We start from the raw sequence: 115,343 nt of genomic DNA, 5'->3' as shown, positions 1-115,343 counted from the left end.
GACGGCTTTAATGCCAACGCCGCCTTATTTGAACCCTCCAAAGACAAAATAAACCTGATGATGGGGCTTTCCCGGATAATGATGTACGGCTTTTTCAAAAACGATGCCTGCCCTATTCCAACCCGCCAAAATATTCAGGCAAAAACCGGCTGAAGGAGTAACTGATGAGTCAAATATCAATTTCAGTAGAAAAGCTAAGCTACTGGTACGGAGACCTCAAAGCGGTAAACGGGATAAGTTTTGAGGTTGGATAGGGTGAAATTCTGGGTTTTCTGGGTCCCAACGGGGCAGGTAAAACCACCACTCAGAAAATGCTGACCGGCCAGCTCAAACCGAAGGACGGCCGGGCTACCCTGCTGGGATTTGATGTGGCCAAGGATACCGAGGAAATCCACCGGCGGATAGGCATCTGTTTTGAACAGACCAATCTGTACGAACAAATGACCGCTCTGGAAAACCTCCAGCTTTTTGCTGACCTTTTCGGGGTGAAAAACTTTGACGGTTATGCCCTTTTAAAAAGGGTGGGGCTGGCCGGACGGGAAAAAGACAAGGTGGCCGGTTACTCCAAGGGCATGAAACAGCGCCTTATGATAGCCCGCTCCCTGGTAAACACCCCCAGCATACTCTTTATGGACGAACCCACTTCCGGGCTTGACCCCGTATCTTCAGAATCTATCCGGGACATCATACTGGAAGAACGCAAACGGGGGGCAACCATATTTTTAACCACCCATGACATGTGGGAAGCAGACAAACTGTGTGACCGGGTAGCCTTTATCAACGAAGGCTCTATTGCCGCATTGGATACCCCGGTTAACTTAAAACAGCAGTACGGCAAACGTTCCCTGGTGGCCAAAATAAAAACCCCGGACGGAAAACTGGAAAACAGAGAGATTGCCCTGGATACCGGCAAAACCTCCGCAGAGGTCAGCAAGCTCCTTGATAGCGAACAGGTGCTGACCCTGCACAGCGAAGAAGCCACTCTGGAAGATATCTTTATAAAGATAACCGGACGGAGGCTGACCGAATGAACTTTCGCATTATAAAAGCCCTGCTGAGAAAGGATTTTTCCCTTTTCCTACAAAACCGCTTTTATATGCTGATGACTATTGTCGGGCTGGTATTTTATATAATTATCTTCTTCATCATGCCCAACAAAGTGGACGAACAGCTTAAAGCGGGTATATACGCCCCGGTCATGCCGCCGGCATTTTCAGTACTGGTGGCAGACCCGGCAAACAGCCTCTCCAACTATGACTCGCTGGAAGATGCCAAAACCGCAGTGGAAAACGGGGATACCCAGGCAGTTATTGCCCTGCCCGAAGATATCATGCAGGTTTGGGCTTCAGGCGGCAAACCTGAAATAGATATCTATTATTCGTCATCTGCCCCGCTTGAGCTGCGGGATGCCATAATCAGCCTGGTGAAAGAGCTTTCATATATCCAGACCGGCCAGTCAATTACCTTTGATACCAACGAGCAGGTAATGGGACAGGATATGCTGGGTGAACAGATACCCATGCGCAACCGGATGGTACCCCTGCTGGCCATATTTATACTTATGATGGAAATACTCAGCCTGGCCAGCCTGATAGCCGAAGAAAACGAACAGGGTACGGCCAGAGCCCTGCTGGTAACCCCTATGAGCGTACCCGAACTCTTTGCCGCCAAAGGTATAATAGGGGTTGGCATGGCACTGGGGCAGGTGGTGCTCTTTATGCTGCTGGTCGGGGGGTTCAGCTCCCAGCCGCTTATAACCTTAAGCGTGCTTATTTTGGGCAGCCTTATGGTAACCGGGCTGGGCTTCCTGCTGGCCTCGCTTACCAAGAGCCTTATGTCAGTGACCGCCTGGGGTATGCTGCTGTTTATCATTCTGGCTATACCCGGCATGGGCATAATGTTCCCCGGCCTGATAAGCAGCTGGGCTAAGGTAATACCCTCGTACTACCTGACAGATACCGTAAACCGGGTGGTTAACTACGGGGCAGACCTAAGCGTAGTGGGCGGAAACCTGCTTATCCTGCTGGGCTTTACCGCCGTAATAGTAGCAGCCGGTATTGTTGTCCTGCGGAGGCGTTACCAATGAGCATAAAGCACATCATCACCCTTTTTAACCGCGAAGTAATCCACGGCCCTAAGGACGTTACCTTTATAATGGTAGTGGTAACCCCCATACTTATTTCCCTGTTTATATCTCTGGCTTTCGGCAATATTTTTTCGGAAAAACCCAAGCTGGGGCTGACTGATTTGGGCAGCTCCCAGCTTGTAAGCCTGCTGAAAGAAAACAGCACCCTGCTTATTAAGGAATATCCTGACGAAGCCACCCTTAAAGAGGCGGCTACAAGCGGTGCGGTAGACATGGGGCTGGTACTGCCGGCAGATTTTGATACCGCCCTTATCCAGACCAATACCCTCAAGGCTAGTGCCTATGTCTGGGGGGAAAGCCTGGCTAAAAACCGCATGATTATCCCGGCGGTGCTGGCTGATACCGCCAGACAGATTACCGGGGCGGAAGTGCCGGTGGAGATAAACTCCATCTCACTGGGAGATGAGCAGAACGTACCCTGGTCTGACCGTTTGTTTCCCTTCGTGGTACTCATGGCCATGTTCTTCAGCGGGCTGATGCTGCCGGCCAGTTCCCTTATAGATGAAAAACAAAAACGCACTCTGGAAGCAGTCAATATCACCCCGGCCACTCTGGGCGAAATATTTACCGCCAAGGGGGCCATAGGCACTCTGCTGGGCTTAATTATGGGGCTTATTATACTCGGTATGAACTCAGCTTTCGGCAATGCCCCTCTGCCGCTGGTACTGATGCTAATACTGGGTTCGCTCATGGCCTCTTTGCTGGGGCTTCTGGCAGGTGCCTTTATAAAGGATATGAACACCCTTTTTGCCGTCTGGAAGTTCGGCGGGCTGCTCCTTTTCGGACCGGCTTTCATTTACCTTTTCCCCCAGATACCCCAGTGGATAGGTTACTTCTTCCCCACCTATTACATCTTAAAACCGGTAGTAGACCTGAGTATTTATGATGCCGGCTGGTCTGACATAGCCCTGAACGCAGGTATAACCGTGATACTGGTGGCTATACTGCTGGCAGTGGTTTCCAACGTAGTCAAACGCATGTCAAACTCTGCCCTGCGCCTTTATACCTGACAAAATTCTTTGGGTTAAAACATAAAGCCGCTCTGTCCAGAACAGAGCGGCTTTTTTATGATTGCTGGCGGTGTACGGCTCTAGAAAGCCTGTTCCTTGGTAACCTGAGCCAGATTTATCCGGCTAATAACTGTTTTTTAAAACCCCAGAGTACGCATGATAGTTATCTGACCAGAGGCGTACCCTCCCGTTTATCCCGCAAATTTCCCCTGACTTGCCCTGATACTTTCATCTTTGTAGTCAATTCATCTTTATATTTTCTGCCTGCCGCATAGCTCACGAAGCAAACACCTGTTTGACACTCAGTATTACGGGTGTTAAAATTCTTCGCTCAGCAGGCAATCTGAAGGAGTGTGCGAAGCTGCCTGTTAATATATAAGCCCGGCACCTCTACTTCCTTATAATCTTTTATAAAATAATAGGTAATATTTTTCGGCCTTACGATTAAGACCTAGTATCAAAGTACTAATACCCCTTTGACGATGTAAAAACCTGTGTGTTACAATACATCAGTTAAAAACTGAAATTCTGCCTGCCTCTGGCAGAAAAAAAGGCTTAGTGCTAACGGCGGACAACCGAAAGAAAGTATTAGAACTTTGCAGGTTGCACGCAGGTGGTGTTTAGAGGTATTCTAGACAATATGGGTTTTATACCTTTTTTGTAAAATACCTGCACAGTATCATTTGGTTTATGCAATACAGGGCGAGGCCCTTTAGAGATTAAAGCACAAGGGGGGCAACAGGAATGCCTAATGGAATGCTGATTGATACCACTAGATGTACTGGTTGTCGAGGCTGTCAGGTAGCCTGTAAACAGTGGAACGAAAACCCTGCTGTCAAGACAACTTTCAGTCCTGAAGTGACCAATCCCCTGGAACAGAACGCATTCAACTACAACCTGCTGGAGTGCAGGGAGATTGAAGAAGACGGAAAACTTAACTGGATTTTCGCTCACAAGAGGTGTTTGCACTGCTATGAACCGGCTTGCGTTTCGGTATGTCCGGTCGGTGCCCTCCACAAACGGCCTACCGGTGCAGTAGTCTGGGATCAGGACAAATGCTTCGGCTGCCGTTACTGCCAGAACGCCTGCCCCTTCCAAATCCCCAAATTTGAGTGGGATGACAACTGGGCTAAAATCACCAAATGCACCATGTGCTGGAACAGAGTGGAAAACGGTGTAGAACCGGCTTGTGCAGCTACCTGCCCCACCGGTGCTATCAAATTCGGCGAACGGGCTGACCTGCTGGCCGAAGCCTATGAAAGACTTGCAAATGACCCTGACAGATATTACCCCTATGTTTACGGCGAAAAAGAAGCCGGCGGTACTCATGTTTTGTATTTAAGCAGTGTTGAACCCGAAAAAATCGGCTTTGACATGCATGAGAATGAGTTCTTCCCCAGCTTCACCAGAGAATTCCTGGGCAACATACCTTTGGAAATCTCTATAGTAGCTTCGCTGATGGTTGGCATATGGTATTTCCGCGGCCGCAGAATTCAGGCGCAGGCACACGATGCCGAGCATGCTGAAAACAAGGCTGGCAAGCACTAGACCGGCGTAAGCGGGTTTAGACAAAAGAACCACTTTGGAATGGAGTAGGAAAAATGTTTAATACTAAACTTACTAGACGGGATTTTGTACAGCTAGCCGCCGGCTCTACCGCCGCCCTCAGTCTGGGTGCTTTGAAGCTCCCCGAATTTGAAAAAATGTTTGCCGAGGCTTTGAAAGAAATCCCGGTAATATGGCTCCAGGGTGCGGGCTGCAACGGATGCACTATCTCTACTATCAACGTTGTTTCACCCACCATCCAGGATTTGCTGCTTACTTCGGTAGTCCCCGGTACTCATGTATCCATGCAGTACCACCCCACTATCATGGCCGCTCAGGGTGATTTGGCTATGAGCACTATCACCGATACCGTGGCCAAAGGGCCGTTTGTACTGGTACTTGAAGGCTCTGTACCCCTCAAAGATAACGGGATTTATGCTGAGGTAGGCGAAGAGAACGGCGAAGGTATCACCATACTGGAGCATGTACTGAATCTGGCTCCCAAGGCACTGGCCATTGTGGCTGCCGGTACTTGTGCCGCCTTCGGAGGCATCACCGCTGCCGCCCCCAACCCCACCGGTGCCAAGGCTCTTGAAGAAATTCTTAAAGACCATAATATAACTACCCCGGTTGTAAACCTGCCCGGCTGCCCTCCTCATCCGGATTGGGTAGTGGGCACTCTGGCTACCATACTTATGAGCGGACTTGACGCACTTGACCTTGATAAGATGGGCCGCCCCAAGGCTTATTACGGCAAACTCCTTCATGACCAGTGCCCGCGCCGCGGTCACTACGAAAAGGGTTTGTTTGCCACCAAACTGTCCGAGCCTTACTGTCTGTTCCTGGTAGGCTGCAAAGGTCCGGTGACCTATGCTGACTGTTCTGACAGGCTCTGGAACAATAAAACCCGCTGGTGCGTAGAAGCTGATTCTCCGTGTATCGGCTGTGCCCACCCCGGCTTCCCGGATGCGGTTTCTCCCATGTTTGAAGCACCGCCTGTTATCAATAGTACTGACAAACTGGCTATCGGTATTGCCGGTACTGCCGTGGTACTGACTGCCGGTGTAGCAGCCGTAGAACTTGCTAAAAAAGCCAAGCGGAATGCCGCAAAAAAGGGTTAGTAGACCGTAATCTTACCTTTGGAGAAGAAAATGCAGAAGATAGTAATTGACCCCATAACGAGGATTGAAGGTCATCTAAAAATCGAAGCCACCGTAGACGGCGGCGAGGTTAAGGATGCCAAGTGTGTCGGCACTCTGTTCCGCGGCTTTGAAATATTTATGAAGGACCGTGACCCGCGTGATGCTGTTCACATTACCCAGCGCATCTGCGGCGTCTGCCCCACCTCCCACGGCACTACCGCCGCTTTAAACCTGGACTCTGCCTTTGGTGTAGCTGACAAGATACCGAATAACGGGCGGATACTCCGCAACCTTATTCAGGGTGCCAACTACATTGCTTCTCACATAGTCCATTTCTACCATTTGGCCGCTCTGGACTATGTAGACGTAACCGAAGTAGCAGATTATGACGGCACTGACCCTGAACTTTTGAAAGTTAAAGATTTCATTGCCCGGGCTCTGGCTGCCGGTGATATGTCCATGCTGGCGCCTTTCTACCCCAGATACGAAGGTGATTACCGCCTGCCCAAAAAGGTAGCCCAGGCCGCAGTTGCCCATTATGTTGAAGGCCTGAATATGCGCCGCCTGGCTCATGAAATGTCCGCCATTTACAGCGGCCGTCTGCCCCACAGCGTGGCAGTGGTTGCCGGCGGTGTTACTTCACACCCCAGCATAGACAGCATTTCAAACTTTATGAGCAAGCTGAATACCCTGCGCAACTTTATTGATAATGTATACATACCTGACGTTATTGCAGTAGCTGAGTCCTATCCTGATTACTTCGGTATCGGTGTGGGCTGCGGCAACCTGCTCAGCTATGGTGTGTTTGACCTTGAGGCCAGCGGCACTAATCTGGCTACCCGCCAGAGGCTGTTCACTCAGGGTGTGGTTTCCGCATCTGACCTGGCTCACCGCACCTTTGACCCCAGCAAGATTACCGAATCCATCAAATACAGCTGGTTCAAGGGTGATACTACTGAATATCCCCTGAACGAGGTAACCGAACCTGAATTTACCAAGGCTGACGGCTATTCCTGGCTTAAAGCCCCCCGCTACGATGGCACTCCCTACGAAGTAGGCCCTCTGGCCCGTATGGTAGTCAACTACGTATCCGGTGACCCCTTGGTTCAGCAGATGGTGAATGATACCCTGTCCCATTTCGGTGCCGGTCCTGCTGCCCTCTTCAGCACCCTCGGCAGACATGCCGCCCGTGCTCTGGAATGCAAGATTGTGGCTGACGAAATGGTCAAGTGGCTGATGGAACTCAAGATTGGCGAACCGGTTATTGCTGATTATGAAATACCCGAAACTGCCGAAGGCATGGGCCTCTGGGAAGCCCCCCGCGGCGCTCTCGGCCACTGGATAAAGATTGAAAACCACAAAATAAGCAACTACCAGTGCGTAGTGCCCACCACCTGGAACTGTTCGCCCAAGGATAATCAGGGTGTTTACGGTCCGGTGGAGCAGGCGCTTATCGGTACTAAGGTACGTGATAATGACAATCCCTTTGAGCTGGTTCGTATTGTCCGCTCGTTTGACCCGTGTCTGGCTTGTGCCGTTCACCTGGTCTCTCCCACCGGCAACGAAATCAGCCGCTTCCGCGTATACTAAGTATGTTTTTTAATCCGGGGAGTGAATCTCCCAAACCTATATTGGTCCTGGGTACAGGCAATATACTCTTGAGTGATGAAGGTGCCGGGGTACGCTGCATAGAGCGGCTATCCCGGTTTCCTGTTCCTGAAGATGTGGAGCTGTATGACGGCGGCACCGCCGCCATGGATTTACTGGACGTGATATCCGGGCGTGAAAAAATATTTATACTGGATGCGGTTCACGGCGGAGACGAACCCGGCATGATATACCGCTTCCGCCCCGAAGATATCAAAACCGAGCAGAAAATAGATATCTCTTTCCACCAGATGGGGCTGATGGAAATACTTAATCTGGCCAAATACCATGACGCCCTGCCAAAGGATATTATAATCTACGGTATCCAGCCCGGCAGTATGGCACCGGGGTTTGAGCTTACCCCGGCAGTAGACAAGGCTGTAAACCGGGTGGTGGAAATGATGAAGGCAGAGCTGGACATCAAGTAACCCCGGCTATAAATACCGGACTTACAAGGGCGGGCTTTTACCGCCTTTTTTTTATTACCCAGATATCCTCAGGAAAGCCGTATATCGGCAATAATAGCCAGATGATCTGAGGCCAGACTAAATACAGTATAAGAATCCAGATACTCTATATCAGGCGAAGCCCAGATATAATCTATTCTCTGGTATAAATCTGCCGCATGGTAAGTAAGAACCGAAGTCTGCCCCTCCAGGCTGTCAGAAAAGCCTGCCTGCCGCAGTATAGCTATCTCCGCTGAATCCGGTTCGGCATTGAAATCACCCATTATTACAGTAGAGGGGGCATGGTGCCAAAAATCTGCCAGCTCCTCTGCCTGAATAACCCTCACCTCCCCTTCTTCGGGCACGTGGTGCAAATGGGTAGCCGCCAGGTACAGATACCTGACACCCAAATCCAGTACAGCGTTCAGATAGCCCCGTTTGATAGGCAGACCTTCACTTTCCAGACTGACATTGTGGGTATCCAGTATGGGATATTTGGATAATATGGCATTCCCCCAGTATTCACCGGCAGTAGCCCCAAAAGCGAAGTGCATATTCAGCCGCTGGGCAAGCCACTCCAGCATATCCACCCGCCCGCTTATCACCCAACCGCGGGAAATTTCCTGTAAGGCCACCACATCCGCCCCGCTGTCTTCAATAACCCTGGCCAGAGCTTCCAAATCCAGCTTACCCTGGGTATTAAACCCGTTATGTAAATTATAAGTCATAATACGCAGAGTGCCGCTAAACTGAGGTGCAGCCGGAGGCGTTTTATAGGTAAGCAAACCTAAAAGGGGCAGCGTCAGGAGCAGTATGGACATAGTCGGCAAAATAAAGCGTTCACCCTTAAAGTCCAGCAGAGGCAGGCACTCCCGCCCTGAATACAAGCCCAAAACCACCACCATAAGCCCGGCCACAAGCTCCAAGACTGTATTATCATACGGCACAGCCACCTGATACACCGCATAATACCCCAGCAGGAGCACAACGAATAAAATCATGCCCAGCCCGTTAGGCAAGTTCAGGCTTTCAGGCTGCCCCTCAGCCATTCTGCCGCCAATATAGCGGAGAATCACCCCGAACAGGAGTATCAATGCCAGCTGCCCCAGAAAATGCTGGGCAAGACTTATAGCCGCCACTCCGCCTGAAATACCGGTCAGGGAAAGTATCAAAAACAGGCTGGCAATCATGGACAGCAGCCTTATATGCCTTTGGTTGAGTGAAAACACCCAGAGTATGCCCACTAAACCCAGTGATAAAGCCCCCAGCACAAATAAAGAAGCAACCGGGCTGGAAAAACCGCTGAGGGCAGACAGCCGGGCAATATTGCCGAAAACTACCAGTTCTAAAAACAGGAATGGCCCTATCACCAGCCAGCCCAAGCCATTGTTACTGGCAGCCGGTCCCTCTGCCAGAGGCATATGCACACTAAGCAAAAATAATATAAACGCCGCTATCACAGCACTAATCAGCAAGGGAAAAACCGAAGGCTGGTTTACCAGGTCATAAGTGCCAAATCCGGCAGACAAAGCGGCATTCAGCAGTAAGCCGAAGACAACCCCCGCCCCGAAATGCCCCACTGAAGATGCCCCCCGCACCCGGGCACTATCCAGATAAACCGCCAAAAAAACAGCAAAGAGAGACAGACCCAAAGCAGAGCAGATAAAGTTTATCAGAGGCTCGGCAAAGCCTATCTGGGCCAGCAGGCTGAGTATGGCCACTCCGCCGGCACTGAAAATAATGGCTTTATAACTGCATAACAAACCGCGCAGAGGCTTAGCCAGAAAGGACAGACCGAAAATAACAAGGGCAATTAGTCCCAGCACCCCTGCCCCCTGCCCGAAGCGGTCACCCAGTATCCAGGTCATACCTGAACTGAATAGCGGAAACAGACTCACCGCCAGGGTAAAAACCATTGCCGGCAACAAAAATTCCACTGCACCCGGCTTTTCCTGAAAAAATCTCCTCATGCCTGCCGTACCTCACTTTCTAACCACGCCTGTCCGCCAGCAAGTATTGCCCAGAACTTTTTTTATTCTGCCAGTTTCACCTCAGGGGCTGTCCGCTCAAGGTCACTGGCATTTATAAGCACCCGCTCTTTAAAGCCAAAAATCCCGGCCAGCAGACGGTCAGGGAATATCTCACGGCGGGTATTATAAAAAGTAGCTATAGAGTTATAGTAGTCACGAGCCAAAGCTATCCGAGACTCGGTAGCCGCCAGTTCCTCCTGGAGTTTCAGAAAGAGAGTATCTGCCTTGAGTTCGGGGTATTTTTCCATATTAAAAACCAGTATGGCAGAGGCACTCCGGATATCCGTAGTATCCTGCCCGTTTACCTTGGAGATAGTGCGTACTTCCGCCAGCATCTCCTGCAGCTCATGCTCATGCTTAGAAAAACCCGCTACACTCTTTGCAAGGTTGGGTATCAGGTCAAAACGGCGTTTCAGCTGTATATCCACCTGGGCATATCCCTGGCAAACCCTGTTCCGAAGCCCCACCAGACTGTTATAACCCGCCCAAAGCCAGCCCAGCAGCCAGCCAAAGAGATAAAACCCCAGCCACCAAACCGCACCCCAGCCCGGATTAAAACCCTCAGCACCCTGCTGAGACAAAAGTAACCCGCTGCCTAAAGATACCAGCAAACCCAGGATTATCCAGAACCAGAACCAGCCGCTGTAACTGCGGCTTATCTGCTTCTCAGTCCGGGTGGAAATCACATACATAGGGGCAGATTTGTCTTTGGCTATTTCAGGGGCAACTATATCCCCCCGTTCCCGGGATTGTCCCATTATGTAAAGCTCTGCATGCAGCGGGATAGCTTCCTCGGTAAAACGGCGCCGGTGGTCAGAATTAGCTATACTCCCCTGCGGGCCTTTGGCATAGTACAGCGGGTCACTCCGGCCGCAGGTCTGGTCAAACAGGGTTTGGGGCTGGATATCCGCCCCCTCCGGCTGTATAAGGATAATCCCCGTTTCGTCCTTAAGGTAAAACGGCTGCATCTCTTTGCCGGAGGCCACCTGTGTCCAGCCGCTCTCCTGCCGGGTACGGACACCCACATGCCCCTTAGCATCGGTATAAGTTTCAGTCACCAGACGTGACCAGTGTTCCTCTACTTTATAATGATAGTAAACGCACTTCTTAGCCGAAAGAAAGCCGGTAAAAGGATTTTCGCTTTCAGCCCTGCCTTTAAGCTCAACCAGACCGATAAATACCTCTTGGGTACGCGAAGTGGGTATATCATCTACCAGCCGCTTGCGCCGCATCACCCGGAATGCCAGCACCAAAGCCACCAGACTAAGTGCAAAAACCAGATAACCCCAAATCTGAAACTCCATTCGCCCACTCCCCGGTAAAGCTTAGTTGGTATTTATCATAACATACCCGCCTTCCAGACGGATAAAAGCTATCTGTAATGAATATTCAAAATATTACCATTTGTCTAATTATATTAATAAAATTTTACACAAAAGTGTTATACCAGTATACTGTGGGAACTGCCCATAAATTTCAACAAGGAGTTAGTAAATTCCACATGACCATTAAAATAGTCACTGACAGCACTGCTGATTTACCGGCTGACCTGGTAAAAAATCTGGGGATTACGGTTGTACCTCTTTACGTCCATTTTGGCACTGAAGTATTCCGTGACGGTGTGGATATAAATAAGGAAACCTTTTTTCACAGGCTGATACACGGCGGCATCCACCCCAAAACCTCCCAGCCCAGCCCCGAAGATTTTGCCAATGTCTACCGTGAGCTGGCTAAAGATAATACCACCGGCATTGTATCCATCCACATTTCCTCTAAATTCAGCGGCACTTACCAGTCCGCCATAGAGGGCGCCAAACTTTCGGGCGTAAGCTGCCCCATAGAGGTTATAGATTCCCGTCTGCTCTCCATGGGCATGGGGCTTATTATCAAGGCGGCTGCCGTAGCCTCCCGTTCAGGCAAAAAGCTGGGGGAGATTGTGGAAGACTGCAAGAACAGCATACCCAAGATAAAGCTGATGGGCTTTTTTGATACCCTGCGGTATGTTCAGGTGGGCGGGCGGCTTGGCAAAGCCAAAATACTTATGGGCTCTCTGCTGGGGGTAAAACCCGTACTGACAGTGGCAGACGGCGAATACCAGCCCTGCGGCAGGGTACGCAATACCGCCAAAGGTTTGGAGCGGCTGGTGGAGTTTGCCAAAACAGGTAAAAACATAGCTGATTTCAGCGTAATCCATTCTACTACCCCGGAAACCGCCCATAAACTGGCTGATATGCTTAGTGATATTTTCCCCAAAGACCAGACTATACTTGCCCAGCTGGGAGCTGTTCTGGGGACTCACGGCGGCCCCGGCACCCTCTGGGTGGCCTACAGGGAATCTTGATAATCATATATAAGATACTGTATTTAATTGAGCGGGGGGAGTATTCCCCCCTTTTTATATTATCCCCGGCCTTTTACATGCTATACTTTAAATATAGGGGGCTACTTAGCACCCCACTTGAGCTTACTCTACCCGGCAGGCAGGGAGGATTAAATGAGCTTTGCAGCAATATTTTCAATAGTTATCGGTGTGCTTGTTATTTTCCAGTGGAGAGAAAACCTTAACCGGCGGGCGCTCCAGGACCCCAACAAAGGCTATAAATCCAGGTGGGGTACGTATGAGCTCATACTCCGCTCAGCTGCCGAATTTGCCACCGCCCTTATGCTTATTCTGGCAGGTACAGGCTTGCTGTCTGAACAGAGCTGGGGGGAAAGCCTGTATCTGCTGGCAACCGGTATGTTTATTTATTCAGCCATAAACAGCCCCGGTTACTTTGTCCAGCAGAAAAACTGGTCAGTAGTGGCCGCTTATGCCATAGCTTTGGAGCTGGCCATACTGGGGGTAATACTCTTCCTCTAGGCCAAAAACATGGTTAAAACAGGTTTAGCCTCAGTTTTAAACGAATATAAAAAAAGGGCAGACCTTCTTAGGTCTGCCCTTTTATCTTGATTATGACTTTATTATGAGCGGGAAATAGCCTTTTCCAGCTCATCCAGCAAGGGGTGCTGGTACTTTTCAATATTCCCGTTATCGCATAAGGCCGCCAGAGCAGGGTCCAAGGGCATTTGACCTATAAAAGGCACGCCTATTGATTTGGCCAACTCTTCGCCGTGTCCGGCACCGAAAACCTCAATCTTTTTATCCAGTTCGGGGACTTTCAGATAAGCCATATTCTCCACTAAACCGATAATGGGTTTTTCCATTTTTTTGGCCATGCTCACCGCTTTTCTGGCCACCATCTCCACCAGACCCTGAGGGGTGAAAACAACCAGAATACCCGAAATAGGCAGCGCCTGTAAGACCGTAAGTGCGGCATCACTGGTACCGGGAGGCAAATCCACCACCATGTAATCCAGCTCTCCCCAGAGTACATCATCCCAGAACTGGTTAATCATCTTGGAAATAAGCGGCCCGCGCCAGATAACGGCATCATCCTGATTAGTCAATAATAAGCTGGTGGATACCAAAGAAATACCCCCGCGGGATTGAACCGGCAAAATAGCCTCTTCGTTACCTATAATCTTCTGGTTGGCACCAAACATTTTGGGTATACTTGAGCCGGTTATATCGGCATCCAGTATGCCCACCCTGTACCCCTGACGGTTTAAGGCCACCGCACACAAACCTGTTATAAGGGATTTCCCTACCCCGCCCTTGCCGCTCATAACAGCCACTACTTTTTTAACCCGGTTGAGATCTTTCAGAGGCACTGTAATATACTCAATCTCAAGGGTTTGTTTTTTAAGTACCGGCTTTAGAGCCAGCTCTATTTCCTGCCGCAAAATCTGCCGGCTGTCTTCGGATAAACCGGCGCTGGCTACTTTGACTGCTATTTTATCCGGCTGAACCGTAACCTCCCGCAACAGATTAAGCTCGGCCAGGGTAGTTCCAGCCGCTGCGACCTTTACTTTCCCCAGTATTTCCCGTATTTCAGCTTCAGTAGACATAATCCAGATATTCTCCCGTGTATTTTATTTAAAACCTACACCTGCCAGCCCCGCCGTCAGGTTCACTTAGCATAACTGCACCACATCAATAAATACCAGTTTGCAGTCCGGAATTTACTCTGTTATTATGAGCATATGCCCGTTAGTAATATTATACCAATACCCTAAAAGCGTCAACGCGCGTAAAGCAGAGTAATACCGGATATATTTCATGAGTAAATCTGGCCAAATGCACCCCCAAAACTGTGCTATAGTAATTATAAGGCCAAAAGCGAATCAGAGTAAATTGACAGCGAGGTGTTGTATTCATTATACTCTACCAAGTGGTACTAGTACCTAAGAACTAATACTACTTGGTACCCCAAGATAATACCCCAGCCTCGCAATATCTATCACCCCTAATCTCCGGAACAGCCAAACTAAACAAGGTATCTTGTTAGATAAGTATCAAGTATGGCAGGAGTGAGCGATGACAGATAAACGTAAACAGGGAAATTCCCAGTCAACTCCCCCTCCAACCCGCAGGGATTTTATAAAAAGCTCCGGTGGTGTGCTGGGTCTGGCAGCTATAATAAAGCTGGACGAAGGCACTCAGAATTTCAAAGCGGCTGTTGCACCCCCCTCTGCGGCCAGCTTTCCGCCGGAAGAAACCACTTTCCTTCCCAGCCCTGTTAAGGAAGACCCCCTTATCCGGATGCAGGAAGATTTGCGCCGGGCCATGCAGAAACCAGCCGCCGAACGCCACTGGGCTATGGTAATAAACCTTAGGAAATGTGTCGGCTGTCATGCCTGCACCGAAGCCTGCATCTCGGAAAACAAACTCCCTCCGGGGGTGATATACCGCTTTGTTATGGACGAAGAGATGGGCCAGTACCCTAATGTCTCCCGGCGTTTCACTCCCCGCCCCTGCATGCACTGTGACAATCCCCCCTGCACCAAAGTCTGCCCGGTGGGTGCCACCTTTAAACAGCCGGACGGGATAGTGGTAATTGACTATCACCGCTGCATAGGCTGCCGTTTTTGCATAGTGGCCTGCCCTTATGTTGCCCGGACTATGGACTACGGCGATAACTATCTGGAAGACGAACCTGAGGACTCCGGCCTGGTGCTGGGTTATGAGCAAGGCGGGGTCTGGCAAAGTGCCCCCAGTTTTGAATACGGCTACCAACATTCACGCACCCCCAAACGGGACTCACCCATCGGCAATGCCAGAAAATGCCATTTCTGTCTGCACCGCTTGGAAAAGGGCATGCTGCCGGCCTGTGTCACCACCTGCATCGGCCGGGTAAACTACTTCGGTGATGCCAATGACCCTGACAGCCTGGTTTCGGAACTGATAGCCAACCCGGGCATTATCCAGCTTAAATCAGAGCTGGGCACTGACCCTTCAGTTTATTATTTATTTTAAGGGGAGGAGTACCGCAAACCATGAATTGGAAAAGGATAGCCCTGGGTATATTAATCCTTTCCCTGGCGGCCGGAGTCTGGGGATTCCTGATGCTCCTCAACAACGGTCAGCAGATGCTCGGACTGGGCAGTTTCGTAGTCTGGGGCTTGTGGATGGCACTCTACGTATTTTTTGCCAGTACCGCAGCCGGTATGTTTTTTATAGCCTCGCTGGACCTGCTTTTTAAGGTTAAAACCTTTACCGGCACGGGCAAGATATTTATGCTGGCTTCGCTGACCAGTCTGGGTGCCGGTCTGGTGCATATTCTTATCAACGAAGGCCGCCCCGAACGGGTAATGAACGTATTTCTGCACCCTAACTTTGATTCGGTGCTGGCCTGGTCTGTCTGGATTTATACCCTGATTGCCCTGGCTACGGCCGCAATTTTATTCGTTCTGTTTATGCCCCAAAAACGCCTGCCTTTCCCCAAAGAACCGGTAGTAAAATGGCTGATGATTTTGGGTTTCCCGGTAGCAGTTATTGCCAGCGGGGCGGTGGGATTTACCCTTAGCACCCAGTCTTCACATTCATTCTGGAGCGTGGGTCTTTTTCCGGTACTCTTCCCTATCTTCGGTATGTCCGCCGGGTTCGCCCTGTCACGCATTATAGTTGCCCTGTACGGAGATAAAAAAAGCCCCGGTTACCCCCGCCTGGCCAGGACTATGGTAATTTCCACCATGATTTTACTGCTTGCCATTACCTACATAATAGGCTCGGTGCTGTTTGTGGGCATATATGACGCCACCCCGCCCACTATCGAAGCCGCCAACTATATAATGTTCGGACAGTACTGGTACGGCTTCTGGATAGTCCAGATGGGTCTGGGCATTGTGGTAGCCATGGCAGCTCTAATCACCATTCTGGTTAAACCCGGCTTATCCAAAAAACCGGCCTGGGGGCTGAGTGTAGGTGTGCTGGTGCTTCTGGGGGCGGCTGTTGCCCGTTTGAATTTTATCATTCCGGCTCAGGTAGTGGCCGGGGCAGACTTTTTATCCAGCCCCATTATAGACAGCAGATATATAGACAGCTACATACCCACCCTGCCCGAATGGGCGCTTTCAGCGGGGGTGACGGCCGCAGCCATTCTGGTATTTTACATGGTGGCCAGGATGATGAAACTGATACCTGTCAGAATTGGAGATGAGGAAACCGGCAATGAATAATGAAAGGCAAGCCAAAAACCCCTCCGGGGGCATAACCTGGGCTAATTTTATAAAGGTTTCCGCTTTGCTGGGGGGTACTGCCCTGCTGTCCGGCTGCGAGCTGGTGACCCACCCCAGAAAGATCCTGGGCGACAATGATTATTCTTTATCCAGGCCCGAAGATATTATCTACAGCACCTGCCAGCAGTGTGCCACCCAGTGCAGTATAAAAGTAAAGCTGGTTGACGGGGTCATTGCCAAGGTGGACGGAAACCCGTTCAGCCCCTGGAATATGATGCCCCAGCTGGATTATAAAACACCGGTAACTACCTCTGCCCTGACAGACGCCAGCATCTGCCCCAAAGGGCATTCGGGTGCCCAAACTTCGTATGACCCGTTCCGTCTGGTCAAGGTAATAAAGCGTGACGGCCCCCGCGGCTCAAACAAATGGAAGAGCATCCCCTTTGACCAGGCAGTAGAAGAAATAGCCAGCGGCGGCAAACTTTTTTCAAACGTACCCGGTGAAGAAAACCGGAACGTGGAAGGCTTAAAAGATATCTGGGCCTTGCGCTCCCCCGAAGTAACAAAAGCCATTAACACTGATATAAAGGCTATCTGGGCTGAAAAAGATGAAACTAAAAAAACAGCTCTGGTAGAGGCCTTTAAAGAAAAATACCGGGATTATCTGGATAAATTTATAGACCCCAACCACCCTGACCTTGGGCTGAAAAACAACGGCTTTTGCTATATGTTCGGGCGGACCCAGGGCGGACGGGTGGATTTTATAAAACGCTTTACCCATGACGCCATGGGTTCTATAAACGCTCATGGACATACCACAGTCTGCCAGGGCAGTTTATTTCAGTCAGCCAAGGCCTTAAGTGCCAAGTTTGATTCCGCAACCGGCGAATTTATAGAAGGTGATAAATTTTACTGGATGGCCGATATAGGCAAAAGCGAATTTGTCATCTTCACCGGCGCATCCCCCTTTGAGGCCAGCTTCGGCCCAACCAGCCGCGCCATGCGTATAGCAGACGGGCTGGACAGCGGCCGGATGAAATATGCGGTGGCAGACCCGCGTTTCTCCAAGGCCGCTTCAAAGGCCTGGAAATGGCTTCCGGCTAAACCCGGTACCGAGGGGGCTTTGGCACTGGCTTTAATCCGCTGGATATTTGATAACAACCGCTATAACGCCAAATACCTAGCCAATGCCAACAAAGCCGCCGCTGATGCAGACGGAGAGCCCACCTGGAGCGGCTCCACCTGGCTGGTAAAGATAGATGCCGAAGGCAAGGCCGAAAGGTTTCTTCGGGCTTCGGATATCGGCCTGGAACAGGGCAGCTTCGGCTTTGATACCCCGCTGATTATGAAAAACGGAGAACCCGCCCGGTTTGACCCGAATGATACCGTAAATGCGGCTGAAGGTGAGCTGCTCATTGACACCGTTATAAACGGTTTGCGGGTAAAAAGCAGTTTGCAGATACTCCGGGACGAAGCCTCCAGCCACACTCTGGAGGAATGGGCTGAAATCTGCGGGGTAAAGGCGGATGACCTTGCCGAAACGGCCAGCGAATTTACCAGCCACGGCAAAAAAGCGGCAGCGGATGTCCACCGGGGAGTCAGCCAGCATACCAACGGCTTTTATAACGCCCTTGCCTGGTGGAACCTGAATATGCTTATAGGCAACTATGACTGGCAGGGCGGCATGCTCAAAGGCTCTGCCTATGATATCAGCGGCAGCAAAGCCGGCGGCCCTTTTAATCTGGGCAAGATGAAGCTCGGCGCCCTTACTCCCTCCGGCATAAATATAGTAAGGTACGGGCATATATACGAAGATACCACCCTGTTTAAGAGTCAGGGTTATCCGGCCAAGCGGAACTGGTATCCCCTTTCGGAGGATGTTTATCAGGAGGTTATCCCCTCGGCCGGAGATGCCTATCCCTACCCTATCAAGGCTCTTTTCCTGCATATGGGTTCACCTGTTTACGTAGTCCCGGCCGGGCATACCGCTCTGGAGTTTCTGTCAGACCCGGAAAAACTGCCCCTGCTGGTTGTTACCGATATAGTGGTAGGTGAAACCTCCATGTATGCAGATTATATCTTCCCGGACCTGACCAATATGGAACGCTGGGAATTTGCCGGCAGCCAGAATACTATCCCCTTTAAATCCCAGCCGGTCAGACAGCCTGCTATTGCCCCGCTGGTGGAAATAGTGAAAGTATTCGGTCAGGACATGCCCCTTTCCATGGAAACCATGCTGCTGGGGCTGGCCGAAAAAATGGGCTTGCCGGGCTTCGGGCCGGACGGGCTGGGTAACGGCATACCCCTTAACCACTTTGATGACCTCTACATTAGAATGGCGGCTAATCTGGCTTTCGGCGAAAAAGCTGACGGCTCTGATGCTGTGCCTGATGCAGACGAAGAAGAAATACGCATATTTACCCAGGCCAGACGCCATCTGCCGGATAATATTTACAACCTTGAACGCTGGAGCAGCCTGGCGGGTGAAAACTGGCCAAAGGTTGTTTATATGCTAAACCGGGGCGGCCGCTTTCAGGACTATGAGGGTGGCTACCCGGCCAACCAGCAGCTGGGCAACAAATACGGCCGCCTGTTCAACGTATTTTTGGAAAAAACTACCGAAGTCAAAAACTCGCAGACGGGTGAACCCATCCCCGGCCATGCCTGCTATATTACCGCCGGGCGGGATTGCTACGGGCAGGAGCTGAATGATGAGAAAAACGGCTATGACTTAAACCTGATTACCTACAGGGAGATTGCCCGCACCCCTACCACCGCCGGCAATTATTATCTGAACCCCCTGTTGCCTGAAAACACGATACTGATTAACCAAGCTGATGCAGACAGGCTTGGCTTGACCAAAACAGATATAGTCAGGGTGGTATCCGAAAGCAATCCCAGGGGCGTCTGGAATCTGCGGAACGGTCAGGAATGGCCTATGAACGCCAAACTAAATATTATGCAGGGTATCCGCCCCGGGGTAGTAGCCTTTTCACTGGGATACGGCCATTTCGCCTACGGCGGGCTGGATATCACCATTGACGGTGAGCTTATTCCGGGTGAGGCCAAACGCACCAAGGGGGTGAACGCCAACGCCGCCATGAGGGTAGACCCCCACCTGAAAAATACCTGTCTGGTGGATACCATCGGGGGCAGTGCCGTTTTTTATGATACCAAGGTCAGACTGGAAAAAGTTAATACCTAACCAAAGTACAAGGAGACTAACTATGAGCATATACTTAAACCCTGAAAAAAACCGTATCCCCGCCCTTCTGACCCTGGCCGTCATCGGCTCTGTCTGGGGGCTTCTGGAAATGGCACTGGGGGGTTTCCTGCACGCAATCCACTTTACCTATCAAGGTGCGGTTATGGGAGGCTTAGCTATATCCCTTATGGCTATATTTATGAGCATTACCAGAAAACCCGCCCTTATCCCCCTGCTGGGCGTTATTGCAGCCGCTTTTAAACCCTTCTCCGCCCTGATATTCGGCGAGCCGGTCTTTTCGGCTTATGTAATTAACCCGGCAGTCGCCATCATAATGGAGGCGGTTGCCTTTGGAGCGGTGGCCTTTATCTTCAAAAAAGCTATGGAAAAGCACCTCCTTGCCCAGATAACTACCGGCTTTCTGTCAGGTGCTTTGGGTATAGTATTATATGCGGTTATCGCCTCTGTATTCGGTATGGGCAAATGGCCTATGCTGGATATGGCCGGCAAGATAGACACCATAATAAGCACCGGCTGGCCGGTGGCATTGGCTGGCAGCATTACCCTGGCCATAGGCTACTATCTGGGCAAATTCGGTATGCCCAAACTGGCCAATTTCAAAACCAGCTATCCCCGCGCGTACTACATAACCTCAGCCGTGACAGTGATATCGTGCTGGGTTATTCCGGCAGTATTTCATCTGGGAGGTTAGGTGAACCTTATTATCACCGGAGAAGTGGGCAGCGGAAAAAGCTCACATTGCCAGAGATATGCCCGGTACCTGCGGGAGTACGGTTTTAAAACCGGCGGCATTATCTGCCACCCTGTGTTTCAGGAAGACACCAAAACAGGTTACACGGTTACCGATATCCGCACTTCGGCAGAGGCTGTTTTCAGCCTGACTAACCCTCCGGCTGATTTCCAGGGTGAAAAGGTTGGCAGATACTCTATCCTCCAAAGCGGGCTTGATTTCGCCTGTAACGCCATCAAGGAAGCTCTCCGGACTGGCTATGAGGTTATTTTCCTGGATGAAATGGGACACCTGGAGATAGCCGGCAAGGGGCTGGCCGGACAAGCCCGTCTGGCTTACCGGAAAGCACCTTATACTGTCTCCGTAGTCCGCAAATCCCTGCTTCAAAAGTTTCTGGCCGCCTTCGCCCCGGAGGAGTCCGAAAATATTTTTGTCATACAGGATATAGAGGCCGACCCGGATATACACCCCGCCTTTTTTAAAACCCCGCCTGCCAAGACGGATATAAGCTGCATTATACTGGCAGGCGGCAAAAGCAAGCGCATGGGCAGGGATAAAATTAGCGCCACCTTAGATTCGCAAACCCTGCTGGAAAGGGCGGTAGCTAACCTTAACGGTTACGGGCGGGAAATTCTGGTGGTTACCGCTTACGGCCAGGCAGATGCAAAAATACAGCCGCTACCCGGCATAAAAATAGTGCGGGATATCCTGCCGGAAAAAGGGCCTCTGGCCGGTATTTACAGCGGTCTTAAGGCCTCAAAATCCCAGTTTAATCTGGTGGTAGGCTGCGATATGCCCTTCCTCAACCGGGCTCTGCTGGAGTATATGAAAGACCAGGTGGCAGGCTTTGAGGCTGTCGTACCCAGACTTGGGCAAAAACCTGAACCCCTGCATGCCATTTACTCTAAATCAGCCGGTGAAAAAGCCCTTAGCCTGTTAAGCCAGGGCAAATTGGCCGTCAGTGATTTACTTGCCCGCCTGCACACAAGATATATAGAAGAACCTGAGATTAACCGCTTTGACCCCGAACACCGCAGTTTTTTCAATATCAACCGCCCCGAAGACCTGGACACAGCCAGAGACATAGCCGCAAACAAAAAAGCTGTTTCCGGCTAATACCATTCCCCCGGTCACTTTTACCAAAACAGGTGTCTCCAGAGCCGCAAAAGTGTATTATAATTAAAGGGTTGTAACAATATTTTGAGCAGGAGGATACAATGCCAGAGTTTGGAACACCTTTTTCAGGATTGGCCAAAAGCCAGCCCCTAAGCAATGAAGAACTTATCCGGGCAATAAGGTTTATGGTAGCGGCCGAATACGAAGCCATTCAGTTATACCTGCAATTGGCCGAATCCACTACCAACAGGCTTGCCATAGAAGTACTCAGAGATATTGCCAATGAAGAAAAAGTACACGCAGGTGAATTCCTCAGACTTCTCAAAGAACTTGCACCTGACGAAGAATCCTTTTACGCCGACGGGGCTAAAGAAGTAGAAGAAGAGATAGAAAAACACAAGAAATAAACCGGTTACACGGGGGGCGGTCTGTACCGCCCCCCTTAAACTTCTGTTTAATAAAAAAGCCGCAACCCACAGTTTGCCTGCTTATAAGTCTTACGGTAAAGCTACTTTCCTCAATATAAAACATTCCCAATCCAGTTGTCTTTATTTCCCTCATCAGCCGCCAGCATTACCTAAAAAACCACTTGCATAGGAAAAAATAACCTGCTATATTATAAATGTTAGGCAAGCCTAACTATTATGGAGGTGCTTGAATGACTGACATAAGCGCAATTACTCCGGCCATGCAGGACTACCTGGAGACAATGCTGTCCCTGTCTGAGTCTGTAAATGAAATCCGGGTGACGGATATTGCCGCCAAACTTAGCATAGCCAAAGCCACCGTAACCCAGGGGATAGAATACCTGAAAAAACACGGGCTGGTGCTTCAGGAAAAATATGGTCCGGTAGAGCTTACCGCCAGCGGCAAAGCTATGGCCGTGGAAGTGCGCTGGAGACACCGCAAGCTAAAACAGTTCCTGACCGAAGTGCTCAGCGTTGATGCCAAAATAGCCGAAAAGGATGCCTGCCTCATGGAGCACGTTGTCAGCAAGCACACCATGAACCGCCTGATGCATTTTCTGGAATCAACCGATTGCATGAACTGTGCTAAAAATGTCAGTCAAAAACATACTCCCGCTATAAATAATTTGAGCCGAGTGCAAAGTAACAAGGAGACTAACCCTATGGAAACGAAACCAATCAGAGCTCTAAATGAGCTCAAGGTCGGAGAACGGGGGCGGGTAATCCGCATTGCCTCTGACAAGGCGCTGAAAAGCCGTGTCCTTGACATGGGCGTTACCCCCGGTGCAGAGATTAAAATGGAAGGTCACGCCCCTATGGGTGACCCGGTAGAAGTAGATGTAAAAGGCTATCACCTGACCCTGAGAAAAGACGAGGCCGCTCAAATCTATGTGGAGGTGGGCGCCTGATGGAAAGATTGCCGCTTGGTCTGGTCAAGTCCGGTTTGACGGCTGTCATCAGGGATATCCACGGTAGCGAGCACCTGAAACAGGAGCTGCTTGAGCAGGGACTGGTAGACGGCTGCCGGGTAAAAGTAGTGAAGAACGATACGGGCGGGCCGCTCATTATATCTGTTAATGACACCCGTTTAGCCCTGGGACGCGGGGTTGCCCTGCAGGTATTGGTTGAAGAGGCTGACAGTATAAAAAAATTTAGCCATGAGTTAGGTATTACTAACTTATGCGGCACAGCCCTCTGCAAAGAGGTGGGGAAATGATTAACAGCAAATCAATTGTGGTTGCGCTGGCGGGCAATCCCAACTGCGGAAAGACAACTGTATTCAACAACCTTACCGGTGCCCGCCAGCACGTGGGCAACTGGCCCGGTAAGACAGTTGAAAAGAAAGAAGGACGCTTTAGCTTCGGCGGCCGGGAAATACAGGTCGTAGACCTGCCGGGCGCTTACAGCCTGGGAGCTTATTCCGAAGACGAAATTATAGCCCGGGATTTTGTCCTGCTGGAGAAGCCGGATATTGTGGTAAACGTGCTGGATTCAACTAATCTGGAACGTAACCTGTACCTGAGCGTCCAGATGATGGAGATGGGAGCCCGGGTAGTGCTGGCCCTGAATATGTACGACGAAGTCAGCGCCAAACAGATAAAAATAGACACCGCTGAGCTTTCCAAGCGGCTGGACATACCGGTAATACCCACTACGGCTTGCCGCAAAGAAGGTATGAAAGAACTGGTAACAGCCGCTCTTAATCAATCCGGGTCTAATAACCGCGAGCCGCTAAAAATAGACTACGGCAGGGAGGTTGAGGCGGAGCTTAGCGCTCTGGCCCAGACCATTAAGACTATTCCGAGTCTGGCAGATAAGTTTATTCCCCGCTGGCTGGCAATCAAAATCCTGGAAGGCGACCAGAATATCTGGAAGGTTATCGGCAAGTACGGCCAGACCGGCCAGCTGGTGGCACAGCGGGATGCCTCCGTCAAACGCTTGGAAGATAAACTGGGTGAAGACATGGCTTCCCTGATTGCCGCACGCCGTTACCAGTTCATCAGCCAGGTTCTGACGGGAATTGTGGTTAAACCGTCCAGCCAGAAGCAGTCTTTCTCGGATAAACTTGACCGGATACTGACCCACCGCCTGCTGGGTATTCCCGTTTTCTTCCTGGCAATGTTTGCGGTTTTTCAGCTGACCTTTGCCCTGGGTTCTCCGCTGGCAGATTTGGTTGACCAGCTTTTCGGCTGGCTCGGGGGGGTGGTCAGCACAGGTCTGACAGCTATTTCCGCCCCGGATTTTGTCACCTCGCTGGCGGTAGACGGTATTATCGGCGGGGTGGGTTCGGTGATTGTCTTCCTGCCGAATATTATCCTGCTTTTCCTGGCCCTATCACTGCTGGAAGACAGCGGCTATATGGCCCGGGCAACTTATGTCATGGACCGCTTTATGCACAAACTGGGCCTGCATGGGAAATCATTTATGCCCCTTATTCTGGGATTTGGCTGCAACGTACCGGCCATTATGGCCACCCGGACACTGGGCAACAGAAATGACCGCTTGATTACTATCTTGATTAACCCCCTGATGTCCTGTACCGCCCGGCTGCCGGTCTATGTCCTCTTTGCCGGAGCGTTTTTCAGCGCCAATCAGGGCATAATCATTTTCTCCCTGTACTTGCTGGGTATTATTCTGGCAATCATTATGGGTATGCTCTTTAAGAAATTCCTTTTCAAAGGTGAATCATCTCATTTTGTCATGGAGCTGCCGCCTTACCGCATACCCACCCTCAGGAGCACCCTTACCAATATGTGGGACCGGAGTTACACCTTCCTGCGCAAAATGGGAACTATTATTCTGGCGGTTGTAGTTCTGGTCTGGGTGCTGTCCAACCTGCCCTTCGGGGTAGAATATGCCAGCCAGGAGAGCATTCTGGGCAGGATAGGCAGCTTTATCGCACCGGTTTTTGCCCCTGCCGGCTTCGGTTTCTGGGAAGCGGGTATCGCCCTGCTCTTCGGTATTCTGGCCAAAGAGGTAGTGGTGGGGACACTGGGTGTAGTCTATGGAGTTGAGGAAGCGGGACTGACCGCCGCTATCGCCGGCTCATGGACAGCACTCTCCGCTTATTCTTTCATGACCATGACCCTGCTTTATATCCCCTGCATTGCGGCTATTGCGGCAATAAAGAGGGAGACAAACTCGTGGAAATGGACATCTTTTGCTATCGGCTACAGCATTATATTAGGCTGGGTAGTAGCAGTACTGATATACCAGGTCGGGCGGCTGCTCGGGCTGGGTTAAACCGGGAGGTATAGCATGGAAACAGTGGTAATTGTAATAATAGGCCTGTTGGTAACCGGAATAATTATCCGTCAGGTCACCAGCTCCGCTAAAAGTGGCGGCTGTACCTGCTGCGAACTGGGTGGAAAGGATAAGACCTGTTCACAATGCGAGGCAGCAAAACAGCCGGACAGCTTTACAAAAAAACAAAGCGACGGGGGGTTAATATAGAAACATATTAAAAGGTAAACCCCAGAAAAAATTCCTTGCAATCTGCCAGCCTGGAAAGGTTGCTGTCTATCAGGATTTTTGGTCCTGGCAGACATACGTAAATCCCTGCCCGCCTTAAGGAATAAGTTCCCAAAGCTTTGGGAACTTATTCCTTAGCCAATTCAACCTTAGCATAATTATCTGAATTCCCAAGCCTTAGTAGTATCATTTATCCCGTCCGATACCTTATTTATGGCTTTATGATATGCTTCAAAGGCACATCTGCCTTTAGCCGTAAGCCCAAACCGGACTGATTGTATAAATTTATTTTACTCCGGTACTGTTAGCTATAAGAGCCAATTGCGTGCGGTTGGAAACCCCGAATTTTTTCATACAGGTGTACACATATTTTTTGACTGTACTGGCAGTATATTTTAACGTACTTTCAATGTCTTTATTTGAATACCCCCGCGCCAGAAGATTGAAAACCATCCGTTCTTTATCATTAAGGTCTATATCAGCCTTAATACCTAAATTATCAATAGTGTCCCCGGTATGCGCTTTCAGCCGGTTTACAAGTGCCCGGTGCAAAATCCGTGTATCCCAAGCGCCTACACCCGCATATGCCATTCTAATTGCACCGGCTATGATAGCGCCGGATTGCTCCTTTAGAACGAACCCATCCAGTCTAGTTCTGAGTGATTCTATCAAGTAAAGCGCCGAATCAAAACCAGTCAGCATTATTACTATTTTATCCGGTGATTTACTCTTAATCTGTTTCGCCAGCGAAAATCCGTCCATATCCGAATTATTTAGCTGTATATCCAGCAAAACTACATCCGGATTGGTAGCATCAATCAACTTTAGTCCGGTAACAGCATCAGATGCATCACCGACCAGGCAAAGCCCATCTTCCCGCCTGAGCATAGCCATCAAGCCCTGCCGTACTATTTCATGATCATCTATTATGACAACGCTTATAATGTAGCCGTCTAGGTTTGTATCAATCTTATTAGGACAATCTAGGGTTTCCATTTACGGGTCATCACCTTTCCAGTTTATGAAACGTGACCAATATAATTATTACGTTACGTTAAGTCAACCAATTATGGCCAGCCGCTCCCTGCCTTATTTCAGCCCAAATCTGTATGGGTCGGGAGATCATTTGTATAAATCTCATCGATGATTAGGTAAGAGCCGGAGAATCCCTGGCATATTCCCGCAATAGTAACCGTCTGGCCAATCAAATCATTTATAGAACTAAGGAACGTAAAATCACCCGATAATTGGCATTTTACAAATGCATTTTGACCATCTGTCTCCAAAGTGACCCACTGAAGTGTGCTCGTGGCAGGACAGATTCCGCTAAGCACACCCTGCACAACCACCAAAGAGCCTTTATATTTAATGTCCGCCGCTGTCTGGTTAGATATGTATTCCTCGTATAAAACCCGGGCTGCAATCTGAACCGGAGGCGTAATCACCTCTGCAGGTTCGGGCTGGGAGATAACCGCCGTGGCACTGGAATCTTCGTTATTTAGTGAAGTTATAGATTCATTCAGCGAAAAGCCAACACTGACAAGTGCGATTATTATCAGGGGAGAAGTAATCAGTAATGCCCTAACGAGCTTATTATTCAATGTTTTCTCCATCTATCTGTTCTGCCGGATACTTTGCTAAGGTATTTCTGCTAAAGTAAAACGCCGGGCAGAACAATCTTTATTCCTAATGAAGCTGCCCCGGGGATTAGGAGGCAGGCATCATAACCACTCCCTGGATAATTACCTGACACTGCGGTCTTATACCGGATTTAAGACACCACAATGGGTTTCAGATATCTCCAGCTCTGTATTGCTGCCCGCTTCAGGGAAAATACTTATGACTTTATACTGCAGGTCTTCATCTCCTCTGAAAAAATACACATTCGTTAGTTTCTTCCGGGCAATATTAGCGGCCATTTCCATTTCAGCAGGTGTAGGCCGGCGCCACGGGTTATTTCCAGCTTTGAAGTAGGGTAACAACACATAAGTCAGTTTTTTATCTACCCCCGCAATAAAGTCGACAATTCTTTCTGTTTCGGCAACATCTATATAACCGGGAATAAATACCGACTCAATCACCATCTCTACGCCTGAGTTGTATATCTCCTTGAAATTCCGCAGAACCCTCTTATTTGATTTACCGGTATAGTGGCGATGCAATCCGTTAGTTATGGCCTTAATCCCGAATTCCACTTTATCAGTGTGCCTGAGGTCGGGCATCTCATACCCGTTTGTTAAGAGCACATTTTTGCATCCAAATCTTCTATGTATCATCTCTGCCAGTACCGGATAAGCAGGGTCCAGTATTGCTTCCTGTCCCATATGCAGCACTCTCCGGAGTTCCAATTTTTCCAGAGCCGCACTTATCTCACTAATGCTCAGAAACCTGTGCGGAGCATCTGCAATTTCCAAAGGCTCTGCATCTCTGGCATCTAAAAACTCTTCTAACATCCAGTCCCATATCAGTTTCTGGCAGGAACACCCCCGGCATTTAAAATTGCAACCCCAGTAGTGGAGTGTGGCTTCCTTTAGTTCAGGGCAATAGCCTATATGAAAGACCTGTGTATTCATCAATAAATCTTCATTACTTCATACTTAATTTCTTCATCACCGCGCCAGGCATATACATGAGTAAGATACTTTCTGGCTATGCGTTCCGAGTCTTCCATTTCACTTATAGTTGGACATCTCCACTTATTCTGTCCTGCTTTGAAATAAGGGAGGATATTGAAAGGTAACCCTTGATTTATATCCGAAATAAAACCCGCAATCAGTTCTATTTCATCTTTATCTATATAACCCGGGATTAATACCGAAGCGATAGATAATTTTTTGCCAGCCGCATGAAGATACTTGAGATTATTTAAAACATTCCTGTTTGATTTACCGGTGTAATCCAGGTGAAGGCTGTCAGTGACCGCTTTCAGACTTAATTGTATGCAGTCAATATCATCAAGCAAGACCAGTTTATTGATATTGCTGCATAGAATATTTTGGGTTCTAAACTCAGTATGAATAAGCTTAGCTAATTGCGGCAGTGATTCATCTAAGGAAGGTTCCTGCCCTTCGAACAGTACCGTCTGTATATCTAAACCTCCAAGAATGCTCAATACATCCGCCACGCTTAGAAAATGCACCGGGGGCTGAACGGTTTCAGCAGGGTTATCCCTAAAAAGATGAATATTCTCCGGCAGCAGGTAATTACCTGTTCCTTTTTTACTCAGGCAACCCCGGCAAGAGAAATTACATCCCCAAAAAAACAGGGAGACTTCTTTTGTCTGGGGGGTATAGGAAATGTGATATATATTGGTACCGGGAGATGACTTGCGGATACCGCCAGCCGGATTATTATCAGGTACCGGCAGTTTGTATCCCATCTCGCTGAATGACCCGGCTTTCTTTGGTATATCAGTTAGACTCATATACTCCACCCCTTTGGCAGGGGCTTACTGTAAGCCCCTGCCAAAGTTAGTAAATAAATTATGATTTACGCATACAGGCGAGCAACCTGCTCTTAGCCCCGTTTTTCGGTGAATTTGGTGCTAATACCAAACAGCGGGATATCATGGTCCCACCAGCTATCCGGATTCTTCAGCCCATACCCCATGGTGCGCTCCATATTGGCAAAGAAACCATTCAGGATACTGGTAGTAGTAACAGTTCCCATGACAAAATTATGAATAGAAGCATCTCTGGTTGTGCTGAAAGGACAAACAGCATGGCACTGAGCACAGAAATAACACCTATAGTTATTCATATGCCAGGCTTTATGAGCATAAGGTACATCCAAAGCTCCGGGGCGCCATTCCGGGTCTACATCATAAACCGGGTCCGTATCCATAGATAGAGCACCGGACGGGCAGCTTTCCGCGCATATTTTGTAGGTATAGCAGAACTTATTAATACCGGCATCAATAGGTTTAGTGGGAGTTAGAGGCATGTCTGTAATCAGCATATCCATGCATACCAGTTGCATACCATACTCAGGAGAACAAATAGTTGCCCCACGGGAATGTAATAGGTAAAGCCAGCCCCAATGTTGTAGGGTTCCTACCTTCCGGCACAAAGGTGTATGGAGAGGGTAGAGTAGTAGTTGGGCAGATTAAGGAAACACCTACTTTCGCCATCTTCTATAATTCAGGATTATCACGCCTGCCAAATGCAATTTCAGATGCAAGAAGTATGGATGAAATGGCATCTAAGGCCTGGAGTTATGTTAAAAGCGATAAATCTACCGGAGAAATATACCCTGTATTTAAGCAATACGCCAAGTATATAGAAGACGAAGCCTTGATGACTCCTGGCAGCCGGGCTATACCTGTACTGGATGACAGGGGTAAACCGGTAGTTTTAAACACTGTCGGCCCGGATGGGAAGAAAATCAATGTTCCCCTGCTACAAATGGTTACTCCGGACTGGTTCGAAAAAAGCCTGGAGATTACCAGAGCACTGGCCGGCAAAGCAGATACGCTTAAACCTCGTCCACTCTCCCAGGTAATAGGCAAAGTAGAATCGCTGCCCAGAGGTATGGATGAGGATTTCATAGCATATATGCGTAAGAATCCTGATAATGTACTTTATGGCAGTACCGCTGAATATACATTCACCGGGGGCAGAAAGCCCGGGGATTTGGATATTCAGTCTCCTACCCCGGAAAAGACCGCTAATGATATTGCTGATATATCCCGCCGCTATACGGCGAATGATGTTAAGGTAAGTAAGGTATCTAGCCATTACACCGTATCCCAACTCAAAAATGGTTTGTGGAAAAATATTGCTGACATATCTGAATTGGGCTGGAAAAAAGCCGATGCAGGATTCAAAAGGCTGAATGCGCCTATCAATACAGTCAAGGTTGAAGGCATTACTATGGAAGCTCCCAGTACTCAGCTTTACAGCTTATTGAACCGGACAGTGGTCAGCTTTGAAAAACAGGATCGCTTTACCGCTATGGTGAGCAAACTGGGCGGCGAGCTTGATCTTGGCATTGGAGCCAAAGCCCCTACTCTGGCAGATTTGTATAAACTGAAGGCTCGCGGTATCTACAATACAGTCCGGGATATTTTTGTCCCGAACCTGCAAAAGAAAATTAACTATGAAGCCCTAACTAAATCTAATCCGGAGCTAGCGGGTAAGATTGAAAAGGTCTTTACCTCTGAAGCCGATACCCAAAAGGCTTTACTGGCTGAGATACGTGAAAAATCCCCAAAACTGGCGGAGAAACTGGAAGAGTTACTGGATGAAAGGAATATGTCCAACGCAGCCCGTTTAGAAGCTGCCCGGCAAATAGCTCCAGATCTAGTGCCTGAAGTAAGGGAATTATTGCGTGCTGAGCAGCAGTCAATAGCAGCTGCCCGATCAGCGGCCATGACAGCCGGAAAAGATGGACGTGCCAGTGCCTTAATCGTAGCCGGCAGGCTGACAAAAGCATTTGATACCGAACGCAGACGGCTTGAGGGTGAAATAGAACGCCGGGCAAAAGTTATCCAGCGTGAGTTACGAAAACTGCCTGTGCGTATGCCTAATTTTGGTGATATGAGCAAAACCAAAATTACCGCTAAAACACTGGAAAGGAAACTGCACACTGGCGGAGGTGACTATACCAGCCTGCGCAGCCGGATACCGCCATCCAGAGGTGAAAGGGTGCCGCCACCGAGGGTTCCTACCCTTAATCCACCGGATAACCCGCCGCCGAGGGTTGACCCTCAGCGCATTAAGCCGCCAGATTTTGATTACAGGCACGAAAATAGAAGAAATGACAGTGATGAAACCTCATCTACTGCCCGTCCTAAACTGAAAAACGGAGATGTAGCATGGAGACAGGGGGCTTTGGGCAGTGGTGACGATCAGCGTCCTGTCTGGTATATAAAGCGAGCCAATGGCAAGGTGGATATAGTTTTCCAGCCGCCTGAAGATGCCCCGAGACTGGAAGGAACTCCTGAAGAGACATTTTTCACCAGAGGTAAAAAACCGCCCACCAATCTTACACAGAACATGGGCGTTACCACAGCTAAAATAAATTTGAAGGACGACCCTGAAATTAAGTTTGTCCAGACTAAGGCGCCGAAGTTTAAGCCATATATCCCAAAGAGTGTCCGGCGGTCTATAGGCATGTGATACTTTGTCACAAATATTCCCAGATATAGGATTATTGTGCATTGACTAATTAAGTCGTATGATATTGCTATGATAAAAGCATTAAGAGACCATAGATTAGATAATTTCTGGAGCCAAGCTGAATTAGCGAAACAAGCAGGTATAGGAGCGGATACGGTTAACAGACTTGAAAATGGTAAGCAAAATCCAAGTTTTATTACTATCCGGAAACTAGCAAAGGCTCTTAATATTAAACCAGAGGAAATTGAATTCTAATGTGGGATTTGATTGGCTGGGTATTTGTTGGAGTTTTAGCTTTATCTATAATTGCTGGCATATTATCACTAGACACCAGAGGAAGGTCATTATTAGGACTAGTTTTAATTATTGCTGCTATCATTTGCATGATCACCGGAGTAGCTAATAGTTGGACGCCAATATTACTTTACTTCATAAGTGGATCAGCATTTATTATTTATAACTTGATTAAATGGGGGCAGCTCCGGGATTATTACTGGCTATGGTGTATGGAAACAGACGAATTCTTCGGCCCATTTAATAATGACATTGAAATGAAGCTTTTTCAGCCACCTCATTATCTTCCTGGCGGGTGGCAAATCTTCTGGATACCGGCTAAAGATCCTCTTAAAGCTACCAAAATCATCCGCAAGTGGGTTAAAGACGCTGAAAAAGTTCTGCGTAAAGACCCTAAATATAAAGACAGAATGCCAAAATAAGATAAATGTGGTGCTTTAAAATGCAGTTTCTAAATATTATCGGGCTCGTAGTATCTTTAATTGGTACTATACTCTTATATAAATATGGCGTTTCCTATAGAAGAAATGAGTTAGGGGCACTTCAAATAGATGAACCCACTCCGAAATTTTTATTCATTGAGCTAACTTTGGAATTTAGGCAGAAATCAGGTTTCTTTTTATTAGCTGGCGGTTTTTTAATTCAAATAGTAGCACAGTTCCTAAGCAATAAATAAGAGATGATGTAGCTATAAATCACCTAGGTAAAAATATCGCATTGGTGCACGATAAGTAAGGAGGCCGAGTAAAATACTCGGCCTCCTTTGCACTATATTCCAAACGTATTTAAAATTTGGGGGATAAACCAATAGGTGATTATATATGAAATACATATACCAGATACTATTACCTTTAGCACATGCTCACCCCTTTATTCCTAAATCTGTAATCTAACTCTTGTATTATTATACCACTAGTTTTATTACAACTTTAGGTTATCAACCGGGCTTACTTTTTTATGCACTCTCATCATATCTTCAGTTCCAAGAGTGCTAGTATAACGCCTGGTCATGGCAAGGGTAGTATGCCCGAGCATTATCTGCAAGGTAAACTCATCTCCCCCATTACGTAGATAATTAATAGCAGCTGTATGACGAAACGTATGCGGTCCCGGTTTAGCATCGATGATATTAGCTCTATAGCAAATGTTTGTGGTGAGTGGTGGCGTGGTTATAGGACTGGCCATGCTCTTTATCGGTGTGGTTAGTAACATTGTGGGTTCTGTTATGAAGATATTCTAAGTAAATATAAATACCTTTTATATACTTGTATGGAAATTGACCTTACCCCCGAAAACAGCTACACGATGACTTAGAGTCTTCTGGTAAAATAAAAACACCAGGAGGACTCATGAAAGCCAGAAAATACACTGAAGAACAGATCATCGCCGTAATGAAGGAAGGCGAAGCCGGCGCTAAGGTAGCCGATCTCTGTCGCAAACATGGTATGAGCGAGGCTACTTACTACAATTGGAAGGCGAAGTACGCCGGGATGACCGTCAGCGATCTGAAACGGTTGAAATCGTTGGAAGCCGAAAACCGTCGTCTTAAGCAGCTTGTAGCCGACCAGGCGCTGGATAATCTGGCGCTGAAGGAACTGCTCTCAAAAAACTTCTGACGCCCGAGGTTAAGCGGCAAGCGGTCTCTCATGTCAGGGAGAACCTTGGGCTAAGTATCAGAAGAGCTTGCCTGTTGGTTAATATATCAACGTCGGTCTATCAATACCGACCGAAACCGGATAATGACGCTATGGTGCGTAAGCGGCTGCGTGAACTGGCGGAGCAACGAAAGAGGTTTGGCAGCCCTCGACTGCACATATTGTTGAAACGGGAAAGATTAGTTGTAAATCATAAGCGTACAGAACGGTTATACCGTGAGGAAGGGTTGGCATTAAGAAAGAAACGGAAAAGGAAAGGATCCGCCGGATTACGTATTGTATTACCTTCACCGCGTCGGACGAACGAGAGATGGTCGATGGATTTTGTAACAGACAGTATTATTACCGGCAGACGTTTCCGGGCGCTTACCATCGTTGATAACTACACGCGGGAATGTCCGGCGATAGAGGTGGATACGTCACTGGGAGGCCGCAGAGTAGCGGGAGTACTTGACCGGCTATCAGAAACGAGGGGACTGCCTGAAAGCATCACGGTTGACAATGGTCCGGAATTTGCCGGACGTGCCTTGGATGAATGGGCATATCGCAAAGGAGTAAGGCTGAACTTCATAAGACCCGGAAACCTATTGAAAACGCGTATATCGAGAGTTTCAATGGGAGATTACGGGATGAGTGCTTGAATACGAACTGGTTTCTCAGCTTGGACCATGCCCGTAGTGTTATCGAAGAGTGGCGGAGAGACTACAACGAAGTCAGACCGCACAGCGCATTGAACGGAACTACGCCAAAGGAGTATGCTAATATAACTGCGAAGGCTCTAATGCAGGGTGCGCTAATTCCGGGGTAAGGTCAAAATAGGCATTATAATACCTTATCGCTTAATAAAGAGTAGATCAGATGCCGAGAGATAAAAATGAAGGGAAGATCTTAGAACAGGTTAAAGTAGATCATCATAAGATAGCCATCGCAAAAGCATTTATTTTAGGTATACCCAGAAATAACGAGTATAATCCAGAAGACATCTGTAAACAATTTTTACAGCAGCAACATGCCGAACAACCCGGAGAAGTAATAATACATCCTTCGTTCACTGAAACTGATGTTTTAGTTAAGGAAGTGGCAGAAAGTTTAAGTTTTACCCTTGCTTTTCACGAAGCGTTAAACGCGTTAATTTATTCTGGAATAGTTATGCCTACTAGTTCCTATCGCACTGAAGGTTTCCATCAGGCGTGGACTACTGTGTACCAAAGGGGCGGGGGGCATTCTGGGGGATGGAGTTTCGATGAGTACCGATATACATTTCCAAACCGTTTTATCTTCTCGGTCTCCAGCAGAACTAATGATGACTTTGCCCTAATGGATGCAGATCTTTATCTGTTAGAAGCGGGAGTTGCCGGGGCTGACGAAGAAATTATTGAAGCTATCAAAGATTCTATCGCTTGCTTTAAAGGAAATTTATACAGACCCGCAGTTGTAATGCTTGGAAAAGCCATGGAAGGCGCATGGTTAGAACTTGGGGTTTCCATCATGCAATACATGGTTAAGCTCGGATCCAAGAGTGAAGAAGACGTTGCACGTTTTAAAGCAAGTGATAAGCCAATTACAATTATGAGTAAAATCAGCAAGATAGTTGAAATGTACAATAGAAAAGAATTAAAAACTGTGAGAGACAAAACTGGAATTTCAAACGGTGCGTTAAATAGTATTATGGTTTGGTCCGATATTCTGCGTGACTCTAGAAATGCGATTCACTTCTCGGTTAAACCAACACTACCAAACACATATGAAAAAGTAGCCATTCTACTAATTGCGGCTTCAAAATATTTTAAAAGCATGTATTGTATTAAAAAGGCAACCGATGAAGAAGTAATATAATATACTGCTTGGTACAGGCAGATTCTCCTTCACAAACCAATTGGTTTGTGAGCCCCTCTTTTTTGCCTGGTGTTTATTCGTAAATATTGCTTGATTTTGAGGGTAGGGTTTGTGAAGGTAATTTCTGGCTATTAATGGGGAGACGGGGGAGAGTTGGTCTCTCCCTTAAGCAATGGTGATGGGGTTTGCTGCAGTTTAGAGAAAGCTAATGCCTGACATGCGAACATGGTAATCATTCACATTATGCCTTATATCCAAAAGCATATCCCAAATTTCTTGCTTCTTTTCATCACTTAAGTCTTTACAAAAATAGTTACAAGCATCTGTTGCTTTTTGATAACCTTCTAAAACATCCTGCCAATCCCCCGGTGGGTTATCTGCGATACTATAATAAGTTTTCTTACCCTTTTTTACTTTCTTTAGGTAGCCTTTGTTATATATATTAGAGAATAAATGCAAGACATTCTCAGTGCTTAAACCAGTTGCCCTGCATGCGTCAATGATTCCGATTTCTTCTCTAAAATATACTTCCATAAGTAAACTGCTCTCATTCGGTGTTAGGTTTTCACTATACTCACCCATAGTATATTTGTAGTTTCGCATTGCTATGGTTCCAATAAGTGTTATTATACTCATTAATGAGAGATTTACATACTCTTCCCCGTAGGTATTAATTCTATCTTCCTGCTGCTTAATGTTATTTAAATCCATATCACGCTCGTTTCCCATTTTTTACTCACGTCCCTCCCAATCTAATTCTCCAACTAACTCGTTTTGTGACTATTATATTCTAATTTAATAAATTTTCAATAAAAGTTTTAGTAAACTTTTAATATTGTTTTTTCATTCTTTCGTGGCACGTGCGCTTTCCAAGGTGCTATCTTCTACTTAACAAACCTTCCCGTTGAGTAAACATTTCAAGGAGGCATGTTATGGATACTTGGCTTGCGGACTACCGCATGACAGACGCCAAAGTGCGAAAAGCTTTTTTTAAATGAGGTATTTTAAAAGTATGAGTGAAAAATATCATTCTACAGTCACAAGGCGTGATTTCATGAAGAGATTAGGTTTGGCAGGAGCCGGTGCGGGGGCACTGGGTGCCGCAGTACTTGCAGAGAATAACCTGCCGCATGAGTTTAAAGATGTTGATGACCTGCTGTCAGCAGGTAAAGCTTTAGAGGGTGACCACGCTAATAAAGTAAACAATCATCCATGGTGGGTTACCACGCGTGATCATGAGGATCCAACCTGTAATATAGATTGGAGCCTTATAAAAAGATACAGCGGTTGGAACAACCAGGGAGCATACTTCTTACCTGAGGATTACCTGTCTCCAACCTATACAGGTAGAAGACATACCATTGTTGATTCAAAACTAGAAATAGAATTACAGGGTAAAAAATACCGTGATAGTGCCTTTATAAAATCAGGCATAGACTGGATGAAGGAAAATATTGATCCAGATTATGACCCTGGTGAACTGGGCTATGGCGACCGCAGGGAAGATGCCCTAATATATGCCGCCACGAATGGCTCACATAATTGCTGGGAGAACCCGCTTTATGGACGCTATGAAGGTTCTAGGCCTTATCTCTCTATGCGAACCATGAATGGAATAAACGGCTTGCATGAATTTGGTCACGCAGATATCAAAACCACCAACTACCCGAAGTGGGAGGGTACGCCTGAAGAGAACCTGTTAATCATGCGCACCGCCGCGCGCTACTTCGGGGCTTCTTCCGTTGGCGCCATTAAGATAACGGATAACGTGAAGAAAATCTTCTATGCCAAAGTCCAGCCCTTTTGCCTCGGGCCTTGGTATACGATTACAAATATGGCTGAATACATTGAATATCCGGTCCCAGTAGATAATTATGCCATACCCATTGTGTTTGAAGATATCCCTGCAGACCAGGGGCATTACAGCTACAAACGCTTTGGCGGTGATGATAAGATAGCAGTACCCAATGCACTGGATAACATCTTCACCTATACCATCATGCTCCCTGAGAAGCGCTTTAAATATGCACACTCTATACCTATGGACCCATGCTCTTGTATTGCCTATCCCCTCTTTACAGAGGTTGAGGCACGCATTCAGCAATTCATTGCAGGCCTTGGCTATAACTCGATGGGTGGTGGAGTTGAAGCTTGGGGTCCGGGCAGTGCCTTCGGCAACTTAAGTGGCCTTGGGGAACAATCACGCGTATCAAGCATTATTGAGCCCCGCTACGGTTCCAACACCAAGGGTTCCCTAAGGATGCTTACCGACCTGCCTCTTGCCCCCACCAAGCCTATAGATGCCGGTATCCGCGAGTTCTGTAAGACCTGCGGCATCTGTGCCGAGCATTGTCCTACCCAAGCTATCTCGCATGAAGGGCCGCGCTATGACTCACCACACTGGGATTGCGTAAGCGGTTATGAGGGCTGGCACCTTGACTATCACAAATGCATTAACTGTACCATCTGTGAGGCCGTCTGCCCCTTCTTCACTATGAGCAATAACTCCTGGGTGCACAACTTGGTCAAGTCCACTGTTGCCACTACGCCCGTTTTTAACGGTTTCTTTAAGAATATGGAAGGAGCCTTCGGCTACGGCCCGCGCTACTCACCAAGCAGGGATGAATGGTGGGCCTCAGAAAACCCAATACGCGGCGCAAGCGTAGATATTTTTTAAGAGAAAGGATGGAATAGATTATTATGGGTGGTGCTTTATACTACTTTTTAGTCGGTATGCTTATTGGCGGTGCCGCAATATGGTTTATTACCTATACCCAGTTTAAGAATATAAGTTTTAAATGGTGGGAATGGTCCCTTATGGCGCTAAGCCTGCTTTTGGTATCCTCTATCTTCCAGCATATGTATTCTTCTATGAGCGTGGAGATGGAGTATCAGAGTGCCTTTATGTACCTTGGCGTCTTTGGCACACTGGCTGTCATCTTAAACCTTATTGTATGGCGCACATATAGCGGCAGGAAGGAATAAAATCTTTTGATCCGCAATGTTGAAAGGGGAGTTGTTAAACTCCCCTTTTTTCTTTTGCCCCTGTACACACGATTATAGCTCAGCGATGCTAAGTATCTATCGAGGCATATATACACATTAGACGAGGAGTTGGGGGTAACGCAGAGGGCTGAACTCCCCGTCTAAAATCTAAAGTGTCTCTAAAAGTGCCGAAAACATCTCAGTTTGAATCGTAAAGGTGTCTTCTACTGCCAAAAGGGTATCTCAAGCGGCACCTTAAGGGGATCATTTTTAATGGCAGAAAAATGATCCCCTGACTCTTTTTGTTTATGGTATAATATGCGCCTTCATATCACAAATCAGACTCGAATAATATGTAATTAGAAACTCATTTAATTATCCTCCTATACCTTTCCCAGTGGTAGCTCCAAAAAAGTAAAAAATTCTTGATATACCCAAAGGTGTTTTTATAATAAAACAATTTCAAGAATATGCGTGTCATAATTAACGTTCTCCAAAACCTTCTCCATAATTTTGGTCCACTTTTATAGAGGATGCTATCTCGTTTTTTGCCTATTACCCGTCGTATTTCTAATACCAGAGGATGCGCACGTATCTTAAGCCATAACGGATCATCTTTGGAAACAAGGGTGTAATCCAGTTTAAAGATATTCCTCATTTCTGCCCCTCCATATTTTTGAATTCGTTATAGTAATATAGAAAATCATCAATCTTCATACCGCCATTAATCCGGGAGACTGCCTGATCCCAAAGCCCTTGGCATTTATTCTTCATAGGGCAGTTGTCACACCCTGCGGGCCCGCTGCACTTTTCAACTTGTTCAATAAGCCCGGCAAAAAGGGGGTCATGCAGATCATCAAGGGCAATATTAAATTCCATCAACGCTTTTCTGGCTTTTGCCGCAAGTACCATATCTTTATCGCCTCCTAACCCACAGAAGAATCATCTGGATGATAAAGCTAGCGGTAAAACATACGACGAACCAAATGTTATAACCTGCCAATAAGGAAACAAGCGCAGCCCCCAATAGGAAATAGATCACCCCAAACATATAAAGCATTTTCTTTGTTAAAAACATCAGCCACCTCGCTTGATTTGGTTATAAACATAGCCCGGGGTTACTTTTACCCCGGTTTGCTCGGTTAAAAGCCGGGCTGCCCTGGTATAATTCATTTCCACGCGATTGAACGCTTCCAAAACTTTTGTGAAGTCGATACTCTTTCTCGGCCGACCGATTGCTTTGCCTGATTTGGTGCCATTCTCTTTTGCATAAGCAATTCCGGCATTAACTCTTTGTCTTATAGTTGATTGCTCCAGTTCTGCGGCCGCCGTCATTATGGAGAAAACAAAATTCCCCATTGGAGTAGTGGTATCAATGCCGGAGTCCATATAAGATTTAAAACCGACATTATAGCTATTAAGCATCTGCATGGAATTTACGGCATGGATCACAGATCTAAAAGCTCGGTCAAGTTTCCAGACAAGCAGAACATTGAACTTTTTCAGTTGGGCCTCCTTCATCAGCGCCGTCCAAGCCTTGCGCCCGGTAAAATCTGATGCAGAAGCCTCATCTGTATATTCCCGGTAGATTTCCCAACCATTGTCGGCACAGTATTTACGAAGCGCTGCGAGCTGCAGCTCCGGGTTTTGCTCTTTGTCTTTAGTTGATACCCTGGCGTATAGAGCTACTTTCATTTAGTTGCTCCTTGCTTTTCGTTGGTCCATGATGGAAAACAAAACGCCTACCGATCCGTCCACACCTAGCGTTTCACCCCCTGATAGAAGCATCTCCAGTACCTTTGGCCTATATTCTTCTTGTACGCCCAACTCTTTAACGCATGCCGACATGGTTTCCGACATTGCCATCACTACGCCGAGTTTTTGTTTCTCGACATCCGGGCTATTCAACATTTCCTTAACAGTATTGCTTATCATTGCCTTAGTCTTCTCCTTTTTTATTCAAACCTAGTTTCTCAAGCCATGCATTGGATACTTCATTTGACACAATGGCTGCACGCCGAATAAAAACAACAGAGCAAGCCAAAATCGCAACTAAGCTGGAAACAGGAAGGAGTTTTAGTATGAATAGCTCTGCTCCGGTTTTTGCGTTAAGTAACTCTGCTAGTTTTTCTATGTATTCAGGGAAGAATAGAAGCGGCGGTGCAAATATCCCCCCGGCCATGCATAGAGTGAGGAATGCCATCACAATGGTTGGAAAGAGAATAACTAGATTTTTAATTATTGTTTTAAGGATTTTAACCGGTAAACTGTCATTTTGTGCCTTATTGTCCATTTCAGTCTCCTTAACATTTTTGTTTTTCAGTGGTCTCTTATAGTTTTTAGTGTAGAAGTGTAGAATTTAATTACTTTTTAGCTTTACTTTACGTTTACTACACTACTTCTACACCTTTTTGTTATTTTTACTGTTTTAGCTTTAAACGCTCTACGCTATCTCTACACCAACTCTACACTTCTCTCTACACTTTTCTACACCTTTTTTTAAAAAAGTGTAGAGTACGTAAGTTACGTTTGGAAAAAACATCATTCTACACCTCTACACCTTTTACAACATAAGAGGGCCCGGCGCGGAAAAAGCGTTATTTTCATCATTATTTTCTCTTTCATTTAATAATACTTTCCTAAGCTTGAGTACTCTTTTTTGCCCATTGGCTATACAGACATTATGAGTAGCTATTTTTTGACTGGGGCAGTCTATATACCCCATTCTTCTCAAATCTTTTATAACCGCATTGTATTTGATAGTGTAGGGTTCATCAGTGCGACGGCAATGATCTTTAACCGCTTTATATGCAGTTTGGCCAAGTATAAGGACATGTCCGTTTTGCTGATCATTCCACCCAACCAGTGTTTGTGCCGGGCCCACTTGCCTTATACAGTCATCATTCCTATCGCCAAGTATCGCGGATCCTGATTCTTTTAGTGAATTAAGTATCTCAATAAAACGTTTTGCCGGCCGCTCTTCTTCAACTCTAGATCCTTGGTCTGTTGCTTGTGAAATAAATGCACTCATCCCTTCTTCCCAAACCTCGTTAGACTCCTCAAGGGTGAGGGCTCCGCATTCCACTGCAAAATCAAGCCCATACTTAAGCCCTAAGCAAAGTAGAGCAATAACCTCAGGCAACCGTGCATGAAGGCCTTTATTCATAACTTGACCCCTTAACGCCAAAAAATCATCCGGGATGGATTTCTTAATAGAATCCCATTTACCTGAAAGCCAAGTTAAGTAGTGGGCCATTGCCTGGCGATAATACGGGGTGTTTTGCTGCGCGGTAGTTAAGTTATTGATATCTATATCCTCACGTTCCAGCTCTACCGTGTAGAGCCTGGCAGTGTGGCTGTGGCCGGAAGGCAGTTGCTCCCCTGATGTAATGAGCATACCGCGGGGAATATAGCTCGGGCGGGCAGATGTATCAGATCTTAAGCGCCCTTTGCCCTGGCGGTTGCCCTGGGCCCTGACAATACGCTCCGCTCTTGTTTCCAGCTGGCGGGCTTTTCCCGCGTCCTGCCCCGGTGCCCAGTCATCAATAAGAAGAGGGGCATCCTTGCATAAGAACATCAGCTTTTCTAAAGCATTATCGGTATCAACCCAAGAAGCAGGGATATGCCGGGAATCAAAGTCTCCGAAGTGGCAAAGGGCCAAACTGGTGAGGGTAGACTTAAAACTGCCGAGTCCGATTTCGCAACAGACGATGATGACGACTTTTTGTCTTAAGAAAGGACGGTAAACCAATGACAACGATTTTACTAAACATCCTTTTAGGATTGTACTCAGCTCTCTGTGTCACGTTCCTGATCTCAATGATTCAGAGCATTCGAGGCGATCGCAAGAGGGCAAAACGTGACGAAGAGCGCGAAGCTCGTGATAAAGAGTATCACGAAAAACGAATGCGGGACTTCAAGTAAAAACTGTGGACGGCGGTAGAGAAATTCTTTACCGCCTTTCCTTATAAAAGGATGGTCAACTATGAAATCACTCTCAATAGATATTGAAACCTATAGCAGCGCCAATCTAGCCAAATCAGGTGTATACCGCTATGTCGAATCACCAGATTTCGAGATACTGCTTTTCGGTTATAGCGTCGACGGCGGCGAGGTTCAGGTCGTTGACCTTACCAGCGGGGAGAAGCTGCCCAGCGATGTTATCACCGCACTCACGGATGAAACGGTGATCAAGTGGGCATTCAACGCAAACTTTGAACGGATCTGCCTGTCTCGCTTTCTTGGACTCCCCACCGGCAAATACATCAACCCTGCCTCATGGAAATGTTCAATGGTATGGGCAGCGACGATGGGGCTGCCTCTGTCGCTGGAAGGCGTCGGCTCGGTACTTAAGCTGGACAAGCAGAAACTCACCGAAGGTAAGGATCTCATCAAATACTTCAGCCAGCCTTGTGCTCCAACGAAATCCAATGGACAGCGCACCCGGAATCACCTCTATCACGCACCCGATAAATGGTCGGCATTTAAGAAATATAACATCCGTGATATTGAAACTGAAATGTCCATTCAAGAAAAGCTCACCAGGTTCCCGGTTCAGGATAGTATCTGGGACGAATACCACCTCGACCAGGAGATCAATGACCGAGGTGTGGCGCTGGATATGACACTGGTCCAAGAGGCTATCGCAATGGATGGTCGCTCCCGTTCAGAGCTCACAACCGCGATGAAGCATCTGACGGAGCTGGACAATCCGAACTCCGTACAGCAGATGAAGCAATGGCTTGCCGACAATGGCATGGAGACCGACACGCTTGGAAAAAAGATTGTCGCCGAGTTACTCAAAACAGCACCTCTGGATCTTGCAGACGTTCTATCGCTCAGGCAGCAGCTTGCCAAGTCATCGGTTCGTAAGTATCAGGCAATGGAGAATGCGGTCTGTACCGATGGTCGCGCCCGTGGGATGTTTCAATTTTTTGGTGCCAATCGGACCGGGCGCTGGGCAGGCAGGCTTATTCAAATGCAAAACCTCCCTCAGAACCATCTGGAGGACTTGGCCGAAGCGCGTGCCCTTGTGCGTTTCGGTGATTTTGATGCACTTGAAATGCTGTACGAGGATGTGCCGGACACGCTGTCGCAGCTTATCCGCACCGCCTTCGTCCCAAAGGCCGGAGCTAGGCTAATCGTATCAGACTTCAGCGCCATCGAAGCCCGTGTGATTGCGTGGATGGCTGGTGAAGAGTGGCGACAGGATGTGTTTGCCAAGGGCGGGGATATCTACTGCGCCTCCGCATCGCAGATGTTCAAGGTGCCGGTTGAAAAACATGGCATCAACGGTCACCTACGTCAAAAAGGCAAGATTGCTGAACTCGCCCTCGGTTATGGTGGTTCCGTCGGTGCGCTCAAAGCAATGGGCGCTCTTGATATGGGACTTGAAGAGGACGAACTCCCTCAGCTGGTTGACGCATGGCGGCAAGCCAATCCGTGCATCGTGAAATTCTGGTGGGATGTGGACAAGGCCGCTATGGAGGCTGTTCGCTATAAACGCACCAACTCGACGCATGGGATCACTTTCTCCTGCCAGAGTGGGATGCTTTTCATTACGCTTCCTTCCGGCAGGCGGCTTGCCTATGTGAAGCCGCGAATCGGTGAAAACAAGTTCGGCGGGCAGTGCATCACCTACGAAGGTGTTGGTGCTACGAAGAAGTGGGAGCGACTGGATTCCTACGGACCGAAGTTCGTGGAAAACATCGTACAAGCAACTGCCCGCGACATCCTTTGCAACGCCATGCAAACACTCCAGCACTGCTCCATCGTCATGCACGTCCACGACGAAATCGTCATCGAAGCTGATCCACGGATGTCTCTGAAAGCAGTCTGTGAGCAGATGGGCCGAACACCTTCTTGGGCTAAGGGACTGCTGCTCCGCGCCGATGGCTACGAGACAGATTTTTATAAAAAAGATTGAGCCTTTTTCGTTCAAACCCGTTTTTGACCTCCATTGGGTAATAGAGGTGGACAAAAAGCCCGCCCGGATTGGAGGTCAAAATGAGCATTGATAAATTTAACAGCGAGGGTTACTACGACCCAACCGCCTACGAAGCATTGTCTGCTGTCGAAAAAGAAGAACAGGCGCTTCGGGCATTCAGGCCAATTGTCTATATCTGCTCTCCCTTTTCTGGAGATGTAGAAGGAAACGTAAAGGCTGCACAGCGCTACAGCCGATTCGCCGTGGACAAGGGCTTCATTCCCATTGCACCACATTTGCTGTTTCCACAGTTTTTGAACGAAAACATTCCAGCCGAACGCCAGCTTGGGCTATTCTTCGGCAACGCCTTAATGAGCAAATGTACAGAGGTCTGGGTGTTCGGCAGCACCATCTCAGCTGGTATGTCGGCTGAAATCAAGAGAGCCAAGTGGAAGAACTACCGCTTACGCTACTTTAATGAAAACTGCGAGGAGGTTTAATCATGTACGCTATCACAGAAAAGGAAAGAAATATCGACGGCACCACTATCACGACTTTTAGCCGTGATATATACAGCGCAAATGTTCTCGAAGTCGAAGCTGGCACCAACGGTTATAAGGGTGGAGATTCCGGCCACGGCAGCCGTACTTACTTTCGCATCGAGAACGCCGGAGGCACTGACATTGAAGCGCATCTGATTGGTCCGTATGGCACAGATGGCATAGAGGTGTCTCTTGGTGGTGACTGCGAGCTTGAAACAATCATCACCGCACTTAAATTCATCACCAAGGTACTGGAGGATGGCGCATCGGAGGTGAACGACTGATGTTCACTCTTTATCACGCCGACTTCATCGGCAACCCCGGCAACTGCTCTTATCCACACATGGTCGAGGTCATTGATGCAAGTTCTTTGATCGCAGCTGTTGGCCATGACTATGTGTGCGCTGAGTACCGGAACAGCTATCGGAATGGTGAAAACTTCATCGGTAGCAATTGCCTACCGGTGGACTGCGACAATGATCACTCAGAGCAACCGGAAGATTGGGTGCTTCCCGCCGATGTCATGGAGGCGTTCCCCGGTGTCACCTTTGCCGTTCATTATAGCCGCTACAATATGCGCGAGAAAAACGGAAAGCCCGCTCGACCCAAATACCACGTATTATTTCCCATTGACCACCTTACAAACGCGGCTTGCTACAGCGATATGAAAAAGCTGGTCAACGCCATCTTTCCGTACTTCGATACCAAGGCGCTGGATGCTGCACGTTTCTTCTTCGGAACGACCTCTCCCGAAGTTGAAATCTACACCGGCAGCATGAACTTGAGCGAGTTTCTGGAGGGCGAAGAGTTCGATACTGATATGGCAGGTGGCCATCGTTCCACTCAAGTTATACCAGAAGGAAGTCGAAACGCCACCATGTCCCGCTTTGCCGGTCGGGTCATCAAAAAATACGGTGACAGCGACGCCGCTTTTCAGTGCTTCTTAGAGGAAGCCGCAAAATGCTCACCTCCGCTCGAGGAAGCTGAACTTATGACCATCTGGCATAGCGCCCAGCGCTTCTTTTCAAAGGTACAGCAGCAGGACGGCTATGTTTCTCCGGAGGTCTACAACGACCCGACGTCCTATATGCCGGGCGATTTCTCCGATGTAGGACAGGCAGAGGTGCTAGCGAAATACTTCTCTGGTGAACTACGGTATTCACCGGCTACGCACTTTATCCGTTACACCAGCCATTACTGGCAAGAAAGCGAACCGGGCGCACAGGCAGTCGCTCATGAGCTGACCCGCCGCCAATTGGAGGAAGCCACAAAGGATCTGCAGTCAGCGATGCGACTGCTGACGGAAAATGGTGCTCAAGATATCCTCGAAAATGCCTCAAAGGCAAAGGCTGAGTCGCTGATGAACGAAACACAGCTCGAAGCTTATCGGGCCTTCCTTTCAGCCAAGGCATATCAGTCCTTCGCCATTCGCAGACGAGACTCAAAGAATATTACCGCGACGCTGAAGGAATCCCGTCCAATGCTTGAAATCTCGCCGCGTGATTTAGATGCAGACTGCTTTCTTCTTTGTACGCCTGCTGCTACTTACGATCTACGCAAAGGGATGACAGGAGCCAGAGAGCATTCACCTGATGACTTCATTACGAAAATGACCTCCGTTTCGCCCAGTTCCAAGGGTGAACAGATCTGGCAGAACAGTTTGGGCCTCATCTTCTGCGGCAATCAGGAGCTAATCGACTATGTGCAAATGATCTGCGGGCTCGCTGCCATTGGCAAGGTCTATGTGGAAGCTTTGATCATTGCCTATGGTGGTGGACGCAACGGCAAATCCACCTTCTGGAACGCCATCTCCCGTGTGCTTGGCCTTTATAGCGGCAACATCTCTGCAGACACTCTGACGGTTGGATGCCGCCGAAACATCAAGCCGGAAATGGCCGAGGTTAAGGGCAAGCGCCTGCTAATCGCTGCCGAGATACAGGAAGGCGCTCGGCTCAATGACTCCACCGTCAAGCAACTCTGCTCAACCGATGATGTGTTCGCCGAAAAGAAGTACAAGGACCCGTTCAGCTTCACGCCCTGCCATACGCTGGTACTCTATACTAACCACCTGCCAAAGGTCAGCGCTTCTGATGACGGGATCTGGCGCAGATTGGTTGTTATACCCTTCGACGCCAAGATTGAAGGTAGCAGCGACATCAAGAACTATGGCGAGTACCTCTATCAGAACGCTGGCGAGAGCATTCTGGCATGGGTGATTGAGGGTGCCAAGAAGGTCATTGCGCTGGATTACAAAATTCCTGTGCCGGTGTGCGTGCAGCAAGCCATAACGGAGTACCGGTCGCAAAACGACTGGTTTGGCCATTTTCTTGAGGAGAAATGCGAGCTTGATGCAAGCTATCGAGAGAGCTCCAGTTCACTTTATCGGGCGTATCGGAATTACTGCGTTGACACAAATGAATATATCCGCAGCACGACAGACTTCTATTCTGCACTGGAGGCTGCTGGGTATGGCCGTATCAATGTCAAAAACAAGCGGTTCTTTGCAGGGCTGAGGCTTAAGATCGATGACGGAGATTTTGAGGATTTCTTGAATTAATTGGCTATGGGTTAACCTCGATTAAGGTCATATACAAAAAGTCTCTATAGGACTAAAAAAATAGCTCTAAGAAAAGTTTTATATATGACATGCATCGAGGTTAACCCATCCATAAAAATCCTGATGGAGAGAATGAAAATGAGAGAAAAAGCAATCGAACGAAAACTGGTTATGGCAGTCAAAGCTGCCGGAGGCATTGCACCAAAGTTCACGAGTCCTGGATTTGACGGGATGCCTGACCGCATCGTGCTTCTACCGGGTGGTCACATCGCTTTTGTTGAAGTTAAAGCTCCAGGCGAAAAGCCCAGACCACTTCAGCTGGCAAGGCACAAATTATTACGCGTGCTTGGCTTCAAGGTTTATGTCCTTGATGACGAGCAGCAGATTGGAGGGTTTCTTGATGAAATACGAACCACATAACTACCAGATATACGCCACCCGCTACATCGAGGAGCACCCCATCTCCGCTGTTTTACTCGATATGGGTCTTGGCAAAACGAGCATCACACTGACGGCGCTGAACGACCTATTGTTTGACAGCTTCGAGGCACACCGCATTCTGGTTATTGCACCACTACGAGTGGCACGGGATACATGGCCTGCTGAAGCAGATAAGTGGGATCATCTCCAGAACCTCATCTGCTCCGTTGCAGTCGGCACTGAAGCAGAGCGTCGTGCGGCCCTTATCAAACCCGCTGACATCTACATCATAAACAGAGAAAATGTCCAGTGGCTTATTGAAGAAAGTAAGCTGCCATTCAACTTCGATACACTTGTGGTTGACGAGCTATCCTCCTTCAAGAATTATCAGGCTAAACGCTTCCGGGCTCTGATGAAGGTGAGGCCCAAAGTCAAGCGTATCATCGGCCTCACGGGTACCCCTTCCGCAAATGGCCTCATGGACCTCTGGGCTGAGTTCAGGCTTCTGGATATGGGTGCCCGCCTCGGACGGTTTATCAGCCACTACCGACTGGATTACTTCCAGCCAGATAAACGTAACGGACAGGTCATCTTCAGCTACAAGCCTCTATCCGGAGCGGAACAACGCATCTATGACAAGATCTCCGACATCACCATTTCCATGAAGTCTACCGACCTTTTGAAAATGCCGGAGTTGGTCAGCAGCGAATACACCGTCCGCCTCTCTGATGAGGAGCGCCAGCGTTATGACGAGCTGAAGCAGGATCTCGTCTTGCAACTCCCTGACGGAGACATCACCGCTGCAAATGCTGCTGCGCTCACCGGAAAGTTATGCCAGCTGGCTAATGGTGCGATCTACACGGACGATGGCGACACCTTCACTATCCATGACAGAAAACTGGATGCACTTGAGAATATCATCGAAGCGGCCAGTGGCAAGCCGATTCTTGTGGCTTACTGGTTCAAGCATGACCTTGCCCGCATTACAGAGCGTCTACAAAAACTCCATATCCCGTTCTCCAAACTGGACAGCGCCGACAGTATCCGAAAGTGGAACGCTGGCGAATTACCCGTAGCACTGATCCACCCCGCCTCTGCCGGTCATGGTTTAAACCTGCAGAGTGGCGGTTCCTGTATTGTTTGGTTCGGGCTGACCTGGTCACTAGAATTATATCAGCAGACCAACGCCCGCCTGTGGCGACAGGGGCAAAACGCTGAAACGGTTGTGGTGCAGCACATTGTGGCCAAAGACACCATCGACGAGCGGATTCTGAAGGTGTTATCCAAGAAGGACAGCACTCAAGCCGCCTTGATAGCTGCTGTAAAGGCCGACCTGCAAGTCTGAGACAATCAATGACAATCCGTGCCAATCCGAGATAAATAAAAATCCGGAGGTACAGATTATGGACCCTTATCAAGAATTAGCAAACGCCATCGTGCTACAAGCGGTCAAGGACTACCGGCTGCACGACAATGAGCAGGAGCTTGCCAGCATCGAACGCTTCTTTCGTTCTGATTGGTTTAGTGTCCTGACGAATGTTGATCCGGAAATACTCATCACCAAACTGAGAAAGGAAAAGGTGCGTTATGAATACTAAGACCTACCTTTCTCAGGCGCGTTATCTGGACATGCGTATCAAGTCCAAACTCCAACAGGTTGATTCACTGAATGATCTGGCAACGACCTGCACGTCTGTCATGACTGGTATGCCAAGAAACCCCAGCGGTTCAACCTCCCGCATGGCTGATGCCATCTGCAAGATCGTTGATCTCCAGAATGATATTAATCATGACATCGACATGCTGGTTGATCTCAAGAAAGAAATCATGAGTGTCATCAAGGCTGTGGTGAATCCGGAGCACCAGACCTTACTGGAGAAGCGTTATCTCTGCTTCCTCTCTTGGGAGAAGATTGCGGTGGATATGGGCTATGACCTTCGCTACATTCATAAGCTCCACACCAGGGCACTGGATGACTGCAGAATTCCTGCTCCCAATGAAGTAGACACAAAAAGACACTGAAAGACACGTGCCACTCCTGATATCATTATAATCAGGAAGAAAGAATCTAAGAGAGCCTTGCGGGAGCAATCCCGCAGGGCTTTTCTTGTGCCCAAGGAGGTGAACCCATGCCATATAAACCAAAGCGTCCCTGCGCCTACCCCGGCTGCGGTCGGCTCGCTGAGCGTGAGCAATACTGCGCCGAGCATCAAAAGGTCGTGGACAAACAGTACAACCAGTACGAACGAGACCCTAAGTCCAACAAACGCTACGGCAGAAGCTGGAAGCGCATCCGTGACCGCTACATCAAGTTGCATCCCCTCTGTGAGGAGTGCGATAAGCAAGGCAAGCTGACGCCTGCCGAGGAGGTCCACCACATCCTCCCGCTCTCCAAAGGCGGTAGCAATGAAAAGAGTAATCTGATGGCTCTATGTAAATCCTGTCACTCCCGAATTACTGCTGAAAGTGGTGACCGGTGGGGGTAGTCAAATCTCTAAAACTATTCAAAACGGACAGCGGCGTGGGGCTTCGTGTTGAAAAACGCAGTTTCAAAGGGTTGAATAGCCCAAGTTAAAAAGGAGTGTGATGAATATGGCGAAAGACGGCACCTGTAGAGGCGGTGCCAGAGTCGGTGCTGGCGCCAAAAAGAAGCCTCTCGCCGACAAAATATCCGCCGGTAATCCGGGCGGCAGGAAGCTGACGGTGATGGAGTTCACTGACGCGCCTGCGCTTGAAGGTTGTGAAATGCCGGAACCGAACAAGATGCTGTCGGCAGAGCAAAAGGACGGTACGACGCTTGCCGCCGCTGAAATATATAAAAACACATGGACATGGCTCAATGCACGAGGCTGCGCTGCACTCGTTTCTCCCCAGCTACTGGAACGTTACGCTATGAGCGTGGCGCGCTGGATTCAATGCGAGGAAGCGGTGTCAAGTTTCGGCTTTTTGGCGCGGCATCCTACTACCGGCAACGCTATCCAAAGCCCGTATGTGGCGATGGGACAAAACTACATGAGTCAAACAAACCGCCTGTGGTATGAGATTTTCCAGATCGTGAAGGAAAACTGCACCGGCGAATACAGCGGCTCGAATCCGCAAGATGACGTTATGGAACGGCTTTTGACCGCCCGGAGAGGAAAATAAAATATGACTACTTACAAAACCGCCGAAAGTGTATGCATGGGGCACCCGGATAAGCTGTGCGACCTCATCGCCGACAGCATTCTGGATGCCTGTCTCAGAAAAGATAAATCCGCTCGCGTCGCCTGCGAAGTAATGGCGACCAAGGGAAAAATCATCGTTGCGGGCGAAATCACCTGTGACGGCAAAGTTGATATCCGTTGGGAGGTGCGCGAAGTCCTCCGAAAGGTCGGCTACAATCCGTGGAAGTTTACTGTCTTTGTGTTCGTCCACAAGCAGAGCGCCGACATCAGCGCAGGAGTGACCACTGCGCTCGAAGCCAGAAATGGCAGCGAGGAACGTTATGCTTCCATCGGCGCTGGCGATCAAGGCACCGTTTACGGTTACGCCACCAACGAAACCCGCGAGATGCTGCCGCTCCCTCTGGTGCTGGCGCATCGTATCTGTAAACGCGTAGATACCGTCCGCAAGGATAAAATCGTGAAAGGCATTCTGCCGGACGGCAAGGCGCAGGTCACGGTCGAATACGAGGATGAAAAGCCGAAGCGTGTAAAAACAATCGTGGTTTCCGTTCAGCATGAAGCCAGTAAGACACAGGAGCAGCTTTATTCGGATATCAAGCAGAATGTTCTCTGGCAGTGCTTTGAGGACTTCCCGTTTGATGATGATACTGAAATCTTCGTCAATCCCTCCGGCAGATTTGTTGAGGGCGGTCCCGCTGCTGACACTGGCTTGACTGGTCGAAAGATGATGGTGGACACCTACGGAGGGCTTGCTCTCCACGGCGGAGGAGCGTTCAGTGGCAAAGACCCAACGAAGGTCGACCGCAGCGGCGCTTATATGGCGCGGTACATCGCAAAGAATATCGTCTGGAGCGGCCTCGCGGATAAATGCGGAGTCGCTCTTTCTTATGCCATCGGAAAGGCTGACCCCGTGGCTGTGGACATCGACACATTTGGCACGAGCGCTCTTTCCAACGAGACTCTGCGTGAGATTGTGATGTCCGTGTTCAATCTGCGTCCGGCGGCAATCATCGAAAAGCTGGTCTTGCGTAACGCCATCTACGAGGACACCGCGACTTACGGGCACTTCAATTCCTGCTTGTTCCCGTGGGAGGATACCAGCATGAGGCTATACAACGAACTAAGAAAGGCGGCTGAAGCGTATGCAGATAGAAAAACTGAAAATTGAGCAGCTTATCCCGTCTGACTACAATCCACGTAAAGACCTGAAGCCCGGTGATAATGAATACGATAAGCTAAAGCGCTCCATTGAACAATTCGGATACGTCGAGCCGGTCATCTGGAATAAGGCCACCGGACGTGTCGTTGGCGGACATCAGCGTTTGAAGGTGCTCATCGATATGGGCATCACCGAGGTGGAGTGTGTCGTCGTCGAGCTGACGGAGACAAAGGAAAAGGCGCTCAATGTGGCGCTCAATAAAATATCCGGCGATTGGGATAAAGATAAGCTGGCGCTGCTCATTGCTGACTTGCAAGGTTCCGATTTCGATGTTTCGCTAACGGGCTTCGACCCGTCCGAACTGGATGACCTATTCAAAAGCAGCATCAAAGATGGTCTGCACGATGACAATTTTGATGTTGATGAGGAGCTCAAGCAGCCGCCGGTAACTAAGCTCGGCGACCTCTGGACACTCGGTCGGCATCGGCTGGTCTGCGGAGACAGCACCAAAGCAGAAACCTTCGCCGTCCTTTTGGATGACCGCAAAGCTAATCTGGTCATCACAGACCCGCCTTATAATGTAAACTACGAAGGCAGCGCCGGAAAAATCAAGAACGACAACATGGCAAACGATGCTTTTTACAATTTTCTGCTGGCAGCTTTCCAGAACACCGAGGCGGTTATGGCGGATGACGCCAGCATATACGTTTTCCATTCCGACACCGAAGGGCTGAATTTTAGAAGAGCCTTTTCGGATGCCGGTTTTTATTTGTCCGGTTGCTGTATCTGGAAAAAGCAATCGCTGGTGCTGGGGCGTTCTCCGTATCAGTGGCAGCACGAGCCTGTGCTCTACGGCTGGAAGAAAAGCGGCAAGCATCAGTGGTACAGTGGGCGCAAGGAAACGACCATCTGGGAGTTCGACAAACCAAAAAAGAATGGCGACCACCCGACAATGAAGCCTATCCCGCTGCTGGCTTATCCTATTATGAACAGCAGCATGACAAATACGCTGGTACTCGATCCCTTCGGTGGATCAGGCTCCACGCTCATGGCCTGTGAACAGGCCGACCGCTCCTGCGCCACCATTGAGCTTGACGAGAAGTTCTGCGATGTTATCGTGAAGCGGTATATAGAGCAGGTCGGTGCGGCGGAGAAGGTATTCGTCCAGCGTGACGGACTGACCTACTCCTACGCTGAAGTGGCTGTAAAATCGGACTGAATCACACAAGCGCCGCCGCTTCTATTTGGTACATTTACATCGCGGAATTGTCTTGCTATTTACAGGCTTTAGAGTGATATATGTACGTACAAAAGCCGAAGCATCGGCTCAAAGAAAGGCGGCAGACACTATGAAAAACAAGGATTTTGAACTCAGGTACAACCTGACCGGCAGCGACCGCAAGCGGCTCGTAACAGCGATTGCGGAGATTTTGAACAGCCCTGCAAAGTACAAAGGCGCTCCTTCCTTCACCTATGAGGTGGACTACTTCACCATCGACAAGAATGGCACGATCAGCTTCGACGACCGCGCTGACAGCGAGGAAATCGAAAAGCTCATCGAGAGGCTGCACGAGCAGGGCTTTGAAGCGGAAACGCGCTTCGAGGATTTGAGAATGACCGAGGCAGAAGAACTGGGGCTTGGCAGACAGCACCGCGACCCGGTTGGCGAAGATGGCATGCAAGCAAGCGACGTACCGGACGAGAGCATCGGGCTGGTGATTGAGATGCCCCGCTCCTCCTTTACCGACACTGCGCTCGAAAATCTCAAGCGGTTGGTGGAAAGCAAGAAAAGCCTCATAAGCAAGGCTCTCGGATGTCAAGACATCGACATTGACATTGTTGATGAGAAGGTACGGTTCCCGTGGTTTGAGGACGGCACCGACCCAGACGCGGTCAAGGCATACACACTTTTTATCACAGCGCTTTGCGAGATGGCAAAGACTCAAAAGCGCGTTACCGCAAAGGAAAAAGATACGGACAATGACAAGTATGCATTTCGCTGCTTCCTGCTCCGTTTGGGCTTCATTGGTGATGAGTACAAGGCGGCGCGAAAGATACTGCTCCGCAACCTTTCTGGAAGCGGCGCATTCAAGAGCGGAAACCCGAAGGTGCAGGAACTGGTCGAGTGCATCAATGCAGACGCCGGTCTCTATGATGACGTGATGAGCCTGCAGGACAAGGAGGTGTCTGACGATGAGGTTTCCAAGTAAGGAGCTGGTAGAGAGCCTCCGCAAGCGTTACCCGGTTGGGTGCCGTGTGGAGCTTGTCCGAATGGACGACCCGCAAGCACCACCAGTTGGCACCAAAGGCACCGTGCGCGGCGTGGACGACATCGGCTCGGTCATGGTGGCATGGGACAATGGCTGCGGCCTGTCCGTGGCTTACGGTGAGGACGCCTGCAAGGTGGTGAACGTCGATGAGTGAAACGGTCAAGAAGCAGATTCTCGCCATCCGCGACACTGGGCTGACGAATATGTTAGATATCCGCACGGTGCAGCACATCGCCAACGACAGGAGCTTCTACGAGCTGGTGGTGTATCTGGAGGAGCATCGACGCGAATACGCGCATTTCATTCTCACCGGCGAAGCGTAAACTACACAATTCCGGCGGCGAAATTCGCTGTAAAGATCGTATAGTTTATGCCGGTATATATCGCATAATTGCCTTGCTATAGAATTTGCCTTGGCTGTCTTTTTCCTGCCCATATATTCATAATAACAAACCGCAAAATACATATATTAGTTGTAATTAGCATTGGTAAGAGCATATAATTATGTTATAATGAATCACAGGCAGACTTATCAGGCTGTCAAGGGGGTAAAATATGCCAAGAAAAAAGGCTCCGTCTATTAAGGAAACCCGCGAATGGCTTGACTTATATGAGAGCGGCTGGTCAGAAGCCCATTTAGCCCAACGGAAAGGTAGGGATATCAGGACTATCCGCAAATATATAACCGAAGCTCAAGCGGAACGCCGTTTTGACCAAGCCGAACTTGAGGTACTAAAAACAGCACTGACCAAGCACCAAGAACAACTCCTTGCCACCTTAAACGAACTTGATGCGGCTATTGCCCTGCCGGAGCCCGATACCCGGTTTTATTTTGACCAAGATACTTATAAAATTGAATTTAATGCAGGGAAAGTAGTTGCCACGCAACCTGAGTCGTCCACAGATATTATCGTTAATTTAGAACTTGAAAACAGTCTTCTTTTCACCCTTGTTGAACAGCATTTAAACCATAACCTTACCTTCTTTTCATTAAAAGGTTGGAAAGCAGCATGCGAGAACTATATAAATAGGTGTATCTTCTTCCGAAAAGAATTAGTAGAAGGTATGGATAGAATGGGGAGAGAAGTAGGGATAGAAGTATGCGCAGAAGCAAGGGATGAGAAGGGTATTTTGCTTGATTTTATATGTAAAAACAGCTTTAAATTCATACTTCTAAATGATCGCACAATACTTGAAAAAGCAGTTGAAAGGTTACAAATTAATAAGAACCGGGGGGAAATAATAATAAAACCGGGTACCACTTTATTAAGCTGCCCAGGCGCTGAAGAGGCATGTCTGGAAGCAATAACCAAATTATTAAGCATCGATAATTTGAAAAAATTCACATACATACGGGAAGCCTATAAACAACTTGGAATGGAAACACAAACCCTTAAGAGAGATATTCAAACTCTGATTTTAACCAATTTTCTGCCAGGGGAATGCGATGTTTGCCGTCGCTTAAAAGGCCAAAGGAGCGGGAAATGAAAGTCGCACTTTACGCCAGGGTATCCAGCGAAGCTCAGGACGTAGAATTATCCATTGCCGCCCAGTTAAGGGCACTTAGGGATTATGCCGGAAAAAATAACTATCAGATTACTTATGAATTTATAGATGAGGCTGAAAGCGGGCGGACTGCCGCCAGACCTGAATTTAAACGGATGATAGCCATGTCCAAGTCATCCATACCACCTTTCGAAGCTATATTAGTCTGGAAACTTAATCGCTTTGCCCGTAACCGGGCTGACTCTATTACCTATAAACTACTGCTTCAGAAAAAGGGCATTAAAGTCATCTCCATAAACGAACCCCTTGACGATTCACCCACCGGCAAGCTGATGGAAGGAATAATAGAGTCTCTGGACGAATTTTATTCAGCCAACTTAGGGCAGGATATAAAGCGGGGAATGAAAGAAAATGCCCTCAGGGGATTTTATAACGGAAGCCAGCCGCCTTTAGGATATGAACTTGTAAAAGTGAAGGATGGCCCAAAGCAACGGAATAAACTTGCCCCCGAAGCGGATACCTCTCCGGGAGTTAAAACCGTAAGATACATATTTGCTCTGGCGGATAAAGGCAAGGGCTGTAAAGAAATAGCCAATATTCTCAACCGGGAAGAATATATAACTAAGGCAGGTAAACCCTGGGGCAGGACGACGGTTCATAAGATACTCTGCAATGAAGCCTATACAGGCACTCTGGTATGGGGAGCCAGACCCAGCCAAGGTCTGGCTAAAAATGAAGAGGCAGTGCGGTTAGAAAATGCCTGGCCGGGTATTATAGACAAGGAAACTTTCCAGCGTATCCAGCAGAGCATGGTCTCCCGCCAGCCTAAAAATACCCACCCCCGGACAGTACCCAGCCAGTACCTGTTAAGCGGAATGGCTTTTTGCTCCTGTGGTGCGGCTCTGACCGGGCACAGTGCCAAATCAGGCCAGTATGCGTACTATCAGTGTAACCGGAAGTTTAAACAGGGAAACGGGGTCTGTAACTGCCAGGCAATACCTAAAACAAAATTGGAATCAGCTGTTATTAAGCAAATAAAGTCCAAGGTATTAACCGAAGAAAATCTGGAGGAACTAGTAAAACAGGTCAATGAGGAACTTGAATCAACTTCCAGCCATCATAAGGAAAAGCTGGCCGTTTTGGATGCCGAACTGGATGATATCAGACAGAGGTTAAACCGCCTGTATGAGGCTATTGAAAGCGGCAAGTTAAATTATGACGATCTGGCGCCCCGGATAAGAGAGCTTAGGGAACGGCAGTCTAAACTTGAAAAGTCCAGGGTATTAGCTGAAGCTGAGATGGTAGCTGATAGTGACGACAATTTTAATCTTGGGATGGTTAAAGCCTATGCAAATGACCTTAAACAGCTGCTTAACGAATCGGAGATAACCGACTGCAAGACTTTCTTAAAGACTTTTGTTAAGAAGATTGAAACAGATAGCCGTAATGTGAGCTTGAAATATACCCTGCCGCTACCGGGAACTAACAGAAGAAGGGAAGTTCTACCTATTGATACCTTTGGTGGAGCCGGAGGGATTCGAACCCTCTACCTTTTGACTGCCAGTCAAACGTTCTCCCAAGTGAACTACGGCCCCAGCAACAGATAGATAATCTATCACAAATGGACACCAAGTGCAACTTTTTTTAGCTTTACAGCGAAACCGCAGAGTCAATAGTTATACTGAAATCTTCGGCGATTACTTGGTTTTTATTTTCCATATAGTGCCGCCGGCAGAGTCTTCCAGAAGTATCCCGGCTGCATCCAGGCTGGTACGGATTTTGTCTGCCAGCTGGTACTGCTTTGCCAGACGCAGGTCTTTTCTGAGTTCTATCAGCATATCTATAAAAGGCGCGGCATCTGCACTAGTCGTAGGCTCCGCGATTATCAGGCTAAGTCCAAGTATACCAGCCAGCTCTTTAAACAGTTCTTGCCCTTGTGTGCTTTTGCCACCCTCTGCTTCAATGCGGTTTAGCTCACGTCCAAGGTCAAATATAGTAGCCAGAGCGGCTGAGGTGTTAAAGTCATTGTCCATATACTGGGTAAACCGCTCACGGTATGTTTTAACATCTACATTTATTTCTTGTAACCGGGGATTATCCTGTCTGGCGGCTGTCTGGCGCAGGCGTTCCGCCCCTTTTTCGGCTGCTTCCAGAGCTTCTTCAGAGTAAGTAAGCGGATTACGGTAGCTGGAGCTGAGTACAAAGATACGCAGGGCATCAGCCGAATAGCGGCTGAGGGCTTCTTTTATGGTGACCAGATTACCCAGCGACTTGCTCATTTTCTCTTCGCCAAGCTTGAGAAGACCGTTATGCAGCCAGTATTTGACAAAGGGTTTGACCCCGCTGAAACATTCGGACTGAGCGATTTCGTTTTCATGGTGGGGGAAAATAAGGTCCTGCCCGCCGCCGTGTATATCTATCTGCTCTCCCAGATAACGCAGAGACATGGCCGAACACTCAATATGCCAGCCGGGGCGTCCCAATCCCCAGGGGCTTTCCCAGGAAGGCTCTCCCGGCTTGGTAGCCTTCCAAAGGGCAAAGTCCATTGGGTATTCTTTTTCTTCGCCCGGCTCTATGCGGGCACCGGCCATCATCTGCTCCAGAGTGCGGTGGGACAGTTTGCCGTAGCCTTCCACCTTCTGCACCCGCAGGTAGACACTGCCGCCTGCCTCGTATGCATAGCCCTTTTCTATAAGGCCGGAGACCATTTCTATTATCTTGGGTACTTCCTGGGTGGCCCGCGGGTAGTAGTCCGCCGGGGTTATGTTGAGTGCGGCCATGGCATCCAGAAATACCCCGATATTTCTTTCGGCCAGAGTAGACGGCTCTATGCCCTGAGCGTTGGCTTTGGCAATTATTTTGTCATCTATATCCGTGAAATTCTGGATATATTTTACCCGGTAGCCTTTGTAGCTGAGGTAACGGCGGATTACGTCAAAATTTATATAGCTCATGGCATGGCCGATATGCGGCTCTGACTGCGGGGTTATGCCGCAGACATACATTTTTACCTTGCCATCTTCCAGAGGGACAAATTCTTCCAGCTTGCCGGATAAAGTGTTATATATTTTCATAGTCTATTTTTCGTCTACGAGGGCCACTGCCCAGGCTGCCATGCCCTCCTCGCGGCCTACAAAGCCGAGTTGCTCCGAGGTGCTGGCTTTTATCCCTACCCGCCCCGGGTCTATGCCCATGGCCTTGGCAAGGTGTTTACGCATGGTATCTACATGGCCGCGTAGCTTTGGTTCCTCCGCTACTATAACTGAATCTACGTTTATTATCCCGAAACCTTTTTCAGCCAGCAAGGCTGTTACCTGCTCAAGGAGTTTAAGTGAAGATATGCCCTTGAACTTAGGGTCACCCGGCGGGAAGTAAAGCCCTATATCCCCCAGTGCCGCCGCCCCCAGAAGCGAATCCATAATGGCGTGGGTAAGCACGTCCGCATCACTCCAGCCGATAAGCCCGCACTCAAAGGGTATTTCCACCCCGCCCAGCACCAGCTTCTGCCCCGGTGCCAGACGATGTACATCATAACCGTTTCCAATACGCATTATGCTCACCGTCCTTTCTTCAGCAGTATTTCTGCCATAAGCAGGTCTTCGGGTGTGGTTATCTTTATATTAGCATATGCGCCGGAGAATATCTTGACCGGGAGCTTCAGCTTTTCTACCAGTTGGGCATCATCAGTGGCGGTTATGCCCACCCTGCGGTAGGCTTTCTGGATAATGTCTGCCCTAAATACCTGAGGCGTCTGGACAGATATCAGTTTTTCCCTAGGCAGGGTCTTTTCCACCAGCCCTTCTGGGGATATTTCCTTGACGGTGTCTTTGAGGGGTACGGCCGCAACGGCCGAACCGCAGAGTTTGGCCGCTTCCAGCCCTTCGGGTATGGAGACAGGGTCAAGCAGAGGGCGCGCCCCGTCATGAATAAGCACCCAGCCGCAATCACACAAGGCAGTCAGCCCTGAAGAAACGGAGTCCTGACGGAGTTCGCCGCCGGAGCATATAGCAATTACCTTGCTGAAATTATATTCTTTGACCAGTTCTTTAGCTTTTTTAAGATTGTGTTCGGATACCACCAGGGCAATATCATCTATCTCCGGGGACTGCTGAAAAACCGAAAGGGTGTGAGCCAAAACAGGTTTACCCGAAAGCCGGGCAAATATTTTGTCCTGCCCGCCCATCCGGCGGCTCTGGCCGGCAGCTACAATAACTGCCCCGACTTTTTCATTCAAAAACATCTTCGGTCTCCGTTTTTACCCCGGTAAGTGCCAGCTTCACCGCCTCTTTGACAGTTGAAACCGGAATTATCTGGATATTATGTACATTGTGGCAGTTAGCACCGGCCGGTACTAAAGCCCTCTTAAAACCCAGACGGCTGGCCTCGGAAAGACGCCTTTCCAGATGGGGAATAGTCCGCAGTTCACCAGAAAGACCAATCTCCCCAAGAGCAATGGTTTCTGGGCAGACGCCGGTATCCCGGTAACTGGAAGCAATGGCCAGAGCTATAGCTAAATCTGCGGCCGGCTCATCCAGACGGATACCGCCGGTAGCGTTGACTATTATGTCCTGGGTACCTAAACGCATGGACAGGCGTTTGGAGAGGACAGCGGCTATCATAAGGGTACGGTTAAAATCCACCCCGTTGGCGGTGCGGCGGGGCTGGCCGAAACTGGTGGTATTGGTAAGTGCCTGCACTTCAACCAGCAGCGGGCGGCTGCCCTCCAGCACAGCGGTTACAGCCGAGCCGACCGTATTTGCCTGGCGGTTTGATAAAAATATCTGGGAAGGGTTGGCTACTTCTACCAGACCCTCACTTTTCATTTCAAATATACCCACTTCGTTGGTAGAACCGAAACGGTTTTTTACCGAACGCACTAAACGGTAAGCACTCTGGGACTCTCCCTCAAAGTACATAACCACATCTACTATATGTTCCAGTATACGCGGCCCGGCTATGTTTCCCTCTTTGGTAACATGGGCGGTTATAAATACGCTGGCTCCGCTGCTTTTAGCCCACTGCATCAGGCGGAGGGCTGACTCACGCACCTGATTTATAGCACCGGGTGCGGCTTCAAGCTCCGGCAGAAATACAGTCTGGATAGAGTCAATAACGACCAGTAACGGGCAGAGGACTGAAAGCTGGGCTAAAATGGCATTAAGGTCAGTCTCAGCCATAAGAAAAAGCCCTTCGCCGCTGATACCCAGGCGTTGGGCGCGCATTTTTATCTGGGCGGGGTTTTCTTCCCCGGATACATATACTACCTTGCCGCCGCTTTGGGCTACCGAAGCCGCCACCTGAAGAAGCAGAGTGGATTTGCCGATGCCCGGTTCACCCCCTAAAAGCATAAGCGAACCCGGCACTATGCCGCCGCCTAAAACCCGGTTAAACTCCGAAATGGATAAACTCCGCCGGGTGGTTTCGGATGCCTGTAAACTGGAAAGCTCTGCCGCCGGGCTGATAACCCGGGCAGGTTCATTTTTACGCCCTATGGGCGAAACAACCGTTTTTTCTTCAAAAGTATTCCACTCCTGACAGGCGGGGCAGCGGCCCAGCCATTTCAGGCTCTCACGCCCGCAGTTGGAACAAACATAAACTCTACGGCTTTTTTCCATATACCAAAGACTACACAATTTAATCCGCTAACGCAAGGATATACTGATGCCCAAAACGGCGTCAGATGTTGCGACTAAGATATGATTCAAAGTACACGCCACCTTGCGTTTTCCCCTGCATCGTAAAGGCGTTTCCGCCCTGACCTCGTGTTCTGACCAAATAAAAAGGGGAGTTTTTAAAACTCCCCTTAAAACAACCAGTTATACCCTGCCCCGCCTTTATGAAGTGGCCTGGCTAAGTTCGGCCGGCTCTGCCAGACGGACAATTATTTCGTCTTCGGCAGTATCCACTATCACTTTATCCCCGGCTTCAAATTTAGCCCGCAGCAGGTCCTCGGACAGCCTGTCCTCCAGCATGGTCTGGATAGTGCGGCGCAGCGGCCTTGCACCATAAACCTCGTCATAACCCTTCTTGCCCAGCAAGTCTTTGGCAGAGTCAGTCACTTCAAGCCCGATACCCTTTTCAGACATCTGCTTGATAACACTCTTAAGCATCAGGTCAACAATACTGCGAATCTGCTCTTTATTAAGTGAGTGGAAGACCACCACACTGTCAATACGGTTCAGGAACTCCGGGCGGAAGCTCTTCTTAAGCTCACCCAGCAGCTTGTCTTTCATATGCTCAAAGTTGGTCTGCTGAGCCTTTGATTCATCTGTCTGGGTAGCAAAACCGATAGTTCCGCTGCCCTTGCGGATAAGCTCCGCCCCGATGTTTGAGGTCATAATAATAATGGTATTCCGAAAGTCCACCCGTCTGCCCTTGGTATCTGTCAGGTGGCCGTCATCAAATATCTGCAGAAGAATATTGAAAACGTCAGGATGAGCTTTTTCTATTTCGTCCAGCAGTATCAGGCAATAAGACTTGCGGCGAACAGCTTCAGTCAACTGGCCGCCCTCGTCATAGCCCACATATCCGGGGGGCGCACCCACCAGACGGGATACGGCAAACTTTTCCATAAATTCGGACATATCCAGCCGCACTAAAGCGTCTTCTGAACCGAACATAAACTGGGCAAGCGCCCGTGCCAGCTCGGTTTTACCTACGCCGGTGGGCCCCAGGAAGACAAAGTTGCCGATGGGATGGCGGGGATCTTTAAGACCTGCCCGTGCCCGTCTGACAGCCTTGGATATGGTAACAATGGCCTCTTCCTGGCCGATAATCCGCTCATGCAGGGCTTCTTCCATATGTAAAAGACGTTCGGTTTCGTCACCGGTAAGCTGTACCAGCGGCACACCCGTCCACATGCTGACTACCTGGGCAATATCTTCTTCGCCCACCACCGGCTTATCCATGGCCTGTTCGTTCTGCCATTCGTCTTCCATGCGGCGTATCTTTTCAGCTATCTGAAGCTCACGCTCACGCAATTCGGAGGCATAATCATACTGCTGGGTAGCCAAAGCGGCTTCTTTATCCCGGCGGTAGCTGTCTTCTATGGCTTTCATCTCTTTCAAAGAGACCGGCTTGGTGCGTTTCTTTATCCGCACCCGTGAAGCGGCTTCATCAACTAAATCTATAGCCTTATCCGGCAAAAAGCGGTCAGGTATATATCTGGCAGCCATATTGGCGGCAGCGACAATAGCTTCTTCGCTGATGATAAGCTTATGATGCTCTTCGTAGCGCTCTTTTATGCCCCGAAGTATACTCAGGGTATCTTCTATGGCCGGTTCTTCCACCAGCACCGGCTGGAAACGCCGCTCAAATGCGGCATCCCGCTCAACATATTTGCGGAAGTCATCCAGGGTGGTTGCCCCTATTACCTGTACCTCACCTCTGGCCAGCGAAGGCTTGAGGATATTGGCGGCATCTACCGCACCCTCGGCGGCACCGGCACCCACCATGGTATGGAATTCGTCTATAAACAGGATTATATTACCTGCGGTTTTAATCTCTTCAATAACTTTCTTGAGCCGTTCTTCAAATTCACCCCGGTATTTAGTACCGGCTACCAGTGAGGCCACGTCCAGCGAAATTATATGTTTCTGTTCCAGAGTTTCCGGCACGTCACCCGAAACAATCCGCTGGGCCAGCCCCTCCACAATGGAGGTTTTGCCGACACCGGGTTCGCCGATAAGGGCAGGGTTATTTTTGGTACGGCGGGAAAGAATCTGGACAACCCGCTCTATTTCTTTGGCACGCCCGATAACCGGGTCAAGTTTGCCGGTTCTGGCAGCGGCCGTCAGGTCAAAGCCCAGCTGGTCAAGCTGGGGAGTGCGGCTGGGAGTTGCCCGGCCGGCTTTAGGTTTATTTAAGCCCTGATTCAAAATACGCCCTACTTCGGTGCGTACCTTTTCAACAGTAACCCCGAAACTCTCAAGGACACCGGCAGCCGCCCCTTCGCCTTCACGCAGTAAACCTAAAAGCAGGTGTTCAGTGCCGATATAGTTGTGACCCAGATTCCGGGCCTCATCAATGCCCAGTTCTATTACCTTTTTGGCTCTGGAGGTAAGACCAGTTTCAGAGGTGGCCGGGTGTTCGCCCCGCCCCAGTATAAACTCAACAGCCGAACGTACCTTGGCCAGGTTTACGTCCATATTCACCAGTACGCGGGCGGCCACGCCTTCTTCTTCCCTAACCAGCCCCAGCAGAATATGCTCAGTGCCGATATAGTTATGGTTAAGGCTTTGGGCTTCCTCCTGTGCATAGGTAAGAACCCGGCGCGCTCTTTCAGAAAATTTATCAAATCTGCTAGACATAATTTTTTTACTTTCACTAGGTTAGTAATCTTATTATAGCTCAGCTAAAAAGAAAGTGTAAAGCAAACAGGGGGTATCAGCTTTGAAATAAAAAAAAGGCCCTCGACAGGCCTTGTTTTTAATGGGTGCAGCGAGGGGGAAAATGGAGCCTGCTTTCAAGTGAATAAAAAAGCAAAGCTCCCCGGGCAGTGGCATATTTTCCACAAGGAGTTGCCTCCTAAGTATCGTCTGCGCTGGGGCGTTTCACGACCGTGTTCGGGACGGGAACGGGTGGTACCACCCCGCTCTAACCACCGGGGGAGCGGATGCACGCTATTAATTCACTTGTTAACTTTAATCCAAGCGATATTTGTTTACACTATATTAACTGAATACATGGGTTTATATCAATTCAGAAACAGGTCAAGCCCTCGACCATTAGTACTGCTCAGCTTAATACGTTACCGTACTTACACATGCAGCCTATCAAGCAGGTAGTCTACCTGCGGTCTTACCCCCGGTTGCCCGGGATGGGAGATCTAATCTTGAGGCCGGCTTCGCACTTAGATGCTTTCAGCGCTTATCCAAACCAGACTTGGCTACTCAGCAATGCCCTTGGCAGAACAACTGACACACCATTGGTCTGTCCTTCCAGGTCCTCTCGTACTATGGAAAGACCCTCTCAAATCTCCAGACGCCCACGACGGATAGAGACCGACCTGTCTCACGACGGTCTGAACCCAGCTCGCGTGCCGCTTTAACCGGCGAACAGCCGGACCCTTGGGACCTACTCCAGCCCCAGGATGCGACGAGCCGACATAGAGGTGCCAAACCTTGCCGTCGATGTGAACTCTTGGGCAAGATAAGCCTGTTATCCCCGGGGTAGCTTTTATCCGATAAGCCACGGCCCTTCCACTCAGTGCCGTAGGATCACTTTGCCCGACTTTCGTCCCTGCTCGACTTGTATGTCTCGCAGTCAAGCTCCCTTATGCCAATGCACTCTTAGGGTGATTTCCATCCACCCTGAGGGAACCTTTGGGCGCCTCCGTTACAATTTAGGAGGCGACCGCCCCAGTCAAACTATCCACCAGCCACTGTCCTCTAGCTTGTTCTAGAGTTAGAGGCTAGATCCATCAAGAGTGGTATTTCAACGTTGGCTCCACCAAGGCTAGCGCCCTGGCTTCTCAGCCTCCCACCTATCCTACACATGATGAACCCAGACTCAATGGCAAGTTATAGTAAAGCTCCACGGGGTCTTTTTGTCCAGTCGCGGGAAACCCGCATCTTCACGGGTAATTCAATTTCACCGAGTCCCTCGTTAAGACAGCGCTCAAGTTGTTATACCTTTCGTGCGGGTCGGAACTTACCCGACAAGGGATTTCGCTACCTTAGGACCGTTATAGTTACGGCCGCCGTTCACTGGGGCTTCGGTTCAGAGCTTTGGTTGCCCTAACTCCTCCCCTTAACCTTCCAGCACTGGGCAGGTGTCAGCCCCTATACTTCAGCTTTCGCTTTTGCAGAGACCTGTGTCTTTGTTAAACAGTCACTCGAGCCACTTTATTGTAACCCTCTCGCGAGGGCACCCCTTCTCCCGAAGTTACGGGGCTAGATTGCCGAGTTCCTTAACGAGGGTTATCTCGATCACCTTGGGACATTTACCCCCACCTACCAGTGTCGGTTTGCGGTACGGTCACCATTGCTTCAACAGTAACGAGGCTTTTCTCGACAGCTTGGACTCAACCAGATTGGCTTGGATCTCTCCGCACCTTCCACTGAACTTCAACTTAACTCCAGAACGGATTTGCCTATTCTGAAACGTCTAGGGTTCAGCGACACGCCATGTCCAATGGGCATGCCTGATCTATCCTCCTGTGTCCCCCCTTTACCTCCACAACGGTGGTGCAGGAATAATAACCTGCTGTCCATCGCTCTACGCCTTTCGGCCTCGGCTTAGGTCCGACTAACCCTACGCGGATTAACCTTGCGTAGGAAACCTTAGGTTTACGGTGGGCGTGTTTCTCACACGCCTTGCGCTACTCATTCCGACATTCTCACTTCCCTAAGCTCCACAGTTGTTTACACTCCTGCTTCACTGCCGAGGGAACGCTCCTCTACCATCTACCATATAGGTAGATCCATAGCTTCGGTGACAGGCTTAAGCCCCGTTGGATTGTCGGCGCAACACCACTCAACCAGTGAGCTATTACGCACTCTTTAAAGGGTGGCTGCTTCTAAGCCAACCTACTGGATGTCTAGGCAATGCTACTTCCTTTCCCACTTAGCCTGCGCTTAGGGACCTTAGCTGATGGTCTGGGCTGTTTCCCTTTTGACTATGGAGCTTAGCCCCCATAGTCTCACTCCCAGGCTTTGATTAATGGCATTCGATGTTTGGTTAGAGTTGACAGGATCTCTCCCACCTAGTCTATCCAGTGCACTACCTCCATTAATGAACGCCTGAGGCTGCACCTAAATGCATTTCGAGGAGAACCAGCTATCCCCGGGTTCGTTTGGCATATAACCGCTATCCACAGCTCATCCAACAACTTTGCCACGTTGACTGGTTCGGGCCTCCGCGAAGTATTACCTTCACTTCACCCTGGCCATGGATAGATCACCCGGCTTCGGGTCTACTCAGTACAACTAAAACGCCCTATTCAGACTCGCTTTCGCTTCGGCTGCGCAACTTAATTGCTTAACCAGCTGCACTGAGTAACTCGTCGGATAATTCTTCAATAGTCACGCCATCAGAGCTTACGCTCCTCTGACTGCTTGTAGGCACACGGTTTCAGTTCTATTTCACTCCCCTCTCGGGGTGCTTTTCACCTTTCCCTCACGGTACTAGTTCACTATCGGTCATCAAGAGTATTTAGCCTTGCCATGTGGTCACGGCGGATTCCCACGAGATTCCACGAGTCTCGTGGTACTCAAGAAAGAATCAGAAGCCTACACCCTTTAATTTACGGGACTCTCACCCTCTGTGGTTGCCCGTTCCAGGGACCTTCTAATAGGGTTAGGTTTGTAACTTCTCGGTTTGCTCTGCACAAACCAGATTCTTCTTTCAACCCCTTGTAAACATAGGTCACAGAACCACTAAGATTACAAGGTTTGGGCTCATCCCCGTTCGCTCGCCGCTACTAGGAGAATAATTTCTTTTCCTCGGGGTACTGAGATGTTTCACTTCCCCCACTTACCTCTACCCAGCCTATGTGTTGAGCTGGAAGTACCCAGGTTTTGCCTGAGCGGGTTGCCCCATTCGGAAATCCCCGGCTAAGCTTGTTAGACAGCTGACCGAGGCTTATCGCAGTCTTACCACGTCCTTCATCGGCTCTTGATACCAAGGCATCCACCATGTGCCCTTACCTGCTTGACCTGCTTCGGAATTGATATTAACCCGTAGTATTCAGTTTTTAAAGTGCGTAACAAATATAAAGCGGCTTGGTAACATTACCAAGCCGCGAGCTTGGATTCACCTTAAACTAATTTTTATGTAGCTATTTTTATCATTTATCTCTCTGCCTCATTCAGAGGCAAAGGGTATTATATCCCATTGCTTTAGCCGCTGTCAAGGGCGGCCCCACGTTCAGCGGGAAAAACCTTGGAGATTTTTTCAGATTTTTAAGCTGTGTAAAAGGCGCTTAATTAAAAGCATCAGAGTATAGACTTGCAGCCACCCTCTTGTCAAGGAGACCGGGATGGTTTTTCACCCAGGGTGACATCACGATTGCCGCCGCCGCCATTTCATCAATTTTAGCTTCGGAAACCCCCAGCTCTTTCAGGCTGAAACCCATATTATTTTTTTTGAGCCAGTTTTCAACTGCTGCTATCCCGTCTGTCTGCCCGAATACTTTTTCCCCCAGCATTTCTATACGGTGCCGCCGCACCGGGTAAAGGTTTCTCATGTAAGCCGGCAAAAGGGCAGCCAAACCGTCAGCGTGAGCAATGTCATAGTAACCGCTTAAGGCATGCTCCAAGCCGTGCATGGTCATGCCGCCGCTTCTGCCGCCCAGTGACATAAACTGGGAACAGGCAATAGTTGAAAGCCAGCTAAGCTGGGTGCGGGCCTGAAGGTCATGCGGGGTCTTAACCGCTTTGGGTAAATATTCTGTTACCAGCCGCATGGCCAGTTCAGCCATTCCGTCCCGCAGGGGAGCATCATCTGCGGCGGTCAGATAAGGTTCTGCCAGATGGCAGAATATATCTACTCCGCCCTGGGCTGTTTGGCGGGAAGGCAGGCTGAGGGTCAGCAGGGGGTCTACCAGAGATACTTTGGGCTGAAGACGGCTATCCGAAATAACCCTTTTTTCATGCTTTTCCCAGTTGGAAATAACCGCATTCCCGTTTGCCTCCGAGCCGCTGGCGGCAACGGTGGGTATCATAATAAGAGGCAGAAAATCACCCTCAGGGTACTCTCCCTGTTTTATGTAATCCCAAACAGGTCCTTCACAGGCCAGCCCGAAAGCAATGGCCTTGGCGGCATCCATAGCGCTTCCGCCGCCCAAAGCAATAATCAGGTCTATCCCTTTCTCTCTGGCTAAGGCAATAGCCTCATCTACCGTAGACGAACGGGGGTTGGGCTCTACCCTGTCAAACAGGGTGGTTTGAATACAGGCCTCTTTCAGCAAAAATGCGGCCCGTTCCAGTATGCCTAAACGGCGTACCGAATTTTTACCGGTGACCAGCAAAGCGTGCCTGCCCAGCAGTGAAGCTTCGTGATTAAGGCTGCTTATGCTGCCCACCCCGAAGATAATGCGGGTGGATAGCTCAAATGTTGTTATCATAAAAATATAATAACAGAAAACAGCACTGTTAAAACAGCCCCCTGACCTCCCGTTTTTTATCCCTGCCGCAAGACAGCCGCCAGATAATATCTAGGAAGAGGTTTCGCCGCTGCGGGCGGAGAGCCATTTCTGTTTCTGCTCAATACGGACAGATTCGTTGGTAGGCTGATAGCGGGTCAGGAAATCCCCTTTAAACTCTTCAAAACAGTCTTTTTCAATAGAAGTACGAACTTCCTGCATAAGGTTGCTCAGGAAGGCAATGTTATGTATAGTAGCCAGCCGGTAGGCCAGTATTTCTTCACAGCGGAACAGGTGATGCAGGTAGGCCGCCGAATAATTGCGGCAGGTATAGCAGTTACACTCCGGGTCAACCGGCCCTTTTTGGGTGGCAAAAGAGGCATTGCGAATATTAAGCCTGCCCAGGCGGCTGAAAAAAGCCCCGTTGCGGGCCACTCTGGTAGGCAGTACACAGTCAAATATATCTACCCCGCAGCTTACCCCTTCCAGCAAATCTTCCGGCGCACCCACCCCCATCAGGTAGCGGGGCTTGTTTTCGGGCAGAAACCGCAGGGTATGGCGGACTGTTTCAAAGGTAATATCCTTAGGCTCACCTAACGAAAGCCCGCCCAGGGCATAACCGGGGAAATCCAGCGAAGCCAGATATTCGGCAGACTGTTGCCTGAGTACGGGGGAAAGCCCCCCCTGAACAATGGCAAAAAGGTGCTGGCTTTTCAGGGTATGGGCGGCAAGACAGCGTTTTGCCCACTGGTGGGTGCGTTCCATAGCCGCCAAAACCTCATTCTCGGAGGCTTCGGAATGGGGACATTCGTCCAGCACCATGGCAATATCCGAACCCAAATCCTGCTGGAAGCTGACCGCATCTTCGGGGGTAATGTAACGGGTGCTGCCGTCTATATGGGAACGGAAACTGACCCCGCCCTCATCCAGCTTTCGCAGATTGGCCAGTGAAAATATCTGATAGCCACCGCTGTCAGTCAGGATAACCCCGTCCCAGTTCATAAATTTATGCAGTCCCCCCATCTCTTTAACCACGGGTATGCCGGGGCGGAGATACAGGTGATAGGTATTAGAGAGTATCATATTTACGTTTACAGATTTCAGGTCTTCGGGGGTAAGGGTTTTTACAGTGGCCTGGCTGCCTACCGGGCAGAACACAGGCGTCTCCACCTGGCCATGGGCTGTGAGCAGCTGGCCGCGGCGGGCAGAACTGCGGGGACTGGTTTTATTTAATATAAAGGATTTATCCAAAAGTGTATGCTCCTTGAATATTTAAGGCTGGAAGCAGGGCGGATTAGTCTCGTCCAGATAATCCTGCAAAATAACTGCGGCCGCGGCCGCATCATCCCGGACAGTTTTATTGTTTTTGCCGCTGTCATTCATTTTGCGGCGGGCTTCGTCTGTGGAAAAGCGTTCATCCCGGAAAATAATTTCGGTATTTAAACTCTGTGAGAGCAGCCCGCTGAAGGCTTTTACCTTTTCCGCCTGAGGCCCGATAGTCCCGTTCAGAGATACCGGCAAGCCGATAACAAGCAAATCCGGCTGGTGGGTTTTGACTAAAGCTTCAATGTTTTCCACTGTTTTTGCATCATCGTCACGCCGGAGGATAACCAAAGGCGAAGCCAGTATCCGCAAGGGGTCGCTCAAAGCCACCCCTATCCACTTGTCACCCACGTCCAGAGCCAGTATACGGCCTATTTTAGCCCTCCGCAGCAGTTCTTTATAGCATTCCCTTTACAGCCTGCAGGGCTTCGTCCAGTTTGGCTTTGTCACGCCCGCCGCCCTGAGCCATATTCGGCTTGCCGCCGCCGCCGCCGCCGGCTATCTGGGAAAGTTTTTTGACTATATTGCCGGCATGATAACCTTTCTCAATAAGGTCCGGCGTTACCATGCACAGGAAAAAGGGCTTGTCCTCGCTAACCGTACCCAGCACTATTATCCCGCTGCCCAGCTTGTCCCGCAGGAAATCAGCCGTTTCATGCAGGGTATCCGCATTGACCGAAGTCATGCGGCTGACCAGCAGTTTAATCCCTTTATAATCTTCAGCTTTGGAAAGCAGCTCTTCCGCCTCTCCGCGGGACATCTGGCGTTCCAGATTCTGGACTGTTTTCTTAAGCGTATCTATCTCTTCTTTAAGTTCAGCCAGTTTACGGGGAGATTCCTCAGGCGCAGCTTCCAGCATACCCGAAAGCTCGGATAAACTGTCCTGCTGAAGGTTAATATAAGCCTCGGCCTCACGCCCGGTTACGGCTTCAATCCGCCGAAGGCCTGCCCCCACACTGCTTTCACTGACTATTTTAAACAGGCTTATTTCGCCGCTGGCACTCACATGGGTACCGCCGCAGAGTTCGGCTGAAACAGCCGGACGCCCCACCCTAAGCACCCGCACCCTGTCACCGTATTTTTCCCCGAAAAGGGCGGTTACCCCCTCTTCCAGGGCATGGCGGTAGGGCATTTCCTCGGCATAAACCGGCAGGTTGCGGCGGATTTTGTCATTTACAAATTCCTCTGCCCGGCGGATTTCATCTTTGGTCATGGGTTTCAAATGGGAAAAATCAAAGCGGAGGCGCTCAGGCGTAACTACCGAACCCCTTTGCTGAACCTGCTCACCCAGCACCTGTCTGAGGGCTGTCTGGAGTATATGGGTGGCGGTATGATTACGGGCAATATCCCGCCTGCGTTCTTCGTCAATATGGGCAGCGGCGGTTTCAGCTATTTTCAGGCAGCCGCTTATTACCCGCCCCTGATGCAGAAAAACCCCGTTAGGCAGGTGAAGGGTATTTTTAACTTCAAAACGCCCGCCGCCGGTTATAATCTCACCGGTATCACCCACCTGTCCGCCCATCTCGGCATAAAAAGGGCTTTCATCCAGCACTATACTGGCCTCATCACCCTCTTCTATGCTGTCCACACTGCCGCCTTCGGTCAGGATATCCATAATAGTTGATTTCTGGCGGGTAAGTTCGTAACCCACAAAACAGGTCTTTTCCCCATGGCGCATATTCTTGACTGCCTCGGCAGTAGCCGCCGCATCAAAACTGAACTTGCGGCTGGAACGGGCTTTGGTACGCTGGACTTCCATTTCGGCTTCAAACCCGCCAAGGTCTACACTTAAGCCCCTTTCAGCGGCTATTTCGGTGGTCATCTCCACCGGGAAACCGTAAGTGTCATATAGTTTAAAGGCATCCTGCCCGGAAATCTGCCCGCCCTTGGTCTGGCGGACTATTTCTTCCAGAAGCTCAAGCCCGGTAGCCAGCGTCTCCGAAAAACGGGCTTCCTCACTGGCTATCATCTCCAGCACATATGCCTGGCGTTTGTTAAGTTCGGGGTAAATGCCGCTCATGCGGGCAATAACAGCCCCGGCCATGTCCACCAGAAAGGGTTTCTCCAGGCCCAGCCTGCGCCCGAAAAGGACTGCCCGCCGAAGCAGGCGGCGAAGCACATACCCCCGCCCCGCCTTATCCGGGATAACCCCGTCTGCAATCAGAAAAGTAATGCCCCGGCTGTGTTCGGATACTATCCGCAAAGCCTTATCAGTTTCGGCATCAATCCCGTACTGCCTGCCCGAAAGCTGGCAGGCTTTTTCTATAACGGGGGCAAATATATCGGTTTCATATACGTTTTTCCTGAACTGCATCAGGATAGTCAAGCGTTCCAACCCCATCCCGGTGTCAATGCTGGGGGCAGGCAGATTCTGGCGTTTGCCGCTTTTATCCTGATTAAACTGGACAAATACCAGATTCCATATTTCACAAAAACGGCCGCACTTGCAGGAGGGATTGCAATCAGCCTTGCCGCAGCCCATTTCCTGCCCGAAATCATAGTGGATTTCACTGCACGGGCCGCAGGGGCCTGAATCCCCGGCCGGACCCCAGAAGTTATCAGCCGCACCCAGCCGGACTATCCGCCCTTCGGGTACTCCCTGTTCCTTCCAGAGGGCAATAGCCTCGTCATCATCCAGATAAACTGTCACCCAGAGTTTTTCGGCAGGTATATTAAGCCTTTGGGTCACATATTCCCAGGCCCAGGCAATAGCCTCTTTTTTAAAGTAATTGCCGATACTGAAATTGCCCAGCATTTCAAACATGGTCAGGTGGCTGGCATCCCCCACGGATTCAATATCGGTAGTGCGGAAACACTTCTGGCAGGAAGTCATACGCGAGTTTTCCGGCTTGGCCACCCCCAGATAATAGGGTTTAAACTGCACCATGCCGGCGGTAGTTAAAAGAAGGGTGGGGTCATTGTGGGGTATCAGGGAAGAGCTGGCAATCCTTTTATGCCCCTTCTCCTCAAAAAATTTCAGATAATTTTCGCGTAATTCATCACTGCTAAACAAAGCCGCACCTGCCATTTCAAGATAGATAAGATAAATACGATTTTAGTTTAAGCCCGTTATACTGTCAATTTTAATAAAGAGACAGGGGGTCTTCTATATTATATATAACACCCGTTCAGCCCTGAGAAGGTTTACCCCCGCCCCCCAGGCAGCCGTAGGCATAAAGTGCCGCCCCGGTCACCCCGGCATTATCCCCCAGAAACGAAGCAACCAGCCGGACATCATCCCCCGCCAGACGGAAAGCCCGTTTGAAAAGCATTTTGCGGGCAGGCTCAATAAAAATCTCCCCCAGTTTGGAAACCCCACCCCCCAGTATAATAAGCTCAGGGTTAAATATATTGGCAATACCGGCCAGACCTATTCCCAAATATTCGCCTGCCCGGCGGATAACCCCCTGGCACAGCCTGTCACCTTCGGAAGCCGCCCGGCCGATATCCTCAGCCGTCAAAGCGGAGTAATCCGCCTTAAACCGCTCTGAAAGCAGGGAAAACTCACCCCCGGCAAGTTCGGCCTGAACCCTGCGGACAATAGCCGTACCCGAAGCCAGCGTTTCCAGACAGCCCACATTGCCGCAGACATCTTCAGTGCCGTTTATATCCAGACACATATGCCCTATTTCACCGGCACAGCCGCTCTGCCCCAGATAAAGCTCATCATTTATAATAATACCGCCCCCGATACCGGTAGAGACCGTCAGGTAAACCAGGTTTTTAACCCCCCGCCCCGCTCCCAGTTTGTGTTCGGCCAAAGCGGCGGCCGAGGCATCATTTATAAGGAATGTTTTAAGATAACGCTCTGCCAGCATATCCCGAAGGGGTACATCCCGCCAGACGGGCAGATGGGGAGACTGGGTAACCAGTCCGTTTGGCATATCTATACCCCCGGCTACCGCCGCAGACAGGGCCTCAAACTGGGAGATACAAAGGTTGTTACGCTCAAGCAGGCGCTCAAGCACCCGGCAGATATTCTCAAATACACCCTCCGCCCCGTTCCGGGCGCAGGTAGGCTCCTGTTCCCAGGCCACCACCCGTCCGTCATGGGTCACTACCGCCGAGCGGATTTTACTGCCGCCTATATCCAGGCACAAACAGGGCTTAAGTATGGCCTCTAAATTACTCCGGTTCACAAAGCCCCCTTACTTTTAAAGCTAAACAAGCACCTAGCTCTTCAGGAAAGGCAGCCAGTCTATCAGGCCTATTCCGGCATACACCATCACAATATACTTGGGGAATTTACCCAGAAAAAGGGCTGGCAAAAACTTGTGGACAGGCATGCGTGCCAACCCGGCAATAAGCCCGCCCACATCAAAAGGCACTACCGGCTGGGCAGCCAGAAAGGCAATTGCCCAAGCCCCGTATTTTTGTATCCAGCTTTCCACCCGGCTGTAACCCACCAGCCCTTCGGGAATAGCCAGTTTCTTGCCCAGACGGCCGGCAAAATAACCGCTCATTTCACCCAGACTGCCGCCCAAAGCACCAAACAGGGCTACCATCACCGGGTTAAAATTGGTAGCGGCCGCAACCATTATGGAAATGGCAAAGGGCACCGGGGCTATTACGGTAGCGTTGGCCAGTATAGACATAACAAAAACTAGCACATAGGTCAGCCAGGCATATTCATCAAGAGGTACTTCCAGATTGTCCACCAGCGAATTCAGCCCCCAGGCCAGCAGAAAGCTGAGTGCTATAAGAGCCCCGAAGGTCAGCAGCAGACTGCCCCAGTTTACGGCTTTCAACTGTTCTTTCAGTGACTGTTTTCGTTTTTCTTCCAAGCTATTTTCTCCCGCAAAGTTCGGCAACCAGCAAACCCATGGCCAGCTCCGGTTCAAAGCGGCCGGTTTTTATATTAAAATCTGTTTCCAGCAGTTTGGAATAAATAGCTTTAAGGCTGTCCATGTTCTGGCAGGCCGCCTGAGAGGCTGTTTTCCTAAGGGCGTACTCAGAGCCGCCCATAGCTTTAAAAATCTCGGCCTCTTTCAGCCCCCGCTTTTTAAGGGCGGTATAACGCACCATCAGCCGCAGCTGGCGTACCAGCATAAACAGCAAAAAACCGGGTGACCCGCCGCCGGCAGTAAAAGCCGCCAGAGACTGCTGGGCGTCTTTAACCTTGCGGTCCAGTACGGCATCCACCAAACCGAATATATTTACTTCCTGGGAATAACCCACCATATTTTCAACATCGGCTTCCTCCACCGCCCGCCCCTGGGCATACAAGCCCAGTTTCTCAATCTCGGAGGAAAGCGCCCACAAGTCCGCCCCCACAAAACGGGCCAGCAGACGGGCTGCCGGAACAGACATCTGGATAGAAGACTGTTTGGCACGCTGCATTACCCAGCCGGGCAGGTTCTGGGCAGAAAGGGGTGCAAAGTGCTTTACCTCAGCACCGGGGCTTACCAGCTTAAAAAGGGGGTTTGAGGCCAAAGCGGATACTTTTTCTTTTTCACGGTAATCACCGTCTTTAGCGGTGGTATAGTCCAGAAGCACCGCCAGGGTTGTGGGAGGCAGATTAGACAGCGCCCGGGCAAATTCATCCGGGCTGTTTTTGTCTGCCTTATCTTTGGCGGCGGCTTTACCTTTTGAGCCTTCAAACCTCTCCAGCAGGCCGTTTACCATAACCAGCCGGGCAGGGGCTAAAAAGGGAATAGTCTGGACATAGTTTTGAAGTTCGGCAGCCGTCAGGTTTTTGCCCTCCAGCATGGTGGTATTGGCAGAGGACAAAGACTCATCACCCAAAGCCAGTTTTATCTGCTTCAGGCGTTCTTTCAGGGAAAAATCATCACTGCCGGTAAAAATATACAGCAAATTTAACAGCCACCTTCGGCTGATATTGTAGCATAACGAAACGGGCGCGTAACCTTTGAAGTTTAGTGCAAAAATGCCTGGCAGTATGTTACAATCTGCCCGTAAGCTGCACTTGGAGGATTTGAAACAATGCCCGAAGAAGTTGTAATGCCCTACGAACTCCGCAAACATATTGCCATTGCCAATGATATGGAAATAGCCCCTGAAATAAGGGAACAGACCATTAAACATATTGCCCGCTTTGGTTCCTACGAGGCTCTCTGCGCCCTGCTGGACATTGCCTGCAATACCAAGGCAAGCTACGGTGAACGTGACCTGGCCTTGAAGGTATCCCGGGACGTACTTAAAAACAGCCGCAAGAACGATATCTAGGAGCAAAAGCGAAAGTAATATATGGCAGTAACAATAGGTATAATAGGTCTGGCTAAAAGCGGCCGCACCACCATTTTCAACGCCGCCACCCGCAGTAACGCCGCCACCGGCTCTTATTCACAGAGCAGTTCGGCTAACGTAGGCATAGTGAAAGTGCCTGATGCCCGTTTGACCCCGCTGGAGGAGATGTTTCACCCCAAGAAACTCACCCCGGCCGAAATAAAGTATTTTGACGTGGGCGCTTCCCTTAAGGGCGGCACCAAAGACAGCTCTTTTTCAGGTGAGCTTTTGACCCAGCTGCAAAACGTGGATGCCCTGCTGAATGTTATTAGGGCATTTGAAGATACCGCCATTCCCCTGCCCGCCGGCGGCCTGAACGCAGAGCGTGACCTGACCACCATGAATGCTGAGCTTATTTTTTCAGACCTGACCATTATTGAAAAAAGGCTTAACCGCATTGGCAGCCAGATGAAGGGTGCCAAACCCCCCGAAAGAGCCGCTCTGGAGCGGGAAAAAGAGCTCATGGCCAGAATCAAAGAGGCCATGGAGAAAGATATCCCCGCCCGTGATATTGAACTGGACGAAGAAGAAGCCAAAATACTCTCCGGATACCAGTTTCTGAGCAGCAAACCGGTGCTTATGGTAATAAATATAGGCGAAGATGACCTGCCCAAAGCCGCCGAAATGGAGGCCGAACTCAACGGCCGCTACGGAGGCAAAAACTACCGGGTGATTGTAATGTGCGGCAAACTGGAAGCCGAGCTGATAAACATGGACGAGGCCGAAGCCGCCGAGTTCCGCTCCAGCTACGGGCTTAAAGAGACCGGGCTGGACCGCACCATAAGGGCTTCGTATGAGCTTTTAGATCTTATATCTTTCTTTACCGTAGGCCCTGACGAAGTGCGCGCCTGGACTATTACCCGCGGGACTATAGCCCAGAAAGCCGCCGGTAAAATCCACTCTGATATAGAGCGGGGGTTTATACGGGCGGAAATTGTCCACGTAAATGACCTGCTTGCGGCCGGTTCACTGGCAGAGGTCAGGAAACGCGGCCAGCTGAGGCTGGAAGGCAAAACCTATCTAGTGCAGGACGGGGATACCGCCAACTTCCTGTTTAATGTCTAAGCCTGCTCTATAAGGGCGGAAAGCATTTGCGCCCCGCTGTAAACCAGGTTTGAACAAAGGCCTTCACGGAGGCCTTTTTCTTTTACCAGCTTTGCCCCCTCCGGAGTGCCTATATTGCACTTGATAAGTTCACGGCAGGCCGTTGCCCCGAAGCGGGTTTCAAACTGCTTTATATATTCACGTCCCAGGCGGTTGCACTTTTCTCTGGCCGCCTTATCTTCAGCCGAAGTCTGCCCGAATTTCAGCCCTATTACCATCAGCCCGCCGCTGATTACCCCGCAGCTGTCTCCCCGCCCCGCCATGCCCCCGCCGAAAGCAGAAGCCAGTTTAAAAGCTGTCCCGGTTTCAATACCCAGAGACGGGGCAAAAGCACCTAAAATAGACTGGGCGCAGTTAAAACCCTGCTCATGCAGGCTCTGGGCTGAAACGGCTGTATCACTCATGGGTTTTATTCTCCTGAAATATATATCTGTAAAGAGCATAAAATATAAATATACCCTATTTTCAGGGTAAAATGAAAAATATGCGTGCTTAGGGCGGGTTTATGCCGCTGACAAATTAAAAAACGGCTGAGACCTAAACCGGGCCGCCCATTTCCTCCAGCCGTTCGTCACTTATGCCGAAGTGGTGGGCAACTTCGTGCTTAACCACCCGCCGGACTTCGTTTTTTATATCTTCTTCAGTCTTAACCATATCCAGTATGGCCAGCCGGAATATGGTAATGCGGTCAGGGGTAACCATACCATAAGAGGCATGGCGTTCGGTCAGGGGAACGCCCTCATAAAGCCCCAGCAACTCTTCACCCCGGTGCATATCCAGATTACGGCGCTGGATACGGCTTGGGCGGTCAGCCACCATTATTTCAACATTGTCCAGCAGGGCTAAAAATTCCTCCGGCAGGCTATCCACTGCCTCGGCCACTATCTGTTTAAACTGCTCTGTATCCATATTTTTATAATATCCCGAACCCGGCTGAAATAACAGCCCGAACCCTCACCCTGCCTGCTTATAAACCAGATTCCTTGTAAATAAGCCGTCTTTAGGCTAATCTTTTCATAGCCACTATTTTATATTATCAAGGAGCGTTAAAGTGTTTGATTTTTTCTTCAGCGGAATCTTTGGTCTCATCTCTTTTGCAATCAGTCTGGCCTTATACTTCCTGCCTAGCATAATCGCCCTAGCCAATCACCGCCGCAATACTCTGGCTATCTTCCTGCTGAACCTTTTACTCGGCTGGACTTTTATCGGCTGGGTAGTAGCCCTGGTCTGGTCAGTAAAAAAGTAGCCCTGCCTTTATGCTGGGAATAGACTACTCAACTGTCATAGACCCGTTTTTGCGGGGTGTAAGACGTTTTACTACCCGAATTCGGGGGTATAAAGCCGGGTGAACGGGTGCTGGACGTGTGTTCCGGTTCGGGGGCTCAGGTAGGCGAATACCGCCGCCGGGGTATTCTGGGGTTCGGGCTGGACCTCAGCCCGGATATGCTCAGGCTCTCCCGCCGCCTTTATGACCCGGACAAAGCCGGTTATTTTACCGGGGCAGATGCCCGCCACCTGCCCTTTGCAGATGCCAGTTTTGATTATACGTCTATCACCTTAGCCCTCCATGACAAACCCGCCCAAACCCGTCTGGAGATACTGGCTGAAATGAAACGGGTAGTCAAACCCCAAAGTTATATCCTGATAGCGGACTACAGCTATCCCCTGCCTGCCAGTTTTCCCGGACAGGTTATAAGATTTATAGAGCGTATAGCCGGCGGCGAACACTACCGTAATTTCCGCCACTTCCTGAAAAACGGTGGCGTGCCGGCCCTGCTTGAGGAACTGGGCATCAAAGCTGAAAATACCCAATCCACCAGCTACGGGCTGATAACTGTAACCAAAGCTAAAGTCAGTTGACAGAAACAACCAAATGCTATAAAATTAATGACTGAATATTAAAGCCGGATAATATCCAAGGAGACTTATCATGAAGATAGACCCTGAAGTCCGCAAAGAGATAAACCAGGTGCTGGATGCTATGAAAGAAGCGGTTGAGGCTAAAAACATAGAGGCACTGGTGGCACAGGTAGACAGCGAACCGAATATACTCACCGTGGGTCCCTGCCCGGATAATGTCGGCCTGGGGCAGAATGGTTTCAGACGCTGGATGCAAGCCCTGCTGGACAAAGCCACCCCGGTAAAATTCAAGCTAGGGTTTACCACCATAAAAGGCAACGGCCCGGTTGTCTGGTTGGATACCCATGTAACCTATACCTGTAAAAACGGGGATAACCAGAAGGAATTTGATTTCTACCTCAGCGGGGTAATGGAAAATATTAAAGATGAATGGCGCTGGAGCCAGATGCATTTATCCGCTCCGGCGGAACTGGAGTTCCCCGAAGGGCCGACTCCCCCGCCTGAAGCTGAGCAAGCCACTCCGGAAACAACCGGTGCATCTCAAAATGAAACCCCGAACTCCGAACCGGGCGAAGATGCCCCTCCCGAATGGAATTATATGTAAACTATCCTTTGCAAACAAACCAAGCCCCCGTCACAAAGGCGGGGGTTTTTCTTTAAAACAGTGCGGCAGACAGGCAGACAGCCTCTGCCCGAAAGAAAGGCGGTTGGGGTATGAACGTATTTCGCTCTGCCCTGCTCTTTTATGTATTTGCCATGCTGGTGCTGTGTTTTATACCGGCCTGGCACAGTTTTATCAGCCAGATTACAGCCCCGCTTGACCAGAACCTGAGTCTGGTAATCAAACTGACAGCCGACCCTTTGGAGTATGTCTGGAAATGGGTACTGGTAATATTTATTATGTTACTGCTGAGCCGCCGGAATTAAAGGCTTCTCAGGTATTCGTCTATAACCACTGCCGAACGTTTGGCCGCACCCATAGCACTTATGACAGTATCGGAGCCGGTTACTATATCCCCACCGGCCCAAACCGCCCGGTGCGAAGTCTGTCCGTTTATATCAGCCAGAACAGTGCCGTTTGAGTTTACCTGCAAATCCGGGGCGGACTGCATAACCAGTGGATTGGGGCGTGTACCCAGGGCAATAACGGCCAAATCTATATCCATTTCAAATTCGCTGCCGCCCACCGGTATGGGACGGCGGCGGCCGCTGGCGTCAGGTTCGCCAAGTGCCATCTTCTGGCATTCCATAGCCCGCACCTGCCCCTGTTCGTTAGCCAGAAAGCGGACCGGGCTGGTCAGGAAATGAAACTTTATTCCCTCTTCGCGGGCATTGTCCACTTCCTCTTTGCGGGCCGGCAGTTCCAGCTCCGAACGGCGGTAGACGATACTCACCTCTTCCGCCCCCAGACGCAAGGCACAGCGGGCGGCATCCATGGCTACGTTTCCGCCCCCAATCACCGCCACTTTTCTGCCTTTTTTAACCGGGGTATCCGAGGAAGGAAAATTATGAGCCTTCATCAGGTTGACTCTAGTCAGAAATTCGTTAGCCGAATATACCCCGCTCAGGTTTTCACCCTGTACATTTAAAAATAAGGGCAAACCGGCTCCGGTTGCTAAAAAAACCGCCTGAAATCCCTGCTTGAAAAGGTCTTCCAGCGAAAAGAGCCGCCCCGCTACCGAATTTAACTCCAGCGTTACTCCCAGAGATTTTACATACTCTATCTCACCCTGAACTATATCTTTGGGAAGGCGGAATTCGGGTATGCCGTACATAAGCACCCCGCCTGCCGTATGCAAAGACTCAAACAGGGTAACATCATGCCCCAAACGGGCAAGCTCGGCCGCTGCCGTAAGTCCGGCCGGGCCGGCTCCCACTACCGCCGCCTTTTTCCCGCTCTTGGGCTTAAGGCTTTTGGGCAGATTAACTTCAGCCGAATGTCCGCGTTCCCAATCAGCTACAAAACGTTCCAAACGGCCTATAGCTATAGGGGCTTCTTTTTTATTTAATATACAGGCCTGTTCACACTGGGTTTCCTGGGGACATACCCTGCCGCAGACCCCCGGCAGACTGTTGGTCTTTTTAAGTACCCTGGCAGCTTCGGGCATATTCCCGTCCCGCAAAGCCAAAATAAATTCCGGAATATCTATATTTACCGGACAACCCTCTACGCAGTAACGCTTTTTGCACTGCAAACAGCGGGCAGCTTCGGTATGGGCATCAGCCGGGGTATAACCGGTGGCCACTTCGGAAAAATTTTGAATACGGTCGCTAACTGCCTGTTTAGGCATATCCATTCTGTTCAGCCCCGCTTTAGCCATGGTTTCCGCACCCCTCTTCCTTACAGCGGCATCTCTCGGCGGCCACAGCCTCTTCGGCCACGTAAGATTTCTGGCGTACCAGCAGCCCGTCCCAGTCTACCTTGTGCCCGTCAAACTCCGGCCCGTCCACACAGGCAAAACGGGTCTGCCCGTCCAGACTTACCCGGCAACAGCCGCACATACCCGTTCCGTCTATCATTATGGGGTTTAAGCTGACAATAGTCTTCACCCCGAAAGGCTGGGTGGTTTTTGAGCAGAATTTCATCATAACGCTGGGGCCTATTACTATTACCCGGTCCACTTTGGTACTGGAGGCAAGGAGGTCACGCAGGGGTTCGGTAACTACCCCCTTGATACCGGCAGACCCGTCATCAGTGCAGACTATCATTTCGTCCGAATATTTAGTAAGGCGGTCATGCCAGAAAAACAAATCTTTGCTTCTGGCACCCACCACGCTTATCACCCGGTTACCCGCCTCTTTCATAGCCCTGGCAATGGGTGCAATAGTAGCCATGGCAAAGCCGCCGCTTACGCAGACCACTGTCCCGAAGTTTTCAATCTCGGTAGGTTTGCCCAGGGGACCGGCAAAATCCAGTATGGCATCACCCTCACCCAGCTTGGCCAGCTTGCGGGTGGAAGCCCCTATTTCCATGTAAATAACCGTAACTGTGCCTGCCTGAGCGTCCCAGTCCGCAATAGTCAGAGGGAAACGCTCACCCTCAGCGTCAATCCTGAGGATAACAAACTGGCCGGCGGCGGCGGCGGCCGCTACTTTGGGGGCCTGTATCTTCAGCAAGTGTACCCTGGGCAATAAATCCTGCCGCTCAACAATCGTATACATACCCCTCCTTGCCAGTATACCGCTGGACATAATCCAGAAGCATCTATGAGTATTAGTGCCGATTTACAGGTAAATATAAAAACCTATGATAATTTAGCATTAAATGACGCCTTACTTCAAACTGCAACCAGTTGAATTTAGCTTGTCAAAGTTATAATATATTAAGCGTTTTACCTCTGGTCGCCTTATTAAGCATTAAGGAAATAGCATGTTTATTGAACTTGTCCATATTGGCTTCGGCAATATTCTGGCCATGAACCGGGTTATTGCCATTTCCCCGCCCAGTTCCGCCCCTATTAAACGTATTATACAGGAAAGCCGGACCAAAGGCTTTTTGATAGACATGACCAACGGCCGCAAGACCAAGGCGGTTATATTTACTGACAGCGGGCATATCGTACTGGCGGCGCTTGCCCCTGAAACCATTACCGGACGCCTTTCTATTAGCCGCGGCGGTGCGGTAAAGCCTGAGCTGGTTGATGACAAACTGGAACTTTAATAAAGCCAATAAACCCCTGCTGTTAGTTGTTTCCGGTCCTTCCGGCGTAGGCAAAGATGCAGTCCTAGCCCGCATGAAAGAGCGGAAACTGCCCCTGGCTTATATTGTCACCACCACCACCCGCACCAAACGGGAAAAGGAAACCGAGGGGGTTGATTATAATTTTATCAGGCCGGCTGAGTTTCAGCAGCTTATCGGACAGAATGAACTGCTGGAATGGGCCAATGTCTACGGAAATTTTTACGGAGTCCCCAAAGCGCCTATCAGGCAGGCTTTGGCACACGGTTTTGACGTTATTGTAAAAGTGGACGTGCAGGGTGCGGCCAGCATTAAGAAAATAGTCCCGAATGCGGTATTCATTTTCCTGATGCCCCCGGATATGGACGAACTGACCCGCCGGCTGGAACACCGCCTGACCGAATCACCCGAATCCCTCAAGCGGCGGCTGGCTACTGCCCCGCTTGAGATAGAAAAACTCCCCGACTTTGACTATGTGGTAGTCAACCCTGAGGGGGAGATTGATAATGCAGTCAGCGAGATTATGTCTATAATCTCGGCTGAACACTGCCGCATAAACCCGCGTTCTATTGAACTTTAGAATATAAGCTTAAACAAACCGGCTACCAGAAAACCTAAAGCACCGCAAATGGGAAAGGTAAGCAGCCAGGCACTCACAATATTGCCTGCCACGCCCCAGCGCACCGCCGAGAGCCTGCGGGTAGCCCCCACCCCCATAATGGCCGAAGAAATGGCATGGGTGCTGGAAACAGGTATACCGATGGAAGCGGCTATCTGGATAACCGTGGCAGCCGCTGTTTCAGCCGCAAAACCGTTTATAGGCCGCAAATTGGTCATTCGCACACCCACTGTCTGAATAACCCTCCAGCCGCCAATAGCCGTCCCGGCGCTGATGGACAAAGCCGAAAGTATAATAATCCAGATGGGTATAGCATCCCAGAGACCGGCATTGCCGGTATAAAGGACTGTGCCCAGAGCAATAATACCCATAGGCATCTGCCCGTCACTCCGCCCGTGGCTGAAAGCCATAAAAGCGGCTGAAAATATCTGCAGGTGGGAAAAAAGGCCGTGAGTCTTGGAAGGAACACTCCGCCGAAATATCCAGAGCAGGGCAACCATAAGCAGATAACCGCCCGCCATGCCCATAATGGGGGCAATACCTACCGCCGCCACAATCTTTAAAAGAACTCCCCAGTCTACTGCCCCAACCCCGGCCATAGCTACTCCGGCCATAGCTAAGCCCGCCACCAGACAGTGTGTCAGGCTGACCGGCAGACCCTTACGGGTAGCCACCATAGACCAAATAACCGCGGCTATCAGCCCGGCAATAACTGTTTCATAGGTAAGTGATTCAGCCCCCAGTATGCCTTTGCCGATAGTCCGGGCAACAGCCGTGCCGGTAAAAACACCCACCAGGTTAGCCGCTGCCGCCATGATTATAGCCTTGCGGGGAGACAAAACCCGCGTACCCACCACCGTGGCAATGGCATTGGCCGTGTCATTGGTACCGTTTACAAAGGCAAAACCTATAGCTAAAAGAATAATAATCAGATAAGGGATAAACGAGGCATCAGGCATTCTTCAGGGCAACCCCCTCAAGAACATTGGCCACGTCTTCGCACCGGTCTGTGGCCGTTTCCATATGTTCATATATTTCACGCCACTTGATAATGTTTGCCATGTCCTTTGAATCAGTAAAAAGCTCTCCCAAAGCGGCCCTGAAAGCCACATCCGCCATATTTTCCAGGCGGTTTATTTCTACGCAGTGGACAATAACCTGTTTCATCTCGGACTTGTGCCGCAGATGGGGCACAGCCAGTGCAACTTCCTTGGCCGCCAGCACAATAATACCGGCCAGTTCCTTGGCACGTTCACCGGGACGCCCGGTCTTGTAAATAAACATAAAATCCGCCGCCGAATGAATAAAGTCGGTCACGTCATCCATAGTGTGGGCAAGCAAAGCGATATCTTCGCGGTCAAAGGGGGTAACAAAGGTACGGTGGAGAAGGTTTATAATCTGGTGGGCAATACTGTCACCCTCGTGTTCCAAATCGGCTATCCGGGCAACTTTATTGTCTACATCTGCCCAGTTATTAACTAATTCATCCAGTTCCTGAGCGGTGCTTACCATGTTCTTTGCACTCAGCTCAATCAGGTCAAAGAATTTTTCCTCCCTGGGGATGATACTGATTTTAGGCAACTGTCCTCCTATGCCAACACGGCATCTCATTTATTTTTTCTCTTTTATTACGGTATATATGATAGGGTCTCGGGGGGTCAAAATCAAGAAAAAGCTCAAAGCCAAAGCTAACGTAATAAACTTATAATAATTGTGCTATCATTAATTTATGTCCCCCGTCTCAAGTAAAAAAACTACTTCTGATAAGCAAATGCCGGTCAGCAAAAAACTGAAGCTGGGAATCCTGTTTTCCGGCATTATCCTCCTGGCCGAATTTATCGGCGCTCTGGTATCTAACAGTCTGGCCCTGCTAAGCGATGCCGGGCATGTCCTGACAGATGTTTTAGCCCTTTCCCTAAGCTATTTTGCCTTAATGCAGGCCAAACGCCCTTCCAACTTTAAAATGACCTTCGGATACCACCGGATAGGTGTTCTGGTGGCTATTTTAAACTCCATAAGCCTTATCGGCATTGCCGTTTTTATTTTTTACGAATCTTTCCAGCGTTTTCAGAACCCTCCGGAAATAAATGCCGGGCTGGTTTTGCCGGTTGCCCTGCTGGGTCTGGCAACTAATCTCACGGTTGCTTTGATACTGCACCGTGAGCAAAAAGAAAACCTGAATATCAAAAGCGCATTCTGGCACGCCGCCGGTGACGCTCTGGCTTCGGTGGGGGTTATCATAAGTGCGGTGGTAATAATAATCAGCGGCAATTATCTGGCGGACATAGTTGTCAGTATAATTATCGGCCTGATTATCAGCCTGGGAGGTGTAAATATTTTCCGCCAGGGTCTGAGGGTGATACTGGAAGCCAGCCCCAAAGATATAAACCTAAACCAGCTGGCTGATTCAGTAAAAACCATACCTGGGGTAAAAGACTTTCATCATATCCACATCTGGAGTATCAGCCCCGAAATCCACGCCCTTTCCGCCCATGTGCTGATAGACGACTGCCCCGTAAGCCAGGCAGATGATATCCGCCAGCATATAGAAACCATTTTGAAAGAAAGCTTTGCCCTAAGCCATGTCACCCTCCAGATGGAGTGCCAGGTTTGCCGGACAAACGATATCCTCTGCCAGCTGGAAATAGAACAGAAACCTCACTTACATAAACACCATTAAAATATTTTCCAAAGCTGAAAAAACCTGTTATTTGACAGCAGCCCGCCAACTGCCTAAAATGCCTAAGCCTGAAAAAATGCACTTGACCATCAGGCAGCCTGAGTGCCATTATAGAAATATATTTTTGAGAAAATGCCAAAAGAAGAAATACTTAAACCCATCTCTCACCGTGAACACTGCCATCACCAGGTATTCCGGATAGAGAGAAAACAGAAAAGCCGGATTAGTTCGCTTATGAGCCAGCTGAAGCAGTTCAGAAGCTCTATAAGCAAACAGCGAGACTAGAAAATGTTTATTGTGATTGCCGGCGGCGGCACGGTAGGTTTTAATATAGCCTCCATGCTGGTCGTAGAAGACCACGAAGTGGTAGTTATTGAACAGTCTGAAACAGCTGTTGAATACCTTAACCGGCAGCTGGACATTAAAACTATCTTCGGCAATGCCGCCATTCCACGGATACTGCGTGATGCCGAAGTTCAACGGGCAGACCTGGTTTTAGCGGTAACAGACCGGGACGAAACCAACATGGTAATCTGCTTCATAGCCAAAGAAATGGGGGCTTCCACTACCGCCGCCCGTATCCGCAACTCCGAATACACCGGCTATTTTATACCTCCGGCCAAATCCACCCTGTCTGCCAGACGGATTATCCGCCCCAAGTCACTGGGTATAGACGTCTTTATAAACCCCGAAGTTGAAATGGCCCGCGAAATACTGGGTATTTTGTCCAGTTTTTACTCTACCCCGGTGGAACAGCTGGCTAACGGTCTGGTTCAGATACGCAACTTTACTATTGAAGGCTCACCCATGTCCGGCAAGACCCTGAGCGAGCTTAATTTTACCAAGCCCTGCGTGGTAGCTTCCATCGCCCGGAAAGAAGAACTGCTGATACCCCAGCCTGAGCTGGTTTTGGAAGAAGAAGATGTCCTTTACCTGGTGGCCGAACGTGACAATATGGACCACCTGGGGCGGATGTTCAGCGCCATTCAGCGCCCGGCCCACAGCGTCTTCATACTGGGCGGCAGCCAGATAGGTTTACTGGTAGCCGAAGGGCTGGCAGACCATGACGTTGGTGTAAAACTGATAGAACCTGACGAGGAAAAAAGCCAGAAAGCCGCTATCCGGCTGGAAAAAGCGGTGGTCCTGAGGGGAGACCCCACTGACCGGGATTTCTTGACCGAACAGGGCGTGCCTTCGGCTGATGCTTTTGTAGCCACTACCGAAAATGACGAGTTCAATATTTTAAGCTGCCTGGTAGCCAAAAATCTGGGGGTAGACCGCAGCCTTAGTGTTATCAACAAGCCTTCTTATATACCCCTGGCTGAAGCGGTGGATATAGATGTGGCCGGTTCTCCGGCCATTATTACCGCCCGCAAGATAGCTCACTTTGTGCTTTCCGGCGGAGCTATTGCGGCCGCACTGCTGGAAAGCGGCCAGCTGGAGGCAGTGGAATTTGTAGTAAGCCCGCAGGCCAGCATTATAAACCAGAAGGTAAACCAGCTGGATCTTCCCAAAGAAGCCGTTATCGGGGCGGTTGTCCAGAATAACCAGGTTATTATTCCCCCTGATGAAGCCGTTATCCATGGCGGAGACCATGTTATTGTAGTCTCCCAGCTAAACGTTCTGCATGACGTGGAGAAGCTGTTTAAATAAGACATGAAAATAAATAACGTTCTCCATTACCTGGGGCTGGTTATTGCCATCTTGGGCGGCTTCATGTTTATCCCCTTTGTTTTCAGCCTGATAAACGCAGAGCCGGACCAATTAGCTTTCGGCGTTTCCATTGTCATCACCTTAAGTGCCGGCTTTCTGCTGTGGCGTTTCACCCCCATTACCGAAAGGCGTATCAGCCTGCGCGAATCCCTGGCTATTGTGGCCGGCAGCTGGATTATGGCCGCCCTTTTCGGTTCGCTTCCCTTTATCATTTCAGGGGTGCTTCCCAGTGTCATAGACTGTATCTTTGAGGCTATGAGCGGCCTGACTACCACCGGTGCCAGTGTATTCAGCAGCGTAGAAAATTTGCCTCACGGCATACTTGTCTGGCGTTCCCTTACCCAGTGGATAGGCGGCTTGGGCATTATCATGCTGTTTGTGACCATTCTGCCCATGCTGGGCATAGGCGCTTCCCAGCTTATGGAAGCCGAAACCCCCGGTCAGCAGGAACGGCTGACCTCGCGTATCCGGGATACCGCAAGAACATTGTGGCTGCTTTATCTGGGCTTTACAGTAGCCGGTTTTATAGCCCTTATGCTGGCCGGTCTGCCCGGGTTTGATGCCTTTAATATTATCCTGACCACTACCCCCACCGGAGGCTTTGCCCCGGTAAGCAGTATCGGGGTGTATAACAATCTGGCGGTTGAGCTTATTCTTATTTTCTTCATGGTAGCCAGCGGGGTAAACTTCGGGCTGTATTATTACCTGCTCTGGAAAGGCCGCCCGGCCAAATTTTTCGGCAATGCGGAGTTCAAGTTATACATAGGTATCCTGATAGGCTGTATTCTGCTGATAAACTGGGACTTGGTAGCCAATGCCGGAATGGGTATCTTTGAAGGTCTGCGCCAGGCCAGCTTCCAGACAGCTTCGGTTATGACTACCACCGGTTTTGCCACCGCTGATTTCGCCCAGTGGCCTCACTTTTCACAGGCTATTTTACTGGTGCTTATGGTAGTAGGCGCATCTGCCGGTTCTACCGGGGGCGGCCTAAAGGTAATCCGCCTGCTGGTTTTATTTAAATATACTTACCGCCGTATTCAGCTTACTTTCAACCCCAACGCGGTTATACCCATCAAAATAGGCGGCTATGTTATTTCAGACAAGCTTATCTCCCGTTCGGTAGGCCTGACTATACTCTACTTTGCCACCCTGTGGGCAGGCTTTTTAGTAATGAGTGCCATAGGGCTGGACTTCGTTACCGCCCTATCCAGCATCACCTCCTGTTTGGGAAACGTAGGCCCGGCGCTGGGTACTGTCGGTCCCATGGCCAGTTATGCGGACATACCCGGTATCGGCAAACTGGTACTCCTTACAGCCATGCTGGTGGGCAGAATAGAGCTATTCACCCTGCTGGTTTTGTTCATACCGGCCTTCTGGCGCTGGCGTTAAGAGCCGCTTAGTTGTAAAGTATTAAACCGCAGTTTATAATGGACTTTGTGGAAATAAGGGGCTATCCGATAGACTATGGAATTTGAACGTATACTGGTACCCGTAGACGGTACGGAAACAGATGAAGAGGCTATAAGTCTAGCCTGCACTATATCTAAAGTTTCCGGCAAAACCAGGGTATTTGCTGTTCATATCATTCCGGTTGAACGGGCTTTGCCTCTTGATGCCGAACTTTCATCTGCCATAACCAAAGCTGAGGGTATTCTGGCCAAAGCCGAAGAAATAGCTGAAAAGCAGGGCGTAAAGCTGGAAACAGACCTCCTTCAGGCACGCGAAGTAGCCAACGCTATTATTGATGAGGCTATAGAGAAAGAAATAGACCTTATACTGATAGGTCTTAGCTATAAAACCCGCTTCGGGGAGTTTTGCATGGGCGGCGTTCTGCCCTACATACTTCAGAATGCTCCCTGCCGGGTAATAGTTTATCATCAGCGCAAGGTGTAAAAGATGAAAGTAGTCATTATGGGTTGCGGGCGGGTTGGCGCCCAGCTGGCCACCATGCTGGATAAAGAAGGCAATGAAGTTATTTCTCTGGATGTAGATGCATATAGTTTCCGCCGCCTGCCGGCAGACTTCAAAGGCACCGCCCTTTTATGCAACGGAATGGATGAAGATTCACTAAAAAAGGCCGGGATTGAAACCGCAGATGCCTTTGTAGCCGTTACCCAGGGTGACAACCGCAATATTATGGCCGCCCAGATAGCCAAAAAGATTTTCAACGTACCCAAAGTGGTCTGCCGCATATATGACCCCCTCCGCCGTGACCTTTATACCCTGCTTGGGCTGGATGCCATAAGTCCCACTACTATCTTCGCCCAAATGCTCAAAGACAAGATAGAAGGCAAGGAATAAACCTATGTATGTTGTAGTAATCGGCGGCGGACGTCTGGGTTATTATCTCTTAAAAGCCCTTCTGAATGACGGGCATGAGGTACTTCTGATTGAAAAAAATTCCGCCCTGTGTGACGGCATAAATAAAGAAATGGGGAGTGTCTGTTTGCACGGTGACGGCTGCGAAACCGCCGTTCTGACTGAAGCCGGCACTTCCAGAGCTGACTTGCTTATTGCCGTAACCGGAGATGACGAAGACAATCTGGTAGCCTGTCAGGTTGCCAAGTACAAATTTAACGTACCCCGCACTATAGCCCGGGTCAGAAACCCCAAGAATGAATCTGTATTTAAAAAACTGGGGGTGGATTCCACCGTAAACTCCACCAATATTATACTGGAACATATTGAACACGAAGTACCCAGTCACGCCATGACCCACCTCTTAACCCTGCACGGCAAAGACCTGGAGATTATAGATATACGCATACCTGATAATGCCCTGACAGTGGGCAAACAGATACATGAACTGGTGCTGCCTTCCCAGACCATTATCTCCCTGATAATCCGCAAAGACAGCAAACCCGTCCTGCCCCGCCCCGAAACCACCGTCCAGGCAGGTGACCAGTTTATGATAGTGGCTGACGCTTCCAAAGAAACCGAGATACGGGATATCCTGACCGCCGCCGCTTAAGCCCCCTTTGCCAAACCCCTATTCACATATGTATTGACGCCTTTGCATGCTTACCCCTGGCCGAAACTTGTCCGCCGGTCTTCTAGCCTTCTGCCCGGATATATTGACGGGTAAATCCTTTTAGTATAGCCTAGAAACATTTATATCCCTTTACGGCTTCGGGAGGACATATGAAGGTTACTAAAAGATTTGCCCTGCTGCTGGGGCTTGCCTTGGCAGTGCTAAGCGCTCAGGGATGTTCGGAAACTGCACCGCTTGAGGTATATACCCCCTCCCAGATTAGCCCGAACCAGCTTGAGATAAATATTTCAGGCAATATAAAGCTGCCGGGTATTTACCCCGGAAACACCCGGGATACCCTTCAGAGCCTGCTTGAAGCCGCAGGCGGACTAATGGATAACTCAGAGCTTACAACTATCTACCTCAGTTTCAATCCGCCTGTACCAGGGTCTTCAGCCCAGAAAATAGACCTGAACCGGGCGGAAATCTGGCTGCTGGTTGCCCTGCCAGGCATAGGCGAAGCAAGGGCAAACGATATTGTCACCTACCGCAACCAAAACGGGGGCTTTAAAAATACTCTGGAACTGATGCTGATTCCCGGCTTCAGCCAGAGTCTTTATGACCAGATAAAAGACCTGATATGTGTTTCTGAAACGGCAGATATGCCTTGATTATCAGCCTTATCAGTCTGGGGCTGATTGGCGGGGTGGCTTTAAGCCGCTTGGGTTTGCCTGTCTTGCCGTTTATTGTGCTGGCAGCAGTGCTGGGCGGATTCTGGTTCATTTTCAGAAAAAGATACCGCCTGCTGCTGGGACTTAGTCTGGGTGTTCTGGCAATCTCCGGCGGGATTTTACTTGCGGGCAGCCAGCTTAATACCAATTCAGACCCTTCCCAGCTGAGTTACTATAATGACAGCGGCAAACTGGAGCTTAAGGGCATAATAACCCAAAACCCTGACAACCGTGACCAAACCAGCCTGATAGTACTGAACGTAAACAGCATTGCAACCCCGGACGGCTGGCAGGGTGTATCCGGAAATATCCTTCTGACCCTGCCAAGCTACCCCGAATACCACTACGGCGAAGAAATTCAGATAAACGGCTATTTAAAAACCCCGGAAAACTTTGAAGGGTTTGATTACAAAGCCTATCTGGCAAACCAGCAGATATACTCGGTCATGGTCTACCCGGAAATAACCCTCCTGTCAGAGGGGAACGGAAACCCGCTAATGGCAGCTATATTCAGCTTCCGCCAGAATCTCTCCGAAAGCCTTAGCAGGGCCATACCCGAACCCGAATCCTCACTTGCCAAGGGAATACTGCTGGGCGAAAGAAGCAACATACCCGAAGATATCCAGGCAGAGTTCAGTATATCCGGCACTACCCACCTGCTGGCTATATCCGGTGCTAACTTAAGCATACTCTCCGGCATACTCCTTACAGCCCTGGGCTGGGTACTGGGCAAAAGGGGCTATATTTATATATACCTGACCCTGATACTTATCTGGGGATACTCCCTGCTCAGCGGTTTTGACCCGCCGGTGGTCAGGGCGGTGATTATGGCCAGTATATTTCTTGCCGCCGAGCTGCTGGGGCGGCAGAAAAATGCCATGCCGGCCTTATGCCTGGCGGCGGCGGTTATGGTGGCCTTTACCCCATCTATTTTGTGGTCTGTTTCGTTCCAGCTCAGTTTCATGTCCATGCTGGGGCTGATACTGGTTTACCCCATGCTGAAGGAACTCAACCTAAGGCTGCTGGAGCGTTTCGGCCTTTCCGAAGGCATACTCAGGACAGCTCTGGGTATAGTGCTGGATGGTCTGGGGGTTTCCCTGGCCGCTATTGCCGGTATCTGGCCGGTGCTACTTTATTATTTTGAAAATATATCCCTGATAGGGCCGGTGGCTACCTTGCTGGCCATGCCGGCCATGCCGTTTATTATAGTACTGTCTTTTTTAACTGCCCTGCTGGGGCTGGTCTTTCCGGCCGGGGCGGTGTTTATGGGCTACCTGGCCTGGCTGCCCTGCCGCTATATGCTTACAGTAGTATCCCTGACCGCCTCACTTCCGGGCGTGCTCTTAGCCGGTATCCGCCCGGGGGCAATACTTATGGGTATTTACTATTTCCTGCTGGGGGTACTTTACCGGGCGTACAAACACTTTTTGAAAATCCCCGCCCGAAGCCATGCCAACCCGTCTTCGGCAATTAAACTGCGCTGGGTGCTGGTAGGCATGGCCGTACCGGTGCTGGTATTTTCTTTCGGCCTGAACCCGTCAGCTGACCAGAAAATGCACGTTTACTTTCTGGATGTGGGGCAGGGTGATGCCATACTTATCCAGTACCAGAATCAGGATATACTCATAGACGGCGGCCCCAGCCCCCAAGCCCTCTGCAATGAACTGGATAAACACCTGCCCTTTTTTGACCGCAATATAGAAATGGTTATTCTGACCCACCCGGATTCAGACCACCTAAGCGGGCTTTTGGAAGTGCTGGAACGTTACAGCGTAACTGAAGTGCTTCTGCCTCAAACTCAAAATCAGGACGCCCTTTACCAGAACTATCAAGATTTAATACAGGAAAAGGCTATTCCGGCCAGAACTGCCCAAACAGGTATGCAGATAACTCTGGCAAACGGGGCGGTTCTGGAGGTAATAAGCCCGTTTGAGGGTTTAGCAAGCAAGGAAGCGGATAGGGACAACAACCAAAGCACCGTGCTGACCCTAAGCTGCGGGCAGATAAACTACCTTTTTTGTGCCGATATTGAAACTGCCACAGAATACCAGCTTATCACCCGCCGCCTGCTTGAGAATACCACCGTGTTAAAAGTAGCCCACCACGGCTCAAAATATTCTTCCGGCACAGAGTTTTTAAATGTAACATTACCCGTTTTCGGGCTGATTTCAGCCGGTGCGGACAACCGCTACGGACACCCCCACCCCGAAACCCTGTCCCGCCTTAGCCTGGTTATGGCCGAAAACCATATCTACCGCACCGATATATGGGGCAGCCTGGATTTTGCCACTGACGGCCAAAGCCTTTATATTTTTCAGCCATAACCTTTCCCCGCCCGTTGCGTTATATTAAGTAACGAACACCGGAAAGGAGAACTGAAATGGCTAACAGAATTGCTGAGCAAATTGAACGCACTATTTTCCAGTTCAAGTGGCTTTTTATGCCCCCCAAGGCCAAATATGCCTACCTCTGGAACAGAAGCCGTGCAAGCCTGCAGGCCGACTATTACGGCTTAAGATAACCGCTTTAGCCTGGTCTGCTTGTCCTGCATGCGGGCAAGTTTATTATATGGCAGGGTGAACGTTCGCCCTGCCTATTTTTTTAATCAAGCACATAGGTCATGATAATATCGTGAGCCTGGTGGGCCTTGTCTCCGCCCCGAAATTCAAACTCTTTGACCTCCTGCCCGGATACACCCACGTAGAGCTTGTCACTCACCATAAAACCCTTGCGGAATATAAACCCGCCCTTGTCTTCACTGCCCACCGTTACCACCCGGCTGTAAGGCAGGCTGACAATAGCCTTGGCCTTTTTGGCAAACTCCCTGTCATAGAAGATTATCCGCTTGTTAGTCAGGCCGATAAATCCGGTACCCTGCCCTTTCAGGTCAAAAACGGCATGGATAAGCTCCTCCGGCAGGCAGATACCCTCAATCTGCTCCAGCTGGTCTTTTTTGTCCACCACCATATCAGGTGCATGCTTTGCCATATCAGCCTCCTTTTTTGGTCTGGCAACATTGTAATTGAGGGGATAAGGGCGGTCAATCCTGTATATATTGACAAGCAGGCGGCTATAAAGTTAAATAACCTTATGGAAAACCGCAAACTGGGCCGTTTTATTGTTACCGTAGCCATAATAAGCCTTACAGCCTCAACCCTGCTGTATCTGCTTCATTATTATATTTTTCAGGACAGCCACCACATATTTATTTATATGCTGGGGGATTTGGCTTTTATACCTCTGGAGGTCTTTCTGGTGGTAGTGGTTATTGAACGGATACTTACCAGCCGGGAAAAGCACGCCCTATCCCAAAAAATGAACATGGTTGTGGGGGCTTTTTACAGCGAACTGGGCAATGCCCTGCTGGGAAAACTGCTGGACAGCTTTGATAACCCCGAACAGATTTCTTCCCAGATGGCAGTAGATAAAAACTGGTCAAATGCCGAATTTAAAAAAGCGCTTACTTACTCTGCCCATTTCAGCCATATGCCGAACCCCGGTAAGCTGGACCTTCAGCACCTTAAAAACCTGCTGGACGCCAAACGCTCTTTTATGCTGACATTGCTTGAAAACCCTAATTTGCTGGAAAAAGATGATTTTACCGACCTGCTCTGGGCAAGCTTCCACCTGGGAGAGGAACTGGATGCCCGCCAGAGCCTTGAAAATCTACCGGAAACTGACAAAGCCCATATTGCCAATGATGTAAAGCGTATGTATGCCCTGCTGCTTAACCAGTGGATAAAATACCTTATCCACTTAAAATCCCAGTATCCCCATCTGTACTCACTGGTGCTGCGCACCCACCCCTTCCAGCCCAGCCCCAACCCGGTTATACACGAATAAAAAAACCGCCTTTTAAAGGCAGTGAATATATTTGCTCTAAAATCTCCCAAACTCTCAGGCCGAATCACCGCACTTCCGGCACTGTCCGTAAATAACCAGATTTTTGAAATCAGCCGCAAAGCCATACTTTTTTAAGATACTCTGCTCCTGCTCTCTGACCATATCTTCGCTCAGGTCGGTTATCTTTCCGCATTTACGGCAAACCAGATAATGGCGTGAACCCTTATTGACACTATGGTAGCGTAAACGCCCGTCACCCATGTCTGTTTCCAGCACCAGGCCTTGCCCCTTTAAAAGCTCCAGGGTACGGTAAACAGTGGAAATATTTATATTGGGATATTCCTGCCCCACCTCAGCGTAGATATCTTCGGCGCTCATATGCCCTTCAGCCATATCCAGAGCTTCCAGAATAAGCACCCGCTGGGGGGTCAGGCGAAAACCGTCATTTGCCAGTTCACCGGCTATAGAATTTTGTTTATGCATACAGCTAGTCTAGCAGTTAGAGCTTATTATTGCAACTGTTTGCAACTGCCTCTACTGGCGGGGGTTCAAACGGTCACGGCTGTCCAGAATAATAGTCACCGGGCCGTCATTATGGATTTCCAGCATCATCATAGCCCCGAATTTCCCGGTTGCCGCCTGCACACCTTCTCCACGGCAAAGGCGGATAAACAAGTTATATAAACGGTCGGCTTCCTCTGGCTGGGCGGCCTCAACAAAACTGGGGCGGCGGCCCTTCCGGGTATCGGCAATAAGGGTAAACTGGCTGACCACCAGCAGCTCACGGCAAAGGTCTTTTAAAGACAGATTAAACTTGCCTTCGCCATCAGCAAATATCCGCAGGTTTATTATCTTGGATACCAGGTATTCGGCATCTGCCTGCGTATCCCCTTCGGCCACGCCCAGCAGCACCGCCAGACCCGGCCCTATTTCGCCCACAGTATCTCCGCCTACCATTACAGATGCCCGGCTAACCCTCTGGATTACCGCTTTCATATTTGCCTGCCTCCATGCCGCCTTATTTTAAACTATCCAGCTGCAAAACGAAATAATAGGTATAATGGAGAAATAACCACTTACAGAGAGATATCAGGCACAAACAAACTCGCTATAAGACGGCATTTGGTGTTGTTGCCTCTAGACTTCCGGCACAAGCAGGGATTACAATGTAAATAATAAAAGCGAGAGTGGGAGCAGATGCTGAAAATTCTCATTTTTTATCATTTAAATAAACTTCGGGTATAAGGCACCGGTCAGCTTTGACCAGTGCCTTTAATATTTTAGGAGGTGGCGAAATGCAGTCTAGCCTGATAGGCAAAATAGAAAAAGCCAAACGCTATGCCCAAGAGAAAGACCGCATAAGGTTTAATCAGCTATCCGTCCAGTTCCGGGGGGAAAACGATATCCACACCACCGAATATATTAACGGTCAATGGCACTGCACCTGTAACTTCTTTGCCGCCTGGGGTATGTGCAGCCATACTATGGCAATGGAAAAAATACTGGATAACATGCTGCCGGATGAGGCATTAAGCAACGTATTTGCCGAACTGCCTTAACAAGGAGCAAACTATGTCCTGCTATTTCAGGCATATAGGGGATATTTTTCAGGCAGCCGGGGTAGACCCGCAGGGGGAAAAACGCAAGGAACTGGATAGAATAATCCACCAGTTTCTGGGGATAGAATACAAAAGCTGCCCGGAGACCTGGAAAAAACTGAAGGAAGAGGTTATCCCCTACCCGGACAAGAAAAACCAACTGATAGAGTTACTTAGAGCCAGTTCCTGAGCGGGGCTGGCTCTGCCCTTTTAAAGCCTCGGCGGCAACAAAGAGAGAGCCGGCAACACATACCAGACCATCTGCCGGAGCTATCCTGCCTGCCAGTTCCAAGGCTTTAGGCACGCCGTCTGCCTCAAGTACCTTAAGCCCACGCCCGTCAAAGGCTTTCCTGAGCAAATCCGGTTTCATAGCCCGCGGGTGGAGGGAATGGGTCAGTATCACTGTTCCGAAATACCCGGAAAGCACATCCGCCATAGCGCCGGCATCTTTATCAAAGGAAGTGCCGAAGACCAGCAGCCTTTTTTCTTTTTCTACTTTGGCGGCCGGGGGATATTCTTGCAGCGAAAGCAGGAGTTCGGCAGCGGCTTCCTGATTGTGGGCGCCGTCAATAACCATCAGGGGCTTGCCCTTGATAACCTTAAACCGCCCCGGCCATCTGACCTGCCCGAAGCCTTCAGCTATATCTTCGTTGCTTATTTTAAAGCCCTCTTCTACCAGCGCTTCCAGAGATGCCAGGGCGGTAAGGGCGTTTTGACGCTGGTAATGCCCTAAAAGCGGCAGACACAGCCGGTATTCAGCCTGACGGCCGCTAAGTTTGAGTGACTGACCTTGGGCAGTGTAACCTAAGAGTTCGGCCTTGTAGCTGTCAGTCACCTCAATCAGTTTTGAGCCGGTTTTAAGGCAACGCTCACGGATAACTGCCATAGCTTCCGGTCTTTGGGCAGCAGAAACCACCGGCACAAAATGTTTAATAATACCCGCTTTCTCGGCAGATATTTTGGCCAGGCTGTCTCCCAAGACCTCAGTATGGTCCAGACTTATAGGGGTAAGCACCGAAAGGTTGGGGGTAATAACATTGGTGGCATCCAGTCTGCCGCCCAGCCCGGTTTCAATCACCTGAAAAAAAGCCTGCTGGCGGTGAAAAAACTCAAACGCCAGCACCGTCATAACCTCAAACGAAGTTATTTTACCCAAACAGGTCCGGGCATTCATTTCCTCCACCATAGGGCTGATGTAATCCATAATCCGCACCAGATGGGCTTTGGAAATCATCTTGCCGTCCAGACGAATACGTTCGCGGAAATCCAGCAGATGGGGTGAGGTATAAAGACCGGTACGGTAACCGGCCGCCGACATAACCGAAGCAATCAGAGCGGCCGTACTGCCTTTACCCTTGGTACCGGCCAGATGAACAGACGGAATACCTATATGGGGACTATGAAGCCTCAAGAGAAGCTCTACCACCCGCCTGAGGTCATAATTAGCCGCTGCCCGGCTGGTGGCAGATTCATAATCTGTCAGCCCCATTATGTAATTTAAAGCCGCCCGGTAACTCTCTTCCAGAAAATCCCCCTAACCCTTGCCCGCTGAGGAAACGTCTGATACGTTCAGGTCTTTGATAACCGGATTACCAAAATATTTTACCGAAGAAACGCCGCTGGCTGTAATATACAGCTCTCCGTCAGTATATATCCGGATATTGCTTACACCGGTGGCTTCCACTCTGGCACTTGCCACCAAAAAGTTTTCCAGACTGGCAGTACTGGCACCCTCAGCCAGTACCTCTATGTCACCGCCCTGCCCCGAAAGTTCCAGGCGGGAAGCAGCAGACACTTTCATAGCGGCCTTACCGCAAATAAGCTCTCCGCTGGCCGTACTGGCACCGCTTATATAAAAACTGCTTTGCCCCACCTGCATATTATGCAGTGTCAGGCGGCTGGCACCATCCACCAGAGCCGTAAAGTCATTTGCCGAATCAAAGCCGCTGGCATTTACCCGGGAAGCCCCTGAAACACTCAGCCCCACCAATTCCGGCAGACGGATAACAGCCTCTATTGTTACGTTCATAAAGGTATAACTATCTTTTAAGCCGATTTTAAGGGTCTGGCCGCTTTTTTCCAGTTCCAGATATTCAAAAATATTTTCATGGGTGGAAACGGATACTTCAAAAGAACCGGAATACAAGATATCAGCCGTAATAGCATTTGATACCTCCACCCGGTTAAAACCAGCGTATTCAAAGGAGCGGTTTTCTACCTCCCCGCTGCCTGTAACAAACCCGCCGATACCCGGAATGCACCCGCCTCCCAGCAAGGCCATTATAAAGACAATACATACAGATAACCCCGAACGACCAGCTTTCTTCACTTGAAGCCTCCTTGAAGGGGATTGATTATACCATGTTTTCAGCTTTTGCTCAGGCTGGAAGAACCTTTTATTTCCACTTCGCTGAAGCAGGGGCATCCGGCATATTTCAGTTCGGAAGCACCATTCAATCTCACATTCAGTACTTCCTCAACCCATACTTCCGCCTGGCTGGCATTTTCCAGCCTTACTCTGGCTTGCTTGCAAACCATTTTGTCCAGCACAATCTGGCTGACACCAGCAGCCTCGGCTTCCAGTTCCTCGGTCCAGCCTTCCATCTGAACTTTACTGCCGCTTTCCAGCTCCAGTTTCAGCTGCTTGAAAACACCCTTCAGCTTTACTTCGGAAGCCGCCTCCGCCTTTATCCGGGCTTCGCCCGCTTTGACTTCACCCTCAAGCTGGCTGGCACCGCTGAGACATATTTCCAGTTTACCATCGGAATCAAAACCCTCCAGATTAGCTCTGGTCGCCCCGTTTATATACAGTCCGGTCAAGAGCGGCATTTTAACGGTAGCCTTAGGCAGATACCAGCCGGGCAGCAGGTTTTTCAGGCTGAAGATACTGGGGCTGTACATAAGCCACAACTTATCGCCTTCCTGCTTCATTTCAATATTTTTAAACCCGTCTTCAGATGCATCTACCGTTACCCCGAAGCTGTCTGACTGTATCAGCTTCAGCTCAAAGCCATGCCCGGCCTCTATCCGCTGAAAATTTTTGTTCGGAAATTCCTTTTTCATGACCGAATTCCTCCCTGTTTATTCTCCTGCTTTATGTTAGCACCCCAAACAGGGCTTTTAAATATAGCAGACAGCCTATTTCCTGACTTTATTCTCTTGACTGTAAGGCATTAGTGTTGCTAATATCCTCTCCAGAGGACTATACATATGAAGTTTTTAGAAAAGCTGAAACAAGCCGGAAACAGTCATAACAGCCTGCTTTGCGTGGGGCTGGACCCTGACCCCAAACTTATGCCGGTGGGCATGACGGCACTGGAATTTAACCGTGAAATTATCGCCGCCACCGCACCTTTTGTCTGCGGCTACAAGATAAATCTGGCTTTTTATGAAGCTTTGGGCAAACAGGGCTGGGAAATCCTGTCTGAAACCTGCAAGCTGATTCCGCCGGAACTTCTGAGCATAGCCGATGCCAAAAGGGGAGATATAGGCAACACCTCAAAAGCCTATGCCAGAGCCGTATTTGACGAACTGGGCTGTGACGGCGTAACTGCCAGCCCCTATCTGGGTTATGACTCACTTGAGCCTTTTATTGAATATCAGGACAAGGGCATATTTATCCTCTGCCGCACCTCCAATCAGGGCTCAGCAGATTTCCAGATGCTCAAAACCGAGTATCTGGGGCAAAAACGCTTTTTGTACGAAGTAGTGGCAGACAAGTCCTTGCAGTGGAACCGCTATGAAAATATTGGGCTGGTGGTAGGTGCAACCCAGCAGGAAGAGCTCAAAAAACTCCGCCTCAGCTACCCCAAAATGCCGTTTCTTATTCCGGGTATAGGCGCTCAGGGCGGAGACCTGAAAGCTACCGTAGAAAACGGAACTAATCAAAGCGGCCAACTGGCGCTTATCTGTGCTTCCCGCGGCATACTTTACGCCCGAAGCGGCAGTGAATTTGCCCAGGGGGCAGCCGAAGCCGCCAAGCAGATGCGTGATGCCATAAACCATTACCGGAAACGTTTCTAATATACGGAAACGGCGGCTGCTTTTATACAGGTCTGCATCCAAAATAAACTCACCCGCCATACGGAAGTAAAATGCTGGAAATATTCCCCGGAGATGTATACAAACTGCGTAAACCCCACCCCTGCGGCGGTGCAGACTGGAAGGTAGATTTTGCGGGGTCGGATATCGGCATTACCTGCCTGCGCTGCGGCCACCACCTGCTGCTGCCCCGCCCCCTGTTTGAAAAAAAGGTAAAATGCCTGATAAAGCGCGGTGAATAATGGCCATCCGGCGAGTAATGCACGTAGACCTGGACGCCTTTTTTGTCTCAGTGGAACAATCACTCCGCCCCGAACTGAAAAGTAAGCCGGTTATCGTAGGGGGCAAACCGGAACGGAGGGGCGTGGTGGCTGCCGCCTCGTACGAAGCCCGCAAATTTGGTATTCACTCTGGTATGCCACTGCTTAGCGCCAAACACCTCTGCCCTCAGGCTGTATTTATTGAAGGCAACCACCGCCTTTACCGTGAATATTCCGAAAAATTTATGCAGATACTCTCAGACTTCTCACCCTTTCTTGAGCCCATGGGGCTGGATGAAGCCTATCTGGAAGTAACCGGTTTTGAATCCCTGCACGGCAGTATAGGCGAAATGGCCTTAAAAATCCGCCGCCGCATCACCGCCGAACTGAGCATAAACGCCAGTATCGGCATTGCCAATTCCAAAGTAGTAGCCAAGATAGCCACCGAACGTGCCAAACCCAATGGCCAGTGTGAAGTGCCAGCTGGTGAGGAAGCCGCCTTTTTAGCCCCTTTGGATATATCCATAATGCCGGGCATAGGCAAAAAGACCGAATATCACCTGAAATCACTGGGCATAAATACTCTGGGCAGGCTGGCCGGCATACCCGCCACCTTTCTGAAAATCCATCTGGGAACATATGCCCCGTACCTTCTGAATGCGGCTGCCGGAATAGATAACCGCCCGGTAGAAATGCCGGCCGAGGCCAAATCTATCAGCCGCGAAACCACCTTTGAGACCGATACCCGAAACCATACTTTTCTGGAAGCAAAGCTGGGTTATCTGTCTGAAAAGATTGCCGCCACCCTGCGCAAACGTGGCAAACAGGCCCGGGTAGTTCAGATAAAAATACGCTTTGCGGACTTTACCACCCTGACCCGCCAGAAGCACCTTAACCACCCCTGCTCCGGTAATCAGGAAATATTCCAAACCGCCCTCAAACTGATGAACGGCATACTGGATTCAGACCGCCGCTCAGTCAGGCTGCTGGGGGTGGGCATAAGTGATTTCTGCGGCCCGGAAAAACAGCTGGAAATAGACCCGGCCAGAGCCCGGCTGGAAAAACTGGACGCCTCTCTGGATAAAATCCGCCAGAAATACGGTTTTGGTTCAGTCCAAACCGGGCGGACTTACAAGCTGAAAGATTTGTTTTAGAAAGTTTTTATTCAGATAGCGGGTATTTTCCGCCTGACCTTACCATCTTACATGGAATAATCTTTTCCAGATTAATCCCATAGCCAAACCCGGCTTGTCCTTTAATACCGGGCGGACTATAATCTATTTTCAAAGAAAGGAGTCCGCAATATGGGAACGTCATATGCTTACTTTAAAAAACAGATAATACCGCTGGAGGATGCCAAGATAGGGGTAATGACCCACGCCCTGCACTACGGCACCGGGGTATTTGAAGGTATCCGCGGCAACTGGAATAATGAAAAGAAGCAGATGTACATTTTCCGCCTGAAGGAGCACTATACCCGGTTGCTGACCGGTGCTAAAGTGCTCAAGATGAACCTGCCCTACACTGTGGACGAGCTTTGCAAGATAACTATTGACCTTATAAAAAAGTGCGGCTTCAAAGAAGATATTTATATCCGCCCTTTAGCTTATAAAAGTTCCGAAACCTTCGGGGTCAGGCTGCACAATCTGGATTGTGATTTGCTGATTGTGGCCATACCCTGGGGCAGATATATAGACAAAGACACCTGCCACTGCTGTGTCTCCACCTGGCACCGCCCTGACGATAACGTCATGCCTCCCCAGCTGAAATCAACCGGCATTTACCTGAATAATGCCTTTACCAAGACCGAAGCCGTGGAAAACGGCTTTGACGAAGGTATTATGCTGACCCCTGATGGGCATGTCTCCGAAGGCAGCGGCGAAAACCTGTTTATAGTCCGCAAGGGCAAACTTATTACCCCGCCCATCTGTGACAGCATACTGGACGGCATTACCCGTAACTCTGTTATGGAGCTGGCCGAAAAAGAGCTGGGGCTGGAGGTGCTTGAAAGAAGCATTGACCGGGTGGAACTTTATATAGCGGAGGAATGTTTCCTTACCGGCACAGCCGCCCACCTGACCCCAGTTTCCGAGGTTGACCACCGCAAAGTGGGCAACGGCGAAATCGGGCCGGTAACCGCCAAACTGAAAGATTTGTATTTTGAAGCTATAAAGGGCAATATAGCCAAATATTCAAGCTGGTGTACCCCGGTTTATAATCTGTAAGTAACCATTAGGAGGGCACTGTGTATACCCTTATGTCACTCCTGATAGGATATTTTCTGGGTTCTATCCCCTCTGCTTATCTGGTCACCCGCCGCCTAACCGGGCGGGATATACGCCAGATGGGCGGGGGAAATATGGGGGGGCTAAATACCTTCCGCGAAGTAGGCGTGGGGGCAGGTGCGGCAGTAGTACTGATGGACCTGGCCAAAGGCGCTCTGGCAGTTTCGGTTGCCTATTACCTGCTTATCCAAAATGCCCAGTGGGTTATCCTGACCGGCTTTGCAGCGGTAATCGGCCATAACTGGCCTATCTGGCTGGATTTCAAGGGCGGCAAAGGTTTGGGACCAGCCTTCGGGGCAATGCTCTTCTTACTGCCTGTTTACGGTCTTCCCCAGCATCTGCTCATACTGGCACTTTTAGTTTTTATACCCTTAGCCATTACCCGAAACATAGCTTTAGCCACCGGAATTGCCCTGTTCAGCCTGCCTTTTTTAGTCTGGTATGGCAGCCATTCCGAATTTGCCACCCTGATATCCGTCCTGCTCTTTTTGATGATAGGCATAAAGTTCGTACTGGACAACAGGAAAAACCTGCGTGACCCGGCTAACCGCCGCAATCTGATAGTTGACCACTGGAAACGGCCGGATAAGAACAGTTAGTTTTCTATCCGGGGGCGTTCTGCCGGGGGCTTGTCTATCAGATGGGTTTGAAAACGGATAGTCATACCCATTTTTTCCATATCCGCCACCAGCCGCCTGGAATCTACCAGATGCCCCATATAATGCAGGCCGGAACGCCGGGCTGAACCGTCTATATACTGTTTCAAGCAGGCTACCAGGGGTATAGCCGTAAACATATATGAATCTTTATGGGAAAGCAGCATTTCCTGCCGCTCCCTTATCCCGCCCCTTTCGCCTCTGGCGGAAACCTTGATGGCCATACCATAAGGCTGGCTGTCAAAATTGCGCAGCCCCCAGACCAGCAGTCTGCCCAAAGAGCGTTTAGCCTCTTTGCCCAAAAAGCGAAGCCCAAGGTTCAAAAGGGGTATGCTTATCCAGTTGGTAAACCAGTTAAACCCGCCCAGATAAAAACCCAGCTCTTTGAGGGTGGGGTACATGCCGGGCAGCGGGCGCATTTCTTCAAGGGTCATAGGGCCGCAGGAAAAACGGCCGAAAGGCCCGAAATTAAAGGTGCGTGAAGTGCCGGGGCGAAACCAGCCCAAACGCTTCCAGTGATAATCCCGGTAAATATAGGGCTGGTAATCCGAAAGCTGGCGCATTACTTCGTTGGTGCGCTCTTCGGATATGGCTGATTTCCAGTTCTGGCAGATAATAGCCCCCACCGAAACCCTTTCCAGAGTGGTAAACCCTTGATGGCAAAAATGCACCAGGGCCGAAGGCAGTCCCGGCAGCGAGCCGGCCTCGGTAATAAAGCACAAATTAGCATTATTTATCTTCTGGGAAAGCAGCTTCAGCTGGTGAAGCTTGCGGTCTGAATACTGGATATCAATATAATCCACTTTAGCTTCCAAAGCGGCAAAGGCAATCTGGCGGGCATATTCGGGCGTATTGGAAGCCACCACCACTATGTCCATACCGCAGAAAGCCTCTTTCAGGCTCTGGGGGTCTTCCACATTTAGTTTTACCCCCTCTACCCGCTGGATGTTTTCCAGCTGGTTCAGCCCTTCGGCTACATACCTGGCTTTCTCCAGATTCCTGCCGCCCAGAAATATGCGGGCATCTGTCTCCTGAAGGAGGAGCATAGCTATACAGCTGCCGGCATTGCCGTAACCGCCAATAATTAGTATATTCTTTGTCATATCTGTTTTTTTATCTCACAAATCAGCTGGTCAAGGGGTATGGTTGCCTGACCGGCCTCTTTCATATTCCGGAGGACAGCACAGCCCTGTTTCAGTTCTTCTTCACCCAGTATCACCGCCCAGTCTGCACCCAGGCTGTTGGCCTGCCTGAGCTGAGCCTTAATACTCTTTTGGGCATATGTCTGGTATATACCTATACCCGCTTTACGCAGGTCTGATGCCAAAGCAATTGAAGCTAAAGAGGCGGCCTCTCCCATATAAGCCAGAAAAACCGAAGGGGAAGGCAAGGGAGGCGGGGTAATACCCTGCCGCTTCAGGTTTAAAATAATCCGCTCAATACCGGTAGCAAAACCTATGGCCGGGGTAGGCTCTCCGCCAAGCTGTTCTATCAGCCCGTCATAACGCCCTCCGCCGCCAATGGTACTCTGGGCACCCTCTATCCTGGGCTGGATTTCAAAAACAGTGCGGCTGTAGTAATCAAGACCCCTTACCAGACGGAAATTTTCATGGAAGGGCAAATCCACTACCGTCAGGCACTCCTTCAGGCGGTTATAGTGGGCAAGGCAGTCCGGGCAAAGGTAATCTGCGCTGCGGGGAGCATTTTCAGCCACGCACTGGCATTCCTCCCGCTTGCAGTCCAGCAAACGCAGGGTGTTTTTATCCAAACGGGTTTTACAGTCTGAACAAAGCTTTCCTTCATGCTGCCCGTAATAAGCTTTAAGGGCCGAAATATAGGCAGGGCGGCACTCACGGCAGCCTATGCTGTTTAACTCCAGCGAAAGGTCATTGATACCCAGCAGATTGTAAAAACGCCAGGCCATTTCTATAACTTCGGCATCCAGCGAAGCATCAGCCTCGCCAATAGCCTCAAAACCAAACTGGTGGTGCTGGCGGTAACGCCCGGCTTGGGGGCGGTCATAACGGAAAATAGAGCTAAGATAATAAAGCTTGACCGGCTTGGTGCGGGTCTGCATGCCATGCTCAAGGTAAGCCCGGCAAATGGGGGCAGTCCCTTCAGGACGCAAAGTCAGTTTGTCTCCGCCCCGGTCTTCAAAGGTATACATTTCCTTGGAGACAATGTCTGTCCCCTCGCCAACACTCCGCACAAACAGCCCGGCATCTTCAAAAACGGGTGTATCTGTCCGCTGGTAACCGTACAGGGCGGCTATCCGGGCGGCCTGCTGCCTGACAAAATGCCAGTAAGGCTGGTCTTCAGGCAGTATATCTTCTGTACCTCTGGGTGACTGGTACAAGCTATCTGTCTCCTTCAACTGTAAGTGGTCTCTATTATAGCCTTTAGTTAGGCATGACGCCAGATTTTGTACACACCGCTGCCAGTGCGCTATACTTTTAGTTATTAAACCAAGGGCGGTATTTCAAGATGGAATTCGCTGATCTTAAAGAAAAGGCCTCCAAATACCTTCCTCCGGAAAAACTGGTTTTTCTGGAGGAAGCCTATAACTATGCCGCCGCAGCCCACACCGGCCAGATGCGGAAATCCGGCGAACCCTTTATTGAACACCCCTTAAACGTGGCCATAACTCTGGCTGACCTCCAGCTGGACTCGGCCACCCTGGCGGCCGCTCTGCTCCATGACGTCCCCGAAGATGCCCATATCAGCCTGGAGCAGATAGAAAAAAAATTCGGGGCAGACGTAGCCAAACTGGTAGACGGGGTCACCAAGCTGAGCAAGCTGGCACTTGGCCCCGGCATAGAAGATGCCCGCCGCCCCGGCGGCAATGCCAGCCTGCGTCAGGCTGAAAACCTGCGTAAAATGCTGGTGGCCATGTCCGAAGATTTGCGGGTGGTCTTTATAAAACTGGCAGACCGCTTTCACAATATGCGCACCCTTCAGGCACTTTCGGCTGAAAAACGCCGCAGCATAGCCAAGGAAACTATGGAAATCTACGCCCCCCTTGCTCACCGCCTGGGCATATGGGAGCTGAAATGGCAGCTTGAAGACCTGGCCTTCCGTTACCTTGACCCCCGCCATTACCGCCAGGTAGCCAACCTAGTAGATTCAAAACTTGCCCAGCGCAAAAATTATATTGAACACGTCAGTGCCATTCTTCAGAGCGAATTTGAAAAAAACGGGCTGAAGGTGGAACTCTCCGGCCGCCCCAAACACCTTTACAGCATTTATCAGAAAATGGAAAAATATGCCTCCCAGGGCAAACAGTTTGAAGATATTTATGACGTACTCGCCCTGAGGGTGCTGGTAAATGACATACCGGACTGTTACCATGCCATAGGCATTGTCCACAGTTTGTGGCACCCCATACCGGGTGCGTTTGATGATTATATAGCCAACCCCAAACCGAACGGCTATCAGTCCCTGCATACCGCCGTTATGAGTTTAGGCACTACCCCGCTTGAGGTTCAGGTACGCACTTACCAGATGCACCATATTGCCGAATACGGTGTGGCCGCCCACTGGCGTTACAAAACCGCCGGTAAAGAAGACGTAAACTTTGAAGACCGTATCGGCTGGCTGAGACAGCTTATTGAGTGGCACCGTGATATGCGCGGCGCCGAAGAATTTCTGGAATCCGTCAAGACCGATATTTTCAACGACCAGGTCTTTGTCTTTACCCCCAAAGGCGAAATAAAAGATTTGGCCAAAGGGGCTACCCCCATAGATTTTGCTTACCGTATCCATACCGAACTGGGCAACCGCTGTATAGGTGCCAAAGCAAACGGGCGGCTGGTACCCCTGGATTACCAGCTGAAAAACGGTGAGGTAGTGGAAATAGTCACCACCAAAAAGGACCGCGGCCCCAGCCGTGACTGGCTGAATGCCAATATGGGTTATATAAAAACCCATCACGCCCGCGAAAAGATACTGGCCTGGTTCAAAAAACAGGAACGGACAGAAAACCTGGAACGCGGCCGGGAGCTGCTGGAAAAAGAGCTTAAGCATATCGGCATAAAAACAGTTGACCGTGAGGCTTTGGCCAAAGCCTTTAAATACGAAAATGCAGATGAATTTCTGGCAGCCATAGGCTACGGGGCGGTTTCAGTCCATCAGGTATCCATGAAACTCCTCAGCCAGCAGGAACAGCCCAGGGTTATCACCCCGACGGTTCAGACCGCCAAGCCCTCCTCCCAGAGCAGTGTTTCGGTGATGGGCACCGGTTCTCTTTTAACCAATATTGCCAAATGCTGCAACCCGGTACCCGGTGACGATATAATAGGTTATGTCACCCGTAACCGGGGTGTTACAGTACACCGTCAGGACTGCCACAATATTCTCCACGAGGAAGAGAAGGAGAGACTGGTGAGCGTAGACTGGGGTATACCCAAAGAAGAACTTTACCCGGCCTCTATCCGCATGCAGGCCTGGGACAGGGTGGGTCTGGTACGGGATATTTCCACCATGGTAGCCGAAGAAAAAATAAGTATCCTCTCCATGACCGTAACTGAAAATGACGATAAAACTACCACCCTTGCCATGACCGCCCAGATAAAAAGCCTTTCCCAGCTGACCAGGCTGATGGCCAAACTGGAGGGTATACGCGGCATCATAAGTATCAGCCGGGTGGGTGCGGACGGCTCAAGGTCCGGCTGATTTTGCCCTGCCTTCCAAAGCTGGGGTGTAGCTGATTTCTTTACCCGTTTAAGCCTGTGTGCTATAATTGGATATCTAATGAAAGCTTTTAGAGTATGTCAAAACCCTCCTCTGAAACCTCTCTTTTTTTGTCTCTTTTTAAAGAGCCTTGGTATTAAACTCCGCTCATTTGTATATTTTAAGCCGCAGGATGAAATGAAATTATGTTAGATGAAAATAAAGCCAAACCGGGTGCAAATGCCGAAAACTATAACGCCAGTGATATCCAGGTACTGGAAGGTCTGGCCGCTGTCCGCAAAAGACCGGGCATGTATATCGGCTCTACTGACCAGCGCGGTTTGCACCACCTGGTTTATGAAATTGTTTATAACAGCGTAGATGAAGCTATGGCCGGGGTATGTGACCGCATAAAGGTCATTATTTATAAAGACGGCAGCGTCAGCGTTGAAGACAACGGCCGCGGTATCCCGATAGATATTCACCCTGTGACCAAGATTTCCGCCCTGGAAACAGTTATGACCGTCCTGCATGCCGGTGCCAAATTCGGCGGCAAGACCTATCAGGTATCCGGCGGTCTGCACGGGGTGGGCGCTTCAGTAGTAAACGCTCTGGCCGAATGGACTACGGTCAAGGTCAGGCGTAACGGCAAAATCTACCAGCAAAGCTACCAGCGCGGCAAGCCCAGCACCCCGCTGGAAGAAGTGGGGGTATCAGACGGTTCCGGCACCACCACTATATTCAAGGCGGACTCGCAGATATTTTCCACTACGGAATATGATTTTGAAACCCTGACTGACCGCCTGCGGGAAATAGCCTACCTCAACAAAGGGCTTGAGGTTTATATTTATGACGAACAATCTGACCAGGAGCGGACGTATTATTTTGAGGGCGGCATCACCGGCTTTGTCCGCCATTTAAACCGCAACCGCGAGGTACGCCACCGCCAGCCCATTTATATAACCAAAAAATCAGACAGCACTATACTGGAAGTAGCTATCCAGTACAATGACGGCTACTCGGATTCCACCCTGACCTTTGCCAACTGTGTAAACACCATTGACGGCGGCACTCACCTTACCGGTTTCCGTTCCGCCCTGACCCGGGCTTTCAATGACTATGCCCACAAGTCAAAATTCCTTAAAGACACAGACCCCAACCTGATGGGTGATGACGTGCGCGAAGGCATAGTAGCCATTGTCAGCGTCAAACTGCCCGAACCCCAGTTTGAGGGACAGACCAAAGGCAAGCTGGGAAATATTGAAATAAAGAGTTTTGTGGAAAGTGCCGTTACCGAACAGCTTTCCCTGTATCTGGAAGAACACCCGGATGATACCAAACGTATTTTGGAAAAATGTATCACCGCCGCCAAGGCCCGTGAAGCCGCCCGCAAGGCCCGTGACCTGATTATCCGCAAGAGCGCTCTGGATACAGGCACCCTGCCGGGCAAGCTGGCTGACTGTTCGGAACGGGATGCTTCGCTGTGCGAACTCTTTCTGGTAGAGGGTGATTCGGCAGGCGGTTCAGCCAAACAGGGGCGTAACCGCCGCTTTCAGGCCATACTCCCGCTGCGGGGTAAAATTTTAAACGTAGAAAAGGCTTCACCGGACAAGATGCTGGCCCACGAGGAAATCAGGGCTATCATTACCGCTCTGGCAGCCGGCATAGATAATGACTTTGACCCCGCCAAACTGCGCTACAACCGTCTGGTACTCATGACAGATGCTGACGTGGACGGCTCACATATACGGACACTCCTTTTGACCTTTTTCTTCCGCCATATGCCCCGGCTTATTACCGAAAGCCACTTGTTTATTGCCCAGCCGCCTCTTTATAAGATAAAAATAGGCAGCAACGAACACTGGGTATACAACGATGCCGAAAAAGAGACCCTGCTTTCCCAAACCAAGAGCAACAAAGTGGATATCCAGCGCTATAAAGGTCTGGGTGAAATGAGTGCCGAGCAACTCTGGAAGACAACCATGGACCCGGCCAGCCGCACATTACTTGAAGTAAAAGTGGAAGATGCCGCCAAGGCAGACCAGATTTTTAACCTGCTGATGGGCGGTGAAGTGGCTCCCCGCAAGGCCTTTATCCAGTCCCATTCCAAAACAGTTAAGAATCTGGATATCTAAGGCTGAAATAAAGCCTTTGAAAACAGCTAAGGGGCGTCTTAAGACGCCCCTTATTTTTGTCTGACGTTAAAATAGCGGCTTTATTGCCTGTGGTACAAACCGTGCTCTTTGATGTAGGCAGCCACTGCCTCAGGCACCAGATGTTCCACGCCCTGTCCGTTTTCCAGCCTTTCCCTTACCAGAGACGAAGAGACATCTACCTCCGGCTTGGACAGCATAATAAGGCTCTGCTGCAAACCGGGCAGTTTGTCATCCAGTTCGTCCACATCAGGCTTTGCCTGCCCTATCCGGGGCACCGCCACCAGCTGGCAGAGCCGTATTATTTCCGAAGCCTTATGCCAGCGCGGCAAAGCCTCCAGATTATCCCAGCCCAATATAAAGTAAAGTTCGGTCTTTTCGGGCAGAATAAGCTTCAGGTCATTTAAGGTGTCTGCCGTATAGGTAGGGCCGCTTCTTTTTATTTCAATATCCATAACCCTGAAATAGGGCTTGCCGGATATAGCCAGTTTAACCATGTTCAGGCGGTCTGCAGCCGGGCTGATAGTCTTGTCCGCTTTGTAATATGGCTGGCCGGTGGGTATAAAAATAATCTCATCCAGCCCCAGCCTCTTTTTTACCTCTTCTGCCAGTATCAGGTGGCCGGTATGAATAGGGTCAAAAGTCCCCCCCAGTATGCCTGTTTTTAAAGATACCATTCCAGCCTGCCGGTTATAATCTTCTGGCCGATAACTGCCCCGGCCTTTATCAACGCCTGCTGGACATTCCGGTGTTTAAGAAGCACCATTATCTGCCGCCTGACCTCCAAATCTTCAATATCAGAGTGCTCAATAATCCGCTCAATTTCAGGTGCTTCCACCTGCCAGCCGTCTTCCAGGCGGGTTATATGGAAACCCATTTTGCCCTTGGGGGCAGGCCGGAATACCTTGATTTCCTGGTCAGTTTCTGTTTCAGGTGCATCTGCCGCTTTAAGAATAGCCAGCTTTTCAGCTACTTTATCCAAAAGCACCTCCACCCCTTCGCCCGTCAGAGCTGAAATAAAAAATACCTCCAGCCCGGCTTCTTTAAAAGTCTCGGTCAGCTCTTCACGTCTAAGCTGCACCAGTTCGTCATCTATTTTGTTTACCGCCACCACCTGGGGGCGTTCCGACAAAGAGGCGTCATAAAGGTACAGCTCGCTGTTGACCTTTATCATATCATCTATGGGGTTATCCGAAGTCCCGTCCAGCAAATGGATAACCATACGGGTACGGGAAATATGGCGTAAAAAGTCATGCCCCAGCCCCCTGCCCAGATGGGCGTCTTCAATAAGACCGGGTACTTCCGCCATAACAAATGTACCCTCTGTCCTTTCCACCACCCCCATTACCGGCGAAAGAGTAGTAAACGGGTAATTAGCCACCCTGGGTTTGGCCGCGGTAAGCAGTGAAAGCAGCGAAGATTTGCCCACATTCGGATAGCCGATAATAGCCACATCGGCAATCAGTTTCAGTTCCAGTATCAGCTCATATTCGCCGCCCGGCTGGCCTTTCTGAGCCAGCATGGGGGCCTGGTTGGTGGACGAAACAAAGTGGGTATTGCCCAGTCCGCCCTGCCCGCCGCGGGCTACCAGGGTACGGTCTCCGTCAGCGGCCAAATCAGCCAGAACCCGTTTCTGGCCGTTTTCTTCCACAATAGTAGCAACCGTACCCACCGGCACTTTTATCACCAGGTCAGCCCCGTTGTGGCCGGTACAGCGGCTGCCCATACCGTTCTCGCCGTTGGCCGCCTTATGCACCCGTTTATGTTTAAAATTTAAAAGGCTGTAAAGCCCGGAATCAGCTTCCAGATATACATTGCCCCCGTCCCCGCCGTCACCCCCGTCCGGCCCGCCGTAAGGCACAAATTTTTCGCGGCGGAAACTAACCTTGCCGCTGCCGCCGTCTCCGGACTTAATCCGTATTTCCACTCTGTCAAACATATAAAAACACCTTATCTAAAAAGTTATCTAATTCTTAAGTTGTCGAAATCCCATTAACTTTAACTGGTTTATTTTTAAGTATATCAGAAATACTAATAATAAGGCTTTACGAGTAAAAACTCTATTCCTGTCCTCCGGTCTTATTTTTAAAGCAAAGTATCTGCAAAGTTATCGAAAATTCAGCCCGGTTATCGAAAAATATAATAAAGTTATAGAAAGACTGTCTAAAAAGAATAGAAAAACCGGCAAAAGCACCCTGCTGGCAGAATGAAAATAAAGAAAAATATAAGGATAAGGAAAAGCGGTGCGGCGAAAAGGGCTAATATCAGCGGGAAAGGCGCTGCTGGGAAAGCTGGTTTTGAACCTCGGACATTTTCAGGCGCAGAAAGGCGCTGTTTTCCAACTCCAGCTGGATTTTATCGCAGGCGTGGCTGACGGTGGAAGCGCTTCTGCCCCCCAGGGACTGGCCTATTTCTACCAGTGAGGCGGAGTTTTGCTGCTTTAGCATAAACATGGCAAACTGACGGGCCAGAGCGGTATCTTTGTCACGGGCGGCACCCAAAAGTTCGGTTGCGGGTATTTGAAATACCTGGGATACCGCTGAAATTATATTACCGGGGCGGAGAGGGCTGTTTTCCCTGACCGGGCGTGAGCCGATATCCGACAGGGCTCTGGCGGCCAGGTCCGGGGTAATGGTAGCCCTTAGCAGGCGGGCATAGGCCAGCACCCGGTTAAGGCTGCCTTCCAGTTCGCGGATATTATGCTTTACTTCCTGAGCCAGGTACTCCAGGGTGTCCATATTAAGTTCGGTGCCGGACTGCTCAGCTTTAAGCTGCAAAAGCTCCAAGCGGGTTTTTTCATCCGGCGGTTCAATCTCAATCGTCAGCCCCCACTCAAAACGGGAACGCAGTCTTTCGGCCAGCTGGGGCAGTGACTTGGGGGGTGAATCTGCTGAAATGACTATCTGGCGGTTGGAGTTATGCAGGTCATTAAAGGTATGGAACAGGCATTCTTCGGTCTGCTCCTTGCCGCCGATAAACTGGACATCATCCAGCAGCAATAAATCTACATCCCGGTAACGGGCACGGAACTCTTCGGTTTGGCCGTTCCGGATAGATGATATAAAGTCAGTGGTAAACTGTTCCCCGCTGACATACAGGGCCTTGCGGCGGTTTAAGTTTGCTAGATGGCCGATAGCCTGTAAAAGATGGGTCTTGCCTAAACCGGCTGCCGCATAGATATAAAGCGGGTTGTAGCTCTTGCCGGGATTCTGGGTGGCGGCCAGCGAAGCGGCATGAGCCAGGCGGTTGCAGGAACCCACTATAAAGGATTCAAAGGTGTAACGGGGGTTAAAGGGTGAAACGGTTTTTTCTCTGGCTGTTTGGGGAGCGGCAGCCTGTACCTGAGCGGACTGGACAAGCTGGAAACCCAGCTCAACCGGGCTGTGGGTAATATTTATCAGGGTTTTTTCAATCAGCGAACGCTGATTGACCTCCAGATATTCGGCTACGAAAGTATTGGGAACACCTATAATAAACTCACTGCCGTCGTACTTAAGTCCGACAGTTTTGGCAAACCAGGTGCGGAAATTGGGCTTGTTTACCTGAAGTTCAATCTCCCCCAGGGCTGTTTCCCAAAGTTCTTGTGCAGGCCGAACAGACAAAAATATCCCTCCCAGTAATTAAACCGTATCTGAAATCAAGGGGGCAAGCACTCTGCCATGAAAATGATCCACCCCTTAAAGAATAAGTACCAATCTGTTAAAGACTAGATAAATAGTAACAATGGCGGTTGACAACAAGCAAGGTGCCTGTGGCAGGGATAGAAGGTCACTTGACACCCCCTTACTCTCCAAATCTCACTGGTATGTCTGTTTTTAGCCTCTTTCGGCCCTCATAGATGCATAAATTAAAATAAAGTTGT

113 protein-coding genes, 1 tRNA gene, 2 rRNA genes and 3 pseudogenes (1 of these 119 running past the window's edge) are annotated in these 115,343 nt (G+C 49.6%); 72 read left to right on the top strand and 47 right to left on the bottom strand.

Annotated elements, in window-relative coordinates; translation table 11 throughout:
- The 8 genes and pseudogenes from DET_RS00695 to DET_RS00660 all read left to right on the top strand — a co-directional run.
- Positions 1–153: the 3' end of a TetR/AcrR family transcriptional regulator gene (locus DET_RS00695; protein ID WP_080505013.1), read on the top strand. Its footprint begins 447 nt before the window's first position; the window shows 153 of its 600 coding nt (coding positions 448–600); its start codon lies off the left edge, out of view; the stop codon is at positions 151–153.
- Between the two features lie 11 nt (positions 154–164).
- Positions 165–1,031, top strand: a pseudogene (locus DET_RS00690) (ABC transporter ATP-binding protein).
- Positions 1,028–2,086: an ABC transporter permease gene (locus DET_RS00685; protein WP_010935921.1), complete on the top strand. Its 1,059-nt coding sequence runs from the start codon at positions 1,028–1,030 to the stop codon at positions 2,084–2,086. Before DET_RS00690 ends, DET_RS00685 begins: the two are co-directional and overlap by 4 nt.
- The gene (locus DET_RS00680; protein WP_010935920.1) at positions 2,083–3,156 is read left to right on the top strand and encodes an ABC transporter permease; all 1,074 of its coding nucleotides are present in this window, start codon (positions 2,083–2,085) and stop codon (positions 3,154–3,156) included. The genes DET_RS00685 and DET_RS00680 overlap by 4 nt, the downstream gene beginning before the upstream one ends.
- Before the next feature lie 744 nt (positions 3,157–3,900).
- Positions 3,901–4,704: a 4Fe-4S dicluster domain-containing protein gene (locus DET_RS00675; RefSeq protein WP_010935918.1), complete on the top strand. Its 804-nt coding sequence runs from the start codon at positions 3,901–3,903 to the stop codon at positions 4,702–4,704.
- 53 nt (positions 4,705–4,757) lie between these two features.
- Entirely contained in the window at positions 4,758–5,822 is a 1,065-nt protein-coding gene (locus DET_RS00670) for a hydrogenase small subunit (RefSeq protein ID WP_010935917.1), read from the top strand.
- Between the two features lie 30 nt (positions 5,823–5,852).
- Positions 5,853–7,433 carry a nickel-dependent hydrogenase large subunit gene (locus DET_RS00665; RefSeq protein ID WP_010935916.1) on the top strand — a complete coding sequence of 527 codons (1,581 nt, stop codon included), beginning with the start codon at positions 5,853–5,855 and terminating at the stop codon, positions 7,431–7,433.
- A gap of 2 nt (positions 7,434–7,435) precedes the next feature.
- A complete protein-coding gene (locus tag DET_RS00660; protein WP_010935915.1) occupies positions 7,436–7,918 on the top strand; it encodes a HyaD/HybD family hydrogenase maturation endopeptidase in 483 nt (160 codons plus the stop codon).
- Between the two features lie 68 nt (positions 7,919–7,986).
- Here DET_RS00660 and DET_RS00655 read toward each other — a convergent pair whose 3' ends face one another.
- Both DET_RS00655 and DET_RS00650 read right to left on the bottom strand, forming a co-directional pair.
- Positions 7,987–9,906 carry an endonuclease/exonuclease/phosphatase family protein gene (locus DET_RS00655; RefSeq protein WP_041223295.1) on the bottom strand — a complete coding sequence of 640 codons (1,920 nt, stop codon included), beginning with the start codon at positions 9,904–9,906 and terminating at the stop codon, positions 7,987–7,989.
- Between the two features lie 62 nt (positions 9,907–9,968).
- The gene (locus DET_RS00650; protein ID WP_010935912.1) at positions 9,969–11,270 is read right to left on the bottom strand and encodes a LemA family protein; all 1,302 of its coding nucleotides are present in this window, start codon (positions 11,268–11,270) and stop codon (positions 9,969–9,971) included.
- A gap of 197 nt (positions 11,271–11,467) precedes the next feature.
- Here DET_RS00650 and DET_RS00645 point away from each other — a divergent pair, with 197 nt between their 5' ends.
- Positions 11,468–12,307, top strand: a complete 840-nt coding sequence (locus DET_RS00645; protein WP_010935911.1) for a DegV family protein — start codon at positions 11,468–11,470, stop codon at positions 12,305–12,307.
- A 153-nt stretch (positions 12,308–12,460) separates the two neighbouring features.
- A complete protein-coding gene (locus DET_RS00640) occupies positions 12,461–12,826 on the top strand; it encodes a hypothetical protein (protein ID WP_041223294.1) in 366 nt (121 codons plus the stop codon).
- Between the two features lie 101 nt (positions 12,827–12,927).
- On the opposite strand, the gene DET_RS00635 is transcribed toward DET_RS00640, so the two are convergent.
- Positions 12,928–13,914, bottom strand: a complete 987-nt coding sequence (locus DET_RS00635) for an Mrp/NBP35 family ATP-binding protein (RefSeq protein ID WP_010935910.1) — start codon at positions 13,912–13,914, stop codon at positions 12,928–12,930.
- A 469-nt stretch (positions 13,915–14,383) separates the two neighbouring features.
- On the opposite strand from DET_RS00635, the gene DET_RS00630 reads away from it, so the two are divergent.
- From DET_RS00630 to DET_RS00580, 10 genes are all read left to right on the top strand, one after another.
- The gene (locus DET_RS00630; protein WP_010935909.1) at positions 14,384–15,322 is read left to right on the top strand and encodes a 4Fe-4S dicluster domain-containing protein; all 939 of its coding nucleotides are present in this window, start codon (positions 14,384–14,386) and stop codon (positions 15,320–15,322) included.
- Positions 15,323–15,342: 20 nt separating this feature from the next.
- A complete protein-coding gene (nrfD, locus tag DET_RS00625; protein WP_010935908.1) occupies positions 15,343–16,524 on the top strand; it encodes an NrfD/PsrC family molybdoenzyme membrane anchor subunit in 1,182 nt (393 codons plus the stop codon).
- Positions 16,517–19,729, top strand: a complete 3,213-nt coding sequence (locus DET_RS00620; RefSeq protein WP_041223293.1) for a tetrathionate reductase subunit A — start codon at positions 16,517–16,519, stop codon at positions 19,727–19,729. The genes nrfD and DET_RS00620 overlap by 8 nt, the downstream gene beginning before the upstream one ends.
- A gap of 22 nt (positions 19,730–19,751) precedes the next feature.
- Positions 19,752–20,441 carry a hypothetical protein gene (locus DET_RS00615; RefSeq protein WP_010935906.1) on the top strand — a complete coding sequence of 230 codons (690 nt, stop codon included), beginning with the start codon at positions 19,752–19,754 and terminating at the stop codon, positions 20,439–20,441.
- Positions 20,442–21,596: an NTP transferase domain-containing protein gene (locus tag DET_RS00610; protein ID WP_010935905.1), complete on the top strand. Its 1,155-nt coding sequence runs from the start codon at positions 20,442–20,444 to the stop codon at positions 21,594–21,596.
- A 101-nt stretch (positions 21,597–21,697) separates the two neighbouring features.
- Positions 21,698–22,003, top strand: a complete 306-nt coding sequence (locus DET_RS00605) for a ferritin family protein (protein WP_010935904.1) — start codon at positions 21,698–21,700, stop codon at positions 22,001–22,003.
- A gap of 251 nt (positions 22,004–22,254) precedes the next feature.
- Positions 22,255–22,971, top strand: coding sequence for a DtxR family transcriptional regulator (locus tag DET_RS00595; RefSeq protein WP_010935903.1), 717 nt, complete (start codon positions 22,255–22,257; stop codon positions 22,969–22,971).
- Positions 22,971–23,279, top strand: coding sequence for a FeoA family protein (locus DET_RS00590; RefSeq protein WP_010935902.1), 309 nt, complete (start codon positions 22,971–22,973; stop codon positions 23,277–23,279). Before DET_RS00595 ends, DET_RS00590 begins: the two co-directional genes overlap by 1 nt.
- Positions 23,276–25,306 carry a ferrous iron transport protein B gene (gene feoB / locus DET_RS00585; RefSeq protein ID WP_010935901.1) on the top strand — a complete coding sequence of 677 codons (2,031 nt, stop codon included), beginning with the start codon at positions 23,276–23,278 and terminating at the stop codon, positions 25,304–25,306. Before DET_RS00590 ends, feoB begins: the two co-directional genes overlap by 4 nt.
- 15 nt (positions 25,307–25,321) lie before the next feature.
- On the top strand, positions 25,322–25,516 hold the full coding sequence (locus tag DET_RS00580; protein WP_010935900.1) for a hypothetical protein: 195 nt from the start codon (positions 25,322–25,324) through the stop codon (positions 25,514–25,516).
- Positions 25,517–25,819: 303 nt separating this feature from the next.
- Here the strand turns inward: DET_RS00580 and DET_RS00575 are convergent, their stop codons facing one another.
- The 5 genes from DET_RS00575 to DET_RS00555 all read right to left on the bottom strand — a co-directional run bounded on the left by DET_RS00575 (position 25,820) and on the right by DET_RS00555 (position 29,512).
- Positions 25,820–26,530, bottom strand: a complete 711-nt coding sequence (locus DET_RS00575; RefSeq protein WP_010935898.1) for a response regulator transcription factor — start codon at positions 26,528–26,530, stop codon at positions 25,820–25,822.
- Between the two features lie 98 nt (positions 26,531–26,628).
- Entirely contained in the window at positions 26,629–27,135 is a 507-nt protein-coding gene (locus DET_RS00570) for an OB-fold putative lipoprotein (RefSeq protein ID WP_148184951.1), read from the bottom strand.
- 159 nt (positions 27,136–27,294) lie between these two features.
- Entirely contained in the window at positions 27,295–28,107 is an 813-nt protein-coding gene (locus DET_RS00565) for a radical SAM protein (protein ID WP_148184949.1), read from the bottom strand.
- A complete protein-coding gene (locus DET_RS00560; protein WP_010935895.1) occupies positions 28,107–28,958 on the bottom strand; it encodes a radical SAM protein in 852 nt (283 codons plus the stop codon). Before DET_RS00560 ends, DET_RS00565 begins: the two co-directional genes overlap by 1 nt.
- 92 nt (positions 28,959–29,050) lie before the next feature.
- The gene (locus DET_RS00555) at positions 29,051–29,512 is read right to left on the bottom strand and encodes a 4Fe-4S dicluster domain-containing protein (protein WP_010935894.1); all 462 of its coding nucleotides are present in this window, start codon (positions 29,510–29,512) and stop codon (positions 29,051–29,053) included.
- Between the two features lie 23 nt (positions 29,513–29,535).
- Here DET_RS00555 and DET_RS08740 point away from each other — a divergent pair, with 23 nt between their 5' ends.
- From DET_RS08740 to DET_RS00535, 3 genes are all read left to right on the top strand, one after another.
- The gene (locus DET_RS08740) at positions 29,536–31,653 is read left to right on the top strand and encodes a hypothetical protein (RefSeq protein WP_010935893.1); all 2,118 of its coding nucleotides are present in this window, start codon (positions 29,536–29,538) and stop codon (positions 31,651–31,653) included.
- Positions 31,654–31,722: 69 nt separating this feature from the next.
- A complete protein-coding gene (locus DET_RS00540) occupies positions 31,723–31,908 on the top strand; it encodes a helix-turn-helix transcriptional regulator (RefSeq protein WP_010935892.1) in 186 nt (61 codons plus the stop codon).
- The gene (locus tag DET_RS00535) at positions 31,908–32,369 is read left to right on the top strand and encodes a hypothetical protein (RefSeq protein WP_010935891.1); all 462 of its coding nucleotides are present in this window, start codon (positions 31,908–31,910) and stop codon (positions 32,367–32,369) included. The genes DET_RS00540 and DET_RS00535 overlap by 1 nt, the downstream gene beginning before the upstream one ends.
- A 499-nt stretch (positions 32,370–32,868) precedes the next feature.
- On the opposite strand, the gene DET_RS08900 is transcribed toward DET_RS00535, so the two are convergent.
- Positions 32,869–33,132, bottom strand: coding sequence for a tyrosine-type recombinase/integrase (locus DET_RS08900; protein WP_407636477.1), 264 nt, complete (start codon positions 33,130–33,132; stop codon positions 32,869–32,871).
- 164 nt (positions 33,133–33,296) lie between these two features.
- On the opposite strand from DET_RS08900, the pseudogene DET_RS08460 reads away from it, so the two are divergent.
- Positions 33,297–34,410: pseudogene (locus tag DET_RS08460) on the top strand (IS3 family transposase).
- A gap of 50 nt (positions 34,411–34,460) precedes the next feature.
- A complete protein-coding gene (locus tag DET_RS00510) occupies positions 34,461–35,438 on the top strand; it encodes a hypothetical protein (protein ID WP_010935888.1) in 978 nt (325 codons plus the stop codon).
- Positions 35,439–35,633: 195 nt separating this feature from the next.
- On the opposite strand, the gene DET_RS00500 is transcribed toward DET_RS00510, so the two are convergent.
- The gene (locus DET_RS00500) at positions 35,634–36,167 is read right to left on the bottom strand and encodes a hypothetical protein (protein WP_010935887.1); all 534 of its coding nucleotides are present in this window, start codon (positions 36,165–36,167) and stop codon (positions 35,634–35,636) included.
- 283 nt (positions 36,168–36,450) lie between these two features.
- Here DET_RS00500 and rdhA point away from each other — a divergent pair, with 283 nt between their 5' ends.
- On the top strand, positions 36,451–38,115 hold the full coding sequence (gene rdhA, locus DET_RS00495; RefSeq protein ID WP_010935886.1) for a reductive dehalogenase catalytic subunit RdhA: 1,665 nt from the start codon (positions 36,451–36,453) through the stop codon (positions 38,113–38,115).
- A gap of 23 nt (positions 38,116–38,138) precedes the next feature.
- Complete coding sequence (gene rdhB / locus DET_RS00490) at positions 38,139–38,423, top strand: reductive dehalogenase membrane-anchoring subunit RdhB (protein WP_010935885.1); 285 nt, start codon at positions 38,139–38,141, stop codon at positions 38,421–38,423.
- Positions 38,424–39,077: 654 nt separating this feature from the next.
- Here the strand turns inward: rdhB and DET_RS00480 are convergent.
- From DET_RS00480 to DET_RS00460, 5 genes are all read right to left on the bottom strand, one after another.
- Positions 39,078–39,335 carry a hypothetical protein gene (locus tag DET_RS00480; RefSeq protein ID WP_010935884.1) on the bottom strand — a complete coding sequence of 86 codons (258 nt, stop codon included), beginning with the start codon at positions 39,333–39,335 and terminating at the stop codon, positions 39,078–39,080.
- Positions 39,336–39,500: 165 nt separating this feature from the next.
- Positions 39,501–40,118, bottom strand: coding sequence for a recombinase family protein (locus tag DET_RS00475; protein WP_010935883.1), 618 nt, complete (start codon positions 40,116–40,118; stop codon positions 39,501–39,503).
- Positions 40,119–40,358 carry a hypothetical protein gene (locus DET_RS00470; protein ID WP_041223289.1) on the bottom strand — a complete coding sequence of 80 codons (240 nt, stop codon included), beginning with the start codon at positions 40,356–40,358 and terminating at the stop codon, positions 40,119–40,121.
- Between the two features lie 4 nt (positions 40,359–40,362).
- On the bottom strand, positions 40,363–40,716 hold the full coding sequence (locus DET_RS00465) for a hypothetical protein (RefSeq protein ID WP_041223288.1): 354 nt from the start codon (positions 40,714–40,716) through the stop codon (positions 40,363–40,365).
- Between the two features lie 270 nt (positions 40,717–40,986).
- Entirely contained in the window at positions 40,987–42,180 is a 1,194-nt protein-coding gene (locus DET_RS00460; protein WP_010935882.1) for a hypothetical protein, read from the bottom strand.
- A gap of 228 nt (positions 42,181–42,408) precedes the next feature.
- Between DET_RS00460 and DET_RS00455 the strand changes: the two genes are divergently transcribed.
- From DET_RS00455 to DET_RS08750, 17 genes and pseudogenes are all read left to right on the top strand, one after another.
- Positions 42,409–44,349 carry a DNA polymerase gene (locus DET_RS00455; RefSeq protein ID WP_010935881.1) on the top strand — a complete coding sequence of 647 codons (1,941 nt, stop codon included), beginning with the start codon at positions 42,409–42,411 and terminating at the stop codon, positions 44,347–44,349.
- Between the two features lie 80 nt (positions 44,350–44,429).
- Positions 44,430–44,849 carry a DUF4406 domain-containing protein gene (locus DET_RS00440; RefSeq protein ID WP_010935880.1) on the top strand — a complete coding sequence of 140 codons (420 nt, stop codon included), beginning with the start codon at positions 44,430–44,432 and terminating at the stop codon, positions 44,847–44,849.
- A 2-nt stretch (positions 44,850–44,851) separates the two neighbouring features.
- On the top strand, positions 44,852–45,175 hold the full coding sequence (locus tag DET_RS00430) for a hypothetical protein (protein WP_041223286.1): 324 nt from the start codon (positions 44,852–44,854) through the stop codon (positions 45,173–45,175).
- The gene (locus DET_RS00425; protein WP_010935879.1) at positions 45,175–47,448 is read left to right on the top strand and encodes a phage/plasmid primase, P4 family; all 2,274 of its coding nucleotides are present in this window, start codon (positions 45,175–45,177) and stop codon (positions 47,446–47,448) included. The genes DET_RS00430 and DET_RS00425 overlap by 1 nt, the downstream gene beginning before the upstream one ends.
- A 138-nt stretch (positions 47,449–47,586) precedes the next feature.
- Positions 47,587–47,868 carry a VRR-NUC domain-containing protein gene (locus DET_RS08620; protein WP_041223421.1) on the top strand — a complete coding sequence of 94 codons (282 nt, stop codon included), beginning with the start codon at positions 47,587–47,589 and terminating at the stop codon, positions 47,866–47,868.
- Positions 47,849–49,213, top strand: a complete 1,365-nt coding sequence (locus tag DET_RS00415) for a DEAD/DEAH box helicase (RefSeq protein WP_041223285.1) — start codon at positions 47,849–47,851, stop codon at positions 49,211–49,213. The genes DET_RS08620 and DET_RS00415 overlap by 20 nt, the downstream gene beginning before the upstream one ends.
- A gap of 58 nt (positions 49,214–49,271) precedes the next feature.
- On the top strand, positions 49,272–49,466 hold the full coding sequence (locus DET_RS00405; protein WP_041223284.1) for a hypothetical protein: 195 nt from the start codon (positions 49,272–49,274) through the stop codon (positions 49,464–49,466).
- Positions 49,456–49,890, top strand: coding sequence for a hypothetical protein (locus DET_RS00400; RefSeq protein WP_010935877.1), 435 nt, complete (start codon positions 49,456–49,458; stop codon positions 49,888–49,890). Before DET_RS00405 ends, DET_RS00400 begins: the two co-directional genes overlap by 11 nt.
- 107 nt (positions 49,891–49,997) lie before the next feature.
- Positions 49,998–50,354 carry an HNH endonuclease gene (locus DET_RS00385; RefSeq protein WP_010935876.1) on the top strand — a complete coding sequence of 119 codons (357 nt, stop codon included), beginning with the start codon at positions 49,998–50,000 and terminating at the stop codon, positions 50,352–50,354.
- A gap of 106 nt (positions 50,355–50,460) precedes the next feature.
- The gene (locus tag DET_RS00380) at positions 50,461–51,012 is read left to right on the top strand and encodes a P27 family phage terminase small subunit (RefSeq protein WP_041223420.1); all 552 of its coding nucleotides are present in this window, start codon (positions 50,461–50,463) and stop codon (positions 51,010–51,012) included.
- Positions 51,013–51,015: 3 nt separating this feature from the next.
- Positions 51,016–52,200: a methionine adenosyltransferase gene (metK, locus tag DET_RS00375; protein WP_010935874.1), complete on the top strand. Its 1,185-nt coding sequence runs from the start codon at positions 51,016–51,018 to the stop codon at positions 52,198–52,200.
- Complete coding sequence (locus DET_RS00365) at positions 52,175–53,410, top strand: site-specific DNA-methyltransferase (RefSeq protein ID WP_010935873.1); 1,236 nt, start codon at positions 52,175–52,177, stop codon at positions 53,408–53,410. The genes metK and DET_RS00365 overlap by 26 nt, the downstream gene beginning before the upstream one ends.
- A 130-nt stretch (positions 53,411–53,540) precedes the next feature.
- Positions 53,541–54,401, top strand: a complete 861-nt coding sequence (locus DET_RS00355) for a hypothetical protein (RefSeq protein WP_010935872.1) — start codon at positions 53,541–53,543, stop codon at positions 54,399–54,401.
- Positions 54,385–54,615: a DUF4314 domain-containing protein gene (locus tag DET_RS00345; protein WP_041223283.1), complete on the top strand. Its 231-nt coding sequence runs from the start codon at positions 54,385–54,387 to the stop codon at positions 54,613–54,615. Before DET_RS00355 ends, DET_RS00345 begins: the two co-directional genes overlap by 17 nt.
- On the top strand, positions 54,608–54,784 hold the full coding sequence (locus DET_RS00340; protein WP_041223282.1) for a DUF5049 domain-containing protein: 177 nt from the start codon (positions 54,608–54,610) through the stop codon (positions 54,782–54,784). The genes DET_RS00345 and DET_RS00340 overlap by 8 nt, the downstream gene beginning before the upstream one ends.
- Positions 54,785–55,016: 232 nt before the next feature.
- On the top strand, positions 55,017–55,949 hold the full coding sequence (locus tag DET_RS00330) for a hypothetical protein (RefSeq protein WP_010935871.1): 933 nt from the start codon (positions 55,017–55,019) through the stop codon (positions 55,947–55,949).
- Positions 55,904–56,995, top strand: a pseudogene (locus DET_RS08750) (recombinase family protein); the annotation flags it as partial. The gene DET_RS00330 and the pseudogene DET_RS08750, both read left to right, overlap by 46 nt.
- Positions 56,996–57,486: 491 nt before the next feature.
- Here DET_RS08750 and DET_RS00305 read toward each other — a convergent pair.
- From DET_RS00305 to holA, 15 genes are all read right to left on the bottom strand, one after another.
- Positions 57,487–57,562: transfer RNA gene (locus DET_RS00305), tRNA-Ala, on the bottom strand.
- Between the two features lie 102 nt (positions 57,563–57,664).
- Positions 57,665–59,041, bottom strand: coding sequence for a cysteine--tRNA ligase (gene cysS, locus DET_RS00290; RefSeq protein ID WP_010935869.1), 1,377 nt, complete (start codon positions 59,039–59,041; stop codon positions 57,665–57,667).
- Between the two features lie 3 nt (positions 59,042–59,044).
- On the bottom strand, positions 59,045–59,518 hold the full coding sequence (gene ispF / locus DET_RS00285; RefSeq protein WP_010935868.1) for a 2-C-methyl-D-erythritol 2,4-cyclodiphosphate synthase: 474 nt from the start codon (positions 59,516–59,518) through the stop codon (positions 59,045–59,047).
- 5 nt (positions 59,519–59,523) lie between these two features.
- Positions 59,524–60,207 (bottom strand): 2-C-methyl-D-erythritol 4-phosphate cytidylyltransferase, encoded by a 684-nt coding sequence (locus DET_RS00280; RefSeq protein WP_010935867.1) that lies wholly within the window; start codon positions 60,205–60,207, stop codon positions 59,524–59,526.
- The gene (gene radA / locus DET_RS00275) at positions 60,194–61,582 is read right to left on the bottom strand and encodes a DNA repair protein RadA (RefSeq protein ID WP_010935866.1); all 1,389 of its coding nucleotides are present in this window, start codon (positions 61,580–61,582) and stop codon (positions 60,194–60,196) included. The genes DET_RS00280 and radA overlap by 14 nt, the downstream gene beginning before the upstream one ends.
- A 219-nt stretch (positions 61,583–61,801) precedes the next feature.
- Positions 61,802–64,276, bottom strand: a complete 2,475-nt coding sequence (locus DET_RS00270; RefSeq protein WP_010935865.1) for an ATP-dependent Clp protease ATP-binding subunit — start codon at positions 64,274–64,276, stop codon at positions 61,802–61,804.
- A gap of 180 nt (positions 64,277–64,456) precedes the next feature.
- Positions 64,457–64,574, bottom strand: a 5S ribosomal RNA gene (gene rrf, locus DET_RS00265).
- 100 nt (positions 64,575–64,674) lie between these two features.
- Positions 64,675–67,625, bottom strand: a 23S ribosomal RNA gene (locus DET_RS00260).
- A 265-nt stretch (positions 67,626–67,890) separates the two neighbouring features.
- On the bottom strand, positions 67,891–69,033 hold the full coding sequence (locus DET_RS00255) for an iron-containing alcohol dehydrogenase (protein ID WP_010935863.1): 1,143 nt from the start codon (positions 69,031–69,033) through the stop codon (positions 67,891–67,893).
- Between the two features lie 90 nt (positions 69,034–69,123).
- A complete protein-coding gene (gene tgt, locus DET_RS00250; protein WP_010935862.1) occupies positions 69,124–70,302 on the bottom strand; it encodes a tRNA guanosine(34) transglycosylase Tgt in 1,179 nt (392 codons plus the stop codon).
- Between the two features lie 21 nt (positions 70,303–70,323).
- Positions 70,324–70,731 carry a Holliday junction resolvase RuvX gene (gene ruvX, locus DET_RS00245; protein ID WP_080505011.1) on the bottom strand — a complete coding sequence of 136 codons (408 nt, stop codon included), beginning with the start codon at positions 70,729–70,731 and terminating at the stop codon, positions 70,324–70,326.
- Positions 70,732–70,771: 40 nt separating this feature from the next.
- The gene (alaS, locus tag DET_RS00240) at positions 70,772–73,387 is read right to left on the bottom strand and encodes an alanine--tRNA ligase (protein WP_010935860.1); all 2,616 of its coding nucleotides are present in this window, start codon (positions 73,385–73,387) and stop codon (positions 70,772–70,774) included.
- Between the two features lie 115 nt (positions 73,388–73,502).
- Positions 73,503–74,513 carry an ROK family protein gene (locus DET_RS00235; protein ID WP_010935859.1) on the bottom strand — a complete coding sequence of 337 codons (1,011 nt, stop codon included), beginning with the start codon at positions 74,511–74,513 and terminating at the stop codon, positions 73,503–73,505.
- Between the two features lie 33 nt (positions 74,514–74,546).
- Positions 74,547–75,158 carry a VTT domain-containing protein gene (locus tag DET_RS00230; protein WP_010935858.1) on the bottom strand — a complete coding sequence of 204 codons (612 nt, stop codon included), beginning with the start codon at positions 75,156–75,158 and terminating at the stop codon, positions 74,547–74,549.
- Position 75,159: 1 nt separating this feature from the next.
- Positions 75,160–76,188, bottom strand: a complete 1,029-nt coding sequence (holA, locus tag DET_RS00225; protein WP_041223279.1) for a DNA polymerase III subunit delta — start codon at positions 76,186–76,188, stop codon at positions 75,160–75,162.
- Positions 76,189–76,317: 129 nt separating this feature from the next.
- On the opposite strand from holA, the gene DET_RS00220 reads away from it, so the two are divergent.
- Both DET_RS00220 and ychF read left to right on the top strand, forming a co-directional pair.
- The gene (locus tag DET_RS00220; RefSeq protein WP_023651713.1) at positions 76,318–76,560 is read left to right on the top strand and encodes a hypothetical protein; all 243 of its coding nucleotides are present in this window, start codon (positions 76,318–76,320) and stop codon (positions 76,558–76,560) included.
- A 21-nt stretch (positions 76,561–76,581) separates the two neighbouring features.
- On the top strand, positions 76,582–77,685 hold the full coding sequence (gene ychF / locus DET_RS00210) for a redox-regulated ATPase YchF (RefSeq protein WP_010935856.1): 1,104 nt from the start codon (positions 76,582–76,584) through the stop codon (positions 77,683–77,685).
- Here the strand turns inward: ychF and DET_RS00205 are convergent.
- Positions 77,682–78,128 (bottom strand): C-GCAxxG-C-C family protein, encoded by a 447-nt coding sequence (locus DET_RS00205; protein WP_010935855.1) that lies wholly within the window; start codon positions 78,126–78,128, stop codon positions 77,682–77,684. The two genes, ychF and DET_RS00205, sit on opposite strands and share 4 nt — an antisense overlap.
- 133 nt (positions 78,129–78,261) lie before the next feature.
- Positions 78,262–78,633, bottom strand: coding sequence for a metallopeptidase family protein (locus tag DET_RS00200; RefSeq protein ID WP_010935854.1), 372 nt, complete (start codon positions 78,631–78,633; stop codon positions 78,262–78,264).
- Between the two features lie 142 nt (positions 78,634–78,775).
- Between DET_RS00200 and DET_RS00195 the strand changes: the two genes are divergently transcribed.
- The 4 genes from DET_RS00195 (at position 78,776) to DET_RS00180 (ending at position 80,511) form a co-directional block, all read left to right on the top strand.
- Positions 78,776–78,970, top strand: a complete 195-nt coding sequence (locus tag DET_RS00195; RefSeq protein ID WP_010935853.1) for a superinfection immunity protein — start codon at positions 78,776–78,778, stop codon at positions 78,968–78,970.
- 107 nt (positions 78,971–79,077) lie between these two features.
- Positions 79,078–79,584: a class I SAM-dependent methyltransferase gene (locus DET_RS00190; protein WP_010935851.1), complete on the top strand. Its 507-nt coding sequence runs from the start codon at positions 79,078–79,080 to the stop codon at positions 79,582–79,584.
- A 70-nt stretch (positions 79,585–79,654) separates the two neighbouring features.
- Entirely contained in the window at positions 79,655–80,188 is a 534-nt protein-coding gene (locus tag DET_RS00185; RefSeq protein ID WP_010935850.1) for a nuclear transport factor 2 family protein, read from the top strand.
- Positions 80,189–80,298: 110 nt separating this feature from the next.
- Complete coding sequence (locus tag DET_RS00180; RefSeq protein WP_010935849.1) at positions 80,299–80,511, top strand: hypothetical protein; 213 nt, start codon at positions 80,299–80,301, stop codon at positions 80,509–80,511.
- Here DET_RS00180 and gltA read toward each other — a convergent pair.
- Both gltA and DET_RS00170 read right to left on the bottom strand, forming a co-directional pair.
- Entirely contained in the window at positions 80,508–81,905 is a 1,398-nt protein-coding gene (gene gltA, locus DET_RS00175) for an NADPH-dependent glutamate synthase (RefSeq protein ID WP_010935848.1), read from the bottom strand. The genes DET_RS00180 and gltA overlap by 4 nt on opposite strands.
- Positions 81,898–82,746: a sulfide/dihydroorotate dehydrogenase-like FAD/NAD-binding protein gene (locus DET_RS00170; RefSeq protein WP_010935847.1), complete on the bottom strand. Its 849-nt coding sequence runs from the start codon at positions 82,744–82,746 to the stop codon at positions 81,898–81,900. Before DET_RS00170 ends, gltA begins: the two co-directional genes overlap by 8 nt.
- Before the next feature lie 208 nt (positions 82,747–82,954).
- Between DET_RS00170 and DET_RS00165 the strand changes: the two genes are divergently transcribed.
- Positions 82,955–83,245 carry a DUF370 domain-containing protein gene (locus DET_RS00165; protein WP_010935846.1) on the top strand — a complete coding sequence of 97 codons (291 nt, stop codon included), beginning with the start codon at positions 82,955–82,957 and terminating at the stop codon, positions 83,243–83,245.
- Entirely contained in the window at positions 83,226–83,843 is a 618-nt protein-coding gene (locus DET_RS00160) for a guanylate kinase (RefSeq protein ID WP_041223278.1), read from the top strand. The genes DET_RS00165 and DET_RS00160 overlap by 20 nt, the downstream gene beginning before the upstream one ends.
- Here DET_RS00160 and DET_RS00155 read toward each other — a convergent pair.
- Positions 83,840–84,841 carry an inorganic phosphate transporter gene (locus DET_RS00155; protein WP_010935844.1) on the bottom strand — a complete coding sequence of 334 codons (1,002 nt, stop codon included), beginning with the start codon at positions 84,839–84,841 and terminating at the stop codon, positions 83,840–83,842. The two genes, DET_RS00160 and DET_RS00155, sit on opposite strands and share 4 nt — an antisense overlap.
- A complete protein-coding gene (locus tag DET_RS00150; RefSeq protein WP_010935843.1) occupies positions 84,834–85,463 on the bottom strand; it encodes a DUF47 domain-containing protein in 630 nt (209 codons plus the stop codon). Before DET_RS00150 ends, DET_RS00155 begins: the two co-directional genes overlap by 8 nt.
- A gap of 190 nt (positions 85,464–85,653) precedes the next feature.
- Here DET_RS00150 and DET_RS00145 point away from each other — a divergent pair, with 190 nt between their 5' ends.
- From DET_RS00145 to DET_RS08675, 10 genes are all read left to right on the top strand, one after another.
- Entirely contained in the window at positions 85,654–86,562 is a 909-nt protein-coding gene (locus DET_RS00145; RefSeq protein ID WP_234943822.1) for a cation diffusion facilitator family transporter, read from the top strand.
- A gap of 132 nt (positions 86,563–86,694) precedes the next feature.
- The gene (locus DET_RS08680; RefSeq protein WP_010935841.1) at positions 86,695–86,847 is read left to right on the top strand and encodes a hypothetical protein; all 153 of its coding nucleotides are present in this window, start codon (positions 86,695–86,697) and stop codon (positions 86,845–86,847) included.
- A gap of 3 nt (positions 86,848–86,850) precedes the next feature.
- On the top strand, positions 86,851–88,215 hold the full coding sequence (gene trkA, locus DET_RS00140) for a Trk system potassium transporter TrkA (protein ID WP_010935840.1): 1,365 nt from the start codon (positions 86,851–86,853) through the stop codon (positions 88,213–88,215).
- A gap of 3 nt (positions 88,216–88,218) precedes the next feature.
- The gene (locus DET_RS00135; RefSeq protein WP_010935839.1) at positions 88,219–89,664 is read left to right on the top strand and encodes a TrkH family potassium uptake protein; all 1,446 of its coding nucleotides are present in this window, start codon (positions 88,219–88,221) and stop codon (positions 89,662–89,664) included.
- 75 nt (positions 89,665–89,739) lie between these two features.
- Positions 89,740–90,168 carry a universal stress protein gene (locus DET_RS00130; RefSeq protein ID WP_010935838.1) on the top strand — a complete coding sequence of 143 codons (429 nt, stop codon included), beginning with the start codon at positions 89,740–89,742 and terminating at the stop codon, positions 90,166–90,168.
- A gap of 3 nt (positions 90,169–90,171) precedes the next feature.
- Positions 90,172–90,576, top strand: coding sequence for a potassium channel family protein (locus DET_RS00125; RefSeq protein WP_010935837.1), 405 nt, complete (start codon positions 90,172–90,174; stop codon positions 90,574–90,576).
- Between the two features lie 4 nt (positions 90,577–90,580).
- Positions 90,581–91,246, top strand: a complete 666-nt coding sequence (locus DET_RS00120; RefSeq protein ID WP_010935836.1) for a potassium channel family protein — start codon at positions 90,581–90,583, stop codon at positions 91,244–91,246.
- Between the two features lie 170 nt (positions 91,247–91,416).
- Positions 91,417–91,917 carry a helix-hairpin-helix domain-containing protein gene (locus tag DET_RS00115; RefSeq protein ID WP_010935835.1) on the top strand — a complete coding sequence of 167 codons (501 nt, stop codon included), beginning with the start codon at positions 91,417–91,419 and terminating at the stop codon, positions 91,915–91,917.
- Complete coding sequence (locus tag DET_RS00110; protein ID WP_010935834.1) at positions 91,914–94,301, top strand: DNA internalization-related competence protein ComEC/Rec2; 2,388 nt, start codon at positions 91,914–91,916, stop codon at positions 94,299–94,301. The genes DET_RS00115 and DET_RS00110 overlap by 4 nt, the downstream gene beginning before the upstream one ends.
- Before the next feature lie 56 nt (positions 94,302–94,357).
- Complete coding sequence (locus DET_RS08675; RefSeq protein WP_010935833.1) at positions 94,358–94,498, top strand: hypothetical protein; 141 nt, start codon at positions 94,358–94,360, stop codon at positions 94,496–94,498.
- A gap of 80 nt (positions 94,499–94,578) precedes the next feature.
- Here the strand turns inward: DET_RS08675 and DET_RS00105 are convergent, their stop codons facing one another.
- Complete coding sequence (locus tag DET_RS00105; RefSeq protein WP_010935832.1) at positions 94,579–94,965, bottom strand: PH domain-containing protein; 387 nt, start codon at positions 94,963–94,965, stop codon at positions 94,579–94,581.
- Between the two features lie 102 nt (positions 94,966–95,067).
- On the opposite strand from DET_RS00105, the gene DET_RS00100 reads away from it, so the two are divergent.
- Positions 95,068–95,820 carry a hypothetical protein gene (locus tag DET_RS00100; protein ID WP_010935831.1) on the top strand — a complete coding sequence of 251 codons (753 nt, stop codon included), beginning with the start codon at positions 95,068–95,070 and terminating at the stop codon, positions 95,818–95,820.
- A gap of 54 nt (positions 95,821–95,874) precedes the next feature.
- Here DET_RS00100 and DET_RS00095 read toward each other — a convergent pair whose 3' ends face one another.
- On the bottom strand, positions 95,875–96,303 hold the full coding sequence (locus tag DET_RS00095; protein WP_010935830.1) for a Fur family transcriptional regulator: 429 nt from the start codon (positions 96,301–96,303) through the stop codon (positions 95,875–95,877).
- A 51-nt stretch (positions 96,304–96,354) separates the two neighbouring features.
- Entirely contained in the window at positions 96,355–96,816 is a 462-nt protein-coding gene (gene dtd / locus DET_RS00090) for a D-aminoacyl-tRNA deacylase (RefSeq protein WP_010935829.1), read from the bottom strand.
- Positions 96,817–97,115: 299 nt separating this feature from the next.
- Between dtd and DET_RS00085 the strand changes: the two genes are divergently transcribed.
- Entirely contained in the window at positions 97,116–97,379 is a 264-nt protein-coding gene (locus DET_RS00085) for a hypothetical protein (protein WP_010935828.1), read from the top strand.
- A 13-nt stretch (positions 97,380–97,392) separates the two neighbouring features.
- On the top strand, positions 97,393–97,608 hold the full coding sequence (locus DET_RS00080; RefSeq protein ID WP_010935827.1) for a hypothetical protein: 216 nt from the start codon (positions 97,393–97,395) through the stop codon (positions 97,606–97,608).
- Here DET_RS00080 and DET_RS00075 read toward each other — a convergent pair.
- From DET_RS00075 to DET_RS00065, 3 genes are read right to left on the bottom strand one after another with little or no spacing between them, the layout of a single operon-like run.
- Positions 97,588–98,907 (bottom strand): bifunctional folylpolyglutamate synthase/dihydrofolate synthase, encoded by a 1,320-nt coding sequence (locus DET_RS00075; protein ID WP_010935826.1) that lies wholly within the window; start codon positions 98,905–98,907, stop codon positions 97,588–97,590. The two genes, DET_RS00080 and DET_RS00075, sit on opposite strands and share 21 nt — an antisense overlap.
- A 45-nt stretch (positions 98,908–98,952) precedes the next feature.
- On the bottom strand, positions 98,953–99,747 hold the full coding sequence (locus DET_RS00070) for a GIN domain-containing protein (RefSeq protein WP_010935825.1): 795 nt from the start codon (positions 99,745–99,747) through the stop codon (positions 98,953–98,955).
- Positions 99,748–99,785: 38 nt separating this feature from the next.
- A complete protein-coding gene (locus DET_RS00065; RefSeq protein WP_010935824.1) occupies positions 99,786–100,481 on the bottom strand; it encodes a GIN domain-containing protein in 696 nt (231 codons plus the stop codon).
- Positions 100,482–100,628: 147 nt separating this feature from the next.
- Between DET_RS00065 and pyrF the strand changes: the two genes are divergently transcribed.
- The 5 genes from pyrF to DET_RS00040 all read left to right on the top strand — a co-directional run bounded on the left by pyrF (position 100,629) and on the right by DET_RS00040 (position 104,603).
- On the top strand, positions 100,629–101,441 hold the full coding sequence (gene pyrF / locus DET_RS00060; RefSeq protein WP_010935823.1) for an orotidine-5'-phosphate decarboxylase: 813 nt from the start codon (positions 100,629–100,631) through the stop codon (positions 101,439–101,441).
- A 71-nt stretch (positions 101,442–101,512) separates the two neighbouring features.
- Positions 101,513–101,701 carry a DUF951 domain-containing protein gene (locus tag DET_RS00055; RefSeq protein ID WP_010935822.1) on the top strand — a complete coding sequence of 63 codons (189 nt, stop codon included), beginning with the start codon at positions 101,513–101,515 and terminating at the stop codon, positions 101,699–101,701.
- A complete protein-coding gene (gene dinB / locus DET_RS00050) occupies positions 101,701–102,873 on the top strand; it encodes a DNA polymerase IV (RefSeq protein WP_010935821.1) in 1,173 nt (390 codons plus the stop codon). The genes DET_RS00055 and dinB overlap by 1 nt, the downstream gene beginning before the upstream one ends.
- A 150-nt stretch (positions 102,874–103,023) precedes the next feature.
- Positions 103,024–103,944: a branched-chain amino acid transaminase gene (locus tag DET_RS00045; RefSeq protein ID WP_010935819.1), complete on the top strand. Its 921-nt coding sequence runs from the start codon at positions 103,024–103,026 to the stop codon at positions 103,942–103,944.
- Positions 103,945–103,976: 32 nt separating this feature from the next.
- Positions 103,977–104,603: a glycerol-3-phosphate acyltransferase gene (locus tag DET_RS00040; protein ID WP_010935818.1), complete on the top strand. Its 627-nt coding sequence runs from the start codon at positions 103,977–103,979 to the stop codon at positions 104,601–104,603.
- On the opposite strand, the gene DET_RS00035 is transcribed toward DET_RS00040, so the two are convergent.
- Positions 104,600–105,763 carry a saccharopine dehydrogenase NADP-binding domain-containing protein gene (locus tag DET_RS00035; RefSeq protein WP_010935817.1) on the bottom strand — a complete coding sequence of 388 codons (1,164 nt, stop codon included), beginning with the start codon at positions 105,761–105,763 and terminating at the stop codon, positions 104,600–104,602. The genes DET_RS00040 and DET_RS00035 overlap by 4 nt on opposite strands.
- A complete protein-coding gene (gene hisS, locus DET_RS00030; RefSeq protein WP_010935816.1) occupies positions 105,760–107,016 on the bottom strand; it encodes a histidine--tRNA ligase in 1,257 nt (418 codons plus the stop codon). The genes DET_RS00035 and hisS overlap by 4 nt, the downstream gene beginning before the upstream one ends.
- Before the next feature lie 128 nt (positions 107,017–107,144).
- On the opposite strand from hisS, the gene DET_RS00025 reads away from it, so the two are divergent.
- The gene (locus DET_RS00025; protein ID WP_010935815.1) at positions 107,145–109,331 is read left to right on the top strand and encodes a RelA/SpoT family protein; all 2,187 of its coding nucleotides are present in this window, start codon (positions 107,145–107,147) and stop codon (positions 109,329–109,331) included.
- Positions 109,332–109,534: 203 nt separating this feature from the next.
- Positions 109,535–111,463 (top strand): DNA topoisomerase (ATP-hydrolyzing) subunit B, encoded by a 1,929-nt coding sequence (gene gyrB, locus DET_RS00020; RefSeq protein ID WP_010935814.1) that lies wholly within the window; start codon positions 109,535–109,537, stop codon positions 111,461–111,463.
- 80 nt (positions 111,464–111,543) lie between these two features.
- On the opposite strand, the gene nadD is transcribed toward gyrB, so the two are convergent.
- From nadD to dnaA, 3 genes are all read right to left on the bottom strand, one after another.
- Positions 111,544–112,158: a nicotinate-nucleotide adenylyltransferase gene (gene nadD, locus DET_RS00015; RefSeq protein ID WP_010935813.1), complete on the bottom strand. Its 615-nt coding sequence runs from the start codon at positions 112,156–112,158 to the stop codon at positions 111,544–111,546.
- Entirely contained in the window at positions 112,146–113,420 is a 1,275-nt protein-coding gene (gene obgE, locus DET_RS00010; RefSeq protein WP_010935812.1) for a GTPase ObgE, read from the bottom strand. The genes nadD and obgE overlap by 13 nt, the downstream gene beginning before the upstream one ends.
- 325 nt (positions 113,421–113,745) lie before the next feature.
- On the bottom strand, positions 113,746–115,083 hold the full coding sequence (gene dnaA / locus DET_RS00005; protein WP_010935811.1) for a chromosomal replication initiator protein DnaA: 1,338 nt from the start codon (positions 115,081–115,083) through the stop codon (positions 113,746–113,748).
- Positions 115,084–115,343 lie beyond the last annotated feature (260 nt).

This window comes from Dehalococcoides mccartyi 195 (assembly GCF_000011905.1).
Lineage (GTDB): Bacteria > Chloroflexota > Dehalococcoidia > Dehalococcoidales > Dehalococcoidaceae > Dehalococcoides > Dehalococcoides mccartyi.
The sequence above is the reverse complement of the archived record's forward strand: the minus strand, read 5'-3'. Positions and strand labels throughout refer to the sequence as shown.

Bases quoted from the DNA above. Each gene is read 5' to 3' on its own strand.
- DET_RS00655 (WP_041223295.1), bottom strand. From the start codon at position 9,906: ATGAGGAGATTTTTTCAGGAAAAGCCGGGTGCAGTGGAATTTTTGTTG.
- DET_RS00075 (WP_010935826.1), bottom strand. From the start codon at position 98,907: ATGGGGCTGACAGATTATGAATCTGCCACCAGCCGGGCAGCGGCTAAT.
- DET_RS00160 (WP_041223278.1), top strand. From the start codon at position 83,226: ATGACAAACTGGAACTTTAATAAAGCCAATAAACCCCTGCTGTTAGTT.
- DET_RS00280 (WP_010935867.1), bottom strand. From the start codon at position 60,207: ATGTTTTTGAATGAAAAAGTCGGGGCAGTTATTGTAGCTGCCGGCCAG.
- DET_RS00635 (WP_010935910.1), bottom strand. From the start codon at position 13,914: ATGTCTACTGAAGCTGAAATACGGGAAATACTGGGGAAAGTAAAGGTC.
- feoB (WP_010935901.1), top strand. From the start codon at position 23,276: ATGATTAACAGCAAATCAATTGTGGTTGCGCTGGCGGGCAATCCCAAC.
- gltA (WP_010935848.1), bottom strand. From the start codon at position 81,905: ATGGCTAAAGCGGGGCTGAACAGAATGGATATGCCTAAACAGGCAGTT.
- DET_RS00385 (WP_010935876.1), top strand. From the start codon at position 49,998: ATGCCATATAAACCAAAGCGTCCCTGCGCCTACCCCGGCTGCGGTCGG.
- DET_RS00640 (WP_041223294.1), top strand. From the start codon at position 12,461: ATGAGCTTTGCAGCAATATTTTCAATAGTTATCGGTGTGCTTGTTATT.
- DET_RS00685 (WP_010935921.1), top strand. From the start codon at position 1,028: ATGAACTTTCGCATTATAAAAGCCCTGCTGAGAAAGGATTTTTCCCTT.
- DET_RS00165 (WP_010935846.1), top strand. From the start codon at position 82,955: ATGTTTATTGAACTTGTCCATATTGGCTTCGGCAATATTCTGGCCATG.
- DET_RS00430 (WP_041223286.1), top strand. From the start codon at position 44,852: ATGTACGCTATCACAGAAAAGGAAAGAAATATCGACGGCACCACTATC.
- DET_RS00345 (WP_041223283.1), top strand. From the start codon at position 54,385: ATGAGGTTTCCAAGTAAGGAGCTGGTAGAGAGCCTCCGCAAGCGTTAC.
- nrfD (WP_010935908.1), top strand. From the start codon at position 15,343: ATGAATTGGAAAAGGATAGCCCTGGGTATATTAATCCTTTCCCTGGCG.
- DET_RS00465 (WP_041223288.1), bottom strand. From the start codon at position 40,716: ATGGACAATAAGGCACAAAATGACAGTTTACCGGTTAAAATCCTTAAA.
- DET_RS00105 (WP_010935832.1), bottom strand. From the start codon at position 94,965: ATGGCAAAGCATGCACCTGATATGGTGGTGGACAAAAAAGACCAGCTG.
- DET_RS00440 (WP_010935880.1), top strand. From the start codon at position 44,430: ATGAGCATTGATAAATTTAACAGCGAGGGTTACTACGACCCAACCGCC.
- DET_RS00035 (WP_010935817.1), bottom strand. From the start codon at position 105,763: ATGACAAAGAATATACTAATTATTGGCGGTTACGGCAATGCCGGCAGC.
- DET_RS00560 (WP_010935895.1), bottom strand. From the start codon at position 28,958: ATGAGTCTAACTGATATACCAAAGAAAGCCGGGTCATTCAGCGAGATG.
- DET_RS00615 (WP_010935906.1), top strand. From the start codon at position 19,752: ATGAGCATATACTTAAACCCTGAAAAAAACCGTATCCCCGCCCTTCTG.
- DET_RS00680 (WP_010935920.1), top strand. From the start codon at position 2,083: ATGAGCATAAAGCACATCATCACCCTTTTTAACCGCGAAGTAATCCAC.
- DET_RS00330 (WP_010935871.1), top strand. From the start codon at position 55,017: ATGCCAAGAAAAAAGGCTCCGTCTATTAAGGAAACCCGCGAATGGCTT.
- DET_RS00400 (WP_010935877.1), top strand. From the start codon at position 49,456: ATGAATACTAAGACCTACCTTTCTCAGGCGCGTTATCTGGACATGCGT.
- DET_RS00155 (WP_010935844.1), bottom strand. From the start codon at position 84,841: ATGCCTGATGCCTCGTTTATCCCTTATCTGATTATTATTCTTTTAGCT.
- DET_RS08675 (WP_010935833.1), top strand. From the start codon at position 94,358: ATGGCTAACAGAATTGCTGAGCAAATTGAACGCACTATTTTCCAGTTC.
- DET_RS00355 (WP_010935872.1), top strand. From the start codon at position 53,541: ATGAAAAACAAGGATTTTGAACTCAGGTACAACCTGACCGGCAGCGAC.
- DET_RS00415 (WP_041223285.1), top strand. From the start codon at position 47,849: ATGAAATACGAACCACATAACTACCAGATATACGCCACCCGCTACATC.
- radA (WP_010935866.1), bottom strand. From the start codon at position 61,582: ATGGAAAAAAGCCGTAGAGTTTATGTTTGTTCCAACTGCGGGCGTGAG.
- DET_RS00085 (WP_010935828.1), top strand. From the start codon at position 97,116: ATGCAGTCTAGCCTGATAGGCAAAATAGAAAAAGCCAAACGCTATGCC.
- dinB (WP_010935821.1), top strand. From the start codon at position 101,701: ATGGCCATCCGGCGAGTAATGCACGTAGACCTGGACGCCTTTTTTGTC.
- DET_RS00605 (WP_010935904.1), top strand. From the start codon at position 21,698: ATGCCAGAGTTTGGAACACCTTTTTCAGGATTGGCCAAAAGCCAGCCC.
- obgE (WP_010935812.1), bottom strand. From the start codon at position 113,420: ATGTTTGACAGAGTGGAAATACGGATTAAGTCCGGAGACGGCGGCAGC.
- DET_RS00100 (WP_010935831.1), top strand. From the start codon at position 95,068: ATGGAAAACCGCAAACTGGGCCGTTTTATTGTTACCGTAGCCATAATA.
- DET_RS00665 (WP_010935916.1), top strand. From the start codon at position 5,853: ATGCAGAAGATAGTAATTGACCCCATAACGAGGATTGAAGGTCATCTA.
- DET_RS00555 (WP_010935894.1), bottom strand. From the start codon at position 29,512: ATGCAACTGGTATGCATGGATATGCTGATTACAGACATGCCTCTAACT.
- dtd (WP_010935829.1), bottom strand. From the start codon at position 96,816: ATGAAAGCGGTAATCCAGAGGGTTAGCCGGGCATCTGTAATGGTAGGC.
- DET_RS00025 (WP_010935815.1), top strand. From the start codon at position 107,145: ATGGAATTCGCTGATCTTAAAGAAAAGGCCTCCAAATACCTTCCTCCG.
- DET_RS00590 (WP_010935902.1), top strand. From the start codon at position 22,971: ATGGAAAGATTGCCGCTTGGTCTGGTCAAGTCCGGTTTGACGGCTGTC.
- metK (WP_010935874.1), top strand. From the start codon at position 51,016: ATGACTACTTACAAAACCGCCGAAAGTGTATGCATGGGGCACCCGGAT.
- DET_RS00130 (WP_010935838.1), top strand. From the start codon at position 89,740: ATGGAATTTGAACGTATACTGGTACCCGTAGACGGTACGGAAACAGAT.
- DET_RS00405 (WP_041223284.1), top strand. From the start codon at position 49,272: ATGGACCCTTATCAAGAATTAGCAAACGCCATCGTGCTACAAGCGGTC.
- pyrF (WP_010935823.1), top strand. From the start codon at position 100,629: ATGAAGTTTTTAGAAAAGCTGAAACAAGCCGGAAACAGTCATAACAGC.
- DET_RS00180 (WP_010935849.1), top strand. From the start codon at position 80,299: ATGAACGTATTTCGCTCTGCCCTGCTCTTTTATGTATTTGCCATGCTG.
- DET_RS08680 (WP_010935841.1), top strand. From the start codon at position 86,695: ATGCCAAAAGAAGAAATACTTAAACCCATCTCTCACCGTGAACACTGC.
- DET_RS00645 (WP_010935911.1), top strand. From the start codon at position 11,468: ATGACCATTAAAATAGTCACTGACAGCACTGCTGATTTACCGGCTGAC.
- rdhA (WP_010935886.1), top strand. From the start codon at position 36,451: ATGAGTGAAAAATATCATTCTACAGTCACAAGGCGTGATTTCATGAAG.
- DET_RS00200 (WP_010935854.1), bottom strand. From the start codon at position 78,633: ATGGATACAGAGCAGTTTAAACAGATAGTGGCCGAGGCAGTGGATAGC.
- DET_RS00185 (WP_010935850.1), top strand. From the start codon at position 79,655: ATGAAGATAGACCCTGAAGTCCGCAAAGAGATAAACCAGGTGCTGGAT.
- DET_RS00595 (WP_010935903.1), top strand. From the start codon at position 22,255: ATGACTGACATAAGCGCAATTACTCCGGCCATGCAGGACTACCTGGAG.
- DET_RS00220 (WP_023651713.1), top strand. From the start codon at position 76,318: ATGCCCGAAGAAGTTGTAATGCCCTACGAACTCCGCAAACATATTGCC.
- DET_RS00170 (WP_010935847.1), bottom strand. From the start codon at position 82,746: ATGTATACGATTGTTGAGCGGCAGGATTTATTGCCCAGGGTACACTTG.
- DET_RS00565 (WP_148184949.1), bottom strand. From the start codon at position 28,107: ATGAATACACAGGTCTTTCATATAGGCTATTGCCCTGAACTAAAGGAA.
- DET_RS00145 (WP_234943822.1), top strand. From the start codon at position 85,654: ATGCCGGTCAGCAAAAAACTGAAGCTGGGAATCCTGTTTTCCGGCATT.
- DET_RS00065 (WP_010935824.1), bottom strand. From the start codon at position 100,481: ATGAAAAAGGAATTTCCGAACAAAAATTTTCAGCGGATAGAGGCCGGG.
- DET_RS00120 (WP_010935836.1), top strand. From the start codon at position 90,581: ATGTATGTTGTAGTAATCGGCGGCGGACGTCTGGGTTATTATCTCTTA.
- DET_RS00510 (WP_010935888.1), top strand. From the start codon at position 34,461: ATGCCGAGAGATAAAAATGAAGGGAAGATCTTAGAACAGGTTAAAGTA.
- DET_RS00575 (WP_010935898.1), bottom strand. From the start codon at position 26,530: ATGGAAACCCTAGATTGTCCTAATAAGATTGATACAAACCTAGACGGC.
- cysS (WP_010935869.1), bottom strand. From the start codon at position 59,041: ATGAAAATATATAACACTTTATCCGGCAAGCTGGAAGAATTTGTCCCT.
- ispF (WP_010935868.1), bottom strand. From the start codon at position 59,518: ATGCGTATTGGAAACGGTTATGATGTACATCGTCTGGCACCGGGGCAG.
- DET_RS00095 (WP_010935830.1), bottom strand. From the start codon at position 96,303: ATGCATAAACAAAATTCTATAGCCGGTGAACTGGCAAATGACGGTTTT.
- DET_RS00540 (WP_010935892.1), top strand. From the start codon at position 31,723: ATGATAAAAGCATTAAGAGACCATAGATTAGATAATTTCTGGAGCCAA.
- DET_RS00630 (WP_010935909.1), top strand. From the start codon at position 14,384: ATGACAGATAAACGTAAACAGGGAAATTCCCAGTCAACTCCCCCTCCA.
- DET_RS00535 (WP_010935891.1), top strand. From the start codon at position 31,908: ATGTGGGATTTGATTGGCTGGGTATTTGTTGGAGTTTTAGCTTTATCT.
- DET_RS00135 (WP_010935839.1), top strand. From the start codon at position 88,219: ATGAAAATAAATAACGTTCTCCATTACCTGGGGCTGGTTATTGCCATC.
- DET_RS00660 (WP_010935915.1), top strand. From the start codon at position 7,436: ATGTTTTTTAATCCGGGGAGTGAATCTCCCAAACCTATATTGGTCCTG.
- DET_RS00500 (WP_010935887.1), bottom strand. From the start codon at position 36,167: ATGGGAAACGAGCGTGATATGGATTTAAATAACATTAAGCAGCAGGAA.
- DET_RS00470 (WP_041223289.1), bottom strand. From the start codon at position 40,358: ATGATAAGCAATACTGTTAAGGAAATGTTGAATAGCCCGGATGTCGAG.
- DET_RS00425 (WP_010935879.1), top strand. From the start codon at position 45,175: ATGTTCACTCTTTATCACGCCGACTTCATCGGCAACCCCGGCAACTGC.
- DET_RS00055 (WP_010935822.1), top strand. From the start codon at position 101,513: ATGCTGGAAATATTCCCCGGAGATGTATACAAACTGCGTAAACCCCAC.
- DET_RS00650 (WP_010935912.1), bottom strand. From the start codon at position 11,270: ATGGAGTTTCAGATTTGGGGTTATCTGGTTTTTGCACTTAGTCTGGTG.
- DET_RS00040 (WP_010935818.1), top strand. From the start codon at position 103,977: ATGTCACTCCTGATAGGATATTTTCTGGGTTCTATCCCCTCTGCTTAT.
- DET_RS00365 (WP_010935873.1), top strand. From the start codon at position 52,175: ATGCAGATAGAAAAACTGAAAATTGAGCAGCTTATCCCGTCTGACTAC.
- rdhB (WP_010935885.1), top strand. From the start codon at position 38,139: ATGGGTGGTGCTTTATACTACTTTTTAGTCGGTATGCTTATTGGCGGT.
- gyrB (WP_010935814.1), top strand. From the start codon at position 109,535: ATGTTAGATGAAAATAAAGCCAAACCGGGTGCAAATGCCGAAAACTAT.
- DET_RS00455 (WP_010935881.1), top strand. From the start codon at position 42,409: ATGAAATCACTCTCAATAGATATTGAAACCTATAGCAGCGCCAATCTA.
- DET_RS00340 (WP_041223282.1), top strand. From the start codon at position 54,608: ATGAGTGAAACGGTCAAGAAGCAGATTCTCGCCATCCGCGACACTGGG.
- DET_RS00480 (WP_010935884.1), bottom strand. From the start codon at position 39,335: ATGGTACTTGCGGCAAAAGCCAGAAAAGCGTTGATGGAATTTAATATT.
- DET_RS00115 (WP_010935835.1), top strand. From the start codon at position 91,417: ATGAAGGTTACTAAAAGATTTGCCCTGCTGCTGGGGCTTGCCTTGGCA.
- DET_RS08620 (WP_041223421.1), top strand. From the start codon at position 47,587: ATGAGAGAAAAAGCAATCGAACGAAAACTGGTTATGGCAGTCAAAGCT.
- DET_RS00380 (WP_041223420.1), top strand. From the start codon at position 50,461: ATGGCGAAAGACGGCACCTGTAGAGGCGGTGCCAGAGTCGGTGCTGGC.
- trkA (WP_010935840.1), top strand. From the start codon at position 86,851: ATGTTTATTGTGATTGCCGGCGGCGGCACGGTAGGTTTTAATATAGCC.
- nadD (WP_010935813.1), bottom strand. From the start codon at position 112,158: ATGGTATCTTTAAAAACAGGCATACTGGGGGGGACTTTTGACCCTATT.
- DET_RS00620 (WP_041223293.1), top strand. From the start codon at position 16,517: ATGAATAATGAAAGGCAAGCCAAAAACCCCTCCGGGGGCATAACCTGG.
- DET_RS00675 (WP_010935918.1), top strand. From the start codon at position 3,901: ATGCCTAATGGAATGCTGATTGATACCACTAGATGTACTGGTTGTCGA.
- DET_RS00670 (WP_010935917.1), top strand. From the start codon at position 4,758: ATGTTTAATACTAAACTTACTAGACGGGATTTTGTACAGCTAGCCGCC.
- ychF (WP_010935856.1), top strand. From the start codon at position 76,582: ATGGCAGTAACAATAGGTATAATAGGTCTGGCTAAAAGCGGCCGCACC.
- DET_RS08900 (WP_407636477.1), bottom strand. From the start codon at position 33,132: ATGGCCAGTCCTATAACCACGCCACCACTCACCACAAACATTTGCTAT.
- DET_RS00580 (WP_010935900.1), top strand. From the start codon at position 25,322: ATGGAAACAGTGGTAATTGTAATAATAGGCCTGTTGGTAACCGGAATA.
- DET_RS00255 (WP_010935863.1), bottom strand. From the start codon at position 69,033: ATGATAACAACATTTGAGCTATCCACCCGCATTATCTTCGGGGTGGGC.
- DET_RS00270 (WP_010935865.1), bottom strand. From the start codon at position 64,276: ATGTCTAGCAGATTTGATAAATTTTCTGAAAGAGCGCGCCGGGTTCTT.
- DET_RS00045 (WP_010935819.1), top strand. From the start codon at position 103,024: ATGGGAACGTCATATGCTTACTTTAAAAAACAGATAATACCGCTGGAG.
- DET_RS00205 (WP_010935855.1), bottom strand. From the start codon at position 78,128: ATGAGTGATACAGCCGTTTCAGCCCAGAGCCTGCATGAGCAGGGTTTT.
- DET_RS00080 (WP_010935827.1), top strand. From the start codon at position 97,393: ATGTCCTGCTATTTCAGGCATATAGGGGATATTTTTCAGGCAGCCGGG.
- DET_RS00125 (WP_010935837.1), top strand. From the start codon at position 90,172: ATGAAAGTAGTCATTATGGGTTGCGGGCGGGTTGGCGCCCAGCTGGCC.
- DET_RS00475 (WP_010935883.1), bottom strand. From the start codon at position 40,118: ATGAAAGTAGCTCTATACGCCAGGGTATCAACTAAAGACAAAGAGCAA.